Raw genomic sequence first — 83928 nt, 5'->3', positions numbered from 1 at the left:
CAACGATATATACTATACCTTGATTTTTAGGTTACGTCAACAATTAATTTCAGTTTTTCTCAAAAAAATCTTCAATACATACTTTATGAATAATAATTTTTTCACCATATAATAGGAAGAAAAAATTCAAACTCTATTATTTAGCTCTTAAAATTATAGTTTTATTAAATAATTGCAAAAAGATTAAAAAAGATATTGATTTTTTAATATTTACTGATATAATAAAAGCAATTATTAATTCAGTAGATTATTTAGATGGGAGTAGATGATTATGCGTACATATTTTAATAGATTTAGCAACCGTATAATTTTAATTAGCTTAGCTATTATTATGATGCACGATGCGTCATCTAATATCTCAGCTAATTTTGAGTGAAGACTTTGATTCATCGTGCGTCTAGTATAGATTACATAACTAATAGTTGCAGCGGTGAATTGACTATATACTTTTTACCCACACTGCTCAACTAGCTTTGTGGGTTTTTCTTTACTCTAATTTATTGAATTACATATTAAGGAGGAATTTTATTATGACAGCAAAAGAACCATTAACAACTCTTGATTGGGACAACTTGGGATTTGAATACATGGATCTCCCTTATCGTTATCGCGCTTATTGGAAAGATGGCGAATGGCATAAGGCAGGTTTAACTGAAGACTCTACACTTGCAATGAATGAAGGTTCAACAGCTCTTCATTATGGTCAACAAGCTTTTGAAGGTATGAAAGCTTACCGTACAAAAGATAACCATGTACAATTATTCCGTCCTGACCGCAATGCTGCCCGTTTACAAGACAGTTGTCGTCGCTTATTAATGCCTGAAGTTTCAACTGAAATGTTCATTGAAGCATGTAAATCAGTTGTTCGTGCAAATGAAGCTTATGTTCCACCATATGGCACTGGCGGTACTTTATACTTGCGTCCATTAATCATTGGGGTTGGACCTAACATTGGTGTACATCCAGCTAAGGAATACATCTTTACTGTTTTTGCTATGCCTGTTGGAAATTACTTCAAGGGTGGTATGGTTCCTACTCGTTTCTTAGTTTCTAACTATGATAGAGCTGCTCATAAGGGTACTGGTGCAAGCAAAGTTGGTGGTAACTACGCTGCTAGTTTACTTCCTGGTGACAAAGCCCACAAAGAAGGTTTCTCCGATTGTATCTATCTTGATCCAGTTGAACATAAGAAGATTGAAGAAGTTGGTTCTGCAAACTTCTTCGGTATCACAAAAGATGGCAAGTTTGTAACTCCTAAATCACCATCTATCTTGCCTTCTGTTACTAAATACTCCCTCTTGTATCTTGCTAAAGAACGCTTTGGTATGGAAGTTGAAGAAGGCGACGTTTATATCGATGAATTGGATCACTTTGCAGAAGCTGGTGCATGTGGTACAGCTGCTGTAATTTCTCCAATTGCTGGTTTCCAAGTTGGTGACAAGTATCATCAATTCTACAGTGAAACAGAAGTTGGACCTGTAACTAAGAAATTATATGATGAATTAACAGGAATTCAATTTGGTGATAAGCCTGCTCCTGAAGGCTGGGTTGTCCGCGTTGACTAATTAATTATTCTTGCTAAGTCAGCGTAAACCATTAAAAAACAATCTGCTACTTTGTAGTTGGTCAATGCTTAGCAAGTCAATAATTATAATTCCTCAAACTTAATTAAGTCAGTATGTCAATTCGCATACTGGCTTTTTTATATGTTTTTACTTATAGATTAAATTGCACTTTAATAATAAATTGTGGTATTCTTAATGAGATATATTTTAACATTTTATAATTTTTAGGAGTGTCGCCTATGCTAAAAAAAGCATTTATTTTTATTGTCAGTTGCTTATGTACTTTATTAATTTTTACTAACTTGAATAATAATCATGTTAATGCAGACACTAAAACCTACAATATCGGGACAGATGTTACTTATCCCCCTTTTGAATTCGCTAATAAGAATAATCAATATGTTGGAATAGATATCGATTTAATGAAAGCTATCGCTAAAGAAGAAGGATTTAAAGTTAATATTCAACCAATTGGATTTAACTCTGCCGTTCAATCTTTACAATCTGGACAAATTGATGGGGTTATTGCTGGGATGGCTATTACTGATGAACGTAAACAAAAATTCGATTTCTCAAAGCCATACTATAAAACAGGTTTCATCATGGCAGTTGCTAAAAATAGTAACATTACCAGCCTCAAACAACTACGTGGCAAACGCGTTGCTTTAAAAACTGGTACTGCCGCTGCTAACTATGCTCTTTCATTGAAAGACAAATATGGTTTTAAAACTGTAACTTTTGATGATTCCGACAACATGTACAATGATGTTGTTAACGGAAACTCTGTTGCTTGTTTTGAAGATATGCCCGTAATGCAATATGCAATTCAAACAGGTACTAAGTTGAAAATCGTTACTAACCCTGCTCAAAGTGGTTACTACGGTTTTGCGGTTATGAAAGGTAAGAACCAAGAACTTCTACATAAATTTGATGATGGTTTAGCTAAGTTAAAGAAAAATGGTGGTTATGATAAGATCGTAAATCGCTACATCAACCAAAATACAATTGCCGAACAAAAGAAAGCTAACGAAAATAGCAACAATGAACATACCTTTATTGGTTTGTTAAAACAAAACTCTGGCGTTTTCCTTAACGGTCTTTGGAAAACAATCTACCTAACTATTTTGGGTATTATCGGCGCAACTATCTTTGGGATTATCATTGGTTTCTTAGGAGTAATTCCTAACAAGTTCGCTCAAGGAGTTTCAACTACTGTTATTTATATCTTCCGTGGTCTTCCATTGCTAGTACTTGCCCTATTTATCTATAACGGTATTCCTAGCTTAACTGGTACTAAGATTCCAGCTTTCATAGCCGGCATCATCACCCTTACTTTAAACGAAGGTGCTTATACTGCTGCCTTTGTTAAAGGGGGAATTGAAGCTGTCGATAAAGGGCAAATGGAAGCTGCTCGTAGTTTAGGATTATCATTTGGTAAAGCAATGAAGAAGATTATATTACCACAAGGAATTAAAATTATGGTTCCTTCATTCGTAAACCAGTTTATCATTACTTTGAAAGATACTTCTATTCTTTCTATTATCGGTATTCTTGAACTTACACAAACTGGTAAAATTATCATCGCTCGTAACCTTGAAGGCTTCAAAGTTTGGGCAATTATCGGATTAATGTACTTAATCGTAATCACAGTTTTAACTTGGATTTCTAACTATTTACAAAAGAAAATGAATAACTAATAAAAATGTCGTTACTTGTAATAAGTAGCGGCATTTTTTTGAAATCTTATTTTTTCTTCGTATTTTAAATAGGTCAAACACACTTTTGAAAGGATGGAATTATGGATAGAATACAAGAAGCAAAAAAATTAGAACGTGAACAGATTATTAAAGAAATCATTCAAAAACTCTCATACAAAGGATATCATTTAAACCGTATTATTACGATTATGCTTGATTTAACTGAGTTCAAAACTTACGAAATTACTAAATGTTATCACGAATTATATTTTAAATAAATTAATTTTTCCAAACAAAAAACTACTAGGTGCCTAAACATCTAGTAGTTTTACTTTTCTTATTTATCTTCTCCGTCACGGACCTTTGCCATCAAAACATCGCATTTAGCTGTTCTAATTACATAAGATGCAACAGAACCAACAATCATTCTTTGTACAAAGTTCTTACCAGTAGAACCAACTACGATTAAATCATTACCGTATTCTGGTTGAAAATCTTGTGTGATAACTGCTTTAGGATTACCGAAACGTAGGTGAACACTAACCCTATCTGCATCTAGATTATATTCAGCTACAATCTTATCCTTAAGTTTTAACATATAGCCTTCATTTGCTTGTTCAATTTCGTAAATCTTTTGACCGTCAAGAGCAATCCCTGCCCCACCGTATTCAAGAGAATTTAAGTCTAAAACACGTAATACATCTAGATGAGTGTGGTCATTTCTCTTAGTAACTTCAATTGCTGTACGTAATGCCGCATCTGCCCCTTTAGAACCATCAATTGCAACTAAGACACGTTTGTATTCTTGAGCCATAATAATCATCCTTTCTTTTGAATGCGTTTTATTTATCTAAGTTTATAATAGCCCTATACCCCTAAAAATTCAAGCTTTTTAATGTTTTTCGTCGAATATTCATCATAAATTTTTTCCAATCTATGTAAAAACAGCACCAACAAAACTGCTGTCTTACAGTTAAGTTAGTGCTGTTTAATCCCATATATCTAGTAATTTCTTAGAATTTAAATTATTTATCTGCATCCTTTCTTTCACTGATTACTAATTCGCCATCTTTCATATCAGCTAATAAATGTTTTACATCTACATTATCCAAGTAGAAGTCTGTTACTTTATCACGAATTTGTTGTTCAATGACACGACGTAATGGACGAGCACCCATTGCTTCATCGTAACCTTGTTCGATAAGATAGTTCTTAGCAGCATCAGTTACTACCAAGTCGAGACCTTTCTTAGCCAAAGTCTTGTTTACTTCGTCTAACATCAAATCAACAATTTCTTTCAAATCTTCCTTAGTCAAATGTGAGAATTCAATTACAGCATTGAAACGATTCAAGAATTCTGGACGGAAGTAAGGAGCAATCTTCTTCATAATGTCCTTGTCTTCTTTTTCGTCTTTGCCCATTAAATCTTCGTTACCAAAACCAGCATTAGATGTTGCGATAATAACTGTGTTCTTGAAGTCAATAGTATTACCTTGACCATCAGTTAAACGACCGTCATCTAATACTTGAAGTAATAATGTGATTACTTGTGGGTCAGCTTTTTCAATTTCATCTAGCAAGATAATTGAATATGGATTACGACGTACATGTTCAGTCAAAGTGTTACTATTGTCGTCATAACCTACATAACCAGCTGTTGTACCAATCAATTTAGATACGGCAGTTCTATCGGAATATTCTGACATATCCAAACGAATAATCGCATCTTTAGAGCCAAACATATCCAAAGCTAATTGCTTAGCTAATTCTGTCTTTCCGACCCCAGTTGGTCCAACGAATAAGAAACTACCGATTGGGCGATTTCCTTCGTCAAAACCAGCACGATTACGACGGATAGCACGAGCTACTGCATTTACAGCTTCATCTTGACCAATAACTTTGCCCTTTAATCTCTTGCCGATTTCCTTTAAGCGTTCGATATCACTAGCACCCATCTTGGATACAGGAATACCTGTCAAACGTTCTACGGCTTCAGCAACATCATTGACTGTGGCTGTTACTTTTTGAGATTCAGAATGGTTATCAATCTTCTTTTGCAATTCTTCAATCTTTGTCTTAGCATTTAAAGCTGCTTCATAATCTTCCTTGTCAGCAGCTGCTTGTTGCTTTTCTTTTTCATCTTTAATTTGATTTTCTAATTCTTTAACATCTGTAACAGGATGCTTTGCAGCAAGATGTGCAGCCGTCATATCTATCAAATCAATAGCTTTATCTGGCAAACTTCTTTGTGGTATATATTGAATTGAGTAGTCCACAGCAGCCTTTAAAACATTATCTGGCAATACAACATTGTGATGCTTTTCGTACAAGTTTCTGATACCTTGTAAAATCTTAAATGTATCTTCTGGACTTGGAGCATTTACCGTAACTTGATTGAATCGACGTGCCAAAGCTGCGTTCTTCATAATGGTATTACGATATTCATCTTGAGTTGTAGCACCAATAACTGTGATTTCACCTCTAGATAAAGCTGGTTTCAAAATATCAGCTAAACCTTTAGAGCCGTTGTCACCGCCCATACCACCAGCACCTAAGATTTGATGGATTTCATCAAAGAATAGGATCACATTTCCTCTATCTTTAACTTCCTTAATTAAGTTTTGAATATTTTCTTCAAAGCTACCACGATATTGTGTACCAGCTTCTAAGCCAGAGATATCAATACTGATAATTTCTTTATTCTTAATTGAAGCAGGTACATCACCATTCACAATTGCTTGTGCCAAGCCTTCAACAACTGCTGTCTTACCAACACCAGCATCCCCTACTAGAACAGGATTGTTCTTCGTACGACGTGCTAAAATTTCAGCAGTCTCTTGAATTTCTTTGTTACGTCCAATAACTGGATCTAACTTGCCTTCACGAGCTTCTTGAGTTAAGTTACGTCCTAATTTAGCTAAAATTCCATCTTTATTTGGAGCTTTGCCTTGACTTGTCATTTGATTATTATTTGGTAATTTTCCGGTCTTACGATATTGAGCAAATTCTTCTGGGGTCACTTCACGACCATTAATTAAATAACGACGTTCAGAATTAATACCATTCATACTTCCCATCAATTCATTAAAAATATCATCCATATTATTAAAGTTATCAAAAGGTGTGTTATTCATAAAGAATCCCTCGTTTCTGTTATTTTCTTATTCTTAATTTATTAATTTGTGCAACCAAAATAGCCCCTAAATTAACAACGACGACTGCTGGAAACTTACGGACTTATGGTACTGCGACTATTCATCTAATTATCATCACTCAAATAATGCTCTTCAAGTTCTTTCAATACTTGCCACATCGCTTTGTTTTGCGATTGTGCCAAAGCATCCAAATCTCTTAAATTCAGAGATGTCGCACTTGTTTGCTTCTTGTTGAATGACTTGTGCAAGGTCGTGTACCCATAACCTGAATATTTGGAAACTTGATAAATCGTCAGCTCTTTGGAGTCCAAGTAAGCTTTGATATCAATCTTCATATCCATCACTTCCTTACATTTTTAATTATACCACTTTTGTGATATATGACAAGTGTAAAATACCAAAAAAGTGAAATAATTTTTTTAATCAACTAAAAATTGATTGTTAGCGATTTTATTTCAAAAAACACTTCATTTTTAATCTTTTTATAGTATAATGCTAATAAAATTAGAAAACATTTAATTAAACAGAGGTGATTTTATGTTTAGTAAGATAGGTCAATTAATCTTTGACAATGAAGCTGTTGCTAAGACTTCTGACTTTACTATGGGTTTAGAAATTGAAATGCAACGCGTTGATGATACCGGACATCTAAGCCAGGAGCCTTATCCGTCAGCTATTGGAGATGAGAAAACTAACCCTTGGATTACAAATGATTTCTTAGAAACAATGTCTGAGGTTGTAACACCTGCAGCTAGTCACGCACTTGATGCAATGCATTATCTTTACGCCATCAATAATGTGCTACGTTCTGCATTAGCTCCAGGAGAACTACTCTGGCCACTTTCAATGCCGCCTAAATTGCCTAAAGATAAAAGTACAATTCAAACTGCTAAAATGGGACCAGTAAAAGAAGCTTATTTCAAGGAATTCATCAAGCGTCACGGCTTTTCCAAGGGTACTCCATGTGGTGCCCATATTAATTTGAGTATTGATGATCATATCATTGACTTGGTTTTAAAGAATTTTCCTGAGCGTTTCAAAAATAGAATTGAAGTTCAGAACTATCTTTATACTGTTTTAGCTCAAGGCTTTATGCGCTATCGATGGCTTATTACATATCTTTTTGGTGCTAGTCCAATTGCTGAAGCCAACTATTTCGACAAAGAAGATGAACTTCCCCATCCTATTAGAAGTATTCGTCAGAGTTCTTATGGCTTTGGTACTCGATTTAGTGGCTGCTTTGTTGATGTTCAAAAATATGTTAAACGTATTGAAGAAGGACTTAAACAAGGAGTATTGATTGCTGACCATGATTTCCATAGCCCCGTTCGTTTTAAAGGGACTAAAGATTTCAGAGATCTTCCTAAAAAAGGTGTTCAATATCTTGAATTAAGAATGTTGGATCTTGACCCTAGTAGTTCTGTGGGCGTTAGAACTGGCACTCTTCGCTTTATTCGTCTACTCTCTAGTTATTTCATCATGCACCCTGCTTTAAAGGCTGATGATGTCGACCAAGTTCTCGGTAAAGCTGATGAAATGAATGAAGATGTATCAGTAGAATTACCTACTGACCAATGTAAATATCAAAATAAGGCTCGTGCTTTTATCAAGAGTCTTGAACGTTTTGCGAATCAAATCCAGTTAGGACCAGAATATCAAGAAATTCTTGAAGATTTAGAAGATAGAGTTGAAAATCCTAAGACAACTCCTAGTGCTAAATTATTAAGCTACGTTGAAAATAATTCTTTAGAAAAATATGCGTTAAGACGTGCCAAACGTTATCAAGAAGCTGCTTTAGAATCTATCTATCAATTTAAAGGCTTTGAAGATGACGCACCTATGTCTGCAGAAGATTTAAAACGTGAATTATTCTATGGTAATTGGGAAGTGCAATAATAACAAAAGCTGTATGAAAAGTAATATTAATTACAATTCATACAGCTTTTTTCTAGTGCTTAGCTCTTTCAATAAAGTCAGCGAATATCTTTTGAGAATATTCATAATGCTTAAACATATTTTCTGGATGCCATTGAACAGCTAAAATTTGGTTATTTTCTTTTGATTCAATTGCTTCAGGCACTCCATCGTCGGCAAAGGCAGAAACACGTAATGTTGGTGCAATTTTCTTTAGTAACTGATGATGTCGAGAATTTACATAAGGTCGCTTCCCTACTAAAGAATAGAGACGACTATCTTCTTGTACATTGACGTGATGAGAAGGAAAATTTCCTGGTGCATCTTGAGAATGTTTGATTGTTGCTTCTGGATTTTCAGATAAATCTTGATATAAAGTTCCCCCTAAACCAACATTTATTAGCTGTAATCCTCGACAAATTCCCATAATTGCCTTATCAGCTTTTAAGGACTGTTTCAGTAATTCAATTTCAAATAAATCTCGCTTACGATAAGTTGCCCCTAACCTTTGATGAGGTTCCTCTCCAAAAAATGTTGGATCAACATCAGCTCCCCCTGCAAAAAGAACTCCGTCAAAAAGGTCGAGATAATCTGGTACCAATTCTGGAGAAACACTCGGAAAAATAACCGGAACCCCACCTGATTTAACAATTGCTTCAATTACCGGTTTAGGCGCATAGGGTGCCATTCTTTCATTAATAACATTTGTTGCTTCTGTTAGCGTATCAGCTGGAATTGCTATTCTTGGTCGCATCTTAATTCCTACCTTTCTAAAATAATCTTTTAATGAAAATATCATATTTTTCTAACAAAATCAACATATGTTTATCATAATACAAAAAATCCCTCAATCATTAGCTTTTCAACTAACAATTAAGAGATTCTCTAAAAACTAATTTTTAATTACTCAGCAATTTCAACTGTTTCAATTACAACGTCTTCTTTTGGTTTGTCAGCCATATCTCTTTCAACTGCTGCAATTTCATCAACTACATCCATGCCAGATGTTACTTGTCCAAAAACAGTGTGGCGATGATCTAACCAAGGTGTACCACCATTTTCATAGGCAGTGATGATTTCTTTTGGATAACCAGCTGCTTCCATTTGTCCTGCCATTTGTGCAGGTACATTTTGGTTTTGAACAATGAAGAATTGACTTCCGTTTGTAGCTGGGCCAGCATTAGCCATGGATAAAGCTCCACGAATGTTGAATAATTCATTTGAAAATTCATCTTCAAATGGTGCTCCCCAGATACTTTCGCCACCCATACCTGTTCCAGTTGGATCGCCACCTTGGATCATGAAGTCGTTGATAACGCGGTGGAAGATTACTCCATCATAGTAACCTTTCTTTGCTAAACCAACAAAGTTTTCAACTGTCTTAGGTGCTTGTTCAGGGAAAAGTTGGATTACAATTTCACCATGATTTGTTTTGATTGTTGCCTTTGGTCCTTTTACATTTACCAAATCTAATTGTGGATATGCCATTCTAAAAATGTCTCCTTTATTAATTAATCTTTCAAAATTATATCATGAATGACTTCAAATCAGAAATAAGTTCTACTTTTCAAAAAATTATCCCTATTACTTGACCTCAATCTTTTTTTCATTTATTCTATAAGTATCTTATATCGAACGGAGGTATCAGTCCATTGAAGAACTAATTCTGACTAACAAATTTAATCTCGTAAAGCCGAGTATTTATTTTTTGTGGACAGAATTTAGTTTAACATGGATTGGTATGCCTTGTGCTGTAAAGGTGTAGTTTCTTTATGGCATACTATTATTCATATTATTACCCCTGAGTCTGTCCACTGTGACAGGCTTTTTATTTTACTTAAGGATGTGATAATATGTCGACAATCTCGATTAAAAATCTTTCTTTCGCCTATAACGGTCAAGATCTACTCTTTGACAATGTTTCCCTATCACTTGATAGCCAATGGAAATTAGGACTGCTTGGACGCAATGGTCGCGGTAAGACTACCTTTTTAAATATTATTCAAGGAAAGCTAGATTACAGTGGTAAAATTAGCGCCAATATAGATTTTGAATATTTTCCTCAAGCAATCAGTGATAAAGATAATCTAACCTTATACGCTATTCAAGATAAGTTTCACGTGGAACAATGGGAACTGGAAAAAGAATTTTCACAACTTCAATTAGATCCTAAAGTATTATGGCAACCTTTCAATACCCTTAGTGGTGGTGAACAAACTAAGGTATTACTAGCTCTAGCTTTCAAAAATAAGAATAGTTTTGTTTTGCTTGATGAACCTACTAACCATCTAGATGCACATACGCGTCAACAAGTTGCTACATATCTGAATAATAAGAAACAAGGATTTATTATTACTAGTCATGATCGCGATTTTCTCAATCAAGTTATTGATCATACACTTGTGATTGAAGCTCAAAATATTCGCTTGCAACAAGGCGATTATACTAGATATGAAGAACAAAAAGCGATTGAAGATAGAAGTAACCTGGCTCAAAATGAAAAACTTAAACGTAGTATTTCCCAACTTAAAACTTCTGCTACTCAAAAGAAGAATTGGGCTCGTAGTGCTGAACGCGAAAAGGAGAATAACTCCCATGCTGATAAAGGCTTTATCACTGCCAAGGCCGCTAGAGTTATGAAGCGTTCAACTACTATGCAAAAACGCATAGAATCTCAAATTAAAGATAAAGAAGGCTTACTGACAAATATTGAAACTATTACCCCATTGAGCATCAACTTTCAAACTAGTCACCATCAAGATATCTTGAATGTTGAGAAACTTACTCTTGCTTACCCAGGATATGATAGTTTGTTCAAGCCGATTTCTTTCAATCTAAAACAAGGACAACAAGTAGTTCTCAAGGGTGATAATGGTTCAGGAAAATCTTCATTAATCAGGGCTATCTTGAAACAAGATGATATTAAGATTATTGAAGGAAATATTTCTCTAGCTAGCAATCTAAAAATCAGTTACTTGCAACAATTAGAAGATAATAACACTGATAATCTCAAACAATTCGCTGAACATCATCACTTGGAATATAACGAACTTCTAAATATTCTGCATAAATTAGGCGTGGAACGTAATACCTTTACTAACCGCATCTGTGACTTAAGTGCTGGTCAAAAGAAGAAAGTTTTCCTTGCAAAAAGTTTGCTAGAACCAGCTAATTTATACCTTTGGGATGAACCTTTGAACTATCTTGATACTTTCAATCAGGACCAAATTATTGAGTTAATTAAGACGTATCGCCCTACTATGCTGATTATCGAGCATGATAGTCGCTTTATTGATGAAATTGATGCAGAAGTTGTTGAACTGCAAAAACCTTAATCTAGCAAAAATGCTAAGAACTATTCTTCACAAGTTCTTAGCATTTTTCTTTATTTAAATTTTCGAAAATCTTTCTGATAAATTAAATAACCAATCACACAGGTTAAAATATCCGCAACTGGTTGTGCCATTACTACTCCATGGTAGCCGAGAATTTTAGCCATTACTACCATACTGATGAAATATACCACGCCTTGACGAGAGATCGACATCACCAAGGCACTCCACCCTTTCCCAGCTGATTGAAAAACAGTGGTATAAACCAAGATAGCTCCAATAAATGGCGTTGTTAGTAGACAGACTCTCAACATATAAGAGCCATCAGCAATGATTTGCGGATTATTCATAAACAACTTAATTACGAATGGAGAAAGTACAATCAAGATCAAGGAAGCAATAATCGCATAAACTACTTCCACCTTGAAATCATAACGCAAAACTTCGCGGAATCTCTTTGCATTCTTAGCTCCATAGTTATATCCAATCAATGGCTGAGCTCCAAAAGCAAAACCTACCAAGACAAGTGTTACAATCCCATATACTTTTTGCGTAATTCCCATCGCCGCAACCTTGTCATTACCATAAATAACAAGATAGTTATTTAATAAAGCCATCCCAAATGTCTGCATAAAATTAGTAACAGAGCTTGGAATTCCAATTGCGATAATCTCTTTAAAATGATACCAACTAACCTTAATGTATTTGAGATTGAATGACAAATACTTGCTGTCTTTCCAAGTAAAGTAGATTAGTAATCCTGTATTTAATACGTATCCTAAAATATTAGCGAAGGCTACCCCAGCAGCTCCCCATTTAAATCCAAATAGGAAAATCGGATCTAAAATGATTGCTAGTACTGTTCCTGAAATTGTCGCTATCATTGACTTGACTGCAAGTCCTTCTGTTCTAATCATATTCCCTGGAACTAATGACAGTGTGATAAATACCGAGCCGATTACCAATACCCGATAAAATTCAGCTGCATATTTATAAGTCTGAGCATTAGCCCCTAGAAGATGCATGATAGGTGCTTCAAAAACTAATAACAATACTGTCAAAATAATCGTAAAAATTATATCTCCATAAAAACTAAAGCTACTTACATGCTTACTTTCTTCATATCGTTTCTGTCCAAATAATCTTGAAATTAAGGCACTTCCACCTAAGCCAAAAATGTCACCGACTGCTAGCATAAACATAAATAGTGGCGAACTTACAGTAATTCCTGCCACTAAATCAGTGTTCCCAGTCTTAGCGACAAAATATGTATCAGCTATATTGTACACCATACTAATAATCATACTAAATACTACTGGCAATGCTAGTTGATAGTAGACTTTTTTGACTGGAGCTTTTTCAAAAAGTTCTTCCAAAATATCACCTCAAAATTTAGTTATCTTTTCATATTATCACTATTTTAGACTTTTCGTAAGAAATTTTTAAGCAATTACAACGCTCGATTTAACAAAATTCACTCCAAATTCGGTGTAATAATTAATTTGAGGATGGAAAAAACTAATGATTTCCAGCTTCAATTTTGTATTCACCTTTATAGCTAGGATTTATTATATAGTTTCCTATGTTAGTAGCTGCAGTATCTCCATACTGACCACTAAAGAATTTATATCCTAGATTAGACATAAATTCATCCATATCTTTATCTAGAATAACTTTAGCCTTTTTTTCTTAAAAAAGTAACTCTGACTTTCAGTTTGAGCGTCAATTCCGTCAGTATAAAATACTGTGTATGCCGCTACAAAATTATCTAATGCCATTAAATCTGTTGTTTCATCCATGTCCGTTATAAAAGCCATATTAAATTGTAGACGTCGATGTTGTTTCTTTTCCTCTGCATTTAACTGAGCAATTCTCTCAGACAAATTTTCTGGCTCTATCACTAACCATTGAACATTATCTGGCATAGAGTATTTTTCAGATAAATCGTTCTTCCCTACTTGAACTAAGGTTATTTTACTCACTCAAACTCTCCCCCCTTTTTCGACAACTATAAAGCATCATTCCACAATCCTACTAAGTTGTCACTGGAATACTGTACGATCTTCTTGGCAGTATATACCAACGCTTCATTCCAGTTCTTCAATCCTACTAAGTAATACTCCAACGCATGTTTTAACTCTAATGAATCTGGCACTATCAAACCATTCTTTTGATGATTAACATAAGGGCTAGGAACTGAATTAATTTGTGGAATTCCCGCACTTATTCCTGCAATTTGAAGATATAAATCCATATCCTTGCCCATACCTATAATCAAACGAACAAAATTCCACTTACTAACAAGCGAATTTTCAGAATCAATCTTATAAAAATCAACTCGTTTAAAGAGTTTAACATTACGCAGAATTTCCTGACTTTCTTCATCTTGAAGTTCATTTTCTGCCATTTCTGCTACTTGCACATCAGCTTCAGTGATATTTAACTTGTCTAATATTCTTTCTTTTAAATAGTCCAATTTCTCCATTGAACTAGAATTAGCAGCATAGCCACCTAATATCAGTTCAACATATTTATTTTTCTGCATAAATTGACTGACTTCATTAGTCACTATCTTTAATTCTTCAATTGGAGTTTTATCAACTAATACGAATACTCTCAAAGCTCTAATTCGCTGACTTTGTCCCAAGCGTAACCGACTATCAAATGGCGGAATTTGCAAGACCGGCACTTGCATATTTAATTCAGCTAACTTATCTTTTACCAATTCCGTATTTCTTGGAGTATCGGCTACAATCACGTCCACTTTTTTTAATTGCTCTAGATCAGGAAAATCATGCTCAATATCTAAACGATCACTAAAAATACTCATAATCACCTTACTTTGTCTAGGTAGATCTAAAATTCTTTGATTGTGTCTTTTTTCTCCTGCAAGTACAACTACATCATCTTCAGTAAGATTATGTTCAATAAATTCAGAGTATTTTTCGGAAATCAAATCTCTCATTGAATCATATTTTGTTTGTTTAAAGTTTTGCTTGAACAAAGGATTAACTGTCACTTCACCATTATGTTCCAGCCTAAATCTCCATTCACCAGCTAAATTGAAGAATTCTTGTTTTTCAAAACCATTGTCATTATGTGTGACAATACTCGACAAAAAGCCTCGATCATCAAAGATATAAACTTTAGAAAGCTTCTTTTCCTTAAAGAAATTTATTCTTTGAAGTTGTCCTAAATTTCCACTGATAATTTGCGCATATGGTTGATTATCTACCCTTACTAAAATGTAAAAAGGATTATAAATAAAGACCGCATTTTTAGACCAAGCAAATTCTAGAGGATTAACTGGTCTAATGTTATCAAGGTGGGTGTCTTGTAAATCATCAAAAATACTATAATAATCAATATCATACAAATCTTGTCTTTGTAGAAAATCTCGCAACATTGGTGCATATTCTAGAATAATTGTCTTATTCTTCTCCTTAGCTTGATTAAACATCATTAACTGATTGACCGTATCATCAAATTCCATTTTCTTAGTCGTATAGTACCACTCTAAAAATTCCAATTCCCAGTCAGTATGATTCTAATTCCACGTCGGAATAAAGTAGAACATCATTTTCACTTCCTAACTATCACTTATTTAATCCATTTCTTGTAACTGTATAAACTCTTACCAGCACGAATCTGATCTTGAGTAGTAAAGATCATACCAACACACATTAATGCCATTCCCGGCAACATTACCACTTTTCTATAACTTGGGAAAAGTACCCCTAGATACAAAGGAGCACCAGCAATTAAACAAATATATATTGATCCAAAAACTGAAAAGAACCAGACATATTTATTGATATAACGTTTTGTATCTTTCCCAGGTCTTACCCCTTTAATATAGTCACCACTATTACGTAACCCTTCAGCAAGCTGACCAGCATCAATATTTACAAACCCAAACACAATTGATAATGTAAATAGAACAATAATATACATAGTTGCCCCCGTAAATGTATACATAGACATGCCCTTTTCAAATATCTTTAAAAATCCCACTGGGAAATGGTGAGCAAGGATTTGTAATAAATAACTAGTGATCATAAACATTGATATCGCAAACATGATTGCCATCCCACCACTTGCATTGGGTTTGATTGGAATATAAGATTCTCTGTTTAGATCATTGTTTATCATTACCTGTGTTACTGGTATTCGATATTCTGAACGTTCCATAAGAACCGATAAAACTATAATCAGAAGAATCGCCAGAATTACTATACTCGTGATTAGCACTGCATGGGGACTCTTGGAAATTTTCTTAAAACCTTCTCCTGCTTGTTGTCCAATTCCAGATATAATCCCAAACAGCATGATTAACATCATTCCACCGACACCTTTACTACCGTTAATTGTCGATAGATATATCGTCAGAAATCCCCCAGCTAACAAGATGCAAACTATACCGGCTTTATACATTAAATCCAACTTCAAATCAAAGTTCATCACAATTCCGATAGCTTGGATGATTGATACAACCAGGGTTATCAGATTTCTTACGTAGCCACTCTCTTTTTCGCTTAGATTTCCTAATCCTAGTGGCTTTATCATAGCTAAAACCGACCATAAAATCATAACAATCATATATGGTCCTAGCCCCATCGACATTAACGTCAGTTTCGTTAGATTTCCCCCTGTTGCACTACTTGTCAGCTGCATAATATAATTACTCTTCGCTTCCGCAACCGTATCCCCTAAAGGAATAGGTATCGAAGACCCCAGTATGTATATCGTCAAAATAACTGCAGTTGTCATAAATTTGGGCGCAAAAAAACTAAATAGCGTATCCTTTTTAGGCTTTCTTCTTAAACTCATTCACTCATCCTCATTTTTTTATATTCTTATCTGAGAGTATACCTTGTACAACGGATTATTGTTAACCGTATACTAAAAAAATTATTTCCCAGGTTATTTTCATGCTATAATTTTTTTAGATTTTTTAGAGAGGATTTGATTATTTTGCGAATGAAACATCCCATGTTACGTTGGGGACTAATATTTATTTTAGGTTTATTAGGATGTTTAGTTGTGTTTATTGATGCCTATGTAATCTATATGCAGACACATTATTATAGAATTAAAGATTATCAACCACTATCTATTAGACAAAAACTTAATCACTCTAATAAACTGCAAACAAATACTACCTACTCTGCTGCTACATATAATGTTGGATTTGGAGCATATAATCAGAAGTTTAGTTTTTTTATGGATACCGGCAAAATGAAGGACGGTACTAAAACACAAGGAAAATACGGAAAAGCTGAAAATGAAGCTGCTGTTTTACAAAATACAAATGGTGAAATCAATACGATGAAAAAAATTAATGCAGACTTCATGTTATTTCAAGAAATAGATGTTGATTCATCACGTAGTTATCACGTCAATCAAGTTAAAAAAATGAGTCAAAACTTTGCTAACTATGAAGAAATTTTTGCAAATAATTTCCATTCTCCTTATCTGTTATATCCTCTAAATGATCCACATGGAGCAGTTCAATCAGGACTATTATCACTCAGTAAATATCCTGTAGAACAAGCTACTCGTCGTAAATACCCTGTTTCTACCAGTTTTATTACTAAATTTACTGATTTAGATAGATGTTTCACCGTTATGAAAATTCCAGTAACTAATGGTCATAAACTGATTTTAATTAATAGTCATATGTCTGCTTATGATAAAGGTGGTAAAATGCGTGTTAAACAGTTAAAGCTTTTAAATTCTGTCATGGAATCTGAATATAAAAAGGGTAATTATGTCATTGTCGGTGGTGACTTTAACCATACATTTGGTCGAAAGATGTTAACCCATTTTAAGTCCCAACAAGAAACTCCCGACTGGGTGTCTGTCCTCTCTTCGAAAGATCTCGCACCTGATATTCGCATGGTTCATGCTAAAAATGAAAACACTGTTCCAACTTGTCGCGGTACTGATATTCCTTATCAAAAAGGAAAGACTTATACCACAGTTATTGATGGCTTCTTAGTATCCAAGAATGTTCAGGCTACTTCTGAAAACATCAACACTGAATTTGCCTATGCCGATCATAATCCAGTTAAATTAAGTTTCAAGCTATTGAATCAATAACCTCTAAGAACGTTGAACTAATCACGTTCTTTTTTTATTCATAAAATTTTATCGTAAATTCCGAACTTTAACTATTGTGCACAATATTATTCTGTGATATATTATTTGCGGGTTTTGAAACCGTTTACTTTAACGGAGAAAGAAGGTTTTTATATGTTTAAAAAATTACTTGCTCCACCCGGTAAAAAGCCACGTCTTTCAGATGCCGAGGTTGCTCGTAAATATCCACGTTATCGTACTCAAGTTATTATCTCTATTTTTGTTGGTTATATGGGGTACTATTTTGTTCGTAATACCACTTCCATTCTTTCTGGGATTTTGAAGATGTCAGCTACCGAAATAGGAATTATAACTTGTGCCAGCTATATTGCTTATGGTGTTTCTAAATTTGTCTCTGGACTTATTTCAGATGAATCAAATTCTAAAATTTTTCTACCTCTAGGACTATTATTATCAGGTATTATTAATATTTTTATCGGTGTTATTCCATCAGTAATCACAAGTGTCTGGCTATTTACCATCTTCTATCTAATTAACGGTTGGTTACAAGGTATGGGATGGCCTCCTGGTGCTAGAACTCTAGTATACTGGTTTGGTAATAAGGAACGTATCACTTACGGTACTATTTGGAATCTATCACATAATTTTGGTGGGGCTATTGCACCTTTACTAGCAGGTGCTGGCTTGGCACTTGCTGGAAATGATCCATTAGCACAAGCACGTGCAGCATATTGGTTCCCAGGTATTGTTGTTTGTATCATGGCCGTTATTATTTATTTTATTCAAGAAGACACTCCAGAATCAGTTGGATTACCACCAATTGAAGAATATAAATCAGAAGAATATCGTGAAAGTGATAATGCTAAACTTGAAGAAGATGCTGCTGCTGTTGAAATGAGCATGGGTGAAATTGTTAAGAAATATATTTTGCCAAACACTAAATTAATGTGGTCCTCACTTTACGCTGCTCTCGTTTATATTTTACGTTATGGTATCGTTTCTTGGACCCCTAAGTTCTTAGCAACTAGCATTCAAGACGGTGGTAAAGGTATCACTGCTGCTGCCGGTATGGGAGGATTTTCTTTCTTCGAGCTTGGTGGAATTGCTGGTATGTTAATTGCAGGTTGGGTATCAGCTAAATTATTCAAGAATTCTAAACCATTAACCAACGTTGCTTGTTTAATCATTACTCTCATATTATTAGTTGCTTATTGGTTTATTCCAGCTGGTCCTGAATATATGATTTGGGATTTCGCAATTCTTATCGGTTTAGGTGCTTCCATTTATGGACCAGTTATGATGGTTGGTTTGTATGCGATGGAACTTGTTCCTAAAGCTGCTGCTGGTGCTGCCGCTGGCTTGTCTGGTACTTTCAGTTATGTTGGTGGCGCTACTGTTGCTACTTTGGTTATCGGTATCATCGTTGACCATTTAGGCTGGGGTGTTGCATTTATCGTATTCGGTATCTCTGGTATTGCTGCTATCATTTGTACCCTACTTTCACGTGATAAATCTCTAGAATATTGGGAAGATGATAAAAAATAATCTAAATATATATAAGTTTTTAAAAAATGACGTTGTACCAATTCCATAAAGAATTGATATAACGTCATTTTTTCTTAATATAATTTGAAAAAGTATTCTATTTAATTTGCTGGGCTATCGATACTTTGGCTTAATTCCAGATTTTCATTTGCCACTTGGACTATTTCTTCAATCTTACTTTGAATTGCCATTAAAGCCCCTGCCCCTAAATAAAGACGTGCTGGTGGATTTCCGCCAAATCGTCATTAAATTTCTACTTATGATATGGTCTACCAGCATTTATCATGAATCCACGGTAAATTTGTTCTGTTAAAACCATTCTCATCAGTTGATGAGGAAGTGTGAAACGACCAAAAGAAATTTTTGTATTTGCTCTTTTTAAAACTTCAGGACTTAATCCTAAAGATCCACCGATAACAAAAGTAATATCACTAGTGCCGTATGTTCCTAAATCTGCTAACTCTTTAGCAAATTCTTCCGAAGAACGCTCTTTACCTTCAATCGCAAGGGCGTATACATATTCTTTATCTTTGATTTTCGCTAAAATACGTTCCCCCTCTTTTTCTTTCACGCCTTCCATTTCAGCTGGGCTTAATTTTTCAGGGGCCTTTTCATCAGGAACTTCGACAATTTGAAATTTACAAAAAGTACCTAGACGTTTTGCATATTCTGCAATTCCCTGTTTTAAATATTTTTCTTTTAACTTACCCACACCAATAATTTTTATATTCATAAGAAATCCACCTTCACACACAAGTTATTCACAAAGTTATCCACATATCCACAATTAGAATTCCTATATATTGTTACGAATATATTTTCGCCACAAGATTTATTGTTTCTTAATTTGTCAAGAATCAATTACTTATTCACAGGAATATTAAATAAAATTAATTTTTATAACTGCTTACAAAAGTTATTATATCAATGTTTATTTTGATTATTATAGCTAGATTATAAAGTTATTAACAATTATTCCACAGTCTGTGGATAACTTTATTTTTGTCTTTTCCCTTTATTCTGTAGTATTTTATGACTTTTCAACAGCCTTAAAATTTGTTATCCAAAAATCTATCCACAAAATAAAAAACACATATCTATCTTACAAGATATGTGCCAAAATTTCTATTTAATTTTCGTTAGATGCTGAAGTGGTATTAGAATCATTTGCTTCTAAAGTCAACTTCACATTAGTAGTCTTCTTACTACCTTCATGATAATACTCAATTGAAACAGTATCACCAATCTTATGTTTGTACAATTCTTCTTTCAATGTCGCTACATCGCTAATCTTCTTACCATTAACCTTTGTAATCACATCATACTTCTTAATATCAGTGTTCTTCAATGGAGAATCAGATTCAACACTCGCAATTACCACACCTTCAGTCACACTACTTGGCAATTTCAAAGTTGATGATTGATCACTAGAAGAAATGTTACTCAAATCGACCACTGCCACACCTAAGGCTGGACGAGATACTTTACCATTTTTCACAAGCTGATTAATGATCTTAACAACTTCATTACTTGGAATTGCAAATCCCATTCCTTCAACTGATGTGCTGTCACTGCCATATGAACTTGTGCCAGTAGAAGACAATTTCATGGAATTAATTCCGATTACTTGACCTGCTAAGTTGATTAAAGGACCACCAGAGTTACCAGGGTTGATGGCTGCATCTGTTTGAATTACAGTTGCTTGGCCAGTTGCATTACCAGAACTATCAGTTACATCAATTGTACGTTTCTTAGCTGAGATAATCCCTTCAGTTAATGAAGTTGCATATTGAGAACCCAATGGCGAACCGATAGCCAAGGCTGTTTCACCAACTTGAATATTGTCAGAGTCACCAAATGACGCTACTTGTGTTACGTCTTTAGCATTGATCTTCAATACCGCTAAGTCACTAACTGCATCATGTCCAACTTCTGTAGCAGAGACTTTTTTACCACTAGCCAAGATAATTTCAATCTTATTGGATCCAGAAACAACGTGATTATTAGTTACAATGAAAGCTGTATTCCCAGATTTTTTGTAAATCACACCAGAACCTTCACTAGTACTTGTTGTTTCTCCTTTACTACTATTACCAAAGATTGCTTCAAGTGAATCAGATGCACTGCTAGAAGAATAAGCTTCAACTGAAACTACTGCATTTTTCACTGATTTGAAAGCTTTAGTTGTCTGACTACTTACATCTACCTTAATATTAGATGTTTTCGTTGTTCCCAAAGAATTGTTGGAAGTTACATTTCTATTTTCATACCAGTTGTATCCACCAACTGCAATACCTCCACCAAGTAGGCCTGCTACTAAGCTAACAAGTGCAACTTTCTTGATAATTTTATTATTGTTATTGTTGTTGTTATTTTGATTGTTATTTGATGAATTTAATTCTGTAAATTCTCCTTCAATAGGACCTCTTTCACCCATTTTTCCAGCCCCTTTCAAGCTATTTCATAACCTAATTCTAGGATCTAATTATGAAAATTTTGCGAACAAAATAATTAATTTTCTCTAAAAAACTTTCTTTATAATTGGATTAATGGAGTGGCTTGTTTAGGATCTGTATCACAAATTTCAAAGTCATGACCAACCGCTAAATCGTGTTCTTTCATGATATCTTCTACTGTGACATGCGCTAATGCCTTAACATTATTTTCCTGACTTAGATGTCCCAAGAATATTTTCTTAGTATTATTTCCCAAAACATCCATCAAAGCTGCAGCCCCATCATCATTCGACAAGTGCCCTGTATCACTCATAATTCTTTGTTTCAATGACCAGGAGTATGGTCCCATCCGCAACATTTCTGTATCATGATTACATTCAAATAGATAAGCTTCAGCATTATTAATCACACCAGCTACACTATCTGGGACATAGCCAGTATCTGTAACAATCGCAAATGAAGATTTTCCGTGATGTAACTCATAAAATTGAGGTTCAGCGGCATCGTGTGATACACCAAAACTTTCAATATCAACATCGCCAATACTCAAAGTCTTCCCCATATCAAAAATATGCTTTTGCTCCAAAGGAACTTTGCCAATTTTCGCACTCATTGCGTCCCAAGTTCCTTGATTAGCGTAAATATTCATGCCATATCTTCTGGCCAAAACACCTACACCCTTGATATGATCGCTATGTTCATGCGTTACTAATAAGCTATCTACATCCTTCAAAGTTCTACCAATTGAATTCATCAATTCTTCGATCTTTTTCCCAGATAAACCTGCATCTACTAGTACTTTACTCTTAGGTGTTTCAATATATGTAGCATTACCAGTACTTCCGCTTGCTAAAACGCTGATTTTCATTCCTTGATCTTCCAAATCTAAAATCTCCCTAATTAGTTTCCAACGATAATAATAACAATTTAGTCTTCTTTTTTAAAGTTAATCGCTTTATTTTGTGAATTTATAGCTCATTTCTAACAACTTTAATATCTGTTCTGGAGCTACTTTTTTCAATTGTACGCTAATCCAATGTTGCTTATTCATGTGATATGCAGGTAAATATCCTTCTTCTCAATTAATTCTGGCTCTAATTTTAAATCTATAATTTCTTCTAACTGAGTACCTTTTAATCCTAATTTTTCTGCTTCAACATCCATAACAATCGCAAACCATTTACGGTTGTGGCGATGTCTAAGAACTGCATAATTAGGATTTTTCTTCCATAAATATTCCGGGTTTACTTGATAATGTTCAGCGATATATGCAAATAATTCTTTACGTTCCACAACTCTACCTTCTTCCGCTAAATTGTGCTAAAAAAATAGAACTAAGAAATTTCCTAGTCCTATTTTCTCACTAATCATCCATAATTGCACCAGTAAACGCATTTAAGCGTCGATATTGCACAATTCCAGATGAATCATTCTTAATCTTCACATTCCATGTTGGAATTAAAATTGTATTATTGTTTGCTGTCAATAACTTCGTATAACCTAGTTTCACCCATTTAACCGTTGAATTAGCTGGAATTTTGTTATATTGATACAACAAAATAACTGCTCGTCTCTGGCTAATCGTCTTCTTCACTTCTCTTAATTGATGTATCTTAGCGAGATGACGTTGAGTATAACCTACAACATAGCCACTTTTAACCGTAAATCTTAATTGACCCTCAGGTGTATAGATTGGCTTTCCATGCACCATTTGCGTATAAACAATAGTATTTTTACTTGATAATTCTTTAGAGTATGCATAGTCTTTTCCATGAATTATCAAACTCGTATCATCAACTACTGAATTTAAAGTTTTTTGTGGATTGTCGCTATCATTTATTTTAATTAACGTGGTAAAATCACCCGTCAATTTATGATCATTATATGTCCAGGTAACGTAGCGCAAATCAGTATCAGCTTTATTCTTCAAATCATCGCTATTAGGACTTGCAAGATAATATCCTTCACTAGCTCGATTCGACAATATCGGATTTATTTCGATCTGATCATTCCGGATACTCTTCATAATCGTTTCATTAGCACCTTGGTTAGAATTCTTTATTGATACTACAGACCAATTTTGTTGAAAGTAGGTAAATATCAAAAAGATATCGAGAACTATGAAAGCTAGAAAGAATATCCACTCAATTCGTCTAAAATTCATACTTCATTCACCTACTTTCCAAAATTTTGAAATAGCTGTTCATAATCAATCCATCTGCCATCAACCTTTATTAGGTAAGTTGGCACCAGATCCACGACTTGACTTGAACTATCATTACGTTGCCAAGAGTATGCAATTTTTATAGCTTTTACACGATTAGAACTATAACCTATGCTCGATAAGCGATTTAAAATATCACTCGTTGATGGTAGTGTCTTTTGCTTATTAGTGTTTGGCAATGGCACTTGTAAACCATATAAAGAGAACATAAATCTTTGCCCATTTGAAGTAACATTTTGTAAGCTATAAGTTCCATAATTATACTCTGAAACAATTGGAAATCCTGCAATATAGTTACGATAAATTACTTCGCCAGTCTTACTCTCATAATTCGAATACCTAACATCATCTAATGTAACTCCTAGAGAATTAAGCTTGGCCAGATTAATCTCCAAAGTCTTACTAAAGCTGACTTTTGGCTTATTTTTATCATTACTATCATAATTGATATATTCGACTTCACCATGTTTATTATCAACTGTCATCCTCTGATTAGCGTCATCAGAATAAACCGTCTTACCATCTTGTTGCTTGGTTGTAATTGTCGCTGAAGTATTAGCTCCCAACAATTTAGCCACCATATTACCAGCAGATTCTTTATTGATTAGATAGCTATATTCGTTTAATTTTACCCCTTGCGGATATGTCCAACGATAGCCATCACCTATATTTTCCAAAGCAGTCGCTACTGACTGAGTATGCTTGTCTTTAGTCAATGCCATTAAAGATTTAACATTCAGATTTTTCACACTTACTTTATAAATATTTTGTTTCTTACTATTTAGAAAATAAATTGTATTTCCTGAATTACCAGTTGGAATAATAATCTGATCGACATTTTCTTTATTTTCAGCAATCTTTTTAGGTGCCTTATCAAACAAGATGCACACATACTTTATTGGCAATACATCTGGGTAATTCAAAATCAAACTATGACTTTGATTAACTGTGGCCAAATATTTAGGAACATTCTGCTTAGCTACGGTTTTTAATGATGTTATTTCAACTCTATTCATAATCTTTTTAGCTTGATTAGTAATATCTGAATGATAATTGAAATACTGATATTTCTTAGTAGTAGTTTCGTTATACATCAAGCTCGTTGGAGTATATACATCATCTAGCCTTTTATTTGAATCATTCGTTACACCACTGCTTGTATCAACTGGTGTACGTCCAACATTTTGAAAGAAGGTAGTAGGATTAAACCAGATTAACCAGGTAAAAGCAATACTGATAACAACGGTCAAAATTAAACCCAGATGTAACATCCATGTCCTAATTTTCATCCCACAAATCCTCCTCACTATATTCTTCATATGGTAAAGAAATATAGAATGTTGAACCTTTACCTTCTACACTATCTACCCAAATGCGACCATGATGAAGTTCGATTACTTCTTTAGAAATCGCTAATCCTAAACCAGTTCCTCCTTGAGCTCTTGAACGTGCTTTATCAACACGGAAGAAACGATCAAAGACATGACCTAGATCTTTCTTTGGAATTCCTAGACCTTGGTCACTGATACTTAGAATTACATTATTATGTGTTTCCAATAAGCGACAAGTAATTACCCCACCATCAGGAGAGTACTTAATCGCATTATTCATGATATTGTCGACCACTTGAATGAATTTATCGGTATCTAACTCTACCCATAAATCACGTTTAGTAAAATCACGTTTAATCGTGTAATTCTTAGTCTTAATATCTCGCGTATCAATCTTATCTTTCTTCAACATCATGTCGAAACGATCCAGAATATAATTTACTAGCCCATTGATATTGACTAATTCTAGATCTAATTTTACAGTTCCAGAATCCATTCTTGATAAGCTTAGCAAATCATTAATCATACGTATCATTCTGTCAGTTTCATCTTGTGTAACCTTCAAAAATTCTGGAGCAACTTTTTCATCTCTCCAAGCACCATCATTCAACGCTTCAATGTAGCTGCGCATACTTGTCAAAGGTGTACGCAATTCGTGGGAAACGTTAGAAACAAATTGCTTACGTTCTCTATCAATCTTTTGTTGTTCCGTAACATCGTGTAGCACGCAGACAATCCCAGAAATAAAGCCAGATTCTCTTTGAATAACTGAGAAATAGGCATTCAAGATTAAGTCTTTTTCACCTGACATATCAAGGACAACTTCATCTTGTTTTTCTAGCAAATCTCTTAACGTATATTGGTTACGAATATCCAAAATATCTAAGATTGACTTACCTAATACTTCGCCTTCAGAAATATCGAGATAATTCATCGCCATATCATTAACAATCGTTATCCCACCACGTCTATCAGTCGCAATCACACCGTCAGACATATGCGATAGCACACTGTCCAATCTTCTTCTTTCTGATTCAGAAAGCTCCTGAGTTTCTTCAACACGAATTGATAAATTATTTACAGCTTGTGCTAATTGACCTAATTCATCATTTCCATATTGATGTACGTGTCCTGAGTAATCTCCACGTGCAATCCTAGCTGTTTGCCGCTTCATTTCTTCGATTGGCTTAGTAATCGAACTTGAAACAATGATCGCTAAAAACATACCGATAACAATCGCAATTAACGAAGCAGAAGCAAAGATCACTACAACGTTATTTACCGAGTCATATACACTCGCCATATCTGCCCGAGTATAAATTGCCCCAACAACAGCGTTATTATTACTCGATACATTCAGCAAAGGTGTGATTGAAATGTAATATTGCTTATTATCATTCCGATTATAAGTCGTTTCTGTATATGTACGACCTGTATAAAGCACGCCTTTAACTGCACTATTTGTTGTCTTTTGCCCGATTAAAGAACGACTATTTACATCACTATCTCCCCTGATAGTGCCTTTCGCATCTATTACTTGAACTTCTTGAATATTAGCGTTATTAATATCATCTAAGATGTTCTTAATTTTAGTGTTAGCCCCTTCTGTATCCGTCCTACTCAAAGCAACTATTAATGAATTTTCAACATAAGTAGACAATTCCACTCGTTGTTTGAAAGATTTTAAATTATCATTTTTTAGTTGTCTAACAAATATAGCCCCAACAATTTGAAAAGTTATTAGTAATAACAATGCAAATACAAGGGCTATTTTAAAATGGATTGAATGGAAGAAGCGAACTTTTTTATTCATATTTTCTGCCTCTATCATTCCTTACCACCTATTCAACTTCAGGATTGCGTAAATAATAACCTACACCACGACGTGTCACTAACCAAGTTGGACGACTAGGATTATCTTCAATCTTTTCTCTTAAACGACGAACTGTTACGTCCACAGTACGCACATCACCAAAGTAGTCATATCCCCAAACTGTTTGTAACAAATGTTCACGCGTCATAACTTGACCTAGATGTTGAGCTAAGTAATGTAATAACTCAAATTCGCGATGAGTTAATTCAATTCTTTGACCATTCTTAGACACAGTGTATGCTTCTGGATGAATTGTCAAATCACCAACAGTAATTTCAGAATTCTTGTCATCTTCAGCGGAAGACTTTGCGGCTACTGCTGATTGACGGCGCAAATTGGCTTTAACACGAGCTACTAATTCACGGTTAGAGAAAGGTTTAGTTACATAGTCATCTGCACCTAATTCCAAACCTAGAACCTTATCAATTTCAGAATCCTTGGCTGTTACCATAATGATTGGCATGTCATGTGTCTTACGAACTTCACGAGCTACTTCTAAGCCATCAATTTTTGGCAACATCAAGTCAAGTAAAATTAAGTCTGGTTCTACTTCTTTAACTTGTTGTAAAGCTTCTTCACCATCATAGGCTGTATAAACATCATAACCTTCTTTGGTTAAATTAAACTTCACTATATCTGAGATGGGTTTTTCATCATCTACTACAAGTATCTTTTTCATAGTTTAATACCTCCTGTCTACTAGTTTTAGCAGACATCTTATAAACAGAACAAATTCCTCATTCTGTACCATTCTTAATTATAACCTATAATTTGTCATCTAACAAAAAATTACCTGAATTCGGTTTTGTTAATCATTATAAAAAATTAAATATATATAGTTTAACCAAAAAAAGCGTTAAAAAAGCGTCAAATTTAACGCTTTTTAACGCTTTTTAACGCTTTTTAACGCTTTTCGTATCGAGTATTGACAGATTTTCCTATCTTCTTTACTTTTCCTTGTTCAATAAGTTCATTTAGTAACTTTCTTACATGGTAAGGTGTTGTTTCTAATGCTTGTTGTAGCTCTTTTCGTGTCTGTTTTCCATTTTTTTCCAATATAAAAAGAACCGTCTCTTCATTTACGTTATTCTTTTTATCTGACTTATCCACTTGCTTCTTTCTCCAATTTACATTTGGTAGTACCACTTTAAAAGAATTCGGTCTAACTTCAAATTCTGGTAATTTATCCGTCCCACTATATGCCTCATACATACGACGAATTCCAGTTCCATAATTTTCAATGTATTTTAGTTTATCAAGAATGTGGACGAGTTGAGGATTGCGTACAGCCGTCATTCCATCTTTCACTTCTTCCAATGTTAATCCATCTGGAATTCCACCTGGAGAAAGGATTTCCATTCGATCATCAAATATTTCAATTTTAATTGTAGAATGTAACATATAGTCTCTATGTGCAAAAGCATTGACAACTGCCTCACGGATAGCTGCTTCTGGGTAATTCTTTGTTTCATGTCGTCGAGGATTTCCATCGATTTTAACTTCCATATAATTATTTAAATTAATATAGTATAGTAATTCATCAATTTGAGAGGTAAGAGCACCTGTTATTTCACGCTTGTCTTTAAATTTCATTACATTTGTTCCTTGATAAATAGCTACTTTTGTAACAGTAGTATTTTGATCACTAACTAAAAATGCAGCATTATTATAAGTATCTGGCATTTTAAGCATATGTAAAGCTTTTATATTGAACTCAATTTCTTTTAATGCTGAACGTTTTTGTAATTCGTCAAATGTTAGATCTTGAATATAGGACATTTCTGAATCAAACTCATCATTTCCATTATTTTGTTGCAACATTCTTTTTATTTGTTCATTAGTCGCTCTAACAGCTGAACTTCCGTATCTTATGTATACTCCTTTTGATGTAAAACCTTCACTAGCAATTGCATAAGGCTTATGTCTACCTGCCTTAACTTTAATAGCAAAAATTTCATTATTCGGCTCAATATCTATTAAACTAAAAGGTGTTGGATAAAAAGCTTCTGTGTACCATCTATTAACAGTTTCTTCCCATTCATGTTTTGTATCTTCATCTACTCCCAAACTTTTTCGAGTTTTATCATCTACTCCTAGATATATAGTCCCTCCATCAGTATTTAGAAAACTAACAATTTCATTCTTAACTTTTTTAGTTAGTTTACTTTTATACTCGACATTCTTATCTTCGTTCATCTACTGTAAAAACCTCCTACATTATTTCAACGCAAATTTTTCAATAACTTTCGCTACTCCGTCATGATCATTGTCGACTGTTATTTCATTAGCGGCTTCCTTAACTGCTGGAACTGCGTTTTCCATCGCTACTCCGATTCCCGCAAATTCAATCATCGAAATGTCGTTTTCTTCGTCACCAATTGCCATTACATTTTCAGCCGTTAAACCTAATTCTTCGCATAACTTAGCTACTGCATTTCCTTTACTTACACCTTTTGTATATGCTTCATAATAGAAAGCCGCTGTTTTGGTGAATTCTAGTCTATCTTCCAATTGTCCGAAATAAGTACGATCTGCGATGGCTGGATCTAAAATTTCTGGTTCATCAATAAACATTCCCTTGATCAAAGGCACATCTTTTAATTCATCAGGTGTACGGTAGGAAATGCCCATTGATACAAGATTTGCTTCATATAAAGTGTAGTAACCAATATCCTTGTTGCATGTATAAATTCTATCAGGACTGATCACTTGGAAATGAAGATTCATTTTACGTGCAATAGCTTCTAAATCAACGAAATCTTCATACGTAAGCCCTTGATGATAAATTACTTTTCCACTTGTACTTTGGACTACTGCACCACCAAAACTAACTACATATTGGTTATCATCATTATCCAAACCTAATTCTGCTAATAATTTCAACGCTCCTGGCAGTGGTCTTCCTGTACAAATAACCACTTTAATTCCTTGTGCTTTCGCCTTTTCAATTGCTGCTTTTACGCCAGCAGTTAGTTCTTTTTTAGAATTTACTAAAGTTCCATCAATATCAATCGCAATTAATTTAATATCCATATTAATTTCCATTCCTTTGTTACCGTTTTACATTTTCTACTATATCATAGCTAAGCTTATAATCTAAAAAATTTATTGCTACTCCTTTACCTTATTCGTATAATTATACTATATCTAAGGGGGAGCATGATTATGATTACTTGTGATAAATGTGGTACTAAATTACCTGAAAATGCTGAATTCTGTGCTTATTGTGGTTCAGAAATCAAGAAAACAGTCAACACCAGCTCTAAGAGTAAAAAATATTTCTTATCTCCACATGTACTTTTCAATCCATTAAAAAAATTTTTACCTGCATTCAGTATTAAAAGCAAGAAAGGCAAAGTTATTTGGACTATTGTCATTTTGATTCTTATTTTTATATTTTTCTCTTTAAATAGTTCTCCATCCTTTAATCAATTTTTACAAGACGAACCTACTTTTAAAGTATCTGCTATTAATTCTGAAAGCAAAGTTAAAAACCTATACTTTAGCATAGATGATAAAACTAAAACAGTTTCATTAGTTGATGCCAAATCATCTGCTGAAAAAGGTGTGTTTTATGAAGGATTAAATTCTAAATATACTGTAACTGATGACTATTTATATATTAGTGAAGTTATCGGTGACCATACCCTTACTATCTTTCTAAAAGATTTACAGTACAATGATGGAACTTACACAGCAAAAGTTAAAATACTTGGTTATATTCCAGGAGTTGCTAATAGTTCCATATTTAATAAAAATACTTATCAAAAAATTATTTTAGAAAAAGTAAAATAATTTTCAAGATTAAAAAATCGTCAAAGATACGTTTTGAATAACGAAATCTTTGACGATTTTTGATTATACTTTTTCACTCTATTTCAAATAGCATATTACTTAATTCTTATCTATTTTCAAATGAATCGATACTTATCATTTTGTTAGTATTAATTAGATTTTTTGTGTCTAAGTCAGTGTCTAAAATTGGTCCACTCATTATACACTGACCCTTCTTTAACCTTGTTAATCTTGCTTCAAATATGTTCTTTTCTTTAGCATTAGGTGCTATATAGCCTGCTAGTGATGATACTTGATCTTCTGGTGGCAAGAAATGTATTTGTTCTGCTGCATTATATAGAGCATCTACTTCACCTTTTATACTACTCATTGCTTGTGTAGCAAAAATTCCAGACCATCCAAACTTTCTACCTTCTCTTAGAATTTTTACTGTTGGCGATGATGATGAAAAATTAAGATTTTGTATCTCATCCAAAAATATAGGATAAATTGTTCCATCCTTTTTAGTTTGAGAATGATAAAATAAATCCCATAACAAAAATTCTATCATTGTATTTTGTATTTGTCTTTGATACTGCACCATCTGCAATATTGTAACAGTACCTTCATAATTAAATACCTTAGACCAATCAAATGAACTTTGATATGTAAAAGGATCTCTATCTAGTAAGACAGACATTCTACTGTAGACATTTTCACCAGAATTTGTTTCTAATAGCTGTTCCTTAAACTGGGTCAATGTATAATCAGTAGGATTATTTTTATATCCCTTCAACATAATTCTTCTAGCTAGTGACTTTTGTTGAATTCCTAAATGAAAAATAAAATCAAGAACTTCAATAATTCTATCTACCATATCTTCAGGAGTTTCTGTTAATACTAATCCTGGCAAAAATCTCTTTTGTATCTTAAAAGGATTTATAGGGAGTTTTTCTTGATATACAATAACTTCTTTTAATTTTTTACCCATTTTATTTTTAAAGTCATCATCTAACTCATTATTTAAATAACTATCTGTGTAATCTATTACTAAAGAACTAACTTTATTCTTACTTAATTCCCACATAATAGTCTGCAAGAAATATGTTTTACCTTGTCCAGATTTTCCTGTAACAAGCATATGCTTATTAGGTAGTTGTGGATTACCATACTCCCAATATATTTTCTTATTTCCTGTAAGTCTTTTACCTAGATATATTCGAGTATTAGTAGACAATCTTCCTGTATCTGAACTTTTCTTTATAGAAGAATCCACCATCAAATTATCTACTTTGTCTATATTTTTTGGCTTATCATTTTTTATATTACTAAAAGTAGAAATTTTATCATCTCTTGAAGTTTGTATACTTCCCTTTCTATTCGAAGTACTCTCTACTGTATTTTGACCCTTTTTTACTATATAATCTTTAACTTCATCTTTATTTTCTTCAATAGTTGTATTTTGTAGTTTTTCTACCTTTTCTTGCTTATCTGGCGATACAGATATATCATTGTTTTTTACTGAATTATCTTTTTCAATACTTTGTTTTTCTTCTACTATATGATTTTTAGTTTCAAAATTATCTCTTTTTATCGCTATATTTTGCGGATCCTCTACTATTTCTCGTTCATCTGTTAATACAGACATCTCTTTATCTTCTATTGAGCTATCTCTTGTTACATTCTGTATTTCTTTTACTGTATGATTCTTAGTTTTATCTTTTAGAGTATTTTTTTCATTCACGAATTCTTTTTCTTCATTAAGTGAAGACTTCTTAATATCCTTTAGTTCGTCTTGAATTAATTTTTTTACAGGAACTTCAATATGAATATTATCTAGTCTTTTACCACATTTGGGGCAAAACACTTCATTCCCAATCAACTTATTTCCACAAAAAATACAAAAATTCATCTAAGCCTCATCTCTCTTAGTTAATATCTACAGAAGTTGGATCTGCTTCTTCAGTAACAGTATTATAATCTTTATCTTCTACTTCACCAAATGTTACGGATAATTTGTTTAGTGAACCAAGCATATCTTCTTTCAATAATCCTTGACATGTAACAGTTTTTGTAACTCCTGGATTTACTCTAATTGGTATATCAGCATCATCAATATCTTCATTATCATGCAAAGTTATTATTTGTCCTAGCTCTTTTGAATCTACATCTACTGCTGAGACCCCTAATAAATCCAATTTCTTATTACTATTATTTGTTATATCATAACTAAATTGAACAACATAGTACGGATTCTTTACATTTTCAAAATTTGCTGAATCTAATTGATCTCTATCTTTAGCTTCATATTTTAATATCTTTACATTTTTTATAACTATAGATAAGTCACCTTGTGTAATTTGCTTATTAGTTTCTCTTTCTTTTATTGTAGTAACTTTTCCATAGTCTGTATTTTCTACATCAGATGAGCTATTATTCTCATCCTCACTAGAACTACTTTCAATACTACTTGTACTTTCTTCACTACTGCTTGCTACTTTTTCTTTTGATTTATCTTCTGAAGAAGTTGTGGTAGATATCTTTTTAGTCCTTTTTACGCTTGTATTTTGAGAATCGTCTTTACCACACGCACTCAATAAACTCCCTGAAAATGTCACAATACTTAAAAGTAATAATGTTTTAAATAGTTTTTTCTTCATTTTTATACCCCTATCTATTCATTCATAACATTTAGTCTATACTAAAATAATCCTTTTAACAATAAAATTTATAACTAAAAAATAGGCATGGAAACTCGTCCATACCTATCTTTTCATTTTATTCAAATGCCATCTGGTTTGTGTATAGATTATAGTAGAAACCTTTTTCTTTCAATAATTCTTCATGATTGCCTTCTTCTAAGACTTTACCATCCTTCAATACCACAATCTTATCAGAATTAATAATAGTCTTTAATCTATGCGCAATCACAAAACTTGTTCTACCAGCAATCACTGCATCCATCGCCTTTTGGATCTTTTCTTCAGTTACAGTATCAACGTTTGAGGTTGCCTCATCCAAAATCAAGAATGGTGGATTAGTTAATATTGTTCTTGCGATTGAAATTAACTGCTTCTGACCAGTTGAAAAGACGGAATTTTCATCGTTAATTTCAGTATTATATCCTTGTGGTAGAGTCATAATAAAATCATGAATATTAGCTTGTTTAGCCGCTTCTTCTATTTCTTTTTGGCTGGCATTTGGTTTGCCATACTTAATATTATCTGCCACAGTTCCTGAAAAGAGAATTGAATCCTGTAAAACAATTCCTACATTATTACGAAGTGATTCTAAAGTTAAATCTCTGACATCTACATCATCAAAAGTTACTTTTCCACCTGTAACATCATAGAAACGGTTCAATAGGTTCATTACGGTAGTTTTCCCAGAACCAGTTGGACCAACTAATGCCACTGACTCACCTTTATTCACAGAAATATTAATTCCATGCAAAATTTCCTTGTTTTCATTGTATCCAAAGTGAACATCTTCTAACTTAACTCCTTTTTCAAGTGACTTAAGTTCTTGTCCTGTTGGAACTTGATTTTCTTCAGCTTGTTCTTCAATTGTTGCTAGACGTCTACCACCTGTCAGTGCTAATTGGATCATGGAATAAATAGAAGTTAACTGAGTTAAAGGTTGGAAATAAGTCTGTGAATACTGTACGAAAGTCACAATTAACCCTAAACCAACTGCTCTACTATAAGTTCCGTCAACCACCCATAATGAACCCATCGCAATCACAATAGATAGGTTCAATACTGATAGACCTTGCATCATTGGGAAAAGAATTCCGGAATAGAATTGTCCTTTAAACATCGCATCGCGAACTTTTTTATTGTAAACTTTAAATCCTTCAACTGATTCTTCTTGTAACCCATTTGTGATAATTACTTTCTGACCATTAATTTGTTCATTAATGTAGCCATTTAGATTACTAATTTCATCTTGTTGAGCATCTAAATACTTGCGTGCCTTTCTCATAATTATCCAACTCAAAACTACAACAAATGGAGTTGAGGCCACTGTTACTAAAGCTAATCTAACATCAATTCTGAACATCATCCATATCGTTCCAATAAACAGTGCTGTTTGCGAAATAACTTCAAATACCGCATTGTTCATCGCATTAAAGATATTATCCAAATCTGAGTTAAACAATGACAATATCTTTCCATCTTGATGCGTATCAAAATACTTAATTGTCATCTTCTGCAACTTACTAAATAAGTTTTCACGCATATTATTAGTTGAATGAGCATTAAATCTTGAGGTAATAACCCATGTAAATAGCATGATAATCGCGTTTAAAATAAAGAAAATCAGCATTAATTTCAAAGCTTGGTAGAAATCATCCATTGATGCTGTTGCCCTAGTAGCTGGATTGAAATACTGTTCTACATATTTTGTTAATGCTGTAAGTGCCAAACCTAAGTAATGTGGAGCTTCAACTTGCGCCCACGTAAAAATGATTGTAAATAGCACTACCAGCGTAATTCCTTTCCAGTAAGGTCTTAAATACTTAATAAAGTATCTTAACGATTTTCTAGTATCACTCAATGATATCACCTGCCTTTTCTCGTGCTTTTTGAGTTGCATAAATTTCTTGATAAATTGGTGAATTTTCTAGTAATTCTTGATGAGTTCCCTGAGCCACCAATCTACCATTATCCAAAACAATAATCTTATCTGCATTCATTACTGACACAATCTTTTCAGCAATAATAAATGTTGTCGTATCTTTTAATTCTTTTTCTAAAGCCTCTTGAACTAGCTTTTCAGATTTAGCGTCTAGAGCTGAAGTTGAATCATCTAAAATTAAAATCTTAGGTTTTCCAACTACACCTCTAGCTATTGAAAGACGTTGTTTCTGTCCACCTGAAAAGTTAGATGAACGTTCTTCTACTTCGTGATCAAAAGTATCTTTGTAACGACTGATAAATTCTTGTGCTTGTGCGATTTGCGATGCACGCTCTAATTCATAATTAGTAGCGTCGGCTTTTCCTTGACGCAAATTGCTAGCAATTGTACCTGAAAATAGAATTGCTCTTTGTAAAACATACGACACAGTATCACGTAATGACTTCTCATTCACATCACGTAAATCATGTCCGCCAATCCTAACTGTTCCTTCAGTTGGATCGTATAAACGTGGCAATAATTGAGCTAAACTAGATTTCCCTGAACCAGTCGCACCAACAATTCCCACCATTTCGCCTGATTTAACTTTAAAAGAGATATTCTTTAAGATTGGTTTGTCTGCATCTGGATAAGCAAAAGTAACATTGTCAAATTCAACATCCCCATCCAGTTCTTCTGCAGGTATATCATCTTTAAAGACAACATCAGGTTGAGTCTCAAGAACTTCTTTAATACGTTTTAAAGAAACGCCCCCACGAGCGAAAATAGACATTACAAAGCTACCGATCATAATGGCATACAATAGTTGCATAATATATGTTACATAGGAACTAATCACTGCAATATCACTTGGATGTTCGAGAATTGAACCACCGATTAAGTAAATCGCAGCCGCAATAATAACATACGCAATTAATTCAAATGATGGAATAACCGTTGAAAAAAGGTACCCTATCTTTAAATTAACGTTATTTAACGTATCGGAAGTTTGATTAAATTTATTAATCTCTTGTCCCTCTTGATTAAAAGATTTAACTACACGGACACCTTGTAAATTTTCTTTAGCCTGCGTATTGATCTTATCCATTAAATTTTGGACTTTATCGAATAAAGATCCCAGCTTTTTGAAAATAATTGCCGTTATTCCCATGATTAAGACAACCATCAGAACTTCTAGCCACCATAAGCGAGGAACGGTTATTATTCCCAAAATAAAAGCACCAACTAAAATTAAAGGTACCCGGAAAACTTGCATAAATATGGTCATAATCATATTAGTAACTTGGTTCATATCATTAATTAGACGTACCACTAAGCTACCAGTGGAAAATTTCTCAATATTTCCAAAAGAAAAATTTTGAATCTTCGTGTACACTTCTTCACGCAAATCACTGGTTACACCCTGTGCCACTCTAGCAGCCGAGTAGACATTAACAATCCCAGCGATAATCCCCACAAGAGCCAAAATTATTAATTGAATTCCGTAGTTTCTAACTTCTACTTGATTGTCTTGCACTATTGCAGTCAGCACATATTGCAGTAATCTCGGTTGCCAAACCGCGACAAATGCGACAATAAAAATTGAAATAATTGCACTAAGAACTTCTTTTTTATAGTTCTTAAAATGTGCCATCAAAATCTGCATCTTCTTACCTCTCATTCTTCATCTTTGTATTTTTTGAAATTTAAATTCCATTCTTCTAGTAATTCATTTAATTGTTCTATTTTCTTTTTTCCCATTTTCATAATAATTTTTTCTTCAATATCTAGTAATGGTTGGATTTTTACCCTCGCATACTCCTCACCTTCCTCTGTTAAAAAACAATATTTTACTCGATTATCCTTTTCATCTTGTTCTAAAGTAAGATAACCTTCATCTCTTAGTTGTAAGATTCCTTTATTAATTGATTGTTTAGGGAGATTAGTTCTTTCTACAATTTGTTTTTGAGTTAATCTCGTATGTAAAAGTAACTCATATAAAATCACACTACGATAATCAGTTAACCCATGTTTTTGGTTCCAATCCTTGTATTCTCTAGCACCTTTAGCAATCAATAAATCTAATCTTGACGTTAATGTTTGGACTTCATCTTTCGTAATACTCACCTCAAACTAAAATTAGTCCTTGTGTAGACTTTTTTGAAATAAAAAGATTATAGTCCCTATAGAGATTAATGTCAAAAAATCTGCTTTTCGCAGAATTTTAATACTTTGTACTAACAAATTGTTAATTTAATGTATATAATATTAATTAGAGAGATTAGATTGTGTACTTTATGTTTTACAGATAGTTTTTATATGGGGTGATTTTTATTAAGAAGGGAACTAAATGGCTAGCTGCAGGTTTAGGCGCTGTGGTCCTTATCTGTGGTGGCTCATTCTTCTATCAAAAGCAACATTTCAATCGTAATATTGAAATTAATGGTGTTAAAGTTGGAGGAATGTCAGTTGCTAAAGCTACGCAAAAACTTAAAACAACTAAATTAAATAACAATGTATATCTAGGGGAAAAATTACTTGTTAAAGGTAGTGACTCTACCAATTCAACTAATGCTGTTTCTCAAGAAAAGGTTCAAGAGATTTTTGACAAGCAATTCAGCCTTTTCCCATCTGGTCGCAGTTACGACTATCAGGCTAAAGGCGATAGTGATTACTCTTATCGTAAAAACGAATTGCGTGCAGCTGTTAAAAGTGAACTAGAACGTTTAAACGTTAGTCGAACAGCTCCTAAAGATGCCTATGCAGAGTTAAAGAATGGTTCTGTCCATGTTATTAACGCTAAAAAAGGTAATCAATACGATGTTAATAAAATTATGCAAGAATATGATAAGCAATTTAGCGATAATCAAATAAAACTTACTACTGTCTACACTCAACCAATTAGTGCTGATAGCAAGCAAGTTCAAGCTGATAAAGCTAAATTAGAAAAATTAGCTGATCAAAAAGTTAATTACACTGTTCAAAATAAGACTTATACTTTAGCTGCTAAAGATGTTATTAATTCCGCTAAAATTGTAGATGGAAAATATGAATATGATGCTGCTAATTTAAAGAAGAAAATTGATGATATCAACGACAGTCAAAGTACACTCGATAAGAATCTCAAATTCAAAACAACTGGTGGTTCTGAAATTACCTTAGATAAGGGTACCTATGGATGGGCTCTTAGTCCTATTAAGGCTACAAGATCTATCACCACTGCTTTTGAAAAAGGTGATTCTAACCTTAATGCCAAAAGTGATATCTATGGTGAAGGTTATACCGAAAATGGTCTAGGATATAATACTACATCCAACAGTGGTATCGGTAATTCTTACGTTGAAGTTTCTATCTCCCAACAACACGTATGGGTATATAAGAATGGTACTCAAGTAGCTTCACTTAGTGTCGTTACTGGTACTAACGATGGAAATTACAACACTCCTACTGGCTTGTACTACATCATGTACAAACAGACTAATACTACACTTCGAGGCAAAAACGCCGACAACAGTGCTTATGCAAGTCCCGTTAGTCGTTGGGCTCCATTTACTTTAGATGGATGTGGATTCCACGATGCTGATTGGCGTAAAAACTGGAGTAGTACAGCTTATCTAACTGATGGATCACATGGTTGTGTTAACGTTCGACCTGCACAAATTAGTCAAATTTACGACAATGTCGAACAATATGAACCTGTTGTTATTTATAGTTAAAGTAAAAGACATTCAGAATTTTTCTGAATGTCTTTTTTGGGTTGTATTGGAGAGATTTTTTATTGAAATATCCTCTTCGCATAAGAGAATCACTTCAATTCACCCTGAAATAAGTCTTTATGAGTGCCAATCCTTATCATTCTTATAGCAGGATTGGTTTTATGTGGATTATAGATAACTAACACATCTACCTTTCCATTAGATAAATGGTATTCTTGATTTCCATTATAATTGCCACCTCTATTATTCAATGTGTGTGGCTTACTTATCTCATTAACTATTCCATACATCGAAAGTTCTTAAAGCTTCCGCGTAAGTCAGGTGTAAGTTCTGGATGCTCTTTTTTTAACTTTCGATAATCCTTAGTAAATTGCGGTTCAAAGATTAGTTCAAAATTACTCTCCATCCAAGAACTCCATCATATCATCAACATTGCTAAATCTTGGACTATCATCTGGTATTAACCCTAATTCTTTAGCTTCCGCTAAAATCATTGCTTTTCTTGTTGTCTCATTAGGAATATCATTACTAGATGTTGAAATTTCAAAAGGTATTTTTTTCTTTAATACCAATTGCTTGGCTGCCATTGTAAAATAAGCATTTATGTTCAATCTCATAATATCTAAGTCATGTGTTAATTCTTTTTTAAGTTCTTCATCTAATCTAATAGTAGTTGTAACTGTTTTTGCCATATCATCACCTCATTTGTATATTACATATAGCACAAATAATATACAAACGAAAGTAAATTACAATATTAATAGAATAGATTTCTTTATTTTTTCAGACTATTTTTACACCTCGAAACTATTCAAATAATTTCTTATACTCTCCGTATCCCTTTTCATCTAATTCAGCAACTGGAATAAATTGTAAAGCGGCTGAATTTATGCAGTATCGTAAGCCACCTCGATCTTGTGGACCATCATTAAAAACATGTCCAAGATGAGATTGTGCCTGACGACTTCTAACTTCTACGCGATGCATCCCGAATGAATTATCTTCATGATTTGTTACCATGCGATTATTAATTGGTTGAGTAAAAGCAGGCCAGCCACAGCCTGAATTATACTTATCTTTAGAAGAAAATAGCGGTTCTCCACTAACAACATCTACATAAATTCCATCTTTAAAAAATTCATCATACTTACCTGTAAAAGCACGTTCAGTTGCTGCATTTTGTGTAACTTGGTAAGCTTCTTCGCCAATTCTTTGTCTCAATTCTTCTTTTGTTTCTTTCATTTTGAACACCTCACATTTTAAATTCATGATAATTCAAAATGTGTTGGACACAAAATAATTTGCTTGTGTTTTCATAGACTATTTTTACACTTTGAAAAAATGTTAGGCGTTTTCACTACCCATCTTATCTGCCAATTTAATTGCTTCTATGTATTTTTCCTTATCAAATGGGGTCTGCTTATATTCATTAGTTTGCATCGCAAGTTCTGTTATTTTTTCTGCATCGCTAACCTTTAATCCTATTTCTTCCAATGTTACTGGCAATCCCAATTTTTTATTAAAAACAGCTACTTTCTTTAATTCCTCCAACTCATTGAAATAAGCATGTAGCACCATTACCCCAAAGGAAACAACTTGTCCATGCAATGGTTCTTTTTCCTTTTTAATCGCTGTTGTTGCATTGTAGAAAGCATGAGCATGGCATGAATTATAGTAAAAATCATCTTGATTTACCAAGTTCGAAGCATAACCTGTTGAAACTACAATATCCAGAGCTACTTCTTCGATAGCCTTACTTACAGTTCCATTCTCTACATCTTTAATTCCTTGTTCCCCATACTTATAGAAAGCATCTTTAGAAGAAGCCGCAATTGCTGCACCTAATACTGCTGTATGAGGCAATTCCACACCACGTTCAACTGCTGCAGCTACTGCATGTTCTACTTCAGGAGCCTTACTAATACCATCGCCTACTCCTGCCCAGAAATATTCTTTCGGTGCTTTAGCAATCACACTTGTATTGATGAAAACATGTGCTGGAACATCAGGATATCCATACTTATCAAATGAACCATCATCTTTATACAAAACAGCAATAGCAGTCCCAGCTGAACAATTTGAACAGATTGTTGGGAATGTAAAAATAGTCTTATCTAAAGCTTTTGCCACCATCTTTACAGTGTCTAATGCTCGACCTCCACCAAAACCAAAAATTATATCTGCATCTTGAACTTCAGATTTTTCTACCAATTTATCTATATTAGACTGAGTTGCATTTTTTCCGTAAACAAAACTTCCAGTTACATAGAATCCATTACTTTCTAGAACATTTTTCACATCTTCTTGAGAACTCTTTAATGCTTTTTCTCCACCAATGAAAACGATTTTATGTACTTTATATTTATCTAAAACTTCTGGAATCTCTTTAAAACAATCTGGGCCATAGCTATAGTTACTCATATAATTTGTTGTCATAATAAAGACCTCTTTTCTATGTAAAAGAATATTTTTAATTAATTTAACATTTTTTTATAATTTTAGTCAAATAAAATTATTAGAATTAAAAAAGACACCTAAGTGATACTTTCAACACTTAGATGTCTTCTGTCATTACTATTTCAATTGATAATTATCCAATCTTATCCAAAGCTTGTTTCAAATCATCAATCAAATCTTCTTCATCTTCAATTCCTACTGACAAACGAATCAATTCATCTTTAATTCCATTTTCCAAACGAATTTCTCTAGGAATTGAGCCATGTGTCATTACTGATGGAACTTCAATTAAACTTTCAATTCCACCTAAACTTTCGGCAAGAGAAATTACTTTCAAACTTTCAACAAACTTTTTAGTATCTAATCCTTCTTGTAATTCAAAAGAAATCATCGCTCCAAAATGATCCATTTGTCTCTTAGCAACTTCATATCCAGGAAAGTCAGGCAAACCAGGATAAAGAATTCTTGCAACGCGACCATCATTTTCTAAAAACTTAATTATAGCCTCAGTATTAGCATGATGAACTCTCATTCTAGCACCTAATGTCTTAATTCCTCTTTGGATCAACCAGCTATCATCTGGTCCTAATGTACTACCGATTGAATTTTGTAGAAATGCTAGTTTTTCTGCGATTTCTTCGTCGCTAGTAACTGCTAAACCTGCTACTACATCGCTATGTCCACCTAAATATTTAGTAGCCGAATGCACTACAATATCAGCACCTAATTCAAGTGGTCTTTGGTTGTATGGAGTTGCGAAAGTATTATCAACGATTGTCTTTAAATTATGTTTCTTAGCAATCTTTGTAATAGCTGAAATATCTGCAATCTGTAACAAAGGATTAGTTGGTGTTTCAAAGTAGATTGCCACTGTGTTATCTTGAATTGCATTTTCAATTGCTGCCAAATCTTGCATATCAACAACTGTAAATTCTAAACCAAATCGTTTCAACACTTTATTTATCAAACGGAAAGTTCCACCATAAACGTCACTTCCTACGATAAAATGATCATGAGCTGAATACATAGAGAATGTAGCATGAATTGCTGCTGAACCTGAAGCAAAGGCAAATCCAGCTACTCCACCCTCTAAATCAGCAATCAACGCTTCTAAGGCTGCACGTGTAGGATTTCCTGTACGACTGTATTCCCACTTAGGATTACCACCCAACTCATATTGATGGAATGTTGATGAACGATATACAGGGATTGATACTGCTCCTGTTGCTTGATCTTCACTTTGTCCGCCATGAATTAATTTTGTTTCAAATTTCATTATCTTTACCTCCGATTAATCGTATATATTTTCACTTAAATATCTTTCACTAGAATCTGGAAAAATTGTCACAATAGTTGAATTTGCTGGCAATTTTTCTGCCATATGCATGCTTGCTGCTAATGCTGCACCAGATGAAGAGCCAATAAACAAGCCTTGATCTTGTGCCATTTGTTTAACATAATTAAAAGCTTCATCATCACTGATGGTTTGAACTTCATCAACCTTTACTTTTTTGAAAAAAGGTGGAACTTTCTCAACGCCAATTCCTTCTGTCCGATGAGGATGTTCAGGTTGATTATCCAAAATTGATCCCTCTGGTTGAACTACTACTGAAGTTAACTCTGGATACTCTGCTTGTAATGTTTCGGCCGTTCCAGCAAAGGTTCCCCCTGTTCCTGCACCTGCCACAAAAGCATCTAATTTCAAATTAATTGCTTGTAAGTCATCTATAATTTCTTGTCCCAATCCTCTAGTATAAGCATCAGGATTATCACTATTTTCAAATTGATTAGGTATATAACTATTAGCGATCTGATTAGCTAATTCGCGACTTTTTCTCAAAGCTCCCTGCATGCCTTCAGCTCTAGGAGTATTAATAATTTCAGCACCCAACGCTCTCATTAAAGTTTGTTTTTCAGCTGAGAAATGCTCTGGTACTACCAAAATTGTCTTTAAATGATACTTTTGAGTTGCTAAAGCCAAGCCAATTCCAGTATTACCAGCTGTGGGTTCTATAATTGTCGTATCTTTATCAATATCGCCTCTCTTTAATGCTGCTTCAATCAAAGATATTCCCAATCTATCCTTAACACTACCACCAGGATTAAAAGACTCTAACTTAGCTAAAATCCTACTTCCTTTAGCTACTGGCACATCTAACTCTATTAAAGGCGTCTGTCCTATCAACTCATAGACACTTTTTACAATCATTATCATCACTTCCAAATTAATTTTAGTTAATAAAAAAAGACACCAACCCAAATTTACTGGATTAGTGTCAATTACGATTCTACGTATAAGTTATGGTTATAATCTAATTACTTGTTAAAACAGATTATTGGCACACCAAAAACGTGAAGCGCAATTGACACGCTTCACAACAACATGTATTTAATTCAACTGAATTAAATTCACGCATTTTGGTGTTCCTCCTATCATCTATGTAAGTCTATTAACTAATTGTAAGCAATTCTAGCACCTAATTTTTATTTCGTCAATGGTTTTAAATTGCTTACTTAAAAAATCTCGGCTATACTGTCATTAATTAATTATTAGAGGTGATGTTATGGCTTTACCAAAAAGAAGTGAAGTTCCAGTTAATGAAACATGGGATTTAACCGCTATTTATCCAGATAAAAAAGCTTGGAAAGCAGATATGGTAGCAGTTAGAGAATTAGTTACACAATTTCAAAATAACTATCGTTCTAAATTAACTGAGGCTAAAATTATTATTGCTGCTTTACATGATTTAGAAACTATCTATCAAAAGCTTAGTTGGATTGAACACTATGCTTTCCTACCTCAAACTACAGATATGACAAATCCTGAATACAATCAGATGCTAGTTGAAAATGATAATTTACAAGCTACAATTACAGCTGATTTGTCATTTTTCAAGACTGAAGTTCTAACTAATCCAGTGTCTTTACTTGATCAAGTTGCAGAAATTGAACCTCAATTTGCTCCTGTTGTTCGTCATTGGAAAGTTGAAAAACCACATCAATTATCACCAGAAGTAGAGAAAACTTTAGCGACATTAAGTCCTACACTTAACTCGTCTGAGCGTATCTATACTACAGCTCGTGCTGCTGGTTGGGATATGGAAGATTTTGAAGTTGATGGCAAGACTTATCCTATGTCATTTGTACTTTATGAAAATACTTATCAATATCATCCAAATCCTGAAGTGCGTCATAAGGCACACCAAATTTTCTCTGATACTTTGTGCAAACATAAAAATACAGTTGCCGCTAATTATTACACTCAAGTAAGCAAGGAAAAGAAACTTGCTGATTTACGTGGCTATGATTCTGTTTTTGATTACTTGTTATCAGATCAAGAAGTTTCACGTGAAACATTTGACCGACAAATTGATGTTATTATCGACGAACTTGGTCCTGTTATGCAAAAATACGTTAAACTTTTACAAAAAGAACATGGCTTAGACAAGATGCTTTACTCAGATTTACAAATCGACTTGGATCCTGAATTCGCACCTAAAGCTGATTTAGAATCTGCTACTGGCTATATTAGCGAAGCTGTTTCCGTACTTGGTGAAGATTATAAAAATGCGATTTTGAAAGCTTTCCCTGAACGCTGGGTAGATTTCCCTGCCAATGCCGGTAAAGAATCTGGTGGCTTTGAAACAACTCCATACGGTCTTCATCCTTACATCTTGATGTCTTGGACTGGCGTTTTACCTGATGTCTATACTTTAATTCATGAATTAGGACACGCTGGTAACTTTATTAAGATTAACGAAAATAATTCAATCTTAACAAGTGAACCATCATTATACTTAATCGAGTCTCCTTCTACTTTTAATGAATTATTATTAACTCATTCATTGGAACAAAAGAGTGATGATCCTCGCATGAAACGTTTCGCATATACTACGATGCTAACAAATACTTACTTCCATAACTTTATCACCCACTTATTGGAAGCAGCTTTTCAACGTGAAGTTTATACTTTAGTTGAAAATGGTCAAACTTTTGATGGTGATAAACTTACTCAAATTAAAATGGATGTTCAAAAACGTTTCTGGGGCGATGCTGTAGATATTGACGAAAATGCTGGTCTAACTTGGATGCGTCAATCCCACTACTACATGGGATTATATTCTTACACTTATTCTGCTGGCTTAACAATTGCTACTCAAGCTTATCTAAAAGTTTTAGAAGAAGGTCAACCTGCTGTTGATCGTTGGTTAGAATATATCTCTCTAGGTGATCAAAAGGCACCAATGGATGCAGCTAAAGTTGCTGGAGTTGATGTTACTACTGCAGAATCTTTGCATAATACTATCAAGTTCTTAAACGATACGGTCGATAAAGTTATTGCATTAACTGAAGAATTAAATCAATAAAAATAAGTCTTGAATTTATCAACGAGGATAGATTCAAGACTTTATTTTTGTTTTTTACGATTTTAAGATAGGACCAATTTTCTAATTTCTACAAATTTTAGCTTATTTTTGCAGAAATTCAAAAATTGGTCCTATGTTCAAATTCAACATTTTTAATTTTCCGTTATTTTATTTGGCTCTTTTAAATCTTCGCCATATTACATTAAATGGTACGGCTTGAATAACTGTTGTTAAAATAATCAATAATGATCCAATAATTGCGGCTGTTGATAATTTAGTTCCTAATAAAGTAACAGCTAAAATTGTCGCAATCAGTGGTTCAAAAGCACTTAAAATTCCGGTAACGGATGGTGCTATATAACGAATACTTTGTAAAAATAAGGTATAGGCAAACATCGTTCCAAATACCACAATATAGATCACTAACACTATATTGAATAATGATAAATGTGGTTGTTCCATTGTTAAGAACCATGGCAACATAATAATTCCACTAACAAACATCGCTAGCCCACATACTACCATCGCATCGTATTTTTTCAACAATCCACTTGGAAGTAATGTATATAATGTAGCAGCAACTGCACTCCATAATCCCCAAGCTAACGCAATTGGGGTTAGAGTTAGTGTATCTAAACGACCACCAGTTACTAGCAAAAATGTTCCCATTAATGCTACAGCAATTGAAATTCCATCTACTCTTCTTGGTCTAATTTTCTGACCAAAAGCCATCCATAAAACGATCAATACTGGCTGTAAATATTGTAAGACTGTCGCTGTCGGTGCATTGCTATATTTAATAGCAAAAAAATAAGATAATTGCGAATTCATAACTCCGAAAATTGCGAATGCCAAAACCATTGCCATATTTTTTCGATCATGAATAATTTCGTTGATTTGTTTTGAAGACTTAATTAATCCCCAAATTAATAATAGTAGTCCTGCACCTAATAATCTAACAGCTACTAACCACTCTGTTGTCACTGCATGTGTCATGAATAATTGCTGGGCTGCTGCTCCTGAACCTCCCCATAATGATGCTCCACCAGCAGCTAATAATATGCCCTTCGTTTTCATTGACATAACTTAAATCACCTCTTTTATTTTTACAATTTAGAGACCAGAATAACACTCTCACGTTGTCTTGTAAACAACTAATTGTCATTTATTTTATAAGTTTTTAACGGATAATTAAATGTTGTCATAAAGTGACATTTGATGTTATCTTTTATGTATTTTGGGGAATAAAAAACTGGCAGAAATTTTCTACCAGCTTTTTAATTATTCATCATCTTTTTCAACTCTTAATGGTAAATAATAAGCCTGTCTTTGCTTGAAAAATTCAGCCATTAAATCAACATATAAGTTAGGTTTAACCTTGCCTTGTGGACTAAGAAAGTCGTATCTTACCCCACCTTTTTCTATACTATAGAATCCAGCCTTTGTAAAACCATTACGTTCGTAAAAGCTTTGACGGCGAATTCTTTGCTCATTGTTTGGAGCTTCTGGACTAGGTCTCTCAGAACTTAATCCCATTGTATAATCTTGATAACGTTCTTTGATTACTTCAAGAGCTTGGCTACCATAACCATCGCCTTGTCTATCAGGATCTACTGCTAGAAAGAAGATATATGCTAATTTCTTTGTCAAAATTGTATAGAAGAAACCAACCCATTCATTTTCATCATAAAGACTACAAAATTCTGCTTTTCCTTCATTCGCTCTCATTTTCAATAACCACAAAGGAATTCGTTCAACTTTTGGAAAAACTTCCTCATAAACTCTCTTTATCTGCTTGAAATCTTGTGACTTAGTTGAAATCTTTTCTACTTTTAATACCAAATTATCTTTCCTTTCTAATCTTTATAACGCCATTTCTTATCAGTCAATATACGTGCGGTAATTAATCCTAGTGGTAAAAACATTACGATTAAAGCTGCCTCAGTTAACCAAGTTGCTCCCACATTAATCGAAGCTACCCCTATATTATATACAGCACGATACATGTATAATCCAGGAACCATAATCACAATTGAAGGAACCGTTAATGAAATACGTGGGTAACCTTTAATTAGTGATGCTAGTAGTCCAGCAACCAACGCAGCAGTAAATGCAGCCGCTCCCGCCGGAATATTAGTTAAGTCTACCAATTCTAATCTAAGTGTATTAGCAATAGCCCCTATTATTCCAGCCCAAGTTGCCATCTCAATTGTACTATTAAACATAATTGAGAATCCAAATACTCCGACAAAACTAGCAGGGATTCGCAAGAGCATCATTGGTATTACTCCTAGATCTAATGGAATGAAGTTTACTGGTTTTAAATGAACTGCCATAGCTACCACCCAGCCTACTAAAGTAGCAACTGTGATAATCATAATCGCATACATCATTCTTTCTAAACCTGATCTCATATCGAGCTTAGCAATATCAAGTCCACTAGTAATAAATGGAAAACCAGGAATTACGAATAACATCGCTCCGATATATCCAGCTTCATGTTGTAATGAAACATGCATTATTGCTACCAAAGATTTAAAGGCTATCAAATAGAATATACAAGCAACTGCCACACTAACAGACACACACGCTAATAAAGTGATGCGTCGCTCAATCATTTTTCTACGAATATAATTTCCAAAACCAGCTCCTACAAAAGAACACAACATTTCTACTAGACCTCCGCCTAGTAAAAATACGAAGGCGCAACATGCAGAAGCTGCCGCTAAACCAGCCATAATAGCTGTATAGTGTCCTGGCTTACGCTCAATTTCATCTAGTATTTCATGGATCTGTTCAGAGCTCAGATCAGACCCACCTTTATTGAAGTCCATGACAAACTGTTCCATTTCTGACAATTTGTCAGTATTTACACCTGTACTTGCCAAAGATAAGGCTTGTGTATATCCATGCCCTTCTTCATCAACACAAGTATATTCAATTGATACCAATCCTACATCAGCTGAACATGAAACATTTAACTCTCTGGCAATAGTATTCATAGAATCTCGCACTCGCCAAGCACCAGTTCCATACGACAGAAGCATAATCCCTACTCTTCCTACCAAGGTAGCTTTTTCTTTTAAAGTTGCCCTCTTAGCAGGAGTATTGCTATTATCTGGCGTAAAATTGTGCCATGGCATTTGCATATGATGATGCTTCATCACAGATTGCAACATACTATTGGCTTCTTCACCACTCATTTTAATCAACTCCAAACACCAATTGTTGTAACAAACTCAATTATATATCTTACAGAAAATTATGTCAGTCAAAGAATTTAATTTTAATCTTCAATTAGCATTTTTCTTGTTTGAAAGTTTAAAAGAGTTTAAAAGAATTTAAAATATAATACGGAATTTAACAAAAAACATCCCATAGTCATCAACTAATTAGTCAATAACTATGGGACACCCTTATTTTTAATTATTAATTTTATATTTTAGATAAATCCTGTGATTACACTACCAACAACTAGTAGTACTAAACCAGCTAATGTGAAACCTAGTTCACGAGAAGTTTTACGTTCATGTAAGAACAACATTCCACCTAAAGTAGAAATAACTACACTTAATTGTGTGTAAATAAATGCACTTGAAGTTCCGTTTTCTTGAGCAGAGAAGATATATGCAAATGCTGCAATACCCCAAATTGCTCCGCCGATCATACCAGCCCAACTTTCACGTGCTGTTAATGCAGATGTTTCTCTAGTAGCGAAAACAAAGATTAAAGCACCACACAAAATACCTAACATTTCAGGTAAGTATAATGCAGTTGGAGAAACGTGTCTTACAGCTGGTAAGTTAGGGAATGAACTATAAATCCAGTAACCAATTGTTGTAACTAATAAGAATAATACATCTTTAGCAGAAGCTGATTCACTCTTATTATCATCTGTTACAGCTGTTAGAATAACACCTACAACAACGATTGCTAAAGCAACAAGACCAATAATCTTAGCTGTTGTTCCACTCCAGTTACCTAAGAATAACATTCCGATTAAAGAGTTACCAACTAATTGGAAACCAGCTGAGATAGGCATAGTTGTTGTTACACCCATACGTTCAGGTTTCATAGAAATAAATTGTCCAATTTGACCGATTGTCCAGCAAGCACCTGCCATGAAAGCCCAAATGAAAGCGGAAGCTGTAATTGTTGGGTGCATGATAGCAAATACGATTAAACCAACCAAAGTAGCACCTAAACCGGTTCCAAGAATTTGATTAGCAGGACCACCGCCAGTTTTGCTAGCGATTAATGGAAAAATACCCCAACAAACAGCAGGTATCAATGCAATAATGATATTCAATTTTGTTCACCTCAAAAAACTTTTTCTCTCTCTATCTGAAAAAACAGACTATTTTAATATTATCCTATAAAGTTAGTTGAAAATCAATGGTAAGGCTTACTTTTAATTGAATTTTAATTCTACACAGTAATTGTCGCTATTGCTTCTTCTAAAGTAAATTCAAAGCTCGTTTGTGCTGGAACTAGTGCTAATTTGAATAAGCCCCACAGTTCATTTTGAGCATACCCAAATATCACAGCTCGATATAATCGTGCTCTGTTTATAACATCAACATCATTTTTAGCAAATGGTTCAATCAAACTTTCTAACAACTCTACTAAATCTTTAAAATGATTTCTTGCTTCTTCTTTTTGACTATAATCAATTCCACCAAAAGCCAAACGTGTTAATCGTGGCTGGATCAATAATAATTCATGTAGTTTACGACCATATATACGTAGAGCTTCTTTTCCAGAAATTCCTTGCAATTCTTCTTTTATTTGTTCAGTTAAACTATCTAAAAAATCATTAATTACTGCAATTTTTAGTTCTTCTTTATCGGCAAAATATGGATACATCGCCTGAGAATGTACCCCTAATACACCAGCAACCTTACTGAAACTTAATTTCTCAGCCCCTTCTTTATTTATAATCTCTTTAGCTGCTTCTATTATTTTTTTGGTTGATAAATTTCTTTTTTGTGTCATTTTTTATTCTCTCACTTGCATTTATTTATTATTAGGTCTATCATTACACTTTGTAAATTAATATAGTAATTATTTTACTTTCTTTACTACTATAAGCTATATTTCGATATTATACAAAGGAAAGGACTATTTTATGGACGAAACACAACGAGAAAAAAGCCCATGGAAACGTAATTTATACATTCTATGGGTTTGTACTTTTATCGCTGGCATTGCTTTTAGTGAGCTTATGCCATTTATGTCTTTATATGTCAGTCAACTAGGACATTTTTCTAAGGCACAAGTCTCCTTTTATAGCGGTTTGGTCTATGCTGCTACTTTTCTAGTCACTGCCATCGTTTCTCCATTATGGGGAATGCTAGCTGATATTAAAGGACGCAAAATCATGTTAATTCGCGCTTCCTTTGGTATGGCCTTTGCTATGTTTTTAATGGGACTTGTCACTAACGTCTGGGAATTAATTGCCTTACGTGCCCTTCAAGGTTTATTTTCAGGTTTCATTTCAAATGCTCAAGCTTTAATAGCATCGCAAACACCTAGAAAGCATAGTGGGAAAGCTCTAGGAACTCTAGTCACTGGCTCAACTTCTGGAATGTTAATGGGACCTATCATCGGTGGTGCATTAGCCCAATTCTTCTCTATTAGAGACACTTTTTTTATCACCGCTTCCTTACTAGCCCTAGCAGGAATTTTATCTGCCACTTTAGTTAAAGAATACTTTGTACCTATTAAACGAGAAAAAAATTCTGAAGAACATCGCGGTTTATTATCACAATTTCAAAACCCTCGGCTAATCATTGTTCTGCTTATTTCTACTATGATGGTTCAATTGGGGAATATTTCAATTGCCCCTATTATCAGTTTATACATCAAAGAACTTATGCATAATCAGGGCCCAATTGCCTTAGTGGCTGGTATTATTGCTGCTTTACCAGGTATTTCCAATATTATTTCAGCTCCACGTTTAGGAGCTTATGGTGATGCTCATGGATCAAATAAAGTTCTAATGGCAGGTTATCTTTTTGCTGTTATCATGTATTTCCCACAAGGATTCGTTTCAAGTATTTGGTTACTAGGAATTTTACGTTTCTTTATTGGTATTTCTGATGGGGCACTATTTCCTACCATCCAAACTTTACTAACAAAGAATTCTCCTACATCAGCTACATCTGCCGTCTTTTCTTGGAATCAATCTTTCCAAGCTTTAGGTAATATGTTTGGCTCACTTTTAGGTGGTTCTTTAGCTGGACTATTTGATTACAATGTCGTTTTCATTTCTACAGCTACTCTACTACTACTTAATTTTTTAATTTTATGGTTTACTGAGCCAAACTTGCGTTTGAAATTTAATAGATAATAAAAACCAGTGGTCGTTTCCCACTGGTTTTTTACTATTTATTCTTTTGTGTTTTTAGTGCTAATTCCAACGTCTTATCGACCAATACTGATTGACTATCGATAATTGGTAAATCAGTAATAGGTTCTCTCTCTTGAGCTAATGATAACTCTGTACAGCCTAAAATAACCGCATCACACTTTTCATCTTTTACCATATCTTCAACTAATTCATAGAATAATTTACCATCAACATAATCTTTTTCTTTAATGTCATCATAAATTAATTCCATTGTCTTAGCTTGAATTTCAGCTGTTGGTTTTACTAACTCATAACCAGCATCTAAGATTTCTTTATCATATACACCATCATGTAAGGTACCATTGGTTGCGACAATCCCTACTCTCTTAGCATTAGGATAATCTTTCTTAATTTGTTCAACTGCTAGACGTGGCATATGCAACACTGGTACATCAACTGCAGCTTGTAACTCATCATAAAAATAATGTGCTGTGTTACATGGCAATGTAAAGAAATCTGGTTTTAAACTTGCTTGTTGTTTAAAATCTTCCAATAATGGAATCTTAGGATTTGGTTTACTATTATCTAAGATATAGGCTGTTCTATCTGGAACTGTTGCATGATTAACCAAAATATAATTCAAATATTCTTGATCATTATTAGCTGGTGTACGTAAATTCAACTGATGAATATAGCTTTCAGTTGCCATCGTGCCCATACCACCAATAATTGTAAAGAAATTTTTCATAAGTTTAGATCACCCTTTATTTTCTTTGAAATAACGATTGAAGTTCTTCACATAGTTATGATTCATCCACTTAATTAATAGCCAACGTCTAATATTCATATCTTTAGAATATTCGAAAGTTGTTCCGTAACGACCAGCTTTAATTAATTCCAAAGCTTTTTGCTTATCTTCATTATCCTTGGCATATTTCTTAAACACTTTCGCAGGCACACCTAACCATAGAGCATGTTGTTCTTCATCTTTATTTCCATAGACAGTTTCTTGATCTTTTAAGCTATCTTTAACGTAGTCTTTAACAACCCAATCAGCTAAATTGTAACCATCTAAAGTTACAAAGAAACTACTTCTTCCTTGACGAAGATTAATTTCAAATAACTTATATGTGTTATCTCTTGTGTCGTACTTCATATCAAAGTTAGCATAACCAGTATAGTTAATAGCTTCTAAGAAATTCTTGATACGATCATAGATATCTTGATTAAAGTCTGGCAATATTGCAACATAGTTTCCAATTGCTGATGGTGCTGGATCTTCTAGTAAAGGATGTCCCATACACATCATCTTAACTTTATGATCTTTATCTACATAGGCATTCAATACACGCATATGACTATCATCGCCAGGAATAAAGTCTTGTAAAATAAAATCAGACTTGTAGCCATTTGCATATGCTTGTTTCAAGACATAATCAAATTCTTCTCGATCCTTAATTCTAAAGGCTTTTTTACGACCTTCAAAATGAACGTCAAGCCATTCAACACTATTAGCTGGTTTCAATGCTACCGGATATTGGAATGGTTGTTCAATCTTGTCTCCACTGTCATGATCAGCTTTAGTGATGATTTTTGTTTTTGGATATGGCAAGTCATACTTGTCACACATTTCATAGAAACGTTCCTTGTTATTCAAATGCTTCAATAAATCATAGTCAACGTAAGGACAAATAAATACATCTGACAATTCATCCTTATGCTTAGCAATCAATTCTGCATAGCCATCACCACAACCAATTAAGATTACTGGTTCTTCATGATCAGCGTAACGTTTCTTTATCTTACGCATTTCATTAATCCAAACTGGATCTTCAGAAAAACCATCTATTAATTCTAAGTCAACAATTTTTGTAAATCTTGTTGGTGCCAATTCTATTTCTGCAAATGCTTTAACTGGTTTATGGTATAGTTCATAAAAAGAACGTGCCATTCCGTAAACATTAAAATCGCTACCTAATAAAATTGGTGTAAATGCTGGTGCACTCATTATAATTCCTCCACAATTTTCTTTGCTACATTAACATCTGATGGATAAGGTACATCGACACCCTTTATCTTTTGATAAGGATCTTCTCCTTTACCTGCTAATACTACTATATCGTTATTAGTACTCATTTTAATGGCTTTCTCAATTGCCATTTCTCTGTCTAGTTCAAACTCTACTTTTACATTATCATGGTTGATATAACTATCAATTTCTTGAGCAATCTTCATTGGATCTTCAAAGCCTGGATCATCCGTTGTCAAAATCACATGATCCACTTCTTCACTAACTGCTTTTCCGAAACCTGGACGACGAGAAATACCCTTATCTCCAGGAGAACCCAAAACAGCAATTACTCGACCGGCATGAGTTTGTTGTTTTAAAAAGGCAAATAAAGCTTTTAAACTAGCATAATTATGAGCATAATCAACATAGATTGTACCATTATTTTTTGTTTTAATAATTTCCATTCTACCAGGAATATGTACTCTATCAAGTGTCTTGCGTGCATCTTCACCTTTAGCACCTGCAAGTAAAGTAGCGATAATCGCACTAGTAGCATTTCCTTCGTTATAATCGCCTGGCACACTTAATTCATACTTTCCATCAACATGTAAGGTTTGAGCCTTATCACTAAGTCCCTTAACCTCAATTACACTTTTATGCAAATCTTCAAAATCATTTTGATATTCAATATCTACTGGAATGTTGTCAGAAATTTGAGCACCCTTGCGTGCAAAAACATATATATCTTCTGGTTCTGTTGTTGCTTTTGCAGTATAGTAAACATCTCTCAAATAAGCTGTTTCTCCATTAATCACACAACACTTAGAATTTACTAAGAGTTGTTCCTTACAATGAAGATAATCATCAAATGTTGGATGTTCATTTCTACCAATATGATCTGGTGAGATATTTAAGAATACCCCCACATCAAATGTAAGTCCATACACACGATTCTTCTTGTATGCCTGTGATGAAACTTCCATTACCAAATGAGTCATACCATTATTAACTGCAGCTCTCATATCATGGAATAAATCAAGTGATTCTGGAGTTGTTAAATCTGATTTAAATCTTTGATCAGGTTCATTTCCCAACACTCTATCAATAGTTGAAAAAAGAGCTACTTTTTTATCTGTTGCTTTTGCTAGAATATGCTCCGCAAAATAAGCTGAAGTAGTCTTTCCTTTTGTTCCTGTATAAGCAATAATAAATAACTCATTTTGAGGAAAACCATAGAATGCTGCACCTAATAGTGCCATCGCTTTTTGTACGTTAGTTACAATAATACCTGTCGCATCCATTCCTTCAGCATACTTTTGTTCAGAAACATAGGCTGTTGCACCTTTTTCCAAAGCTGAAGTTAAATAACTAGGTTTAAAATTACCTTTACAGAAAAACAAAGTATTATCTGACACTTTTCTTGAATCATAAGTTACATTTTCAAAAGTCAATTTTTGTTCGTTAACCACTTCTTTTAAGAGGTGGTGTTCATCCAATAAAGATAAAGCTGGGGTTATTTCTAATGCCATCAGCTCCTACACCTTCTAACTTTTTAAACTTGTCTCAAATATCTATTATTTCACGTTTTTGCTAAAAAAGAAATATTTGGTTGAGATTTTTATACAATATATAATATTAAAAAAGATTAGCTTGATCTCTCAAACTAATCCTTTTATTTTTTAGAAGCTCCACTAACAGCATCAACTTCACCTGGTTTAGTGAATTTATATTCTACTTCGCCATCAACTAGAACTACATGTAAATCATAATCATCGATTAACCACATATCTGTTGGCATTAAATAGAAAGATACACCATCTATCACTTCTTCAACTCCTGCAGTTTCATCATTATCTAACATAATCCCTAGATAATAACTTGGAAAAACTGTTGGAATTCCACCGTATATTTTAGTAAATATCTTTATTCTATCGCCCTTTTCAAGACGCATTTCTTCGATTAATTTACGTCCTGCTTCTTCACTAACTTTAAATTCCATAATTAATAACACCCCAAATCAAAATTAATTTAACCTTATCAATATAATTATATCAAATAAGTAACCGATTTCAATTTAGTGAATAAATTAACTAATTTGTATACAAAAAAGCCCCAAAAATTGAGTGGATTTCTGGAGCATAGGATGAATGTTCTTGCTTTTTGTCTAAGTGATAGTTTGAATATAAGTAAAAGCGTTCATTCATGGAAGACATAGGGGGGTTATTAACATCGGTTGATAGTAGTTTGAGTGTTTGAGTGAAAGTTTTACCAAGGATAGCTAATAACTACGACTTCCATAGTACATTTTATCAGAGAAAAAGTAGAAAATAAAGATTTCTAACATAAAAAATTACACTTATAGTGAAATTTTGTCTATTTTCCCGTAAAAAGGACCTTAATTTAGATATTTTTATCCGTTTTTTATATTATTCTGTTACTAAAATTAATATGCTTTTTATTAGACTTTACCTTATTTTTTCCCTAAACTTTAAGTAAAATCACTTTTAGAGAGGTAAATTTTTATGCCTAATAAAATCAGTGGCGCTGATGCCATGTTAAAAGTTTTGCATGAATGGGGAGTTACTCATATTTATGGTCATCCTGGTGGCTCACTTGACTCTACTATGAATGCTTTACATAATCAACAAGATAAAATTAAATTTATTCAAGTTCGGCATGAAGAAGCCGGTGCACTTGCTGCCTCTGCTAGTGCTAAACTTACTGGTAAAATTGGAGTTGTTTTAGGTTCTGCTGGTCCAGGAGCTATTCATCTTCTTAATGGCTTGCACGATGCAAAAGCTGACCATGTTCCAATATTCGCTATTATCGCACAGGTCCCTACAACCAAAATGAATATAGATTTTTTCCAAGCTTACAATGAAGGTCCTTGGTTTGATAATGTTGCTTGTTGGAATAGAACAGCTATGACTGCTGAAAGTATTCCTAAACTTGTTGATGAAGGTATCCGTCAAGCTTATAAGCATCGTGGAGTCGCCACCCTAATTTTACCTAAAGACCTAGGATGGAAAATGATTCCTGATACTTTTGTTTCCAATGCAGCTAACCACGTTGAACCAATTTACCCTGAACCCAATCCTCAATCCATTACCGACGCTTTAGAACTGATAAAAGCAGCTAAAGCACCTATGGTTTACTTTGGTATTGGGGCTAAACATGCTGCTAAGGAATTGAAAGAAATTTCTGCTAAATTTAAACTTCCTCTAGTATCTTCTGTTCTTGCTAAGGGAATTATTGAAGATACCTATCCTACTTATATGGGATCAACTGGCCGTGTTGCTCCAAAAACCGGAGTAGAATTAGGATTTAATACTGATTTAATTCTCTGGATTGGTAACGATGTGCCTTTCAGTATCTTCCTTTTTAATCCTAAGGCTAAAGTCATTCAAATTGATATTGATAGTGAAAAATTAGGTAAACGACATCAAGTTACTGTTCCAATTCTTGCTGATTCTAAAAAAACATTGCAAGCCTTACTTAAACAAGGTGAAGAATTACCTGAAACACCATTCTACAAAGCTGCTTTAGCTAACAAAGAAAATTGGCTAGCATGGTTAAATAGATTTAAACACAGTGAAGATATCCCACTTAGACCTGAACCAGTTTTCGAAGTTTTGAATCAAGAAGCTAGTGATCAAGCAATCTTCACTCTTGATGTTGGTAATGTAAATATTAACTTTGCTAGACTTATGAACTTACATGATCAACAAAAATGGACTACCTCAGGCCAATTCGCAACTATGGGGTATGGTGTTCCTGCGGCCATCGCAGCTAAAATACTTTATCCAGATCGTGACGTATATAGTCTTAATGGCGATGGTGGTTTTGCTATGCTAATGGAGGAAATCATTACACAGGTAAAGTACAATTTGAATATTATCAACATTATTTTTAACAATAAGACCCTTGGCTATATCGAGGCTGAGCAAATTGATGACACTCAACAACCTGTTTTTGGAGTCGATCTTCCTGATACTGATTGGGCAACAATCGCCAAAGGAATGGGTGCAGTTGGTTATACAGTCTACACTTTAGACGACTTTAAAGATGCAATTGCTGCTGGCAAAGAAAGTTCTAAGCCAATTGTAATTGACGTTAAATTTACTCGAGAGATGCCATTTACTACTGAACATATGTATTTGGATCCTAGTTACCAAGATCCACAGAAAGTAGCTAGTTTTATCGAAAAATATCAAGCAACTACTTTACGTCCATTTAGTTATTTCCTAAAGCGTGAACTAGGAGAATCTCGCGATGATTTTAACTCCGCGATGCAAAATGTTTTTGATGTAATTACAACACCATCAACCTTACCGGAAAATTATGACCAAAAGAAAAAAGAACAAGATCAAATCATCCCAGATGCAGTTTCTGGAGCTTCCGAGTACTAAAAAAATCCTATGAAATTGGGTTAATTCCAATTCCATAGGATTTCTTTTATTTAAACTTATTATTTATCAAGTTTCTTTAAAGAATCTCTAATTTCTTCTAATACTTCCAATTGAGGATCTTTAGGTGCAGGAGCTTCTTCCTTCTTGTCTTGACGTAACACTTTGTTGATACCTTTTACCATTAAGAATACAACAAAAGCAATAATCAAGAAGTTAATTACCGCATTTAAGAAACTACCAACTCTAAATGTCGCATTACCAATTTTAAATACTAAATCAGAAAAATCAATTGCTCCGACAAATAAACCTAAGAAAGGATTAATAATATACTTAACTAAAGAATTAACAATAGCTGTAAAAGCACCACCGATGATTACCCCAACTGCTAAGTCCATTACATTACCACGAGATATGAATTCTTTAAATTCTTTTAACATAAAATAATCCTCCTAATAATAATATGTGGTTACAAATCAGCATTATAACATATTGTTCACAATTATTAAATCTTTAATTATTATTTATATTAAAAAAATAGCATTAATTTTCCTTTTTTATCAATCTATCCATTCATATCATTACATTTTTATTTATACAAAAATAAATTATTTTTTATGGATTATAAAATCTCTCAATTCTTCTATCTGGAATAATCCAAAGTAAAGTTGTAATAACCAATAGGACATAACTTAAAATTGGTAAAAATAAGGCACAAATTGTAATAGTTAAATACAATGCCACAGAAACTTTACCTTTAAAGTCACTACCAAATAACTGCTTCAACTTCGAATTTTTCTTATGTTGTTTCAAAACTTCAATTTGTAATAAATAGTAAGAAATCGAACACATAAATAATATAAATCCATAAACAAAGGTGCTGTTTTAAAAGGATATGTTCCTAACCATTTTGTCGCTACAGGTAATAATGACATCCAGAATAACCAATGTAAATTGAACCATAGTATTTTTCCCGATACTCTTGATAACGTAGATACTAAATGATGATGGTTATTCCAGTAAATTCCCACGTAAATATAACTAAGCACATATGCAATAAAAGTTGGGATAATTGACCTAATAGCGTCAAAAGTCGCACCATCAGGCATATGTAACTCCAATACCATAATTGTAATTATAATTGCTAAAACTCCATCACTAAATGCCTCCATACGATTTTTAGGCATAAACACTCACTTCCTTTCTCTGCTATCTTAACAAGGCCTTTTTTAATCAGTCAACAAAAATAGCCGTGAGAACTCTCTCACGACTACAATATCTTATATTTTAAGCTTCTGCAAAATTCTGTTCATTTGCATGTGCTTTAACATTGTTAAAACGAATTTGATCCCTAATGTCATGTTCACAGTCTTCAGGGAAGTATACTTGATACCACAAAATAAATGTATAGATTGTAAAAATCTTTTGCATACTTGATTTACCATTCAAATGTTCTTTGAAGATTTCAAGTAATGCATCAATATCAAAGAATTTCTTGGCAACATCAGATGTGAAGGCATCTTCTATCATCTTCTTGTACTTAGGTTCTTTCATCCATTGAGCAACTGGAGATGGGAAACCTAATTTTTCCTTATTAGCAACTTTTTCAGGTAATTCTGCTTGTGCTGCTTTACGTAAAGAAATCTTAGTTGTATCACCTTGAATACGAGTCTTAATTGGCATTGTAGCTGCAAATTTAGCAACTTCACGGTCAACCAACGGTGTACGAACTTCAAGTGAGTTTGCCATACTCATGCGATCAGCTTTTTGTAAGATATCAAATGGTAACCAAGTGTTGATATCAAAGTATTGCATTTGTGTCATTTCATCTTTATCTTTTACTTCATCAAAGATGTGCTTTGTATATGCACCTGTATCAACATTTAAACTCTTATCTTTTAAGATTTTTTCACGTTCATGGTAGTTATAAACATAGTTTACACGGTAGTAACGTTCACTCAATGGTTGTGCACCACGAACTAAGAAACGTTGACCATGGAAACGAGGTAGGTTTTCAACTGCTTTAGCTAAACCTTTACGTACAAAGCCTGGTACCCATTTTTGATAACGTTCGAATGGACCAGCTTCAAGGTATGTATTATATCCACCAAAGAATTCATCTGCACCTTCACCAGATAAAGCAACCTTAACGTGTTCACGTGTACCTTTTGATAAGAAGTATAATTGCATAGCAGATGGATTAGATAATGGTTCATCCATGTAATACATGATTGTTGGTAAAATACCAAAATAATCATCTGCATCAATCTTGATTGGTGTATTCTTTTGACCAATCCCTTCAGCAAAATCATGTGCCCAGTCAATTTCGCTATATTTAGAACGATCATATCCTAATGTAAATGATTGAATATGTTGTTTCTTAATTTTTGTTGCTTCATTAAATACATAACTTGAGTCAACACCACTAGATAAGAAACTACCTACTTCAACGTCCGCAACCATATGCGCATCAACAGATTCACGTACTAATTTACGAATTTGACTAGCATCGCTTTCTACTGTTTGTGAGTTGTCAATCTTATCATAATTAAATTTATAATATTGATGTACTTCAGTCTTGCCATTCTTATGAATTACATATTGACCTGGCATAACTTTATAAACATGTTTAAACATTGTTTCCTTGGAAGGAATAAATTCAAAACTCAAATGAATAGGTAGTAGTTCCTTATTGAATTCCTTCTTGAAGTTTGGATGATCTAAGAAAGCTTTGATTTCAGAAGCCCATAAGAATGTTTCACCATCATCATAGTAGTACAATGGTTTAATTCCAAAATGATCACGAGCTAAAAATACTTCGTTTTCTTTTTGGTTATAGATTGCGAAAGCATACATACCTCGAGTCTTTTGAAGCAACTCTGGGCCCCAAGCATCATAGCCATGGATTAAAACTTCTGAGTCAACTTCTGTTCTAAAGTTATATCCTAATTCTTTAAGTTCTTTTCTAATTTCTTTATAGTTATAAATTTCACCATTAAAGGTTAATACTTTGGTTTGGTCTTGGTTATACATAGGTTGTTTACCATGAGCTAAGTCAATAATTGATAAACGACGAAATCCCATAGAAACATTGTTATCTCTAAAGAAAGCTTCATCATCAGGTCCACGGTGACGAATTCGATTAGCCATCTTTTCAATTACATCATCTTGGACATCTGTTTGGTTAACATAACCGACAAATCCACACATATTTGTTCCCCTTACCTTCTATAATTTGTCCTAGAATAATTCTAGTAACTTATTTCATATTAATATTACATACGCATACATGTACGTACACAGTAATAATTGCATTATAGCACTTATCCCAGTATTTATACAAGAAAGGATATTATTAGAAAGATATCTTATTTTTTTCTTTAGAATATAAAAAATATCCCTTAATTATTAGTACTTTATCTAATAATTAAAAGGATATTTCAATCTTCTTATTGTACTTGTTGTAATGCTTGTCCAACTGTTACAAAGTTATTGCCATCTGAGATTGATGCGGGTTGTTCACTATTAGAACCATACATATTTGTTTGTTCATCAATCCAATTATTCTGATTCATATCAACACCGAACATTTCAGCTGGTGAAATAAAGTCAGTTGCTGCAGCAGTTTCAGAATTTGTTGGTAATGATGGCATTGGGTATGCATTATTAATGTAGTTTGAAGCATTCTTAAAAGCTCCAATATGCAAATGAGGAGCATAACTATTGTAATCTGGAGAAGCACCTGTTCCTCCGACAGTACCTACTTGTTGGCCACTTGTTACTTGTTGACCTTTAGATACCGTGATAGATGCTAAATGTTGGAAATATACAGCTGTATTAGATTCTTGGAAATATACGATAACTACATTGCCTTGATCTGGAAGAAAGCCTGTATAACTAACCACACCGTTATTAGTAGCTAAAACTGGAGTACCTTGTACAGCTGGTAAATCCCAACCTTGGTGGTATTGAACTCCACCTATGCTACGCCAACCCATCCCAGAAGAAATTTGTAAATCATTTACACTAACATTTGGAAATGGTGAGCTACTATTGCTTATTCCCTTAATTGCTGTTTGATTGATTGTGTCTGCACTTACTTTTGAAAAAAATATATTGTGTTGCACAGTAGCCTTCTGAACACTCTTATGTTCAGTCATCGCAGTTTTAGAAATATGCTTATTTTGCATCATTCCAGTAATGCCAATTGAAGCTAACACTGCACTTGCCATAACTAATCTTTGTGTTATTCTCAAAATTACTTATCTCCTCTGTTTATTTCTATATATTCTTACTTTAAAAACTATCCAACATTCATTGTACTAAATATGCGAATAATATGTGGCTTTTTCAATCAATCGTTAATCAAATGAAATATTTCACTTAGTTATTTTACACTTGCTTTACAAAGTATTAAAAAAGGATTGAACTTATAATCTGTCCAATCCTTTATATAATCAATTAAAGCCATATAGCCTTTGAGCTACTTTATAAACATCTGTAGCTAATTTCCTACCAAATTTTCCTGGAAGATTAATACCTATCCCAAATAGTCTTCTTCGCAAAATCCTGTATACATCGCCATATTCTTTTAAATAATTCCATAAATCATCTTTTAAATCCAAGTATTCTTTTGTATTCCCACGGATCAAAAGTATCGACGAAATAGTCGTAATAATTTCTAAATATCTCTTCATGTACTTTCCTACGTCAGAATTAGCATCTATATTCTCAGCATAGAACTTTATCATTCTTTTATTAACATACAATTGTTGGTCTATTCGTTTGAGCATCACTTTTTCATTAACAGATTGATCTTCTCTTCCAATAAAATAATGATACAAATCAACATCTAAATAGTACATTTTTTTAACATAAGGCAATGGTTCAAATACATAAAGGTTATCTACATAGAATTTATGCTTTGGTAATCTTAATTTAGCTTCTTTGGTTACTAGACTAGTTCTATATATAACAGCATGCATCAAAAAATATTCTCCATACAGTAAATGTACTTTGTTCCACGTGAAACTTTTATTTTTTGGTAACCACCGATACTTAATTACCTTTTTATGTCCTAACTCCACTTTATCGTAAATATAATTACAAATTAACATATCAATTTCTTTGTTTGATTCTTCTAAACTCTCTAGAAAATTCAGAACTTTCTGATATGAATTTAAATCTAGCCAATCATCACTGTCAACGACTTTTACATACTTTCCCTTTGCTAGATACATTCCAGTGTTTACAGCCTGCCCATGTCCCCCATTTTCTTGATGAACAGCCTTTATTTGCTTAGGATATGTACGTTCATATTTATCTATAATCTCTGCTGTCCTATCTGTCGAACCATCATCTATTAATAAAATTTCAACTCTATCATTTCCGGGAAGTAATGACTCCACACAACGATCTATATAATCTTGCGAATTGTAACACGGAACTACAATGCTCAATAATTTTTCCAAATAATTCACCTATTCTATCACTATTAAAAGTTAGATCATGTTAAATTCTAACATTACTCTCTTATTTCTTCCATAAGCATTATTTCTTTTCGTAAAACTTATTAGTGTTAAAATTAAGGTAGCGTTATAGAAAGAAGGTATCTATATGAAAATTGGTTTTATTGGTACTGGTGTTATGGGAAATGCTATCTCTGTTAATTTGTTAAAAGCCGGATATGAAATGGTTGTATATAATCGAACTAAATCCAAAACTGATAATTTAGTTTCTTTAGGTGCTAGTTGGGCTGACTCACCAAAAGAAGTAGCTCAACAAAGTGATATTATCTTTACAATGGTTGGATTTCCACCAGATGTTGAAGATGTATATTTCAATTCTGAAACTGGAATTTTTGCAGGAGCTAAACCACAATCTATTCTAGTTGATATGACTACTAGTCGTCCTTCTCTTGCTCAAAAAATTTATCAAGAAGGTCAAAAAAGAAATCTCTTTGTTTTAGATGCCCCTGTATCTGGCGGTGATGTTGGAGCAAAAAATGGTACTTTAACTGTTATGGTTGGAGGAGATAAAGAATCATTCGATAAGCTTACAGATATTTTTGAAGTTATTTCTCAGAGTTATCACTTATTTGGCCCAGCTGGTTCTGGACAACATGCTAAAATGGCAAATCAAATTATGATTGCTGGGACAATGACTGGATTAACTGAAATGCTCGTCTACGCTAAAAAAGCTGGACTAGACTTAGATTCTATTCTTACTACAGTAGGAGCTGGATCAGCAGCCAACTGGAGTCTAAGTAATTACGGCCCTAGAATTTTAGCATCTGACTATACTCCTGGATTTTTTGCTAAGCATTTTCTCAAAGATTTACGTATTGCTTTAGATTCTGCTAAAGACATGGGTATCCATCTTCCTGCGACAGAAAAAGCTGAAGAACTTTATCAAACAATGGTTGATGAATTTAAATTAGGTAATGATGGTACTCAGGGATTAATCAAGATATATGATTAAAAATGACTAAAAAAGACACTTAACAATGTTTGTACATTGTTAAGTGTCTTACTTTTTAACTATTAATCTTCAGCAACAAATGGCAATAAGCCCATGATACGAGCACGCTTAATAGCAACTGTTAACTTACGTTGGTTCTTAGCACTTGTACCTGTTACTCGACGAGGTAAGATCTTTCCACGTTCAGAAATGAAACGACGTAATAAATCTGTATCCTTGTAGTCGATGTATTCAATGTGATTTGCTGCGATGTAGTCTACCTTACGGCGACGACGTCCGCCTCTACGTTGTTGAGCCATGTTATTCCCTCCTCACGCTTACTAGAATGGCAAGTCATCATCAGAAATATCAATAGATTGTCCATTATCCGCAAATGGATCAGCACTATTATCTGCTCCATTATTTGCTGGTGTATTTCCACCAAAATTATTATTTGATTGAGAATCACCGAATGGATTACTATCAAACTGTGATGCTTGATTTTGTGAAGGAGCATTATTTCCGTAATTATTTTGTGTCATTCCATGTTGTTCACGATAACGATCTGCTTCGGCACGTGATTCCAACAATGAGAAATTCTCGGCTACAACTTCTGTAACATATACTCTTGTTCCTTGCTGGTTTTCATAAGAACGAGTTTGAATTCGTCCGTCAATCCCAACCAATGAACCCTTATGAGTAAAGTTGGCAAAATTTTCTGCTGGTTTACGCCACATTACACAGTTAATGAAATCAGCTTCACGTTCACCTTGTTGGTTAGTAAATTGACGATTTACAGCAACAGTAAATGTAGCAACCGCAGCTCCAGAAGCCGTGTAACGTAAATCAGGATCTCTTGTTAAACGACCTACTAGAATAGCTCTATTAATCACAGTAACTCCTCCTTAATTTTTTATATCTCTTTTAAATTTATTAGTCTTCACGTTTAACGATCATATGACGTAAAATACCATCATTAATCTTTGCAAGACGGTCAAATTCGTTGATTGCATCTGCATTTTCAGCCTTGATGTTTACAATGTGGTAAATACCTTCACTGAAACCACCAATTTCGTATGCAAAACGACGCTTAGACCAGTCTTTTGAGTCTATGATTTCAGCACCATCGTTCTTCAAAATGTTATCAAAACGTTCTACTAAAGCAGTCTTTGCTGCTTCATCGATAGCTGGGCTGATGATGTAAGTAATTTCGTAATTTGTCATGTCTATTTGCACCTCCTTATGGACTTATGGTTCTCTGTTCTCCTTTGAACAGAGAACAAGGATTAATTTGAATGATATACATTCACGAATTAAAATTATATCATGATTTTAATCGTTTAGCAAGAGTTTTCCTGATTTACCCTACCAATAATTAACATACGTAAAATAAAAATCTTTTCAAAAAAAGATTGGGATATTTTCCCAATCTTAAAAATTTTATTCATCATCTTTTTGAGCAGCATCTAATAATCTAGCAACATCACTATCTTTTGTATCATCACTAATTTCAGTGCTTACTTCTTGAGTTGTTTCTTCACTATTTTCGTTTTCGTCTTCTGGCTCAACTTTTGTCATTGTCGATACAATTGAATCAGCACCTAAATTAATCAATCTTACACCTAATGTTGCTCGTCCTGTTTCAGATACATCGCTAATCTTAAAGCGTATCATGACACCTTTATCAGTAATAACCATGATATCTTCATCACCATTTACAGTTGTTAGTCCTGCCAATGGTCCATTCTTTTCAGTGATATTTGTTGTCTTTATACCTTTTCCACCACGGCCTTTAATTGGATACTCACTAGCAGCAGTTTGCTTACCGTATCCATTTTCAGAAATAACAAAGACTTTACTTTCAGGTTCAAGAATTGCAGAACCTATAACATAGTCGTTATCACGAAGACGGATACCTCTAACACCAGCGGCAGAACGACCCATTGATCTGATATCTTTTTCATCGAAAGATACAGCATAACCTTGATGAGTACCGATGATTATGTTCTTAGAATCATCGGTAGCTAGGACATTTATTAATTCATCACCATCACGTAAAGTTATAGCCTTCAAACCATTTTTACGGATATTTCCAAATTCACTGACCGAAGTTCTTTTTACCGTTCCTTGACGTGTGATAAAGAATAGATACATTTCCTTGTCAGTTTGAACTTTATCTGCAGGAATATTTATCACTGTTTGAATTTTTTCATCTGCAGAGATATCCAATAAATTAATTACCGGAATTCCTTTAGCAGTTCTACCATATTCTGGAATTTCATATGCCTTCATCCGGTATACTTTTCCAACATTTGTAAAGAATAGCAATTCATCATGAGTTGAGGTCGTCAATAAATGTTCAATGAAGTCATCATCATGAACTCCCATACCTTGAACACCTCTACCACCACGATTTTGCGCTTTAAAATCACTAGTTGGTAGACGTTTAATATAGCCGTTATGTGTTAATGTAACTACTACGTTTTCTTCTTCGATTAGATCTTCATCTTCAATACTTAAAACTTCACCAACCATCAATTCAGTGCGTCTTTCATCACCAAATTTTTCTTGAATTTCTAGTAGTTCTTCATAAATGATCTTATCGATTCTTTCAGGCTTAGCTAGAATATCTTCATAGTCTGCAATTGCTGCCATTGTCTTCGAATATTCGTTTTCAACTTTGTCTCTTTCAAGTCCTGTCAAACGTACTAAACGCATATCTAAGATAGCTTGAGCCTGTTTATCACTTAATTGATATTCATTCATCAATCTATCTTTAGCTACATCTGGACTTTGAGAACCACGAATGATATTAATGATGGCATCAATATGATCTAAAGCTATACGTAATCCTTCTAAAATATGAGCTCTTGCTTTAGCTTTCTTTAATTCAAACTCAGTTCTACGACGAATTACTTCTTCTTGATGTTTCAAGTAGTATTGTAGAATTTGCTTCAAGCTAAGAATCTTTGGTGTTCCATTAACAATGGCCAACATGTTAAAACCAAAAGTAGTTTGCATTAATGTTAATTTATACAAATTATTTAATACAACTGAAGCACTAACATCTCTACGAACATCAATCGTTACACGCATACCTTCACGATCTGATTCATCTTTAACATCAGTAATGCCTTCGATTTTCTTTTCACGTGCTAATTCTGCAATACGTTCAATTAATCGAGCTTTATTTACCATGTATGGCAACTCGTGTACAACAATTTGTTGTTTTCCATTAGCTTGCTCATCAATTTCAACTTTGGCACGTAAAGTAACAGTACCCTTACCTGTTTCGTATGCTTTTCTGATACCAGATTTTCCCATTACAATTGCGCCAGTAGGGAAATCTGGTCCAGGGATTGCCTCCATCAAATCAGCTGTAGTTACATCAGGATTTTTCATTAACATATGAATTCCGGAAATAACTTCTCCCAAATTGTGAGGCGGGATATTTGTCGTCATACCTACAGCAATACCTGTAGCCCCATTAACTAGCAAATTAGGAAAACGTGCTGGTAAAACAACAGGTTCTCTTTCAGTTCCATCGTAGTTTGGTTGGAAATCAATTGTATCTTTATTGATATCACGGAGCATTTCTAGAGTAATCTTTGACATTCTAGCTTCTGTATAACGCATCGCAGCAGCACCATCACCATCGACAGAACCAAAGTTACCGTGCCCATCTACTAACATATAACGATAACTGAAATCTTGTGCCATACGTACCATCGATTCATAAATTGCAGAGTCACCATGTGGATGAAACTTACCCATTACATCACCAACAATACGTGCGGATTTCTTATATGGCTTATCAGGAGTAACCCCTAATTCATTCATTCCATACAAGATACGACGATGAACTGGTTTTAAACCATCGCGTACGTCAGGCAAAGCACGAGCTACAATAACACTCATCGCATAGTCTAAAAACGATGTACGCATAACTTTAGATAAATCAACGTCTTTAATTCTATTTGGTAAATCTACCAATTTTCTTACCTCCTAACACTTTTGCTCACGATGTAATTAAACATCCAAGTTATTAACAAATGTTGCATTATCCTCTATAAATTGACGACGAGGTCCAACATGATCTCCCATCAACATTTCAAATACTTCATTTGCTTCTTCTGCATCTGATAATTCTACTCTCAATAATCGACGATTTTCAGGATTCATTGTAGTTTCCCATAACTGTTCAGCATCCATTTCACCCAAACCTTTATAACGTTGAATAACAGGCTTTGGACTAGATGGTAAACTTCCTAAAACATCATTCAATTCTTCGTCAGAATCAATATATTTTATCATCTTACCTTGACGCACTTGATACAAAGGTGGTTGTGCAATATATACGTAACCTGCGTCAAGCATAGGTTTCATGAAACGATATATCAAAGTTAATAGCAAAGTTCTGATATGAGCACCATCGACATCAGCATCAGTCATGATGATTAACTTATGATAGTTTGCCTTAGAAACATCAAATTCTTCTCCAAATCCTGTTCCTAAAGCTGTAAATAGCGAACGAATTTCTTCATTAGCCAAGATTCTATCTATTGTTGCTTTTTCAACGTTTAAAATCTTACCTCTAATTGGTAAGATAGCTTGTGTTAAACGTGAACGTCCCTGCTTGGCAGATCCACCAGCAGAGTCCCCTTCGACAATAAATAATTCTGAAATTTCAGGATCTTTTGAAGTATTGTCAGCTAACTTCCCTGGTAAATTAGAAATTTCTAAACCATTCTTCTTACGTGTTACCTCACGTGCTCTTTTAGCGGCAATACGAGCTTTAGCGGCTAAAAGTCCTTTTTCTACAATTTGCTTTGCAACTGTAGGATTTTCCAGCATAAATTTATTGAAAGTTTCACTAAATAATTTATCAGTAACCTTTCGAGCATCTGAATTTCCTAACTTAGTCTTTGTTTGTCCTTCAAATTGTGGATTAGGATGTTTAATTGATACTACAGCTGTTAAGCCTTCACGTACATCTTCCCCGGAAAGATTTGCATCATTTTCTTTAATCAAGCCACTTTTACGACCATAATCATTAATTACTCTTGTTAAAGCAGTTTTAAATCCAGATTCATGAGTTCCACCTTCATAGGTATGAATATTGTTGGTGAAAGATAACAAGTTAGAATGGAAATCATTAGTGTATTGTAAAGCTACTTCCACCGTAATTCCATTTTGTTCACCTTCAACATAAATAGGTTCTGGGAAAATAACTTCCTTACCCTTATTCAAGAATTCAATATAATGCTTAATACCACCAGCATAGTGAAATTCTTCATGTGTTGGTTCTTCTTGACGTTTATCATCAATTGTTATCTTTAATCCCTTATTCAAAAAGGCTAATTCACGAATTCTTTTAGTTAACACATTGATGTCATAGGTTGTAGTTTCTGTAAAAATATCTGGATCTGGCTTGAAATGGACAATCGTTCCATGTTCATGGCGAGGACACTTTCCTACAACTGTCATAGAGGTAGCTACTTTACCTAATTTAAAGTCCATACCATAGACGTTTTCATCATCTTCTCGCATGACTTTTACATCTAGATTTGTTGATAATGCATTTACAACTGAGGCACCCACACCATGAAGACCACCAGAAACTTTATAGCCTCCACCGCCAAATTTACCACCGGCATGTAAGACCGTAAAAACTGTTTCTAATGCAGGACGACCTGTTTTCTTTTGAATATCAACAGGAATACCACGACCATTATCTTTTACAGTAATGCTATTGTCTTCTTCAACTGTTACATTAATTTCATCAGCAAATCCTGCTAAAGCTTCATCGATACCATTATCAATGATTTCCCATACCAAATGATGTAGCCCTTGAGAACTTGTTGAACCAATGTACATACCTGGGCGTTTACGAACAGCTTCTAAACCTTCAAGAACTTGTATTTGGCTAGCATCATATTCTTTTGCCTTTTCTTCTTGAAGTTTTTCTTTTCTTTCTTCTTCAGTCACAGCTATTCCTCCTCAATCGTAAATGAATTTTCTTCTGTAATTTTTCCGTTATCTATTCTAAAGATTTTGGGTTTATTAATTAATTGTTGCGCAACATCTGATAATCCTGGTGTAGTCAGGAATGTTTGTACTTTATTTTGAATAGTTTTCAATAAATGAGTTTGTCGAGCACCATCTAACTCACTCAACACATCATCTAACAACAGGATTGGATATTCATGTGTTTTTTCTTTCATCAAATCTATTTCAGCTAATTTCACAGACAACGCTGCTGTTCTTTGCTGGCCTTGCGATCCATACACTTGGACATTTTTGTCATTCAACATAAAACGAACATCATCTCTATGCGGGCCGAGCAATGTTGTCCCTTGAAAAATTTCTTTATCCATCATAGTTTTATACTGTTCAACCAAGGATTGCTTTAATTCCAACACACTCTTTCCTTGGTATTCTTTCAATGTACTTTCATACTGAAATTGTAAATGTTCCTTACCCTGTGTGATTTGGTTATGTAACTTATCAGCATATTTTTCTAATTCTTGTAAAAACTCTAATCTTTTAAAAATTATTTGCGAACCACTTTCTGAAAGTTGTTCTGATAATATTTCTAAATATACTTTATCCGTTGCCTTTTTGGTTTGTAGTTCTTTAAGATACTTATTTCGTTGGCGCAAAACCGCCCGATATTCAGTCAAGGCATGTAAGTAAAGAGCATCTATTTGTCCAAACTCCATATCTATGAACCTTCGACGAACTGATGGAGCCCCCTTAACTAGCGCTAGGTCTTCCGGCGCAAACAGAATAACATTTAATTGCCCGATATACTGTGACAATCTTGCTTTTTCCAAATAATTAACTTTGGCTTTCTTACCTTTACGACTTATCAAAAGTTCTAACTTCGTGTTACCTAAACGTTGATGAACTTCTCCTCTAATTAATGCGGCATCTTTTTTAAAGGTTACCATTTCCCTATCATTGCTCGTTCTATGACTACGTGCCATTGCTAAAACATATATAGATTCCAATAAATTAGTTTTTCCCTGAGCGTTTTTCCCAATCAAAACGTTAACTTGAGGAGAAAAAGCAACATTAACATCTTCATAATTTCGAAAATGTTTAAGTTCCAATTTTTCAAGATACATTATTTGTCAGCTTCCATCATAAACTTTCCATATTCAGGAATTTCAACTAAATCGTTAGGATATAACTTTCTACCTCTACGGTTATCCAATTCACCATTGATCAAAACATCATTTTCTTGTAAGAACCATTTCGCTTGCCCACCAGAACTAATGATGTCAACAATCTTTAATAATTGACCTAAAGTTATATAGTCTGTCTTCAACTTCACTTTTTGTGCCAAAATATCCCCTACTTTCTTTTAAATACTTTCTAATTATACCTTTTTTTTGATAAAAAGACAATTTTTAAAGGCTTTTTTAACCGTTTATAGCACTTTTATACCAATTTAGACTTATCCTACCTACCCTATATTAAAACGGCTCAAAATAACTCTTATTTGCTTTTTTAGCATATCCAAACTACAAGGAACATTAATTGAAAGAACGGCAACACTACACCAAAGCTACTTATTCACCCTTAGTTTTATTTGTGAAATCTACACAAACTTACAGCCTCAACGGTTCTATCATTTTCCACTGATATTGATCAATCAATCACAATGGTATAGTATATTAATTTTTTACATAAAAATAAGACTCTTTATACATAAAAAGCATAAGAGTCTTATTTAATAAATTAATCTAATTTATCTTTTTAGAATGTTCTCACAGGTGTAATCAACTGAACAAAATTATCTTTATCTTCTGTTGGTACAATTGTGAATGGACGTAATGGTTGTGTAAACGCAATTGTAATTTCTGATTGACCAAATGAACGTAGGGCATCTTTCATATAATCTGGATTAAATGAAATTTCTAACTCTGAACCTTCTAAATTTTTGAAATGTAATTCTTCTTCAACATTTCCGACTTCAGGAGTATTACCTGAAAGAACAACACTTTGTGCACTTGGATTAATTGCTAATTTAACTACATTATTGCGACCTTCATGAGATAGAAGGGAAGCACGTTCAATTGATTGAAGTAATTCTACTGCATTAAAATCAACTGTAATTTCTGAAACTTTTGGAATTAATCTTTCAGTATCAGGATATTTTCCTTCTAGTAAACGAGTGTAGAAAGAAGTGTTGCCTAGAATGAATAATGCTTGATTTTCTGAAATCTGAATTTCAATGTTTTCGTCACTATCAGAAATCATTTTAGATAATTCACTTAAAGATTTTCCTGGAATAATAACATCATAAACCGCATCGTCAGCACCTGATAATTTGATGATACGTTGACTTAAACGATGAGAGTCAGTTGCTACTGCAAGCAATTCTCCATTCTTTATTACCAAATGAATACCAGTTAAAATAGGGCGACTTTCTTGATTAGAAACAGCAATAACTGTTTGACTAATAACTTGTTTTAGTATATCGCCGGGAACAGTTAATTGATCTTTTGAATCAATTTCTGGAAGATGAGGGTATTCTTCAGCATTTAACCCATTAATTGTAAATTCTGCTGATCCAGAAGTAATTGTTGCTTGAAATCTTTCGTTAATTTCAATTGTCATTGTTTGTTCTGGTAATTTCTTTACAATTTCACTAAAGAAACGAGCAGGTAAAACAACTGCACCTTCTTGTTCAATTTGTAATGCAGCATTATCATCTGCAATTGAAATGATTGTTTCAATGGATATATCTGAATTGCTACCAGTTAAAGTTAATGCATCCTTTGACAAATCCATTTTTAATCCTGTCAAAATATCAATTGTCGTTTTGGATGATATTGCTCGTTGGACATCGTTTAAATATTTGATAAATGATGCTCGTTGAATTGAAAATTTCATGTATATGAATCCTCCTAATATATATTTATATATTATTTATATAAATAGTAGTAATAGTAGGGCCTGTTCATACTGTGGATAAGTATGAAAAAACCTGAAATATAAGAAAATCACTTGTGGAATTGTTGTGGATAAAATCATTAGGTTATTAACATTAATCCACAAACTAATCTTGCAGCTCGGCTCGCAGTTCATTTACTTCCTTTTGGAGAGTAGTGTCTGTATGAAGAGCTTCAGCAATCTTCTCATGAGCATGAATAACAGTTGTATGATCCTTACCACCAAATTCATTTCCAATTTTTGGAAGTGAGGCATCTGTTAGTTCACGTGATAAGTACATAGCAATTTGGCGAGGAATAACGATAGATTTAACACGTTTCTTTCCCTTTAAATCAGCAATTGTTACATGATAATACTTAGCTACTTTATCTTGAATGATAGGAATAGTTAGTTTGCTGGATTTGCCACTGACTTTTAAGTTTTTAAGAGCCTCAGCTGCTAGACTAGTAGAAATTGGAGTGCGAGTCATTGAAGAAAAAGCTTCTACTCGCATTAAAGCACCTTCAAGTTCTCTAATATTTGAATCTATTTGACCAGCTATATAACTAAGTGTGTCATCTGGAATAGAAACGTGTTCAGCCTCAGCCTTATTTCTTAAAATTGCGATTCTCGTTTCAAAATCTGGAGGCGTTATATCAACGGATAGCCCCCATTTAAAGCGAGAAACTAGTCTTTGTTGAAGTTTTGGAATTTCATTAGGCAGTCTATCTGATGAAAGAACGATTTGTTTTTTATCATCGTATAGCGCGTTGAAAGTATGGAAAAATTCTTCTTGTGTACCTACTTTATCTGCAAAAAATTGAATGTCATCTACAAGTAGTAAATCGACACTTCGATATTCACGTCTGAATTCTTCTTGACGCTTTGTTTGTATAGAACTAATGAAATCATTGGCAAAGGATTCACTAGTAACGTATTTTACTTTCGCATCAGGACGATTTTCTAACATTTGATGTCCAATAGCGTGCATTAAATGAGTTTTTCCCAAACCAACACCGCCGTAGAAGAAGAGCGGGTTGTAAAAAACGCCAGGTTCTTCAGCAACGGCTAGTGCTGCTGCATGTGCTAATTGATTACCTTTACCAACAACAAAAGTATCAAAAGTATAACGATCGTTAAGTTGAGTTTCTTTTAGAAAAGAAGAACTATTATTATTTTCTGCAACAGAAACTTTTTTTGGTGTAGTTACACTTTCTGAATTTGCTAGAGGATTAGGATCACTAGGTAGCTTAGCTAAAACAGTTATTTTTTCACCAGATACTTCTTGGATTAGATCTGAAATTTGTCCATTAAGCTTTTGAGTCCAATAATCCCTATGTAAAGGTGTTGGAACATTTACAATTAGTGTTTGATCGATATATTGAACTGGTTCTGCTGGACCAAACCATGCCTTGTAGCTAGCAGGATTTAAAGATTTACTGAAAGATTCAATAATATATTGCCAAAGTGAATCTAAATCTAAATTAAGCACAGGTAAGCCTCCTTTTTTAAATATTGTGAATATATTTTAGCATTTTTAAAAGAAGTTTTCCACAGGTGAAAATAATAAACTTTTTTATTAACAACAGGTGAATATAGATATCCACAAGTGCAAATAGGAAGACCAAGATTGTACATTATTTACACGTTATCCACAGAAAGTAACAAAGGAAACACCTTGGAAAATAAAGAACTATACTAGTTATAAACAGCGAAGGTTATGTTTGTGGATAAAGTTATTAACAGGGTGTTGAATTACAATTTTTCTATGAAAAACTCTGTGAATTGTTAGAAAGAAATTTTTTGAAGAATCACAATAAATTAACGTGTAATTATAGATTTTGTGGATAATTAGATGTTTCATTATTTAAATGCTACTTTTTTTTTAGTAGAAAGTATGATAACATTAATAAGTAAGTCTGAGCTTGACATTTTAACTACTTTTTAGTAAAGTAATCAGTATCATTGTTAAGTAAGGGTATTGAGGAGGTGTATATCAATGAAGAGAACTTACCAACCAAAGAAACGCCATCGTCAACGTGTACATGGTTTTCGTAAACGTATGAGTACAAGTAACGGTCGTAATGTGTTAGCACGTAGACGCCGTAAAGGTAGAAAAGTATTGTCTGCATAGGCCACTGGACCGTCAGTGGTCTTTTTTCTTATGTAGACTTTTCATGGAGATTTAATTATGAGAAAGTCATATCGCGTCAAAAAAGAAGCGGAATTTCAAACAGTCTTTACTCAAGGACAGTCTTGTGCTAATCGCCAATTTGTGGTTTACATGCTAGAAAAGCCTGATCAAAAGCATTTTCGAGTAGGAATTTCAGTTGGTAAAAAAATTGGAAATGCGGTAGCTCGCAATTGGGTAAAGCGTCGTATTCGCCAAAGTTTAACTGAATTGAAGCCTCAGTTGAAGCAAGATTGCGATTTTCTTGTGATTGCACGACCAACTGTTGCTTATATGTCAATGGCTGAAGTAAAGGAACATCTAAAGCATGTTTTGAAATTAGCCAAAGTATTAGGAGAATGACGTAAGAGAGGTACATATACAGTGAAAAAGTTAAAACGCAGTTTAGTTCTGCTGAGTTCACTAGTTCTGATGGTAGTTGTATTGTCAGGGTGTACTCCAACCACTAAGGTAGATGCTAGTAGCACGGGATTTTGGGATCATTATATTGTGTGGAATTTCATTCGTGCTATTCAAGGATTAAGTCATATTTTTGGAAATAGCTATGGCTGGGGAATTGTAATTTTTACAATTATTGTTCGTATCATCATCTTGCCGCTAATGATTTATCAAATGAAGAGTATGCGTCAAACGATGGAATTGCAACCCAAATTAAAAGCATTGCAAGAAAAATATCCTGGAAAAGATATGGAATCAAGACAAATGTTGGCTAAGGAACAGCAAAAATTATATTCTGAAGCTGGAATTAATCCTTTTGCAAGTATGCTTCCTTTAATTGTACAGATGCCAATTTTGTTTGCTTTGTACCAAGCTATTTTTAGATCAGATGTTTTGAAGTCAGGTACATTCTTTTGGATGCAGTTGGGAGATAAAGACCCATATTATATCTTACCAATTTTAGCTGCAGTTTTTACTTGGCTAACTTCTAAATTGAACTCAATGGCGCAACCTGAACAAAATACAATAACAACGGTAATGACATGGTCTATGCCGATTATGATTTTTGTATTTGCATTAAATGTTCCTGCTGCACTTTCTTTATATTGGGTAATTACTAATTTGTTTTCAGCAGGACAAACGTTACTTATCAATAATCCTTTCAAAATTAGAAAGGAACGTGAAGAAAAAGAACGTAAAGAGAAGGCTCGCCAACGTAAATTGGCTAAAGCTAAGCGTAAGGCCTATAAGAGTAAACGTAAATAGCATTATAAAAGTATCCATCGCGAGTACGATGGATACTTTTTTTGTGAATAAAAATATAATATCTCAAATATACTTATGTGGATAAGTTTATTTTTTAATTATTAACATGTTAAAAAAATTAAGTTTCAATAAAAGATTGCAAAGAACAAATGAAATCATGTATACTTGAAATGTTTAATTTTATGTAAAGATTGTTAGCATAAATGAAAACACTGAAAATTTAATACGTACTTATTCAAGGAGGAAAAATCGTGTATCTAGCGATAAATATTGTTGGTGTACTTGTCTTTTTAGCGATTGGTTGGCTTTTATCTAAGGATCGTAAGCAAATTAATTGGCGTGCCATCGCTGTAATGGTATTATTTAACTTATTTTTGGCATGGTTCTTAACAAGCTTTTCAATCGGACGTGCAATTGTTGATGGAGCTGCAGCTGGATTTAATGAATTAATGAAAGTTGCCTATGTAGGTATCGAATTTGCGGTTCCTAGTATGGTTAAAGTTAAGCAAATGGACTGGTTTGTTTCTGTACTTCTACCAATTTTGATGATCGTTCCTTTATTCGATATCTTGACATATATTGGTATTTTACCTTGGGTTATTAAGTGGATAGGAAGAGGACTTTCTTGGTTGACAGGTCAACCTAAATTTGAATCTTTCTTTGCTATTGAAATGATGTTTTTAGGTAACACAGAAGCTTTGGCTATTTCAAGTTTGCAATTAAAGCAAATGAAGGCTGAACGTAACTTAACTTTGGCTATGATGTCTATGAGTTGTGTTACTGCTTCAATTATTGGTGCATATACTCAAATGATGCCAGGTAGTTATATTTTAACTGCTGTTCCAGTTAACGTTATTAATGCTTTGATTGTGACATCTATGTTGAATCCAGTAACAGTAACTAAAGAAGAAGATACAGTTGCTACAATGAAGGGATCAGCAGCTGCTGAAACTGAAGTAGGCGATGTTGATGCTGAAGGTAATGCAGTAAAAGAACCATTCTTCTCATTCTTAGGTGATTCTATCTTAGGTGCTGGTCGTTTGGTATTAATCATTGCTGCTAACGTTATTGCTTTTGTTGCTTTAGCTGCATTAATTGATAAGCTTTTAGGATATATTAATCCATGGTTATCTTTAGAACACATTTTAGGAATTGTAATGTTCCCATTTGCATGGTTAACAGGTTTGAATGTTCAAGACTCTTTCCAATTTGCTCAATACATGGGTATGAAGTTGGTAACAAATGAATTTGTTGTAATGGGTAAGGTTACAGGCACAATTAGTACACACGCATTTAATCCTCATTATCGAGCAATGTTAACAGTATTTTTAACATCCTTTGCTAACTTCTCAACTATTGGTATGATTATTGGATGCTTTAAGGGTATTGTAAATAAAGAAAAGAATGATTTAATTTCTAAGAATGTTGGTTATATGTTAGTTTCCGGTATTCTAGTATCACTCCTTTCTGCTGCTATGGTTGGTTTGTTCGTTTGGTAGGATGCAACAATCTTTAGTATGAAAAAAGCATTATGATATTTCTCATAATGCTTTTTTATTATGTGTTCGTAATCAACTTAAAATAAGGCTTTAGCGGCAATTATCATAAAAATTAATAAAACAGTAGAGCTAATTGCAGCAGCTGAAAATACACTTTTACCACGCTTGAAGATAACTTTAAAGTTTACAGACATGCCTAATGCAGCCATAGCCATACCTAAAAAGAGATAAGCGATTTGAACAAGGCTATCGAGATAAGGTGCGATGAATGGAACAAATGTACCGATAATGCTAGTTAAGATGAAACCACCTAAAAACCAAGGGATAGGTAATTTAGAATTAGTAGTTTTAGTATTAAGGGTATTTGCAGCCATTTTTTTACGATACCAAAGACCTACTAGAAGTGCTACAGGAGCAAGAAGTAGGACACGGGATAATTTCATAATAATTGCATTTTGAAGACTGATTGCACCACCAGCACCACCAGTAGCTACAGCATGAGCAATTTCATGAAGTGATCCACCCGCCATAATACCAAATTGGCTGGCATCTAATCCGATAAATGGTTTTAGAAAAATTTCAATCAAAGTAAATACAGTACCCATTACGCAGACAACTGCAACAGCTAAAACTTCATTTTCACGTTTTCTTTCTTCATTAGTAGTTTCTATTTGAGGGGAAACACCCATTACAGCAGCTGCACCACAAATTCCACAACCACACGCAGTTAGGATAGCCAATTCAGATTCAGCACCAAATTTTTTACAGAGGTAATAAGTGAGAGTAATCATACCACTTACGACAATAATTGAAAGAATAATGGTTTTTATTCCTGCATTAGCTAAAGTTATGAGATTAAGTTTGAATCCTAATAGGATAATCCCTAAACGGAGAAATTTATTAGAAATAAAACCTATTCCAGAGGAAGCTTTATTAATAGTTTGAGGAAATGATTGGAATGCAATTCCTAACAATAATGAAAGAACTAAAGCTCCAATTAAACTAAGGTAAGGAAGTTTTGCTAAAAAACTACCTAGGACAGAACAAATAAAAGTAAGAAGAGCAGCGAGCCAAAATGCACGTTTTTTAAATATAGTCATATAAACACCTCTTTGTAAATATTTTCTATAATAAATGTACCAAAAACCTTTGATAAAATTAAATAATGAATTACTATGTTATCATAAGTATAAATTATGGAGAATAAAATGTTAGATAATAAAATTGAAACGTTTATGATGGTAGCCCATCTAAAGTCATATACCAAAGCGGCAGAAAATTTGTTTATAAGTCAACCAGCAGTGTCTCAACAAATTAGACAATTGGAAGAAGAATTTGGAGTAAAGCTATTTAACTATGAAAAGAGGAAATTATTTTTAACAACTGAGGGAAAAGAATTATTGAAATTTGCAGAATCAGTGAAAGTACAAACAAAAAATATAAAAATAAAAATGAAATTATCTGATAAGCAAAGTAGCCCATTGAATTTTGCAACAACATTTTCACTTAGTAATAATGATGCATGGAAAATTGTTGATTACTATAGAAGTCAGAGAAGTAAGAAAATTGTGTGTCAAACTTTTAATACTCAACAATGTTTAGAAGCTCTTAATAATGGAAAAATAGATTTTGCATTGATTGAGGGTAATTTTAAGCAAGATGACTATGATAAAGTAATCATTAGAAATGAACCATTTATTGCAGTAGGAAAAAGGGAATTAGGTATAGAAGCAAATAAAGAATATGATTTACGGGAACTAATAAATTATCCATTAATTTATCGAGAACAAGGGTCAGGTTCGTTAGAAATAACAAGACAAATATTGGGTATGAGAAATTTAAGTCCAATAGATTTTAAACAAGAATACCAAATTGGGAGTTTAAGTTTATTTAGAAGAATGCTATTAGATGGAGTAGGGATAGGATTCTGTTATCAATGTTTATTAACAGATGAGTTGGATGATGGAATTATTCAGAAGATAAAGATAAAAAATATGGAAGTGGCTCATCCTATCTCATTAGTGTGGCTAAAAGGAAATGATCAATTAAAAGAAGAAATACAAGTAGTGAAGGAAATCTTAAAGTAATAATAAAAGTGATTATGGAAATAAATTAGCGACAAATTCAAGTTTTTCGGTAGCTTGAATTTGTCGCTAATTGTCATATTAAAAAGAAAATTAGTTAAAGACGCCTGTTGTAGGATCCATTTTTTGAATAGAACCAGTAGTAGGATTATAATGATAAATTCCCTTTAAATTAGTAACCGCAGTACTACCAGGAGATTGAGTACGAATTTCAATTTCATACATACCATTATTTTCCCCAGTTATAAAAGCAATATCACCATTTCCAAGTTGAACACCTGAAGCGTTTAAAAATGAAGTTAAAACAGAATTATTATCTGTAGTAACATCTTGTGATTGACTTGAAGCAGAAACAGAACTTGAAGGGATTACGTTTGAAGAATCACTTGCTACTTCGCTGCTAGAGCTAGAAGATTGTGAACTGCTGCTACTAGACTTATTTGAACTAGATTTTTTTTGACTAGAACTTTTTACTAATTTAGAAGTCTTGACAGAACTAGAACTACTGCTAGATTCAGAGTTTTGAGAAGTTGAATTGTTGCTACAAGCCCCTAATAAAAATAAAGATATAAAAAGTGGTATAAGAAATAATTTTTTTCTCATGGTAAAACCTCCTTATAATATAGTAAGTTAATTTCCTGATAACAATTGGTTAAAACTTTCATCAGACATATTGGGAATGACACGTTGACGATGAAGTTCGTATAAACCTTGACTGGCATTTGCTAATCCAGGTTTAGTAGTAAGTGCAAATTTATATCCAGCACGTTGAGCGATGAAAGGTGAGGCTGGAGTATATCTACCAACAGGATATATAAGTAAAATGGTATTTTGTTTTAGAGAACGATTGAGTAGCCCACGAGAGTTAGCCATTTCTACTAATTGTTGCTCAGTATTTAAAGTATTGAGTTCAGTATGTGAAACGGTGTGACTAGCAATACTGACCAATTTTTCTTTACGTAATTTCTTTAATTCGTTAGTTGAAAGCATATCAGGTGTATTAATCTTGTCGGTAATCATACCAATTGTTGCATGTAAAGAAAGCTTCTTTAGAATAGGATAAGCCGAAGAATAATTATTTTCATAACCATCATCAAAAGTAATAAAAACAATTTTATTTTCTTTACCAACTGGTACCTCTTGCCTTGTTAGAACACGATATGCTTCATTAGGAGTAAGGGTGTAATATCCTTCCTTATGTAATAATTCCATCTGATGTTCAAATTGTTCGGGAGGTAGGCATAAACTATTTCCCGGGATATTTGCGATGCTATGATACATCAAGATTGGGAAACTAACAGGAGCTGTTACTTTTTTCCAATGAGTATGTGCTTTGCGATGATGAGAAGAACTAGCAGATACTACTGGAATATTTAAAAATGAAAGCACGACAAAAAAAGCTGTAAATACTATTAAAAATAATTTTTTCATTAACCGATACCTATATTTCTATTTTTTACTTTAAGTTTAGTTTAATCAGAGGACATTTGCAACATAGATTAATATGTATAGTAATTTTTCCAACAAAAAAACTGCTGAATCTTAAAAGATAAAGCAGTTAGAAAGTATATTATTATCTGAAATCTTGAATACTTAATGCGGGCATAAGTTCGCCAGAATTATCTCCAGTCAAACGAAGAAGAGAATTGTTAGTATTCAAAGAAATTTTCATATTATCATCCATATACATTTTGGAGTAACCTTTATAGTAGAATTTTCCAATATTGGAATCAATTACTTCATTATAATCTTTTTTATAGTCCATATCTTTAGACACAACTAAAATTCTAAAGTCACTATTTAAAGAGCAAACTCCAACTTTTGATAGGGCACCAACACCATCATCAAAATCAAGCAATAAAACTGCGTTAGAATCATCTGTATAACGTTGTAATTTTTTTGCTGCATCATCAGTAACTGTTATTTTCATAAATGTAACCCCCTAGATAAAATGATTTACTATCTATATCTTTAATGATACTCAAAAGTTGGGATAAATCAATTATATTGCTTGCAATATAATTAGTTATATAATTTATAGAAGAAAGAAAACAATTTTTAAACGGAATTTTCATATATTATTCAAAAATAAACAGTAGTATAAGAGCATAACCTAATAGCAATATAGATTTTCTATATTAACCTTTCATTTACTCTTCTCCCCCGAAAGTAAACGAAATTAACATGCATCCCCCCTGAATGATGTATGTAACTAACTCCTTTTACCTCCATATTGTAATGTGGAGGTTTTTTATTTGGATAAAGAGAGGAAAGTGAAGAACGATTTGTAAGAAATATTGAATTTTTTCTTCACAATTTCTTCATAAATGAAATATATGATATGAGTATCAACTAGTTAATAGTTAGTTGATATCTCCCCCTGAAATATTTTTGAGATTTAAAAGTATTGATTATTTCCCCTAATAATTGATACTAAACATATTAAACTCCTTTTTTCCTCATAGTTGATGACTATGAGGTTTTTTTATTAAATAATCGCAAAATTATTGCTTGACGGAGATTTAAAAAAAGTGTATAGTAATACGTGTCATGTATTGCTACATTAAATGATGTGGCAATATGAGAGATAAGAAAAAATAAAAAAGTTATTGACAAACATATGATGACTTGATATGATATAAAAGTTGTCAG

General features: G+C 33.5%; 79 protein-coding genes. 18 read left to right on the top strand and 61 right to left on the bottom strand.

Going from position 1 to position 83928, the window contains the following annotated elements:
• Positions 1–530: 530 nt before the first annotated feature.
• The 3 genes from FC55_RS04690 to FC55_RS10020 all read left to right on the top strand — a co-directional run bounded on the left by FC55_RS04690 (position 531) and on the right by FC55_RS10020 (position 3540).
• A complete protein-coding gene (locus FC55_RS04690; protein WP_003701500.1) occupies positions 531–1565 on the top strand; it encodes a branched-chain amino acid aminotransferase in 1035 nt (344 codons plus the stop codon).
• 239 nt (positions 1566–1804) lie between these two features.
• A complete protein-coding gene (locus FC55_RS04685) occupies positions 1805–3262 on the top strand; it encodes an amino acid ABC transporter substrate-binding protein/permease (RefSeq protein WP_003701499.1) in 1458 nt (485 codons plus the stop codon).
• Positions 3263–3363: 101 nt separating this feature from the next.
• Entirely contained in the window at positions 3364–3540 is a 177-nt protein-coding gene (locus FC55_RS10020; protein ID WP_003701498.1) for a hypothetical protein, read from the top strand.
• 59 nt (positions 3541–3599) lie between these two features.
• On the opposite strand, the gene FC55_RS04675 is transcribed toward FC55_RS10020, so the two are convergent.
• The 3 genes from FC55_RS04675 to FC55_RS04665 form a co-directional block, all read right to left on the bottom strand.
• On the bottom strand, positions 3600–4076 hold the full coding sequence (locus FC55_RS04675) for a universal stress protein (protein ID WP_003705083.1): 477 nt from the start codon (positions 4074–4076) through the stop codon (positions 3600–3602).
• 211 nt (positions 4077–4287) lie between these two features.
• Positions 4288–6396: an ATP-dependent Clp protease ATP-binding subunit gene (locus tag FC55_RS04670; RefSeq protein ID WP_003701495.1), complete on the bottom strand. Its 2109-nt coding sequence runs from the start codon at positions 6394–6396 to the stop codon at positions 4288–4290.
• 125 nt (positions 6397–6521) lie between these two features.
• Positions 6522–6752, bottom strand: coding sequence for a hypothetical protein (locus FC55_RS04665; protein WP_003705087.1), 231 nt, complete (start codon positions 6750–6752; stop codon positions 6522–6524).
• Between the two features lie 202 nt (positions 6753–6954).
• Between FC55_RS04665 and FC55_RS04660 the strand changes: the two genes are divergently transcribed.
• Complete coding sequence (locus FC55_RS04660; protein ID WP_003701493.1) at positions 6955–8313, top strand: glutamate--cysteine ligase; 1359 nt, start codon at positions 6955–6957, stop codon at positions 8311–8313.
• Positions 8314–8365: 52 nt separating this feature from the next.
• Here FC55_RS04660 and FC55_RS04655 read toward each other — a convergent pair whose 3' ends face one another.
• Positions 8366–9085 carry a gamma-glutamyl-gamma-aminobutyrate hydrolase family protein gene (locus tag FC55_RS04655; RefSeq protein ID WP_035150327.1) on the bottom strand — a complete coding sequence of 240 codons (720 nt, stop codon included), beginning with the start codon at positions 9083–9085 and terminating at the stop codon, positions 8366–8368.
• 149 nt (positions 9086–9234) lie between these two features.
• A complete protein-coding gene (locus FC55_RS04650) occupies positions 9235–9819 on the bottom strand; it encodes a peptidylprolyl isomerase (protein ID WP_003701491.1) in 585 nt (194 codons plus the stop codon).
• A gap of 365 nt (positions 9820–10184) precedes the next feature.
• Here FC55_RS04650 and abc-f point away from each other — a divergent pair, with 365 nt between their 5' ends.
• Positions 10185–11666 carry a ribosomal protection-like ABC-F family protein gene (abc-f, locus tag FC55_RS04645; protein ID WP_003701490.1) on the top strand — a complete coding sequence of 494 codons (1482 nt, stop codon included), beginning with the start codon at positions 10185–10187 and terminating at the stop codon, positions 11664–11666.
• Positions 11667–11716: 50 nt separating this feature from the next.
• Here abc-f and FC55_RS04640 read toward each other — a convergent pair whose 3' ends face one another.
• The 5 genes from FC55_RS04640 to secY2 all read right to left on the bottom strand — a co-directional run bounded on the left by FC55_RS04640 (position 11717) and on the right by secY2 (position 16493).
• Positions 11717–13039 (bottom strand): MATE family efflux transporter, encoded by a 1323-nt coding sequence (locus FC55_RS04640; RefSeq protein WP_049164318.1) that lies wholly within the window; start codon positions 13037–13039, stop codon positions 11717–11719.
• A 142-nt stretch (positions 13040–13181) separates the two neighbouring features.
• A complete protein-coding gene (locus FC55_RS10205) occupies positions 13182–13307 on the bottom strand; it encodes a hypothetical protein (RefSeq protein WP_258413455.1) in 126 nt (41 codons plus the stop codon).
• A 20-nt stretch (positions 13308–13327) separates the two neighbouring features.
• The gene (locus FC55_RS04635) at positions 13328–13645 is read right to left on the bottom strand and encodes an accessory Sec system protein Asp2 (RefSeq protein WP_003701486.1); all 318 of its coding nucleotides are present in this window, start codon (positions 13643–13645) and stop codon (positions 13328–13330) included.
• 26 nt (positions 13646–13671) lie between these two features.
• Entirely contained in the window at positions 13672–15192 is a 1521-nt protein-coding gene (asp1, locus tag FC55_RS04630) for an accessory Sec system protein Asp1 (RefSeq protein ID WP_225356277.1), read from the bottom strand.
• 71 nt (positions 15193–15263) lie between these two features.
• Positions 15264–16493 carry an accessory Sec system protein translocase subunit SecY2 gene (gene secY2 / locus FC55_RS04625; RefSeq protein WP_003701483.1) on the bottom strand — a complete coding sequence of 410 codons (1230 nt, stop codon included), beginning with the start codon at positions 16491–16493 and terminating at the stop codon, positions 15264–15266.
• Between the two features lie 150 nt (positions 16494–16643).
• On the opposite strand from secY2, the gene FC55_RS04620 reads away from it, so the two are divergent.
• Together FC55_RS04620 and FC55_RS04615 are read left to right on the top strand one after the other, a co-directional pair.
• On the top strand, positions 16644–17765 hold the full coding sequence (locus tag FC55_RS04620) for an endonuclease/exonuclease/phosphatase family protein (protein WP_035150330.1): 1122 nt from the start codon (positions 16644–16646) through the stop codon (positions 17763–17765).
• A gap of 153 nt (positions 17766–17918) precedes the next feature.
• A complete protein-coding gene (locus FC55_RS04615; RefSeq protein ID WP_003708986.1) occupies positions 17919–19310 on the top strand; it encodes an MFS transporter in 1392 nt (463 codons plus the stop codon).
• A gap of 253 nt (positions 19311–19563) precedes the next feature.
• Here FC55_RS04615 and rlmH read toward each other — a convergent pair whose 3' ends face one another.
• The 11 genes from rlmH to yidA form a co-directional block, all read right to left on the bottom strand.
• A complete protein-coding gene (gene rlmH / locus FC55_RS04610; protein ID WP_003705699.1) occupies positions 19564–20043 on the bottom strand; it encodes a 23S rRNA (pseudouridine(1915)-N(3))-methyltransferase RlmH in 480 nt (159 codons plus the stop codon).
• A 396-nt stretch (positions 20044–20439) separates the two neighbouring features.
• Positions 20440–21747, bottom strand: a complete 1308-nt coding sequence (locus FC55_RS04605) for a S1C family serine protease (protein WP_011475476.1) — start codon at positions 21745–21747, stop codon at positions 20440–20442.
• Between the two features lie 98 nt (positions 21748–21845).
• On the bottom strand, positions 21846–22649 hold the full coding sequence (locus tag FC55_RS04600; protein WP_003701478.1) for an MBL fold metallo-hydrolase: 804 nt from the start codon (positions 22647–22649) through the stop codon (positions 21846–21848).
• A 72-nt stretch (positions 22650–22721) separates the two neighbouring features.
• Complete coding sequence (locus FC55_RS10290) at positions 22722–22817, bottom strand: MmcQ/YjbR family DNA-binding protein (protein WP_229104164.1); 96 nt, start codon at positions 22815–22817, stop codon at positions 22722–22724.
• The gene (locus tag FC55_RS04595; protein ID WP_003701477.1) at positions 22814–23059 is read right to left on the bottom strand and encodes an MmcQ/YjbR family DNA-binding protein; all 246 of its coding nucleotides are present in this window, start codon (positions 23057–23059) and stop codon (positions 22814–22816) included. Before FC55_RS04595 ends, FC55_RS10290 begins: the two co-directional genes overlap by 4 nt.
• Before the next feature lie 70 nt (positions 23060–23129).
• Positions 23130–23930 (bottom strand): two-component system regulatory protein YycI, encoded by an 801-nt coding sequence (locus FC55_RS04590; RefSeq protein WP_003701476.1) that lies wholly within the window; start codon positions 23928–23930, stop codon positions 23130–23132.
• 11 nt (positions 23931–23941) lie between these two features.
• A complete protein-coding gene (locus FC55_RS04585) occupies positions 23942–25279 on the bottom strand; it encodes a YycH family regulatory protein (protein WP_003701475.1) in 1338 nt (445 codons plus the stop codon).
• Entirely contained in the window at positions 25269–27134 is a 1866-nt protein-coding gene (gene walK, locus FC55_RS04580; RefSeq protein ID WP_035150320.1) for a cell wall metabolism sensor histidine kinase WalK, read from the bottom strand. The genes FC55_RS04585 and walK overlap by 11 nt, the downstream gene beginning before the upstream one ends.
• A gap of 28 nt (positions 27135–27162) precedes the next feature.
• Complete coding sequence (gene yycF / locus FC55_RS04575; protein WP_003701473.1) at positions 27163–27873, bottom strand: response regulator YycF; 711 nt, start codon at positions 27871–27873, stop codon at positions 27163–27165.
• A 224-nt stretch (positions 27874–28097) separates the two neighbouring features.
• Entirely contained in the window at positions 28098–29390 is a 1293-nt protein-coding gene (locus tag FC55_RS04570; RefSeq protein WP_003701472.1) for an ATP-binding protein, read from the bottom strand.
• Between the two features lie 21 nt (positions 29391–29411).
• The gene (gene yidA, locus FC55_RS04565; protein ID WP_080739297.1) at positions 29412–30227 is read right to left on the bottom strand and encodes a sugar-phosphatase; all 816 of its coding nucleotides are present in this window, start codon (positions 30225–30227) and stop codon (positions 29412–29414) included.
• Positions 30228–30359: 132 nt separating this feature from the next.
• Between yidA and FC55_RS04560 the strand changes: the two genes are divergently transcribed.
• Complete coding sequence (locus tag FC55_RS04560) at positions 30360–30989, top strand: zinc ribbon domain-containing protein (protein WP_035150317.1); 630 nt, start codon at positions 30360–30362, stop codon at positions 30987–30989.
• 106 nt (positions 30990–31095) lie between these two features.
• On the opposite strand, the gene FC55_RS04555 is transcribed toward FC55_RS04560, so the two are convergent.
• The 5 genes from FC55_RS04555 to FC55_RS04535 form a co-directional block, all read right to left on the bottom strand.
• A complete protein-coding gene (locus FC55_RS04555) occupies positions 31096–32880 on the bottom strand; it encodes a helicase HerA domain-containing protein (RefSeq protein ID WP_003701468.1) in 1785 nt (594 codons plus the stop codon).
• 16 nt (positions 32881–32896) lie between these two features.
• Complete coding sequence (locus tag FC55_RS04550) at positions 32897–33628, bottom strand: hypothetical protein (protein WP_003701467.1); 732 nt, start codon at positions 33626–33628, stop codon at positions 32897–32899.
• Positions 33629–33746: 118 nt separating this feature from the next.
• Entirely contained in the window at positions 33747–35528 is a 1782-nt protein-coding gene (locus FC55_RS04545; RefSeq protein WP_035150314.1) for an ABC transporter ATP-binding protein, read from the bottom strand.
• Positions 35521–37254 (bottom strand): ABC transporter ATP-binding protein, encoded by a 1734-nt coding sequence (locus FC55_RS04540; protein WP_035150305.1) that lies wholly within the window; start codon positions 37252–37254, stop codon positions 35521–35523. The genes FC55_RS04545 and FC55_RS04540 overlap by 8 nt, the downstream gene beginning before the upstream one ends.
• Before the next feature lie 11 nt (positions 37255–37265).
• On the bottom strand, positions 37266–37715 hold the full coding sequence (locus FC55_RS04535) for a MarR family winged helix-turn-helix transcriptional regulator (protein WP_003701464.1): 450 nt from the start codon (positions 37713–37715) through the stop codon (positions 37266–37268).
• Positions 37716–37912: 197 nt separating this feature from the next.
• Here FC55_RS04535 and FC55_RS04530 point away from each other — a divergent pair, with 197 nt between their 5' ends.
• Positions 37913–39304 (top strand): L,D-transpeptidase family protein, encoded by a 1392-nt coding sequence (locus FC55_RS04530; RefSeq protein ID WP_003701462.1) that lies wholly within the window; start codon positions 37913–37915, stop codon positions 39302–39304.
• Positions 39305–39393: 89 nt separating this feature from the next.
• Here FC55_RS04530 and FC55_RS04525 read toward each other — a convergent pair whose 3' ends face one another.
• From FC55_RS04525 to FC55_RS04495, 7 genes are all read right to left on the bottom strand, one after another.
• Complete coding sequence (locus FC55_RS04525; RefSeq protein WP_003701461.1) at positions 39394–39594, bottom strand: type II toxin-antitoxin system YafQ family toxin; 201 nt, start codon at positions 39592–39594, stop codon at positions 39394–39396.
• Positions 39582–39710 carry a hypothetical protein gene (locus FC55_RS04520; RefSeq protein ID WP_003701460.1) on the bottom strand — a complete coding sequence of 43 codons (129 nt, stop codon included), beginning with the start codon at positions 39708–39710 and terminating at the stop codon, positions 39582–39584. The genes FC55_RS04525 and FC55_RS04520 overlap by 13 nt, the downstream gene beginning before the upstream one ends.
• Positions 39700–39996, bottom strand: coding sequence for a type II toxin-antitoxin system RelB/DinJ family antitoxin (locus tag FC55_RS04515; protein WP_003701459.1), 297 nt, complete (start codon positions 39994–39996; stop codon positions 39700–39702). Before FC55_RS04515 ends, FC55_RS04520 begins: the two co-directional genes overlap by 11 nt.
• Before the next feature lie 115 nt (positions 39997–40111).
• The gene (gene msrB / locus FC55_RS04510; RefSeq protein WP_035150302.1) at positions 40112–40546 is read right to left on the bottom strand and encodes a peptide-methionine (R)-S-oxide reductase MsrB; all 435 of its coding nucleotides are present in this window, start codon (positions 40544–40546) and stop codon (positions 40112–40114) included.
• 102 nt (positions 40547–40648) lie between these two features.
• Positions 40649–41740, bottom strand: a complete 1092-nt coding sequence (locus FC55_RS04505; protein ID WP_003701457.1) for an iron-containing alcohol dehydrogenase family protein — start codon at positions 41738–41740, stop codon at positions 40649–40651.
• A gap of 154 nt (positions 41741–41894) precedes the next feature.
• On the bottom strand, positions 41895–43037 hold the full coding sequence (locus FC55_RS04500) for a trans-sulfuration enzyme family protein (protein WP_003701456.1): 1143 nt from the start codon (positions 43035–43037) through the stop codon (positions 41895–41897).
• Between the two features lie 15 nt (positions 43038–43052).
• Positions 43053–43970 (bottom strand): PLP-dependent cysteine synthase family protein, encoded by a 918-nt coding sequence (locus tag FC55_RS04495; RefSeq protein ID WP_003701454.1) that lies wholly within the window; start codon positions 43968–43970, stop codon positions 43053–43055.
• 355 nt (positions 43971–44325) lie between these two features.
• On the opposite strand from FC55_RS04495, the gene pepF reads away from it, so the two are divergent.
• Positions 44326–46128 (top strand): oligoendopeptidase F, encoded by a 1803-nt coding sequence (gene pepF, locus FC55_RS04490; RefSeq protein WP_003701453.1) that lies wholly within the window; start codon positions 44326–44328, stop codon positions 46126–46128.
• A gap of 168 nt (positions 46129–46296) precedes the next feature.
• Here the strand turns inward: pepF and FC55_RS04485 are convergent, their stop codons facing one another.
• From FC55_RS04485 to FC55_RS04465, 5 genes are all read right to left on the bottom strand, one after another.
• On the bottom strand, positions 46297–47211 hold the full coding sequence (locus FC55_RS04485; protein ID WP_014568015.1) for a DMT family transporter: 915 nt from the start codon (positions 47209–47211) through the stop codon (positions 46297–46299).
• Positions 47212–47409: 198 nt separating this feature from the next.
• The gene (locus FC55_RS04480; protein WP_003701450.1) at positions 47410–47970 is read right to left on the bottom strand and encodes a GNAT family N-acetyltransferase; all 561 of its coding nucleotides are present in this window, start codon (positions 47968–47970) and stop codon (positions 47410–47412) included.
• A gap of 14 nt (positions 47971–47984) precedes the next feature.
• Positions 47985–49331, bottom strand: coding sequence for a threonine/serine exporter family protein (locus FC55_RS04475; protein WP_003701448.1), 1347 nt, complete (start codon positions 49329–49331; stop codon positions 47985–47987).
• Positions 49332–49570: 239 nt separating this feature from the next.
• Positions 49571–50437 carry a GRP family sugar transporter gene (locus FC55_RS04470; RefSeq protein ID WP_003701446.1) on the bottom strand — a complete coding sequence of 289 codons (867 nt, stop codon included), beginning with the start codon at positions 50435–50437 and terminating at the stop codon, positions 49571–49573.
• A 119-nt stretch (positions 50438–50556) separates the two neighbouring features.
• Positions 50557–51123, bottom strand: coding sequence for a TetR/AcrR family transcriptional regulator (locus tag FC55_RS04465; protein WP_003701445.1), 567 nt, complete (start codon positions 51121–51123; stop codon positions 50557–50559).
• A 133-nt stretch (positions 51124–51256) separates the two neighbouring features.
• Between FC55_RS04465 and FC55_RS04460 the strand changes: the two genes are divergently transcribed.
• The gene (locus FC55_RS04460; RefSeq protein WP_003701444.1) at positions 51257–52480 is read left to right on the top strand and encodes an MFS transporter; all 1224 of its coding nucleotides are present in this window, start codon (positions 51257–51259) and stop codon (positions 52478–52480) included.
• A 34-nt stretch (positions 52481–52514) separates the two neighbouring features.
• On the opposite strand, the gene FC55_RS04455 is transcribed toward FC55_RS04460, so the two are convergent.
• From FC55_RS04455 to FC55_RS04440, 4 genes are all read right to left on the bottom strand, one after another.
• The gene (locus FC55_RS04455; protein WP_003701443.1) at positions 52515–53228 is read right to left on the bottom strand and encodes an aspartate/glutamate racemase family protein; all 714 of its coding nucleotides are present in this window, start codon (positions 53226–53228) and stop codon (positions 52515–52517) included.
• 9 nt (positions 53229–53237) lie between these two features.
• Positions 53238–54488: a carboxylate--amine ligase gene (locus tag FC55_RS04450; protein WP_003701442.1), complete on the bottom strand. Its 1251-nt coding sequence runs from the start codon at positions 54486–54488 to the stop codon at positions 53238–53240.
• Positions 54488–56020, bottom strand: a complete 1533-nt coding sequence (locus FC55_RS04445; RefSeq protein WP_003701441.1) for a UDP-N-acetylmuramoyl-L-alanyl-D-glutamate--2,6-diaminopimelate ligase — start codon at positions 56018–56020, stop codon at positions 54488–54490. The genes FC55_RS04450 and FC55_RS04445 overlap by 1 nt, the downstream gene beginning before the upstream one ends.
• Positions 56021–56163: 143 nt before the next feature.
• Positions 56164–56490, bottom strand: a complete 327-nt coding sequence (locus FC55_RS04440; protein WP_003701440.1) for a hypothetical protein — start codon at positions 56488–56490, stop codon at positions 56164–56166.
• Between the two features lie 523 nt (positions 56491–57013).
• Between FC55_RS04440 and spxB the strand changes: the two genes are divergently transcribed.
• Positions 57014–58900 carry a pyruvate oxidase gene (gene spxB / locus FC55_RS04435; protein WP_003701439.1) on the top strand — a complete coding sequence of 629 codons (1887 nt, stop codon included), beginning with the start codon at positions 57014–57016 and terminating at the stop codon, positions 58898–58900.
• Between the two features lie 59 nt (positions 58901–58959).
• Here spxB and mscL read toward each other — a convergent pair whose 3' ends face one another.
• The 6 genes from mscL to FC55_RS04410 form a co-directional block, all read right to left on the bottom strand.
• Positions 58960–59337, bottom strand: coding sequence for a large-conductance mechanosensitive channel protein MscL (gene mscL / locus FC55_RS04430; RefSeq protein ID WP_003701438.1), 378 nt, complete (start codon positions 59335–59337; stop codon positions 58960–58962).
• A gap of 175 nt (positions 59338–59512) precedes the next feature.
• A complete protein-coding gene (locus tag FC55_RS10085; RefSeq protein WP_225356273.1) occupies positions 59513–59710 on the bottom strand; it encodes a hypothetical protein in 198 nt (65 codons plus the stop codon).
• The gene (locus tag FC55_RS04425) at positions 59707–60084 is read right to left on the bottom strand and encodes a TMEM175 family protein (protein WP_003701436.1); all 378 of its coding nucleotides are present in this window, start codon (positions 60082–60084) and stop codon (positions 59707–59709) included. Before FC55_RS04425 ends, FC55_RS10085 begins: the two co-directional genes overlap by 4 nt.
• A 100-nt stretch (positions 60085–60184) precedes the next feature.
• Positions 60185–62107 carry an asparagine synthase (glutamine-hydrolyzing) gene (asnB, locus tag FC55_RS04420; protein ID WP_003701434.1) on the bottom strand — a complete coding sequence of 641 codons (1923 nt, stop codon included), beginning with the start codon at positions 62105–62107 and terminating at the stop codon, positions 60185–60187.
• Positions 62108–62346: 239 nt separating this feature from the next.
• Positions 62347–63129 carry a M23 family metallopeptidase gene (locus FC55_RS04415; RefSeq protein ID WP_003701433.1) on the bottom strand — a complete coding sequence of 261 codons (783 nt, stop codon included), beginning with the start codon at positions 63127–63129 and terminating at the stop codon, positions 62347–62349.
• A gap of 225 nt (positions 63130–63354) precedes the next feature.
• The gene (locus FC55_RS04410; protein WP_035150294.1) at positions 63355–64368 is read right to left on the bottom strand and encodes a glycosyltransferase family 2 protein; all 1014 of its coding nucleotides are present in this window, start codon (positions 64366–64368) and stop codon (positions 63355–63357) included.
• A gap of 145 nt (positions 64369–64513) precedes the next feature.
• Here FC55_RS04410 and FC55_RS04405 point away from each other — a divergent pair, with 145 nt between their 5' ends.
• The gene (locus tag FC55_RS04405) at positions 64514–65377 is read left to right on the top strand and encodes an NAD(P)-dependent oxidoreductase (protein WP_003701429.1); all 864 of its coding nucleotides are present in this window, start codon (positions 64514–64516) and stop codon (positions 65375–65377) included.
• A gap of 62 nt (positions 65378–65439) precedes the next feature.
• Here FC55_RS04405 and rpsR read toward each other — a convergent pair whose 3' ends face one another.
• The 9 genes from rpsR to dnaA form a co-directional block, all read right to left on the bottom strand.
• A complete protein-coding gene (rpsR, locus tag FC55_RS04400) occupies positions 65440–65676 on the bottom strand; it encodes a 30S ribosomal protein S18 (RefSeq protein ID WP_003701427.1) in 237 nt (78 codons plus the stop codon).
• Between the two features lie 21 nt (positions 65677–65697).
• On the bottom strand, positions 65698–66249 hold the full coding sequence (gene ssb / locus FC55_RS04395; RefSeq protein ID WP_003701426.1) for a single-stranded DNA-binding protein: 552 nt from the start codon (positions 66247–66249) through the stop codon (positions 65698–65700).
• 40 nt (positions 66250–66289) lie between these two features.
• Positions 66290–66586, bottom strand: a complete 297-nt coding sequence (gene rpsF, locus FC55_RS04390) for a 30S ribosomal protein S6 (protein ID WP_269148441.1) — start codon at positions 66584–66586, stop codon at positions 66290–66292.
• Positions 66587–66796: 210 nt separating this feature from the next.
• Positions 66797–69349 (bottom strand): DNA gyrase subunit A, encoded by a 2553-nt coding sequence (gene gyrA, locus FC55_RS04385; protein ID WP_003701422.1) that lies wholly within the window; start codon positions 69347–69349, stop codon positions 66797–66799.
• Between the two features lie 36 nt (positions 69350–69385).
• Positions 69386–71344, bottom strand: coding sequence for a DNA topoisomerase (ATP-hydrolyzing) subunit B (gene gyrB, locus FC55_RS04380; RefSeq protein WP_003701420.1), 1959 nt, complete (start codon positions 71342–71344; stop codon positions 69386–69388).
• Positions 71345–71346: 2 nt separating this feature from the next.
• On the bottom strand, positions 71347–72486 hold the full coding sequence (recF, locus tag FC55_RS04375) for a DNA replication/repair protein RecF (RefSeq protein WP_003701415.1): 1140 nt from the start codon (positions 72484–72486) through the stop codon (positions 71347–71349).
• On the bottom strand, positions 72486–72707 hold the full coding sequence (yaaA, locus tag FC55_RS04370; protein ID WP_003701414.1) for a S4 domain-containing protein YaaA: 222 nt from the start codon (positions 72705–72707) through the stop codon (positions 72486–72488). Before yaaA ends, recF begins: the two co-directional genes overlap by 1 nt.
• 413 nt (positions 72708–73120) lie before the next feature.
• The gene (gene dnaN / locus FC55_RS04365; RefSeq protein ID WP_003701413.1) at positions 73121–74260 is read right to left on the bottom strand and encodes a DNA polymerase III subunit beta; all 1140 of its coding nucleotides are present in this window, start codon (positions 74258–74260) and stop codon (positions 73121–73123) included.
• Positions 74261–74426: 166 nt separating this feature from the next.
• Positions 74427–75791 (bottom strand): chromosomal replication initiator protein DnaA, encoded by a 1365-nt coding sequence (gene dnaA / locus FC55_RS04360; protein ID WP_003701412.1) that lies wholly within the window; start codon positions 75789–75791, stop codon positions 74427–74429.
• A gap of 507 nt (positions 75792–76298) precedes the next feature.
• Between dnaA and rpmH the strand changes: the two genes are divergently transcribed.
• The 4 genes from rpmH to FC55_RS04340 all read left to right on the top strand — a co-directional run bounded on the left by rpmH (position 76299) and on the right by FC55_RS04340 (position 79192).
• Positions 76299–76433, top strand: coding sequence for a 50S ribosomal protein L34 (gene rpmH / locus FC55_RS04355; RefSeq protein WP_003701411.1), 135 nt, complete (start codon positions 76299–76301; stop codon positions 76431–76433).
• Positions 76434–76490: 57 nt separating this feature from the next.
• On the top strand, positions 76491–76832 hold the full coding sequence (rnpA, locus tag FC55_RS04350; RefSeq protein ID WP_003701410.1) for a ribonuclease P protein component: 342 nt from the start codon (positions 76491–76493) through the stop codon (positions 76830–76832).
• Between the two features lie 21 nt (positions 76833–76853).
• Positions 76854–77693: a YidC/Oxa1 family membrane protein insertase gene (locus FC55_RS04345; RefSeq protein WP_035150291.1), complete on the top strand. Its 840-nt coding sequence runs from the start codon at positions 76854–76856 to the stop codon at positions 77691–77693.
• Between the two features lie 251 nt (positions 77694–77944).
• Complete coding sequence (locus tag FC55_RS04340) at positions 77945–79192, top strand: NupC/NupG family nucleoside CNT transporter (RefSeq protein ID WP_003701408.1); 1248 nt, start codon at positions 77945–77947, stop codon at positions 79190–79192.
• A 77-nt stretch (positions 79193–79269) separates the two neighbouring features.
• Here the strand turns inward: FC55_RS04340 and FC55_RS04335 are convergent, their stop codons facing one another.
• A complete protein-coding gene (locus tag FC55_RS04335) occupies positions 79270–80292 on the bottom strand; it encodes a YeiH family protein (protein ID WP_003701403.1) in 1023 nt (340 codons plus the stop codon).
• 108 nt (positions 80293–80400) lie between these two features.
• On the opposite strand from FC55_RS04335, the gene FC55_RS04330 reads away from it, so the two are divergent.
• On the top strand, positions 80401–81279 hold the full coding sequence (locus tag FC55_RS04330; protein ID WP_035150288.1) for a LysR family transcriptional regulator: 879 nt from the start codon (positions 80401–80403) through the stop codon (positions 81277–81279).
• Between the two features lie 90 nt (positions 81280–81369).
• Here FC55_RS04330 and FC55_RS04325 read toward each other — a convergent pair whose 3' ends face one another.
• The 3 genes from FC55_RS04325 to FC55_RS04315 all read right to left on the bottom strand — a co-directional run bounded on the left by FC55_RS04325 (position 81370) and on the right by FC55_RS04315 (position 83206).
• Complete coding sequence (locus tag FC55_RS04325) at positions 81370–81879, bottom strand: hypothetical protein (protein ID WP_003701401.1); 510 nt, start codon at positions 81877–81879, stop codon at positions 81370–81372.
• Positions 81880–81906: 27 nt separating this feature from the next.
• Positions 81907–82707, bottom strand: a complete 801-nt coding sequence (locus FC55_RS04320) for a polysaccharide deacetylase family protein (protein ID WP_003701400.1) — start codon at positions 82705–82707, stop codon at positions 81907–81909.
• 142 nt (positions 82708–82849) lie between these two features.
• Positions 82850–83206 carry an iron-sulfur cluster biosynthesis family protein gene (locus FC55_RS04315; protein WP_003701399.1) on the bottom strand — a complete coding sequence of 119 codons (357 nt, stop codon included), beginning with the start codon at positions 83204–83206 and terminating at the stop codon, positions 82850–82852.
• Between the last annotated feature and the right edge of the window lie 722 nt (positions 83207–83928).

This window comes from Ligilactobacillus salivarius DSM 20555 = ATCC 11741, from assembly GCF_001435955.1.
Taxonomy (GTDB): Bacteria; Bacillota; Bacilli; order Lactobacillales; family Lactobacillaceae; genus Ligilactobacillus; species Ligilactobacillus salivarius.
The sequence above is the reverse complement of the archived record's forward strand: the minus strand, read 5'-3'. Positions and strand labels throughout refer to the sequence as shown.

What these genes read in the sequence shown, in the direction of transcription:
- msrB (WP_035150302.1), bottom strand. Translation starts at nt 40,546, where the DNA reads ATGAAAGAAACAAAAGAAGAATTGAGACAAAGAATTGGCGAAGAAGCT.
- rlmH (WP_003705699.1), bottom strand. Translation starts at nt 20,043, where the DNA reads ATGAATATAAAAATTATTGGTGTGGGTAAGTTAAAAGAAAAATATTTA.
- FC55_RS04690 (WP_003701500.1), top strand. Translation starts at nt 531, where the DNA reads ATGACAGCAAAAGAACCATTAACAACTCTTGATTGGGACAACTTGGGA.
- FC55_RS04450 (WP_003701442.1), bottom strand. Translation starts at nt 54,488, where the DNA reads ATGAGTGCACCAGCATTTACACCAATTTTATTAGGTAGCGATTTTAAT.
- FC55_RS04425 (WP_003701436.1), bottom strand. Translation starts at nt 60,084, where the DNA reads ATGCCTAAAAATCGTATGGAGGCATTTAGTGATGGAGTTTTAGCAATT.
- abc-f (WP_003701490.1), top strand. Translation starts at nt 10,185, where the DNA reads ATGTCGACAATCTCGATTAAAAATCTTTCTTTCGCCTATAACGGTCAA.
- asnB (WP_003701434.1), bottom strand. Translation starts at nt 62,107, where the DNA reads ATGTGTGGATTTGTCGGTTATGTTAACCAAACAGATGTCCAAGATGAT.
- FC55_RS10020 (WP_003701498.1), top strand. Translation starts at nt 3,364, where the DNA reads ATGGATAGAATACAAGAAGCAAAAAAATTAGAACGTGAACAGATTATT.
- FC55_RS04555 (WP_003701468.1), bottom strand. Translation starts at nt 32,880, where the DNA reads ATGAATTTTTGTATTTTTTGTGGAAATAAGTTGATTGGGAATGAAGTG.
- FC55_RS04670 (WP_003701495.1), bottom strand. Translation starts at nt 6,396, where the DNA reads ATGAATAACACACCTTTTGATAACTTTAATAATATGGATGATATTTTT.
- rnpA (WP_003701410.1), top strand. Translation starts at nt 76,491, where the DNA reads ATGAGAAAGTCATATCGCGTCAAAAAAGAAGCGGAATTTCAAACAGTC.
- FC55_RS04335 (WP_003701403.1), bottom strand. Translation starts at nt 80,292, where the DNA reads ATGACTATATTTAAAAAACGTGCATTTTGGCTCGCTGCTCTTCTTACT.
- FC55_RS04315 (WP_003701399.1), bottom strand. Translation starts at nt 83,206, where the DNA reads ATGAAAATAACAGTTACTGATGATGCAGCAAAAAAATTACAACGTTAT.
- FC55_RS04495 (WP_003701454.1), bottom strand. Translation starts at nt 43,970, where the DNA reads ATGATTGTAAAAAGTGTCTATGAGTTGATAGGACAGACGCCTTTAATA.
- rpsR (WP_003701427.1), bottom strand. Translation starts at nt 65,676, where the DNA reads ATGGCTCAACAACGTAGAGGCGGACGTCGTCGCCGTAAGGTAGACTAC.
- FC55_RS04590 (WP_003701476.1), bottom strand. Translation starts at nt 23,930, where the DNA reads ATGAATTTTAGACGAATTGAGTGGATATTCTTTCTAGCTTTCATAGTT.
- FC55_RS04650 (WP_003701491.1), bottom strand. Translation starts at nt 9,819, where the DNA reads ATGGCATATCCACAATTAGATTTGGTAAATGTAAAAGGACCAAAGGCA.
- FC55_RS04500 (WP_003701456.1), bottom strand. Translation starts at nt 43,037, where the DNA reads ATGAAATTTGAAACAAAATTAATTCATGGCGGACAAAGTGAAGATCAA.
- recF (WP_003701415.1), bottom strand. Translation starts at nt 72,486, where the DNA reads ATGTATCTTGAAAAATTGGAACTTAAACATTTTCGAAATTATGAAGAT.
- FC55_RS04320 (WP_003701400.1), bottom strand. Translation starts at nt 82,707, where the DNA reads ATGAAAAAATTATTTTTAATAGTATTTACAGCTTTTTTTGTCGTGCTT.
- dnaN (WP_003701413.1), bottom strand. Translation starts at nt 74,260, where the DNA reads ATGAAATTTTCAATTCAACGAGCATCATTTATCAAATATTTAAACGAT.
- FC55_RS04330 (WP_035150288.1), top strand. Translation starts at nt 80,401, where the DNA reads ATGTTAGATAATAAAATTGAAACGTTTATGATGGTAGCCCATCTAAAG.
- FC55_RS04615 (WP_003708986.1), top strand. Translation starts at nt 17,919, where the DNA reads ATGTTTAAAAAATTACTTGCTCCACCCGGTAAAAAGCCACGTCTTTCA.
- FC55_RS04540 (WP_035150305.1), bottom strand. Translation starts at nt 37,254, where the DNA reads ATGCAGATTTTGATGGCACATTTTAAGAACTATAAAAAAGAAGTTCTT.
- mscL (WP_003701438.1), bottom strand. Translation starts at nt 59,337, where the DNA reads ATGTTAAAAGAATTTAAAGAATTCATATCTCGTGGTAATGTAATGGAC.
- FC55_RS04515 (WP_003701459.1), bottom strand. Translation starts at nt 39,996, where the DNA reads ATGGCAAAAACAGTTACAACTACTATTAGATTAGATGAAGAACTTAAA.
- FC55_RS04520 (WP_003701460.1), bottom strand. Translation starts at nt 39,710, where the DNA reads ATGGAGAGTAATTTTGAACTAATCTTTGAACCGCAATTTACTAAGGAT.
- rpmH (WP_003701411.1), top strand. Translation starts at nt 76,299, where the DNA reads ATGAAGAGAACTTACCAACCAAAGAAACGCCATCGTCAACGTGTACAT.
- secY2 (WP_003701483.1), bottom strand. Translation starts at nt 16,493, where the DNA reads ATGAGTTTAAGAAGAAAGCCTAAAAAGGATACGCTATTTAGTTTTTTT.
- FC55_RS04585 (WP_003701475.1), bottom strand. Translation starts at nt 25,279, where the DNA reads ATGAAAATTAGGACATGGATGTTACATCTGGGTTTAATTTTGACCGTT.
- FC55_RS04570 (WP_003701472.1), bottom strand. Translation starts at nt 29,390, where the DNA reads ATGAACGAAGATAAGAATGTCGAGTATAAAAGTAAACTAACTAAAAAA.
- FC55_RS04655 (WP_035150327.1), bottom strand. Translation starts at nt 9,085, where the DNA reads ATGCGACCAAGAATAGCAATTCCAGCTGATACGCTAACAGAAGCAACA.
- FC55_RS04465 (WP_003701445.1), bottom strand. Translation starts at nt 51,123, where the DNA reads ATGACACAAAAAAGAAATTTATCAACCAAAAAAATAATAGAAGCAGCT.
- FC55_RS04455 (WP_003701443.1), bottom strand. Translation starts at nt 53,228, where the DNA reads ATGAAAAATTTCTTTACAATTATTGGTGGTATGGGCACGATGGCAACT.
- FC55_RS10290 (WP_229104164.1), bottom strand. Translation starts at nt 22,817, where the DNA reads ATGAATAAGCAACATTGGATTAGCGTACAATTGAAAAAAGTAGCTCCA.
- FC55_RS04660 (WP_003701493.1), top strand. Translation starts at nt 6,955, where the DNA reads ATGTTTAGTAAGATAGGTCAATTAATCTTTGACAATGAAGCTGTTGCT.
- FC55_RS04475 (WP_003701448.1), bottom strand. Translation starts at nt 49,331, where the DNA reads ATGAGTGGTGAAGAAGCCAATAGTATGTTGCAATCTGTGATGAAGCAT.
- FC55_RS04415 (WP_003701433.1), bottom strand. Translation starts at nt 63,129, where the DNA reads ATGGCAAGTGCAGTGTTAGCTTCAATTGGCATTACTGGAATGATGCAA.
- yycF (WP_003701473.1), bottom strand. Translation starts at nt 27,873, where the DNA reads ATGAAAAAGATACTTGTAGTAGATGATGAAAAACCCATCTCAGATATA.
- FC55_RS04605 (WP_011475476.1), bottom strand. Translation starts at nt 21,747, where the DNA reads ATGGGTGAAAGAGGTCCTATTGAAGGAGAATTTACAGAATTAAATTCA.
- pepF (WP_003701453.1), top strand. Translation starts at nt 44,326, where the DNA reads ATGGCTTTACCAAAAAGAAGTGAAGTTCCAGTTAATGAAACATGGGAT.
- FC55_RS04445 (WP_003701441.1), bottom strand. Translation starts at nt 56,020, where the DNA reads ATGGCATTAGAAATAACCCCAGCTTTATCTTTATTGGATGAACACCAC.
- FC55_RS04550 (WP_003701467.1), bottom strand. Translation starts at nt 33,628, where the DNA reads ATGAAGAAAAAACTATTTAAAACATTATTACTTTTAAGTATTGTGACA.
- yidA (WP_080739297.1), bottom strand. Translation starts at nt 30,227, where the DNA reads ATGGATATTAAATTAATTGCGATTGATATTGATGGAACTTTAGTAAAT.
- FC55_RS04685 (WP_003701499.1), top strand. Translation starts at nt 1,805, where the DNA reads ATGCTAAAAAAAGCATTTATTTTTATTGTCAGTTGCTTATGTACTTTA.
- FC55_RS04665 (WP_003705087.1), bottom strand. Translation starts at nt 6,752, where the DNA reads ATGAAGATTGATATCAAAGCTTACTTGGACTCCAAAGAGCTGACGATT.
- FC55_RS04620 (WP_035150330.1), top strand. Translation starts at nt 16,644, where the DNA reads ATGAAACATCCCATGTTACGTTGGGGACTAATATTTATTTTAGGTTTA.
- FC55_RS04505 (WP_003701457.1), bottom strand. Translation starts at nt 41,740, where the DNA reads ATGACAACAAATTATATGAGTAACTATAGCTATGGCCCAGATTGTTTT.
- spxB (WP_003701439.1), top strand. Translation starts at nt 57,014, where the DNA reads ATGCCTAATAAAATCAGTGGCGCTGATGCCATGTTAAAAGTTTTGCAT.
- FC55_RS04405 (WP_003701429.1), top strand. Translation starts at nt 64,514, where the DNA reads ATGAAAATTGGTTTTATTGGTACTGGTGTTATGGGAAATGCTATCTCT.
- FC55_RS04440 (WP_003701440.1), bottom strand. Translation starts at nt 56,490, where the DNA reads ATGGAATTTAAAGTTAGTGAAGAAGCAGGACGTAAATTAATCGAAGAA.
- FC55_RS04460 (WP_003701444.1), top strand. Translation starts at nt 51,257, where the DNA reads ATGGACGAAACACAACGAGAAAAAAGCCCATGGAAACGTAATTTATAC.
- FC55_RS04325 (WP_003701401.1), bottom strand. Translation starts at nt 81,879, where the DNA reads ATGAGAAAAAAATTATTTCTTATACCACTTTTTATATCTTTATTTTTA.
- FC55_RS04560 (WP_035150317.1), top strand. Translation starts at nt 30,360, where the DNA reads ATGATTACTTGTGATAAATGTGGTACTAAATTACCTGAAAATGCTGAA.
- walK (WP_035150320.1), bottom strand. Translation starts at nt 27,134, where the DNA reads ATGAATAAAAAAGTTCGCTTCTTCCATTCAATCCATTTTAAAATAGCC.
- FC55_RS04525 (WP_003701461.1), bottom strand. Translation starts at nt 39,594, where the DNA reads ATGTATGGAATAGTTAATGAGATAAGTAAGCCACACACATTGAATAAT.
- FC55_RS10205 (WP_258413455.1), bottom strand. Translation starts at nt 13,307, where the DNA reads ATGTCTAATCTAGGATATAAATTCTTTAGTGGTCAGTATGGAGATACT.
- FC55_RS04675 (WP_003705083.1), bottom strand. Translation starts at nt 4,076, where the DNA reads ATGGCTCAAGAATACAAACGTGTCTTAGTTGCAATTGATGGTTCTAAA.
- FC55_RS04485 (WP_014568015.1), bottom strand. Translation starts at nt 47,211, where the DNA reads ATGTCAATGAAAACGAAGGGCATATTATTAGCTGCTGGTGGAGCATCA.